The organism is Micromonospora sp. NPDC047521 (assembly GCF_055587305.1).
Genome location: NZ_JBVJGN010000008.1, coordinates 1 through 115,343, shown reverse-complemented (window position 1 = coordinate 115,343; position 115,343 = coordinate 1). Strand labels below are relative to the sequence as shown.

Here is a 115,343-nt window from a genome sequence, read left to right as displayed (position 1 = left end):
CCGCGACAACCTGGCGTTCCCCCTGCGGGCCGAAGGGCTGCCCAAGCAGGAGGTGCACGCGCGGGTCGCCGAAGCCGCCCGGCTGATGCGGCTCGGTCCGCTCCTGGACCGGCGACCACGCCAGCTGTCCGGCGGGGAGCAGCAGCGTGTCGCGCTCGCTCGCGCCCTGGTGCGACGGCCGCGCGCATTCCTCATGGACGAACCCCTCACCAATCTGGACGCGGAGCTGAGGGCGGACATGCGCACGGAGATCAAGCACCTCCAGGGAGAGCTGGGGGCGACGATGGTCTACGTCACCCACGACCAGGTCGAGGCGATGTCGCTCGGTCACCGCATCGCCATCCTCAACAAGGGCCGCGTCGAGCAGATCGGCACGCCGCTAGAGGTCTACGAGCGTCCGGCGAGCCTCTTCTGCGCCGCGTTCATCGGCTCCCCGCCGATGAACCTCATCGAGGTGGAGGTGGCCGACGGGAAGCTGCGCAGTCAGGGCGGACTGGTCCTCACGCCACCGCCGGGCCTGCCGCGCGACAGACGCCTGGTCGCGGGTGTCCGGCCGGAGGCGCTGGAAGTCACCGCACCGGGGGCCGAACTGTCGGTCCCGGCCCGCGTGGTCTCGGCGGAGTGGCTGGGCGACGAAATCATCTACGTGGTCGACCACAGCGGCCAGCGCGACGTACGGGTCCGGATGCCACCGACCGTCCGTTTCGCCGCTGACGCGAAGGTCGGGCTGCGGCACACCGGCGGAACCCCGGCGGTCTACGACGTGCGCACGGAAGAGCTGGTGGCCTGATGGGAACCGTGACGGCACACGGGCTGCGAAAGTCCTTTGGCAAGGTCCAGGCCCTGGACGGGGTGACGCTCGACGTGCCGGACGGCTCGTTCTTCGTCGTGCTCGGGCCCTCCGGGGCAGGCAAGACGACGACCCTGCGGGCGATCGCCGGCCTGGAGAAACTCGACGCCGGGTCGGTGCAGCTGGACGGGAGGGACGCGACAGGTGACACCCCGGCCGCACGCGACCTGGCCATGGTCTTCCAGAGCTACGCCCTCTACCCGCGACACACGGTGTACGAGAACATCGCCTCGCCGCTGCGGGCCCGCCGCCGTTCGTCGAGCGAGATCGCCGCCGCCGTCGAGCAGATGTCGAGCCTGCTGCACATCGAACGGCTGCTGCAACGTCGCCCCGCGCAGTTGTCCGGCGGTGAGATGCAGCGTGTCGCCCTGGCCCGGGCGCTGGTCCGTCGTCCGCGCGCGTTCCTCATGGACGAGCCGCTGACGAACCTCGACCTCAAGCTCCGCGTCGAGATGCGCACCGAGCTCACCCGCATCCACCGGAGCCTCGGAGCGACATTCGTCTACGTGACGAACGACCAGGTCGAGGCCCTGTCCATGGCCGACCAGGTAGCGGTCCTCAAGGAGGGCAGGGTGCAACAGGTCGGAACGCCTACCGAGGTGTACGAACGTCCCGCCAACAGGTGGGTCGCCGGATTCGTCGGGAGCCCACCGATCAGCCTGCTCGCCTGCCGCGCCGAGGGAGATCGTCTGGTCGGCGCGGACGGCTGGACGCTGCCGCGACCCCGCTGGACCACGGCTGAGGACGGTCGTGCGCTGCTGCTGGGCCTACGCGCGGAGGACCTGTCCGTCGAGCAGCGCGGGCACGCGTCGTTGTCCGGGGAGCTCTACGGGCTCGAGCCGCTCGGTGACCGGACGGTGGTCGACGTCCGGGTGGGGACGGAGATCCTCAAGGTCAAGGCACGACCCACGGTCACCGGTACGCCCGGCGAGCGGCTGCATGTCGCGGTCGACCTGGACCGCGCGCACCTGTTCGACGCGGCGACCGGGCTGTCGCTGTCCGAGGCCGGGCGGTAACCGCGCCGGGAGAACCACCCTCGACCCACTCGGCAACCCTGCCCCACAAGGACGGGTGGCCCGTCCGGCCACGAGCACGCGCGGTCGCTGGGGCTCGCCGGACATCACCAGGAAGAGCACCAGGAGGCGACGTAGTGACTGACCCGACGAACGTCCTGGCCCCCGAGCAACGCCGGCTGCGCATCGGCGACGTCTGGCGCGACGCGGCGAGCGGAGCCACCTTTGCCGTCGAGGACCCGGCCACCGGAAAGACCATCGCCGAGGTGGCGGACGCCGACGTCGTCGACGGGCTCGCCGCTCTGGACGCGGCGAGTACGGCGATGGCGCAGTGGGCGGCGACCCCGCCGCGGAAACGGTCGGAGTTGTTGACCGCGACGTACCGGGCACTGACCGAACGATCCGAGGAGGTCGCCCGGCTGATCACGCTCGAGATGGGCAAGCCGCTCGTCGAGGCTCGGGCGGAGGTGGCGTACGGCGCCGAGTTCTTCAGGTGGTTCGCCGAGGAGGCGGTACGCGTCGAGGGGCGCTACAGCACCGCTCCCGCGGGCGGATATCGCATCCTCACCGTGCCGAAGCCGGTCGGACCGTGCGTCTTCGTGACGCCGTGGAACTTCCCGTTGGCCATGGGCGCCCGCAAGATCGCCCCCGCGCTGGCCGCGGGCTGTACGACGATCACCAAGCCGGCAGCCCAGACGCCACTGACCATGCTGTTCCTGGCCCGCATCATGCAGGAGGTGGGCGTACCTCCGGGGGTCGTCAACGTGGTGACCACCAAGCGTTCCCGCGCTGTGGTCTCCGCGCTGCTGGCCGACGGTCGGACCCGCAAGCTCTCGTTCACCGGGTCGACCGAGGTCGGGCGTGTGCTGCTCCGACAGGCCGCTGACAACGTGCTGCGTACCTCGATGGAACTGGGCGGCAACGCGGCCCTGATCGTGTGTGCGGACGCCGACCTGGACGTCGCTCTCGACGGCGCCATGGTGGCCAAGATGCGCAACATCGGGGAGTCCTGCGTCGCGGCCAACCGGATCTACGTCGAGGAGCCGGTGCGCGAGGAGTTCACGGCGCGCTTCGCCGAGCGGATGGGCGCGCTGACGGTGGGCCATGGTCTCGACGACGGCGTGGACGTCGGGGCGCTGATCGACGAGGCCTCGGTCGCCACGATCGACGAGCTCGTCGCCGACGCTGTCGATCGCGGCGCACGGGTCCTGGTGGGTGGCGAGCGTCCGGACGGGCCGGGCCACTTCTACCCGCCCACGGTCCTCGTCGACGTGCCCGACGACGCGCGGATGCTGAAGGCGGAGATCTTCGGCCCGGTGGCGCCGATCATCTCGTTCACGTCCGACGACGAGGTGCTGGCGAAGGCCAACGACACCGAGCACGGCCTGGTCGGGTACGTCTTCACCCGTGACCTGCACCGGGCGCTCCGGTTCGTCGAGGGTCTGGAGACGGGGATGGTCGGCGTCAACCGTGGACTGATATCGGACCCGTCCGCTCCGTTCGGAGGGGTGAAGCAGTCAGGGATCGGCAAGGAGGGGTCGCACGAGGGAATCCTCGAGTACCTCGACCTCACCTACGCGGCGGTCGACCTCCCGTGACCGGCCCGCTGCTCCGGCCACCCGGCGCGCACGCCCGCGCCGACGCCGTTCCGGTCCCGCCGGCGACCTGGACGTCCGCCCCGCACATCGCCGCCGACGTTCCGGAGAGGCAGACACATGCTTGAGACCGTCCGCGGACCACGCCAGCTGATAGTGGGCGAAGGGGTCGCGCAGAACATCCCACGGGTGGTGGCCGAGAGCGGCTCCCGGGTCCTCATCGTGACCGACCAGGTTCTCCTGGGGCAGCCGGGTGTGGCCGAGATCGTGGCCGCCGTACGGGAGAAGGTCCAGGCCGTCGAGGTGTTCTCCGACGCGAACCCGGACGTGCCACTCGCCGATGTCGCGGTGGCCGTCTCGGTCGCCGCCGAGGTGGACGCCGACGTCATCCTCGCCATCGGGGGCGGCACGGTGATCGACCTCGCCAAAATCGTCGGCGTCATCAGGCGCCACGGCGGGACGCCACGCGACTTCTACGGCGAGTCGAAGGTGCCGGGTCCGACGTTTCCTCTGGTCGCGGTCCCGACGACGTCAGGCACCGGCTCCGAACTCACACCCGTCTCGGTGTTGACCGACCCGGACCGCGAGCTGAAGGTGGGGGTTTCCAGCGTCCACATCGTGCCCGACTTCGCCATCGTCGACCCCGAACTCACCTACACCTGCCCGGCGAGCGTCACCGCGCACTCCGGCATCGACGCGTTCTGTCACGCGGTGGAGAGCTACACCGCGCGACCCCGGGCCCACGGGCCACGCGACCCCGTGGAGCAGGTCTTCCTCGGCCGCAACCCGATCACCGACCACTACGCGCTCCTGGCCGCGGAGCGGATCGCCCGTAGCCTGCGTCGGGCGGTCGGGGACGGAGGCGACACGGACGCGCGCGCGGACATGTCCTACGGGTCCATGCTGGCCGGGCTCGCGTTCTCCCACGCGGGAAACGCGGCCCCACACGCTCTCCAGTACCCCATCGGCGCCGCCACGCACACGCCGCACGGCCTGGGCGTCGGGCTGCTCCTGCCGTACGCGCTTGACGCGGCCAGGGATGCCGTCAGCGACCGGTTGGCGATCCTCGCCCGGGTGTGCGGGCTCGACGTGACGGGCGCGTCCGATGCCGAGGCCGCGGACGCGTTCCTCACCTGGCTCGACGGGCTCCTCGCCGACATCGGCATCCCGTGCACCCTCGCGGACATCGGCGTGGCGCACGCTGACCTCCCGCGCTTCGCCGAGATGGCCGGTGGCGTCACCCGCCTGATCCAGAACCATCCAGGCCCGACGGACACCGCCAGCCTGACCGCGATCCTCGAAGCGGCCTGGACCGGAGACCGGTCCCGGAGGTCCTGACTCCGAGCAGGGACGGTGACCGGCCTTCCACCTTGACGACGCAGTCATGCCGCCGCCCCCGGACGATCGTCCGTCGGATCTGCCGTGCCCTGTCGGCCGGGCGGCCGGCCGTGGCCGGAGCGCCTATCGGTCGGTCACGCGCGGGTGCGCTGCCGCAGCCGGGTCGAGACGACCGCGACGACGACCATGAAAACCGCGACGACCAGGGACGGCAGGGCGTCGGGCCGGCGCAGCAACTCCCCCGTCGACACGTCGTTGCCCAGTTGGTGAAGCGTGCCCAGCAGGAGGGTGGGGGCGACAGCGATCAGCAGCCGTTGGTCAGCCGTCGCCACCCACAGGAAGGCGGCTGCCCCGCCGACCACAATGGTGGCGGCAACGACCCGTGAGCTCATGTCGACCATGCGGAAGCCGTCGGCGGAGATCAGATGCAAGGCGAGTATTCCGGCCGTGACCAGAACGGCGTTGGCCCGAGGCGCCGCCGGCACGTCCGCCGGTCGCCGCAGGCCCACCAGGACCAGGGGCGTGGCGACGACAGGCGCCCACCACTGCGGCAACCCGTTGAGGAACAGGTACGGGGAGACGACCGTCGGCACCACCGCCGCAGCCACCACCAGGACGGCGGCGGCGCGGGTACGGCCCGCGACGAGCGCCACGAGTGCCGCGCTCACCATGACCACGCCGAGGCCCTCGTTGCGCAGGACAGTGACGGGGTCCGACAATCCGCCGAACTGGAACGCCTCGACGAGATCGTCCATGCCGATGAGCACACCGAGCGCGAGTACCGCCATGGCACCCAGGTGGATGCCCTGCCAGAGCAGCACGGCGGTCGGCCGAGCAGCGGTGCTGCCGCCGTGCACCCGTAGGCCGCCGCGGATCAGCGAGGTCGCCTGTCGGATGCTGGGCCAGCGGCGGGTTGTCGGCTCGTCACCGATCAACGTGTCGATCAGTTCGTCGGAACGTTCGCGACGGTAACCGGCCGGATAGGCCCGCAGCAGCATCCGGTAGCGCTTTTCCAGAACATCGGCACTCATGCTGGTCTGATCCTCGCGGTAGAAGGTTGACGGGCGCTTCCCTGCGGTGGGCCCCGGTGCGGCAGGCGGTCCATGACCACCCGGGCGGCCCGGGCGAGCCGGTCGGCCTCCTCGGCGAGTACGCGGTGGCCCTCGTCGGTGAGCCGGTAGTAGCGGCGGGCACGCCCGTTGACGATCTCCTCACCATCGGCGGTGATGAGTCCCTCGCCGAGCAGCCTGTCGATAACCGAGTACAGCGAGCCAGCCGCGAGCGTCACCCGCCCGTCGGACAGCTCGGTCACCCGCTTGATGACTGCGTAACCGTGCAGCGGACCACCGAGCAGGGCGGCGAGGACGAAGTACGACGGTTCCCGCAGCGCGGGACGCGAAGTCGATCGCATGACGGTGAATATACAAGTGACATGAGTATCTGGCCAGGGTGACTGTCGCCGAGGGTTCCAGCCCTCGGCGACTCCACTCCGTCGCGTCAGTCCGACCTGGACTTTCCTGTCCGGAGCCGGCAGGTGTCCGTGCTGGACTGCCACACGTTGTCAGGGCAGAACGCGAAGAAAGGCGCCGTCCGAGTCGTATCGGAGATGTTGTCATCGAATTGTCGGTGGGCGTGACCGGCTCACCGTACGGACGCGCCCTCGCTGTTGCGGAGTCGGCGGGACTCGTCGGCCGCCGCCGCCCGGGCTTCCTGCGGGCTGTCGGCGGCCAGGGCCGCCTCGGCGATCTGCCGGCACTCGTCGAGGGTGTGCGCGGCCAGGGCCTCGCGCACCTCCGGGATGCTGCGGGGCGCCATGGACAGGCTGGTGATGCCCAGGCCCGCCAGCACCAGCGCGAAAGCGGGATCCGCTGCGGACTCTCCACACACACCTACCGGCTTGCCGGCCTCGACGCCGGCTGCCGCGCAGGAGGCGAGGAGCGCGATCAGCGCGGGCTGCCACGGGTCGAGCAGGTCAGCGAGGTCGCCGCACATGCGGTCAGCGGCGAACGTGTACTGGCTGAGGTCGTTGGTGCCGACGCTGAGGAAGTCCACGTGGCGCAGCACCTGCCCGGCACGCAGGGCCGCCGCCGGCACCTCGATCATCACGCCGGCGGTCGACAGACCGTGCTCCCGGCAGGACCCGGCGAACGCGGCCGCTTCCGCCGCCGTGGCGACCATCGGTGCCATCACCCAGACGTCGGCGTCCGTCGACGCGGCAGCCGCCGCGATCGCGGCCAACTGGGCGGTGAGCACGGACGGCGTCCGCCGGGCGACCCGCAGGCCGCGTACGCCCAGCGCGGGGTTGGGTTCGTCGGCCAGACGCAGGAACGGCAGCGGCTTGTCGGCGCCGGCGTCCAGGGTGCGAACGACGACCTTGCGGCCGGGCAGCGCGGCGAACACGTCGCGGTACGCGGCGACCTGCTCGTCGTGCGATGGGGGGTCGCCGCGGTCGAGGTAGAGCAGCTCGGTGCGGAACAGACCGACCCCCTCCACCTCGCCGGTGAGGTCGCGGACCGAGCCGATGTTGGCCAGGAGCGCGACGCGATGGCCGTCCGCGGTCAGCCCGGGACCGTGGGAGCGGGCGCGGCGTTCGATAGCCGCGAGCCGGTCGGCGTTGACGGTGCTCACCGTCTCGGCGGAGACGCCGGCCACCACGAGGCCACTCGCTCCGTCCAGGCTGACCAGCGCGCCGTCGGTCACGTCCAGGATGCCCGCGCAGCGGACCACTGCCGGGATACCGAGGGTCCGGGCCAGGATCGCGGTGTGGCTGGTCGGCCCGCCCTCGGCCGTGATCAGGCCCAGCACCAGGCCCGGTTCGAGGCCTGCGGTGTCGGCGGGCGCCAGGTCGCGGGCGATGAGCAGGTACGGATGGCCCGGGTCCGGCACGCCCGGCATCGGTAGCCCCAGGCACGCCGCGACCAGGCGGTCCCGCAGGTCGTCGAGGTCGCTGACCCGCTCGGCGAGGTACCCGCCCGCGGCTTCGAACGCGGCCCGGTGCCCGGCGAGCACGTCCGCTATCGCGTGCGGCGCGTCCGCACCGCCGTCGATGGCGACGTCGGCCGCGTCGACGAGCGTCTCGTCCTGCGCCATCATCACCTGGGCACGCAGGACCTCGGCGGCGGTGGCGTCCAGGGCGGTATCGGCCCGACGGGTCAGGTCGGCGGCGACGGCGAGGACCGCGGCCCGAACCGCCGCCTTCTCCGCCCCGGAATCGACGGTCTCCGCCAGCGGCGGCAGGGCCGGCGGCGGGGCCAGCCGGTAGACCGGTCCCGCCGCACCACCGGGGCTGGCTCCGATTCCGCGCAGTTCACGCATCGACGGCGTCCAGATCACGTTCCAGAAGGTCGGCGAGGATGTCGACGGCGGCCTGCGCGCCGTCGCCCTCGGCCTCGAGGGTGACCTCGGTGCCCTTCCTGGCGCCGAGCGACAGCACGGCGAGCATGCTGCGGGCCGGCACGGGTTTCTTGTCGCCGGTGCGGATGGTGACGGGCACCGACTGCTTCGCCGCCTCGGCGACGAACAGCGCCGCCGGGCGGGCGTGCAGCCCGCTGGCGGAGCCGACGAGGACTGTTCTGCTGGGCAACGGATCCTCCTACGGTTCGATCGTCACCTTGATCGCTTCGCCGCGCGCCACGATGCCGAAGGCGTCGAGGGCACGGTCGAGCGGCAGGCGGTGGGTGATGAGATCGGCGACAGGCACAGAGCCGTTGGCGATGAGTCGCAGCGCTTCCTTGTTGTGCTCCGGGCTGGAGCCGTTGGCACCGACGATCGTCAGTTCGCGGTAGTGCACGAGGTTGGAGTCCAGGGAGATGATCGGCTTGTCCTTCGGCAGGCCGCCGAAGAAGCTGATCCGGCCCTGCCGCGCGGTCATCTGCACCGCCTGCTCCTGGGCCACGCCAGCGGCCGTCGCGGTGATGACGACGTCCGCGCCCCGGCCCTCGGTGAGCTTGAGCACCGCGTCGACGACGTCGGTCTCGGCGCCACAGATCGCCGCGTCCGGTCGCACCAGGTTGGCGGCCAGGTCGAGGCGTTCGCGGTTGAGGTCGACGAGGAAGACACGGGCCGCGCCGCGCGCCCGCGCCAGACGGACGTGCAGGCAGCCGATCGGCCCGGAACCCACGACGACCACGTCGTCGCCCTCCCCCACACCGGCGAGGTTCTGGCCGTTGAGGACGCAGGCGAGCGGCTCGGCGACGGACGCCTCGGCGAAGCTGAGTTCCTCGGGGATCCGGTTCAGCCCGTCGACGGCGAGGACGTTGTGCGGCACGACCGCGTACTCGGCGAACCCGCCGTCGAAGTGGTATCCCATCGACACCTGGTTGGGGCACACGGTCATCCGGCCGCGCCGGCACTCGGCGCACGTACCGCACGGGATGGCGGCGATGACCTGGACCCGGTCCCCCGGCCGCCAGCCCGTGACGTCGCCGCCGACTTCGGTGATCTCGCCGGCGATCTCGTGGCCCATGACCCGAGGCGGCGCGATGTGGTGGTGACCGAAGCGGGAGATCTTCACGTCGGTGCCGCAGGTGGAGCAGGCCCGGACGCGGATCTTCACGTCGGTGGGGCCGGGCGTGGGCTCGGGCGCGTCCTCGATGCGGACGTCACCTGGCGCGTGGAATCGGACGACCTTCACAGTGGCTTCCCTTCGAGGATGGTGATCACGTCATCGGCGCTCGTCGACTCTCGTAGCCGCTGCGCCTGGTCCGGGTCCATCAGCACCGAGGCGAGCTGGGCCAGGATGTCCACGTGCCCGTCGCCGGCTGCGGCGATGGCGACGCAGACCCGCACGTCGAAGCCGTCCCAGTCGACGCCGTCCGGGAAGCGCAGCACCGCCAGGGCGTCGCGCTGGACCGACTCCTTGCTGTTGAGCGTGCCGTGCGGGATGGCGACGCCCTCCCCGATGTAGGTGGAGACGCTCTGCTCGCGGGCGAGCATCGCGTCCACGTACGCCGGGGCGACCGCGCCGATCTCGACGAGCACGGCGCCGCAGCGGCGGATCGCCTCGTCCCGCGATCCGGCCCGCTCGTCGAGCCGGATCGCGTCTCGGGCCAGCAGATCAGCCACTCAGCTCACCACCGCGCTGCACCGCGTTCACCACCCGGGTGACGGCCGGATCGCCGATGAACACCTGGATCGGCACGATCACCGTGTCGGGCGCGCTGACCCGGGCCCGCGCGGCGAGCCCCTGGTGGCAGATGACCACGTCCGCGTCCGCCGGGATCGAGTTGACAGGCGTGTGCTCGACTGTCACCGCGCTCTTCGCCAGTTGCCGCCGTAGCTGGCTGGCCAGCATCACACTGCTGCCCATGCCGGCGTCGCAGGCGACGATCACCTTCTTGATCTGAGTGCCGTTGATGATGGGCATGGTGGTCAGACCTCCTGCTTCGCCGGCTTGTTTGGGGCGTTGTCCGGGTCGACGACGGGCTGCCCGTCCGGGCGGACGACCCGCTCCTCGTCCGGGCGGACAACCGTCTCCTCGTCCGGGCCGACCGCGTCCGCGGGGGGCTCGCCGCGACCGAAGCCGAGCAGGGCCGAGGCGACCGCGAAGCTGACGGCGGCGGCGATCACGATGCCGAGGATGACCCCGAAGTAGTCGCCCTTGGGGGTGACCGCCAGGTAGGCGAAGATGCTGCCCGGCGAGGGGGTGGCGACCAGGCCGGCACCGGTGATCATGAAGGTGCCGACGCCGGCCGCGCCGCCGGCGATCACGGCGAGGATCAGCTTCGGCTTCATCAGCACGTACGGGAAGTAGATCTCGTGGATGCCGCCGAGGAACTGCACGATGATCGCGGCCGGGGTGCTGGGGCGCAGCGCGCGGGGGCCGAAGACCATGAAGGCGAGCAGCAGGCCGAGGCCGGGACCGGGGTTCGATTCGATCATGAACAGGATCGACTTGCCCTTGTCGGCCGCCTCGGCGATGCCCAGCGGGCCGAACACGCCGTGGTTGATGGCGTTGTTGAGGAAGAGCACCTTGGCGGGTTCGACGAGCACCGAGGTCAGCGGCAGCAGATCCTTGTCGACGAGCCAGTCGACACCCGAGCCGGCCTGCTTGGTGAGCCACTCGACCACCGGGCCGATGCCGTAGACACCGCCGATGGCCATCGCGGCGCCGATGATGCCCGCGCTGAAGTTGTCGACGAGCATCTCGAAGCCGGGCCGGATCTTGTCCTCGACCAGGCCGTCGAAGAGCTTGAGGAGGTAGGCGGTGAGCGGGCCGATGATCATCGCGCCGAGGATCATCGGCACGTCCGCGCCGACGACGAGGCCCATGGTCGCCACCGCGCCCACGACGGCACCGCGCTGGCCGTGGACCAGCCGGCCGCCGGTGTAGCCGATGAGCACCGGCAGCAGGATGCTGATCATCGGGCCGACCAGTTCGGCCAGGGTCTTGTTGGGGATCCAGCCGGTCGGGATGAACAATGCGGTGATCAGGCCCCAGGCGATGAACGCGCCGATGTTGGGCATGACCATCGCGGCCAGGTAACCGCCGAGGCGTTGCACGGTGGCTTTGAAGCCCTGGCCCTGCACCGCTGGTGTGTAGGAGGAGGAGGTCACGGGGGTATCTCCTTCTGAAAGGGGTGGTCCAGACGGCCGCGGGGGAAGGCTCGTCCGGCTAGGTGTGGATGGTGACGTCGTGGCGGGACAGGTCCGCGGGGCCGGGCATCCGGCTGCCGGGCAGGCGCACCGCGGCGGCACCCCACGCCAGGCCCTCGGTGAGGGCTGCGGCACCCTGCGCGCCCGCGGCGAGGAACCCGGCGAGCAGGGCATCGCCGGCACCGACGGTGCTGCGGGGCCGGGCCACCGGACAGGAGCCGGTGCGGACCCCTTCGGCGTCGACAAGGACAGCGCCGTCGGCGCCGAGGCTGGCCACGACGGTGCCGGCGCCCCAGGCCCGCAGGCACTGGGCGGCCTCGACCACATCGTCGAGGCCCGCCAGCGGGGCACCGACCACGTCGGCCAGCTCCTCGCGGTTGGGCTTGAGCAGGGTCGCCCCGGCCAGGGCGGCCTCACGCAGGGCGGGACCGCTGGTGTCGACGGCGACCCTGCTGCCGGCGGCGCGCAGCGTGCGGCACAGCTCGGCGTACGCGTCGGCGGGCAGGCCGGGCGGAACGCTGCCGCACAGCACGACCCAGTCGGCACCGCCGGCCCGGTCGAGCACCCGGTCGATCACCTCGTCGAACTCGGCACGGCACATCGCCGGACCCGGCTCGTTGATCTTGGTGACCGTGCCGTCGGGCTCGGCCAGGGTGATGTTGGAACGGGTCCGTCCGGAGATCGGCACGGCGAGGACCTCCACGCCCTCCGCCTTGAGGAGGCGGATGAGCTGGTCGCCCTCGTCGCCGCCGGACGGCAGCACCGCGACCGACGGGACCCCGTTGGCCAGCAGGGCGCGGGACACGTTGACGCCCTTGCCGCCGGGGTCGAGGTGGGCCGCGGCAGCGCGGATGACCTCGCCCCGCCTGAGCGAGTCGACCTCCACGGCCCGGTCGAGGCTGGGGTTGAGGGTGACGGTGACGATCATGCGCGGACCACCCGAACACCCGCGGACTCCAGGTCGCCGACCAGGTCGGGGTCGGCCTGGCTGTCGGTGACGAGCAGGTCGACGTCGGCCAGATCAGCGAACCGGGCCAGATAGTCGTTGCCGAGCTTGGTGTGATCGGCGAGCAGCACCGTACGACGGGCGGCACGGACCATCGCCCGCTTCACCGCCGCCTCGGCCGGGTCGGGGGTGGTCAGCCCACGCTCGACCGAGATCCCGTTGGTCCCGACGAACGCGACGTCGACGTAGAGGTCCGCCAACGGATACAGCGCCCAGTCGTCGACCGTGGCGAGCGTCTTGCCCCGGACGCGTCCGCCCAGCAGCAGGACGTTGAGGTTGGCATGGGTGCCGAGGGTCGTCGCGATGACCGGCGAGTTGACCACGACTGTCAACTCCCTGTCGACAGGCAGCAACTGGGCCAGCCGGGCGGTGGTGGTGCCGGCGTCGAGAATGATCGCGCCCTCTTCCGGGACCTCCCTGAGGGCGAGCTTGGCGATGCGCTCCTTCTCCTCGATGAGCACTGCGTCGCGCGCCGCCAGTGCCGGCTCGAACCCGAGCCGCTCGACCGGGATCGCTCCACCGTGGACCCGGCGCAACACCCCGGCACGCTCCAGGATGGTGAGGTCGCGGCGGATCGTCTCCGACGTCACGTTGAGCCCGTCGGCCAGACCGGCCACCTCGACCCGGCCCACCTCCCGGGCGATGCGAAGGATCTCCTGCTGTCGTTCTTCGGCGTACATGATGTTGTTTTACCGCCGTTTCGTTTTGCTTGCGTTTTGTTTACGACCGGTTGTGGGGGAAGTCAAGAGACGGCCACAGAAAACCACACAACCGTTGGGGGCCCGGCCGACCGCGCGACCCTCGGCCGGCGTCAGTGACGCCGGCGCCACCAGGGGGACGTCCACCAGCCGAGACATCGCGCGGGAGATGGCGCCACGGGCGTGGTGGAATCCGCAGTCGCCCGCCGCCGGGGCACTGGGCCCCGGCCCGGCTGTTCACCGCGGCCAATCGTGACCTGATCGACCAGACACGCTCCGCCGACGTCCGGTCGGCCGCGCTACGTGTCGACTACCTCGATGACCACGCGCAGCCGGACGACGCAATCGAGCGCCTCCTCGACGCGCGTGAGGTCGGGGCCGCGCTCGACTCCCGGCCCGAGCGGCCGCGCATGACGCTTGTCGGGATCTCCCTGCGGAACGGTCGGCCACCGACGGGGCCGACACACGTGGCGGTGCCGGCCCGGCACCGCCACGTCACGCACCTCCCACGCGCAGCCTGCCGGTGGAGGAACCGGTCAGACCGGCTGCGGTCCCGCCTGGGCGGGCACGTCGGCGGCGACGAGATCGGTGAGCCCACGAACGGTCGGATCGAGGAAGAAGTCGCTGAGCGTCACGCGGACGTTGAGTTCGCGCTGGATCCGGACGGTGAGCCGGCCGGCGAGCAGCGAGTGGCCGCCCAGTGCGAAGAAGTCATCGTCGGGGCCCACCTCGGCGACATCGAGGACGGCGGCGAAGATCTCACTCACCCGCGCCTGCACGCGGCTTCGATCCGTTTCACTCACTGGTCTCTCCCCGGTCTGGAGTGGTGGCGTCCACAGCGGAAGGCCCATCGGCGGCACGGACGAGCTGACCGCCCCGGCCGGTCAGGAGTGCATCCCTCACGGCTGCCCGCCGGCCCAGGTGACGCGGTCGCGAAAAGGGGTAACGACATCCCGCCGTCATGCCGTACCCCCCGCGACGCCCGAGGGCAGCGGGTCGTCCTCGGCCGGCTCCGTCGGCGCGTTCGGCGCGGGCGGCGAATCCTGGCCGCGAGTGGCACGGAGCATCGGGACGACGAAGATGAGGACCACGACCACGAGGCCACCGCCCGCGATGAACAGCACCCAGCGCGGCGACACGGCGGTGGCGAGCGGGGCCCCGATCGCGTACGCCAGGGAACTGCCACTGACCGAGGCCAGCGAGAGCAGGCCGCCCACCCGGCCGAGGAGTTCGGTGGGTACCGCCCGTTGCAGGACTGTGTACTCGCTTGTGTTCGCGACGGCGTTGCCCACACCAGCGACGGCCTGGGCGAGCGCCGCGGCGGCCAGCCACGGCGCGAAGCCGGTGAGGACCAGACCGACGCCTGTGGACAGCCAGCCGCCGAGCAGCAGCACCACCGGGGAGAAACGGGAGGTGGGCCGGGTGAGCCACAGGGAGCCCGCGACCATCGCCATGCCGAAGGCGCCGGAGAGGATGCCGAAGCCAACCGCTCCCCCGTCCAGGACATCGGTGGCGAGCAGCACCAGAGCGACGTTGTCCAGGGAGCCGAACAGGATGCCGAAGAACACCAGCAGACAGATCAGTCGGGCCGTGGGATTGGTCGCCACGTAGCGGAAGCCGCCCCGCAGGTCCGCCAGGTAGCCGGTCGCCGCCGCGCCGTCGGCCGCCGCGCGCTGGACGGGCAGCCGCGGAGTGCGGAGCAGCAGCAGCACCGCGACGAACGCACTTGCCGCGTTGACGCCGAGCGCACCGTACGGACTGACGGCAGCGGCGAGCAGGCCACCGATCAGTGCCCCCAGCGCGCCCTGGAGATTGAACGCCGTCCCGATCCAGGCGTTCGCGACAGGCAGGTCCGCCTCATCGACGAGGCGGGGCACGGCCGGCCGTCCGGCCGCATAGATCACGGTGGACGCGGCGGCTGAGGCAGCCACGAGCGCAACGATCACCGGCAATCCCGGTCGGAGCAGAACGATGGCCAGGAACGCGACACCCTGGACGAGCTCACACACGAGCATCAACCGGCGCAGCTCGAGCCGATCGGCGAGCGCCCCGGCCAACGGACTGAAGAATCGCGGCACGGTTTCGGCGAGCAGGACCAGCGCAACGGCCCCCGGTCCACCCACGTCGGTGGCCAGCAGCAACAACGCCACCATGGCCGCTCCGTCGCCCAGCAGCGACACCGCCCGCGCTGACCAGAACCACCGGAATGCGGCGTTGCGTCGTAGCAGGTCAAATGTCACCCGGCACCCCTTCGTTAACAGCAATGGCATTCTCCCCGCACGAGGATGCCTCAGGTCGGTCCCTGAAAAAAGGGTGCGAGATATGCGGATCGCACGAGAGGGCGGCACGGAACTGCGGCCCGCTTATCGCGAGTGACAGGGCCCAGACACGGGACAAGTTACCAGAACTGACCATGCGACGGGGGGGCGCGCGGCCGCGGCCGGATCACCCCGTGCGGCCGGTGCTCGGAGCCGCCGACCCGACCGGTGACGACACCTTGACCGGTCGGGCGCAGCGCTTACCAGAGGCCGGTTCGCTCGACACACCATGTGGACGACGCGCCGATGACCGTTCGTCCCGTGGCGACGGAGCAGGCGCCGGGAGCACCGAGCGACGTCAATAGCGGAAGTCTTGACAGGCCTCCCAGCCATCTGCTTAGATCGATTTTCACCCAATGCTTTAAATTGTGCGGGAAGGGTGCTGGACCAGCATTACCGCAGCCCACGGCCACGATTTTCGGCCTGGCGCGCCGAATGGGCTGAAATCGCAGGACGCCATTACACCGGTATAGCTTGGCGCAACGGAGCACAGCGACACCGTTTCACCACGAGGTCGGCCAGGCCCGCACCTCGGCGGCACCCGGGGGAGACCACAGTTGCGCAGCGGGCTTTACGAACGGTTTCTCAGGCTTGCCGGCCCGGAGCGCAAGGCCTTTCTCGAAGAAGCCCTCAGTGATCCCGTCATGCGGCGCCACGTCACCCTGTCCTCCGCGCAGCGCCGCATGTGGTTCTTCGAACAGCTCGAGCCGGGCGGTACCGTCCACAACGCGCCCGCCGCTTTCCGCTTCCACGGTGAGCTCGACGTCGAGGCGCTGACCGAGGCGCTCAGGAGAGTCTGGGAGCGGCACGAGGTGCTCCGCTCGCGGGTGGTCGACGCACAGGGCGAGCCCGTGGTCCTCGTCTCCGATTCGCTTCCCGGCCTGCGGGTGAGCGATCTGCGCAACCTGCCGGCGCCCGGCCGCGATGCCGCCTGTCGCGCGCTGCTCGCCGACGAGGCGGAGCGGCCGTTCGACCTGTCCGCCGGACCACTGGTGCGCTGCCTGCTGGTCCAACTCGCCGACGACCACCACGTTCTCGTGGTGAACATCCACCACATCGTGACCGACGGCTGGACCTGGGGGATCATCCAGCGCGAGACAGCCGCGTTCTACCGGCAACTGCGCCACGGTGATCCGATCGGTCTGCCGTCACCTCCACTGCAGTACGTCGACTACGCCGCCTGGCAGCAGGAGGCACTCCACGGTGGCGCGTTCGAACGGGACGTCGTCTACTGGCGCGAGGCCCTCAGCGGCTCCCCGGTCGCGCTGGACCTGCCACTGGACCGGCCCCGGCCCGCGCGGCCCAGCTTCCACTGCGACGTCGTCACCGCCGTGGTCCCGCCGGACCGGACTCGGCGCCTGGTCGACGTGGGCCGGCGCTGCGGCGCCACCCCGTTCATGATCTTCCTCGCCGCCTGGACGGCGACTCTCGCCCACTACTCCGGCCAGGACGACATCCTGGTCGGGGTTCCCTACGCGGGCCGCAGCGGACCGGAGTTCGAGCACGTCGTCGGCGTGTTCGTGAACACGATGGTGATCCGCTCCCAGCTGATCGGCGATCCCTCCTTCGCCGAACTGCTCACGCGGGTGCGGGCGGCGGCGCTCGACGCCTATTCCCACGCCGACCTGCCGTTCGACGTCCTGGTCGACGAGCTGTCCACCGCCCGCAGCCAGAACCGCAATCCGGTGTTCCAGGCGTTCTTCGCCTACCACCTGGCCGACGAGGACGTCCTGGACCTCGATGGTGTGCGGGGAGAAGCAGTGACGGTGAGGGCCGCCACGACGGTGTTCGACGTCGACCTGGGGGTGCAGGCACGGCCGGACGGCGGGGTCGACGTGACACTGGCCTACGCGACCGACCTGTTCGATCCGGCCACCGCGCGACGCATGATCGCCCACCTGCTGCGGATCCTGGAGGGCGCCGCGGCCGAACCGGACAGGCCACTGAACGACCTGCCGTGGCCGGACCGGGCCGCCCTGCTGCGGGCGCGGCACCCGATGCCCGCGCCAAGCGTGGACTGCCTGCACGACTTCGTGGCCCAGGGAGTGGCGCAGCACCCCGACCGCATCGCGGTGGTGCACGCCGGGACGCGCCTGACGTACCGCGAACTCGACGACTCGATCAACAGGTTGGCCTGGCACCTGCGCGAGCGCGGGGTGAAACCCGAGACACCGGTCGGCGTGTGCGTGGGTCGGGAGCCGCGGCTCCTGGTGGCAATCTACGCGACCCTCCGGGCGGGCGGGGCGTACGTGCCTCTGGATCCCGGGCTGCCGGACGAGCGACTGCGCTTCATGCTCGCCGACTCCGCAGTCCCGATTGCCGTCACCGACGCCCGGCACGGGGAGCGGCTGGTCGGCCACGCCGCGACCGTGGTCTCACTCGACGCGGAGGCGGCGGAGATAGCCAGGCGGCCCACCACCGCCCCGCCCCGCGCCGCAGGCCCGGACAACATGGCCTACGTCATGTACACGTCCGGGTCCACCGGACGCCCCAAGGGCGTGGTGGTGGAGCACCGAAGCGCGGTCGGCCTGGTCGACTACTACCGCACCCGGTTGCTCGCCGAGGAACTCGACGGCGTCCTCGCATCCACCCCGGCGGGCTTCGACGCGTCCATCCTCGAATACTTCGCCACCCCCAGCTTCGGTGGGACGATCATCCTGGTCGACTCGCTGTTCGATCTGCATCTGCTGCACGACGCCGAGTCGGTGACCCTGATCCAGGGCGTACCGAGCGTGATCGACGAGCTGCTGCGCACCGCGCCGTTGCCCGCCGGCCTGACCACCGTCATGCTCAGCGGGGAGCCGCTGAGCGGCGCGCTTGTCGACCGTCTCTTCTCCACCGGGACCGTGCGGCGCATCTACAACATCTACGGGGTCACGGAGTACACAGCCGACGCCACCTGGAACCTGCTGGAGCCCGGGAATGTCTCGCTCGGGCTGGGTGAGCCTCTGCCCGGCGTGAGGTGCTACGTGCTCGACCAGCGGCAGCGGCCGGTGCCGGAGGGCGCCCGGGGAGAGTTGTACCTGGCGGGTCCGGGCCTGTCGCGCGGTTACCTGAACCGACCCGAGCTGACCCGGGAACGCTTCCTGCCCGATCCGTTCCATCCGGATCCCGGGCAGCGGATGTACCGCACGGGTGATCTCGTCCGTCATCGGCCCGAGGGCGACCTCGAATACCTCGGTCGGCTCGACAGCCAGGTGAAGGTCCACGGCTGTCGGGTGGAGCTCACCGAGGTCGAAGCGGTGCTGCGAAATCACCCCAGCGTCGGCCAGGCGGCCGTCGTGGCCCACCGGACGCCGCGGGGCGACAACCAGCTCGCTGGTTACGTGGTTCCGGAGCCCGGCAAGACGATGCCCGAGGATCTGCGACGGTATCTGGCCCGGCGGCTACCGGCATACATGCTGCCGGCCACGTTCACCCCGCTCCCGGCGCTGCCGCTGAACCCCAACGGCAAGCTCGACCTCGGCGCGCTGCCCGACCCGGAGCCCGGGAGCGGGGACAGGGCCGCTCCGGTTCCGCCACGGACGTCGGCGGAGGAGCGTCTGGCGGCGATCTGGCGAAGAGTACTGGAACGGTCGTACATCGGCGTGCACGACGACTTCTTCGCACTCGGTGGCCAGTCGTTGCTGGCGCTCCGCCTGCTCGCCATGATCAGGCAGGAGTACGGCGTAGACCTACCGGCGTCGACCCTGTTCCTGACACCCACCATCGCGGAGATCGCCGACGTCCTCGCCACCGGCTCCGGCACACCTGCCCCGTGGGTGCAGCTGCGTCCGGGCGGCAACCGTACGCCTCTCGTGCTGCTCCCCGCCGTCGGCGGTAGCGCATTGTCCTACGTCGACCTGGCCCGCGCCCTGCCGGGGGACCGTCCGGTGCTCGGCTTCGAGTCTCCCGGGCTGGACGGCCGCAGCGCGCCGCTGCTCACCGTTCCGGATCTGGCCGCACACTTTCTCGACCAGCTGGACGCCGGCGGCCTCGACGGTCCGGTCATCCTGGGTGGTTGGTCGATGGGTGGGGCGGTCGCCTACGAGATGGCGCGTCAGGCCCCGACCCGCGCTCGCGCCGTGCGCGCCCTGCTGCTGGTCGACACGTCGGTGACGCCGGTCGGCTCTCCCGACGACGGGCCCGAACTCGTGGCCCTCTACAGCGAGTATCTCCTCGCCGCGGTGCCCGCCGATCCGGCGGCGCGGGAAGGGGCGCGCGGCCCGCTGCCCCCCTCGGTCGCGGCAGCCCCGGCCGCACGGGGACCGGTGCCGGCGCTGCTGGACTGGGCGCGGGGGCACCGCGTCGTCGGTGCCGAGATGACGGCGGAGCAACTCGGCCGGATGGTTCAGGTTTTCGGCGCCAACATGCGGGCGCTCGACAGGTACGTCCCGGCCCCGCTGGACGTCCCGGCCCTCTACCTGGCGGCGTCCGCGACCCGCGAGGAGGACCGCAGCGCGCCCTTGCGCACGGCCATGGGAGCTCACCTCCAGGTCGAGGTCGCTCCCGGCGACCACTACACCATGCTGCGCCCGCCGCAGGTCGGCACTGTCGCCGGCCGGATCGCCACCTGGCTGGACGGCATGGACTGATCACATTGACGGCCCCGGTGGGGCCGGCCGGACGCCGTCCGGTACGAACACGTCACAACGGGGGAGAATCATGTCGTCCAGGTCACTGGTGGAGGTCCACAACGAGTGGGATCCGCTTGAGGAAATGATCGTCGGCCATGCCGTGAACGCTCGCGTTCCCTCACCGGACCGAGGGCTCTTCGCGGTGGACTACGCCGATCTGTACGAGAAGGCCTCGGACATCCCGAGCGGGCCGTACGACCAGCAGGTGATCGAGGAGACCACGGAGGACCTGGACGCGTTCGTCAAGGTCCTCGAGTCGCAGGGTGTCGTGGTGCGCCGTCCGGACGTCTCGGATCACGCGGCACGTTATGGGACACCGGACTGGAGCGCCGACGGTGAGTACAACTACTGTCCCCGCGACGTGCTGCTGCCGATCGGCAACACCATCATCGAGACGCCGATGACGCTGCGGACGCGCTACTTCGAGCCGTTCGCCTACCGCAGCATCCTGCTGGACTACTTCGACAGCGGCGCGAACTGGATCTCGGCTCCGAAGCCGCGCCTGCTCGACGAGACCTACAACCTGCGTCCGTCCGACGGACAGATCCTCAACAACCACGAGCCGATCTTCGACGCCGCAAACGTGCTCCGGGTCGGACGACACGTCCTGTACCTGGTCTCGAGCAGCGGGAACATGCTCGGCCTCCGGTGGTTGCAACGGGTCCTCGGCGACAGGTACGAGGTCCAGCCACTGATCGGCCTGTACGACGGCACGCACGTCGACACCACGATCGCACTGATCCGACCGGGGCTGGTCGTGCTCAATTCGGATCGCGTCCGGCCGGATCAGGTGCCGGACATCTTCAAGAGCTGGGACGTCATCTGGTGTCCCTCGGTGCCCGACCCCGAGCCCGCGAGCCGCAAGTTGCGGGCGTCGACCTGGATCGGCATGAACCTGATCATGATCAATCCCGGTCTGGCCGTCGTCGAGGCGACCTACCGCCCGCTGATCACCGCACTGGAGAGGCACGGGGTGCAGGTCATCCCGCTGCCGCTTCGCCACGCCCGGGTGCTCAGCGGCGGGCTCCACTGTGTCTCCCTCGACGTCAGGCGTCGCGGGTCGTTGGAGGACCACTCCTGATCCATCGTCCCGCCGACAGCAGGCCAGTTTCAGGACGGAGAAACATGTCGGACACCACCAGATTTCAAGCGCGCGACATCCGGCAGGAGCTGGAGAACTGGATCGTCAGCGAGGACTTCTCCTGCCTCGGCGCCCGGGCCTCGGTACGCCGCAGGTCGCTGTTCCACGCCGAGCTGCCACCACTCGGCGCACCGGACACGGCCGCCCCACTGCACGCCGCCATCGAGTGCTTCGTTCAGGACCAACTCCGCGACACCGAGGACTTCGCCACCCTGGTCGCCGTCTTCGCCGGCCCGGATGACCTTTCGGAGCAGAGCTTCGAGACACTGCTGTGGCGACAACTGTCGGATCTGCACACGGTCGACTCCACCCGGTTCGACTGGACCCCCGAGGTGGAGCGCGATCCGGCTTCCCCGTACTTCGGCTTCAGCGTGGCCGGGCACCCGTTCTTCCTGGTCGGCATGCACTCCAACGCCTCCCGCGCGTCCCGCAGGTTCCCGCTGCCCGCGATCGCCTTCAACTCCCACCGCCAGTTCCGACGGCTACGGAGCACCGGCACGTACGGACGGCTGCAGGCGCGCATCCGCGATCGGGAACAGCGGCTTCAGGGATCCATCAATCCCAACCTCGCCGACCCCGGGGAGGACTCGGAGGCGAAGCAGTATTCGGGACGGGCCACCAGCCCGGACTGGCAGTGCCCGTTCCGGCCCGTCCAGTGATCATTCGACAGGTGGGCGGTGGATGCCGGAACGGGCCGCGACGGAGGTGACGTCAGGAGCCGGAGCCCCGCTCGAGCAGGCGCAGCAGGGCGTCGGAGTTCCCGACCGGCCGGACCGGCGCGGGTGGCGCCGGTCGGGCTCCTCGGCCCGCCTGTTCGGCGCGCACCAGGCCGCTGACCGCCCGGATCGTCGGGTGGTCGAAGAAGGCGCCGAGGTCGACTGTCACCAGTAGCCGCTGTTCCAGCTTGGCGATCGCCGACATCGCGGCCAGGCTGTGGCCGCCGAGGACGAAGAAGTCGTCCTCGGGACCGGTCGGCTGCCGGCCCAGCACGCTGCCGAAGACATCGGCGACCGCCTCCTCGACCTCGTCGGCCCAGCGATCCGCCGTAGCCTCCGGTACGGTCGGCGTTTCCGCCGGGTCCTCAGGCAGCCCGACAAGCGCCTGGCGGTCCAGTTTGCCGCTGACCAGTCGAGGCAGTCGAGGCCGCAGCTCGAAGCGGGACGGCACCATGGCCGGGGGCAGCAGGTCGGCGACCGCGGCGTGGATGTCGTCGACGCTGAGCACGGCACTCTCGACGTACGCCACGATGGCCGGAGCACCGTCCTGCCCCGGCGCGGCAACGACTGCGGCGGCGCGGACGCCCGCCATGCCGGTGAGCGCGCTCTCGATCTCGCCCAGCTCCACCCGGTGCCCACGGATCTTGACCTGGTCGTCGGCGCGGCCGGCGAACTCCACCGCCCCGTCCGGTCGCCACCAGCCCAGATCGCCGGTGCGGTACCACCGTCCGCCGGGAGCCGCCGAGTCCGGGACGAACGCCTGCCGGGTGAGTTCCAGCCTGTTGTGGTAACCGTCGGCCAAGCCGTGACCGGCCAGCCGCAGCTCGCCCACGAAGCCCGGCGGCCGCGCCCGGCCGTCCCAGCCGACCATGGTGACCACCGTGTTGGGCAGGGGCCGACCGATCGGGCATCCCGGGCCGGAGTCGACCCCTTGGTCGAAGGCGGTCGCGCACACCGAGTTCTCGGTCGGGCCGTACTCGTTGACCAGTCTGACCCCGGGCAGCGCCTGGTGGTGCCGACGGACCAGGGAGTCGTCAGTGGCCTCACCGGCGACGGTCACCACCCGCAACGACGAGGCGACGGGCGCCAGTTCGTCCAGCCAGAGCCGGTAGAGGCTCGGCACCACAGTCATGTGGGTGATCTGCTCCTCGCTCACCACCTCGGCAAGTCGCCGCAGCGACAGGTGCTGCGCGTCCACCAGGACGATCCGGCCGCCGGCGGCAAGGGCGGGAAAGATGTCCGAGACGGAACTGTCGAAGGCCAGCGACGGCACCTGGAGCACTCGCGCTTCCCCGTCGAGCCGGTCGTAGTCCACCTTCCACCTGACGTAGCCGGCGATCGCCCCGTGCCGTACCTGCACGCCCTTCGGCACGCCGCTCGACCCCGAGGTGTAGATGACGTAGGCGGGGTCGTCCGCCACCGGTCCCGGTGCCGTCACCGTCGACAACGGCGCCTCCGACTCGTCGACGATCCGTCGGACGTCCAGCACCTCGACCCCGAGGGCCGGCCCGATCAGGCCCTCGGCTAGTCCGTCGGCGCTCAACACGGCCCGGCAGGACGCGTCCGCCAGGATGGCCTTCAGCCGGGACGCAGGCGACTGAGGATCCAACGGCACGTAGGCGGCCCGTACGAGCAGGACGCCCAGGATGGCCGGTAGCGCCGGAAGCGTCTTGCCGGTCAACACCGCCACCCGGTCACCCGCGCCGACGCCCAGCCCGACGAGGCGCTCCGCCACCCGCTGGGCGGCCCCCCACATCGCCGCATACGTCAGCGTCTCCGTCCCGACGACGACGGCGACGCGCTCCGGCGACTCCTGAACCCGCGCTGCGATCGCCGCCGTCAGGGTCGTCCGCGTCGGGTGCGGGACGAACCGGTCCCATCCGTACTCCCGGCACCGCTCCAGGTCCTCCTCCGCGGACACCGGTACGGCGTCGAGCCGGCGCGACCGCTCGACGAACGCGGCAAGGGTGGCGCTTACCGCCCGCAGCAGCACCGCCAGGAACCATTCCTCCACCCACGTCGCGTCGGCCTCAGCCACCAACCTGTCGGGGGTGAGGACGACCTCGATCGCCGCAGACCCGGCGGCTGTGCTCGCCGCGTCGGTGGGGCCGGAACGGACGAGCACGTGACCGCCGCCGGCCGAGCGCTCGACGGCGCCTGTCGCCACGGCGTGCAGGGTGGCGGCGGCCGTGTCGACCAGCGCCTCGACCGTCATCGGTGACGCGCCGAGATCCACCTGGAGCGGGACCAGCCCGGCCGCCGTGGCGACCACGACCGTGGGCGTCGCCGTGTTCTCCGCCGCAGCCACCACCAGGGCGGTAGCCGCCGCCAGCACCGTCGTCTCCCTCCCCGGACGTCCGCTCGACATCCGGGCCAGGCCCTCAGCCGCGGGGGCGGACAGCGAGAGGGAGCTGCGGACCCGCCCCGGCACGGGCGGGGCGGTGAGCCGAGGACGGATACGGGTCGGTGACGGGGAAAGTGGGGTGGTCATGGTTGTCCGCTCCGCTTGCGATAGAGATCCGATGATGCGTCCTCCACACCGGGACCCGCGGCCGCAGGGCTGGGTCAGCGGACATGGGCAGACAGGTCCTGCACCAGGTCGGCGAGCATGTGCGGCGCCTGTTCGGTCAGGTAGAAGTGACCGCCCGGGTACCGTCGTAGCGTCCATCCGGCGCCGGTTTCCTCCCGCCACCCGAGCAGGGCCTCGGTGCCCGTACGCGGGTCGCCCTCTCCGGCGAAGACCGAGATGGGGCACGAGAGGGTCGGCCTCGGCCGGTAGACGTACGTCTCCATCCAGGCACAGTCCGTCCGCAGGGGTGGGATCAGCAGCTCCACCAGCTGAGGGTCGGCCAACAGCCAGTCCGGGGCGCCGCCCACCTCACGGACCCAGGTGAGCAGGTCCGCCGTCGGCAGGTGGGAGATGGCCGACGTCAACGGCGCGACAACCGGGTGACCGGTCGCGGAGATGGCGAGGTGCACCGGCCCCCCGCCGCTCCTCAGCCAGTGCGCGAGCTCGAACGCGAGCAGGCCACCCATGCTGTGACCGAACAGCGCGTACGGCCGGTCCACGGCGTCCGCGTCCGCCCGGACCGCCGCGGCGATGGCGGCCACGTCCACGGCCGGGGCCTCCCCGATCCTGCGTTCCCGGCCGGGCAGTTGCACAGCCGCGACGTCGATCCAGGATGGCAGGCGGGCCGACCAGTCACGATAGGCAGATGCCGCCCCGCCTGCGTGCGACAGGCAGTACAGCGTCAGGCGGGCGGCGGGGCGGTCGGCGGTACGGAGGAACCACCGTGCCCGGTTCTGCTCGGGCATCGTGTCGAGCGGAGCCATCGTTATCGACGACCTCCCCTGCCGTACCGAGTCGACATCGTCAGGCCTTCGCCGACCAGACCCGCTCGCCCCCGAGGTAGAGCAGTTCGGCGCCAACCCCACGGCGCCCGCACAGGTCGCCGAGCAGCGCGCTCTGGCGCACCGGTTCCGACTCCGGGTCGAAGTCCGAGCCGGTCAGGTGCTTCAGCCAGGGCTCCAGACCCATCGCGTACGCGTACACGTGCCCGGCGCCGACCTGCTGTGCCAGCCGATCGGCCATTGCCGCGTCCGAGCCCTTGAGCCGCCGGGTCTGGTCCTGCTCGCGGGGCAGCCTGCTCTCCATGAGAGGGCCGTAGAGCCAGCTCAGCGGAGCACCGACGCACTCGAGTCCGACGAAGAGCGCGTCCACGGTGCCGACGACGTCCCGCACCAGCTCGTAGAGCGCGGGTTCGATCGGGGTGATGTCCGTGGCGAACATGAACGACCGGCCCAGGGCACGGACCAGCGGGACCATCTTGGTGCGGATGTCGAGATCGGCGTGCTCTCCGATGAACGGCAGCGCGACGACGTCGACTCCCTCCCCCACCGCGAAGGTCTCCAACTCGCCGAGCTCCCGGACCCGGTCGAAGCCCAACGCCTGCAGCATGGTCTTCAGACTCGGATCCTGCAGCGAGCCCCCGGAGCTGCGGGGCACCACTATCGTGCCCACCCGCCTGCGGAGCTGGAGCAGCGTCTCCAGTGAGAAGTGGTCGGAGTGGAAGTGGCTGATCACCACGGTGTCGATGTACGCGGGCAGGTCGGCGAGCGTGAGGTGTTCGAAGCCGTCGTCCGGGTAGCCGAGCAGCGGATCGAGGAGCACCGCGCTGCTCTCGGTCTCCAGCAGCACTGTGGCGTGGTTGAAGTACCGCATCCGGACGGTGCCCGGGTCGGGCCGGGCAGGGGGCGCAGGCGGCTCCTCGTCCTGGAAGAGTGCGGCGAACTGCTGCCGCGCCCGCGTATCGAGTTCGAATCGTTCCGCCAGCTCCTGGACGTCGATCGCGGTCAGCCGAGCGGCGAAGAGGTCGTCCCAGACCGCCGAGGCGAAGGGTTCGGCGATGTCGAGCCGGTCCGGACCCGCCAGGACCGGACTGCCGTAGACGAACGGCTGGTGCCGGCGGCTACGCGGGCTCAACGAGACAGTCTGGCTGTGTGGCTCGAAGGCCGCCGTCCGGTAGAGGAGAGGCTCGAAGAACCGCACGGAGGGCCGATGCGCCGTGTCGTAGACGAGTTCCACCGTCCCCTTCAGACTGGCCGGGACCTCAGGGTAGAGCCCCTCCATCGAGCCACCCCGCGCCCGCTCGTGCAACATCTGCCGGAGCGCGTTGAGATCGTCGGCAAAGGTGAGCTTCGCCCGTCCCGCACGCAGGGTCTGCTCCAGCAACCGCTCGACGTCGGCAACGCCGGCGTCACCGGGGTTGATGAAGGGACCACCGTAGCGGGCCGGATTTGCCAGCGCGGAGGCATGCAGCTGCGGACCATCAAGATAGCTGCGCATTGTCGGGATGAGGCGGTCACGGAGATTGAGCGCGCCCGTGTGCGGCGCGATCAGATAGGGCCACGCGTACCACCGGTGAATAAGCGGCTGCGGGACGACGCCGGGCCGTAGGGTCAATTTCCGATTCACCGTCATGGCGCTCCTTTTCTTCCCTGAGAACGCCCGGCCTTTAACCTGTCAACAACAGCCGCGACGGCAGGGCGAAAAACAACGGGAGTGCATCAGCGAATCGCTGGAGAAATCGATATCCACCGCGCGAGCAAGCCCCTTCACACTTCGAGTGAAGGCACCTCTCGGCCATCGAGGCGTGGGCTCAACTTTGGCTCTACTGCACAATTGGAAGACCCGCAGCGCGACATGAACATCTTTGTAGCCCCCGTTTATCGATCATCCGACTGATGCGGATACGATGGCGCCACCGTAACAAGTCATAGTGATCAACCTCAACGTGATGCAGATCACACTCGGCTTGCCGAAGCCCTCCAGCAGGAGCATTTCCGGCGCCTACCTGCGCGGGAGCATCCGCCAACCGCCTCGACGGTCTTCGTCGGCGATATTGTGGGACGGCGGCGAGGCGGCGCAGCTGGATAATCTGCAGGTTCTTTTGTCGGCGCCGCCACGATTAACTCGTCAATTGCCTCTAGACATGCAATCGGCGCCTATGCATACTGGCGGAGCCAATATTGGCTGGCATTCTCTGCCCGCACCTAACGAAGGAGCATCCTCATGGCTGAAAAGGCTGCCAAGGCTACCCAGGAGCAGACCAAGAAGGCTCCGATCAGCAGCAAGCTCTCCCGCTACGGGGCGTACGACAAGCTTCAGGGCTGACGGACACCGGCAAGGGCCGGGCGGGAATCCCCGTCCGGCCCTTGCCGGGCAAATGCTGTGCGACGGATGCCTCGGGGGCTGAGTCGGCTACGTCAAGGAGTTCCGTTTGTCAGATCACAACCTGGGTCGTGTCCACTCGCCCGGGACAGCGGTCGCGGCCTCCGCGGCGCAGGCCGCGGTCATCAGGGACCACTGGTTGGGTCGTCTGCGAGGGCTCCAACGCGACCCACTGCTCCAGGCCGGCGGCGCGTCGGTGCCCGACCCCGCCGCGGAGCACGTGCCACCTGCCGTCGTCGAGGCGCTCACGACCGTCACGGGCGATGATCCCACCGGTCTCAACCTTCTGCTGGTGGCGGCCACCCGGCTGACACTGGCCACCTTCGGCGCCGGAGACCGCCTGGCACTCGTCATGCCGGCGGCCGACGTCACCGGTCCACGGGGCGAGATCCTCCTTTGCACCTGGTTGGCTCCGCGCACCCCGGTCGCCGACTTCCTCGAGGACCTGTACGCCGATCTCGTCGCGTCCAGTCCGTACGCCTGGCAGGACCGGGCCGCGCTGGCGTCCAGCCTGGACGCCACCGGCTCGATCGACGGCGACGCCCTGTCCCAGCTCGCCGTGCTGTGGGGCGACGGTCAGGACGGCCGCGCGCTCACGGGTCAGGTGCAGGTGCTCGTGCACGGGCTGCCACAGGCCGACGGGAGCCTCTCGATCGAGGTCAGTGGCGCGCACGGACGGGTGCCCGCCGCGATGGCCGCACTCCCCCGGTGCCTGGCGACGGTGCTGGCCTCCATGGTGGACAACTGGCAGGCAACGGCCGGGCACCTCGACGTCCTCGGCCCGGCGATGCGTGCCGACATCGAGCGATGGAGTGGTTTGCCCGCCTGGGAGTCGTTCCCGCCGCGGACGCTTGTCGAACTGGTGGAGGCAAGCGCGGCCAGGCACCCCGACCGGCCGGCCGTCGTCGACGCGGACCACGAGTGGAGCTACGCACAGCTGTACGGCCGGGCCCGGCGCGCCGCGGCCCTCCTCGCCGACCGACACGGCGTCGGGCATGGCCAGCGCGTCGCGGTGCTCCTGCCGCGCGGCGCCCACCTGGTGCTGTCGATCCTCGCCGTGCTTCGGGCCGGCGCGGCCTACGTGCCGATCGATCCTGGCCATCCACCGGAGCGGGTCAGCCGACTCCTGACCGGCTGCGGCGCCACGGTGGTCATCGGCCACGACCGGACCGGGTCCGCGCACGCTCTCCGGTCGGTGTCCATCGACGAACTCCTCGCCGCCTCGGACGACTGGTCGACCGCCGACGAGGTGGAACTACCGGAACCGCCCCGGCCCGGGGACGAGGCCGTCGTCTTCTTCACCTCCGGCTCCACCGGGTTACCGCGCCCCCTCGCCCTGCGGCACGACCAGATCAGCCACAAGGCGGTCAGCTCGGTCGACCATGTCGGGTTCGACGAGGAGGTACGGTGCGCACTCGTCTTCGCCATCTCCTCCGACGGCACCAGCTACCACATCTTCGTCACCCTCGCCGCCGGCGGCGCGGTGGTGTCCATCGGCGCTCCGGACGAGCTCGATCCGCACACCTTCTGGGAGCGCGTCCGTCGTTACCGCGTCACCACGATCAACTGCTCCCCCGGGCTGCTCGCTGCGATGCTGGAGGTGCTGCCCCGCGACGCCGGCGTACCCCTGCGGCATCTCTTCCTCGGCGGCGACGCGATTCCCCGTGGCCTGATGCAGCGCATCCAGGGTCGACTGCGGGTGCACACCTTCGCCAACCTGTACGGACCCAGCGAGACCACCATCGAGGCGATCTCCTTCATCTGTGCCGGGGACCGAGCGGTCGAACTCACCTCCGTGCCGATCGGACGACCGTCCCCGGGATACACCGCCGTGGTCGTCGGCCCCCGCGACACGCTCGCGCCGGTCGGCGTGACGGGCGAGATCTACCTCGCGGGTCCGGCGGTCGCCGACGGCTACCTCGACGCGCCGGAGGCCACAGCAGAGCGGTTCGTCGACTGTCCCGTGCCGGGCGTGGGACGCTCGTTCCGCACGGGCGACCTGGCCCGTTGGACCGGTACGGGCGAGCTGGAGTTCCTCGGCCGGGCGGACAACCAGGTGCAACTGCGCGGCCACCGGGTCGAGCCCGGCGAGGTCGAGCAGGTCATGGTCAGCCTCCCGGAGATCCGACAGGCGGTCGTGTCGCCACGGACGGACGCGCACGGCAACGTGACCTTGTCAGCCTGGTACACGTCCGAAGTCACGCTCGCACCGGCAACCGTGCGGGGTGCCATCGCCGCGCTGCTGCCGCCGCACATGGTCCCCGCCATCTGCCGGCAGGTGGCCGCCCTGCCCCTGACACCGATGGGCAAGATCGACCGTGCCGCGTTGGCCGCGCTTCCGCTCGAGGCGGCGGACGGGCCGTGGACCCCGGTGGACGAGGCCGACCACCGGGTGGCGCAGGCGTGGAAGGACGTTCTGGGTGTCCCTCCACGGCAGGCCGACGAGGACTTCTTCGAGGCCGGCGGGCACAGCCTGACCGCGACGCAGTTGGTCGCCCGCCTGTGCTCGGACGCCTCGTCCGAGCAGCTGACCGTCCGACAGGTGTTCTCTGCCCGTACGCCTGCGGCGCTTGCCGCCGCGCTGCGCCGCGGGTTGGCCGAGAACCGGAAACCGGACGTCGCCGTCCCGACTCCGCCGCCGAGCGCGGCCGACAGCGGCCCGCGCCGCGCCCCGGCCTCCAACGCCCAGCGCCGGATGTGGCTGCTCGAACACCTCGACGACGGTGAGATCCGCACGTACAACGTCGTGGAGGCGTACCGGCTCGAGCAAGCGATCGCCCCGGCCGCGCTGCGGGCCGCGCTGGCCTTCCTGGTCGAACGGCACGAGGCACTGCGGACCGGCTTCGCCACCGTACCGGCCGCCGACGGCACCGGCCTGGAGCAGGTGGTGCTGCCCGCGGCAGAGGCAGCGGTCCACCTGTCGATCGAACGCCTGGAGAGTTCGCCGGATTCAGCATTGCGGCGGGCGTACCAGGAGGAGCTTCGCTTCACATTCGACCTCGCGACCGGTCCGCTGATCCGGCTCCGCCACCTCGTTCCCGACGGTGAGCCGGGCGTGCTGTTGTTCACCATCCACCATGCCGTCACGGACGGATGGTCCCTGGCCGTCATCGTGCGCGACCTGCTGGCCGCCGCCCGGGCTGCCGAGCGGAACGCCGTCCCGACGCTCCCGGCGGTGCTCGGCTACACCAGACAGTCGGACCTGCTGACGCAGCGGCTCTCCGACCAGCAGAGGTCACACGCCGCCTTCTGGCAGGAATTTCTCGCTGATCTGCCCGACCCCGCCCAGGTGCCCGCCGACCGGCTGCCGCCGGCGAAGCGGAGCAACGAGGGCGGCCTCGTACGCGTCCCGATCGAACCCCCCGTGTTGGTAGACGTGCAGGCGTTGTGTCGCGAGACCGGCGCGACGGCCTTTCACGTCGGGGTCGCCGCCCTGCGGGTTCTGCTCTACCGGATCACCGGCGCCGTGGACGTGCCGCTGGGCACCGTCGTCGCCGCACGCAACGCTCCCGGCCTGGCGGACGAGGTGGGACTCTTCGTCAACACGGTGGTGCTGCGGACCGTGCTGGCACCAGGCGACTCGTTCCGGACGTTGCTCGACGAGACGCGCCGGACCGCGCTGGCCGTTCACGATCACGAGGAGTACCCGTTCGACCGGGTGGTCGACGAGCTGGGCCGAGAGCGCGCAGCAGGTCGCAACCCGCTCTTCGACGTCCTGGTCTCGATGGAACTGACCGAGGCGGACACGCCGGACACCACGGGCGCTCAGCGACTGCCGCTACAGCCCCCGGTGTCCGACTTTGACCTCTCCGTCAGCTACCTGCTGCCGGACGGGGCCCTGCACGGCACCGGCGAGGTCCTGCTCCATTACCGCACGGACCAGTTCGACCAGCCGACGGTCAGCCGGCTGGCGGCGCAACTCGCCCACCTGATCGCCGGCCTGGTAGAGGCCCCGGACGTGCCGGTGCAGCACCCTGCGATGCTGCCGCCGGACCAGGTCTCCGCCCTGTTGCACGGCATGAACGCCACGGCGGTGCCGGAGAAGCGGACGCTGCTCGACCTCGTGGCGCACCGGGCCGCCACCGATCCCGGCCGCCCGGCGGTGCGGCACGGCGACGTCACACTCACCTACGCCGAGCTGGAGAGCCGATCGGACGCTCTGGCGCAGCGGTTGCGGGAGCTCACGCTGGCACGGCCGGAGCACCTCGTCGCGGTGGTGGCCGCGCCCACCGTCCACCTGCCGGTGGCGATGCTCGCGGTCCTCAAGACGGGCGCCGCGATCCTGCCGCTCGACCCCGACCAGCCGGCGGACCGGTTGGCCACGCTGCTCACCCAGGCCGCCGCGGTTGGGGTCCTGGCGGGTGCGGAACACGCGGCACGACTCGGCGGGCTGACCGCCGTGCCGGTGCTGGACCCGGCGGAGGCGCCGCCGTCCCCGGCGGGCCCCGCCGGTCGATGCGCGGTACGGCCGGACAACCTGGCCTGGGCCGTCGTCGTCCCCGACGCCCCGGCCTTCCGGGCCGTGGCTGTCGAACACCGCCAGGTCGTCGACGGCGCGCTCCAGCAGATCCGGCACCGCGGTCCCGAGGCCGGCGCGGTCACCCTCCTGGGCCGTCCCGCTCACGACGGCATCGGCCTGGCCGAACTGTTCACCTCGCTGGCCGCGGGTGCGACGGTCGTGATGGTGGCGTCCGCGCACCTTTCCGAGCCCGGGGCGCTGTGCCGGGAGATCCGGCAGCAGGGCGTCACGCACCTGTCCACCTCACCGGAGCAGTTCCGCCGCCTGCAGCACCACGATGGGCACGCCCTACGCGGGCTGGAGCGGGTCGTGCTGGGCGAGGTGCCCACCGAAGCGCCGCTTCCCGTCGGCGCACCGGAGATCGAACTGTTCCGGGAGTACGTGACGGTCGAGTACGGCCTCCTGCTCACTCCGGCGCGGGTCGAGGACGAGGCCGGCGCACCGGGCCTGCCCCTCACCAACCGGCTCGTCGACCTGCTCGACGCGCACGGCGACCTGGTGGCGCCCGGTCTACCGGGGGAGATCTGCGTCAGCGGCGCCGGCCTGGCGAGGGGCTACGTCAGCGCCGGTGGGCTCCAAACCGAGCGGTTCCCACGCCACCCACTGCGCCCCGGTCGACGGATGTACCGCACCGGCACGTTCGGCAGGTGGCTGCCGGACGGCCGGTTGCTGATCGGCCCTTCCACCTCGTCCGTTCCGGATTCGACCGCGATCCTGGAGCCCCCGCCGACGCTTCCGGTACCGGATGATCTCCTGGCCGTTCTCCGTGACATCTGGACGCGGGCGCTCCAGCGCGAGGTGCGTTCCGTCGACGCGGACCTGTTCGAACTCGGCGGACACAGCCTGACCGCGATCGAGATCGTGGGGGGCATCCGCACCACCCTCGGCGTCGAGGTCCCGCTGCGCGTGGTGTTCGAGCACCAGACCATCGCCCGGATGGCCGCGCACCTCGCCACCGTGCCAGGACTCCGGCAGATTCCGTCGCCACCGGCTCCGGCGGAGCACGAGACTGTGGTCGAGCCGTCCGTACCGCTGGTCTCCGGCCCGGCCACAGCGGCCCAACGCCGCATCTGGCTGGCTTCCCGTGCCGGCACGGCGACCGCGTTCAACGTCACAAGCGTCGTCTTCCTGGACCGGGAGCTGCACCCCGATCTTCTGCGCGAGGCGCTGGACGCGGTGGTCCGCCGGCAGCAGAGCCTGCGGATCCGGTTCCGGTTCACCGGTGCCGAACTCGTCCAGGAGGACCCCGGGCCCGCGGCCGAGTCACCGCTGGTGCGCGTCGAACTGCCCACCGGGACCGATCCGGATGACCCGATCGTGGCCACCGTCGCCCAACAGGCACGACAGGTGGTGTTCGACCCGGCCCGCCCCCCGCTGTTCCAGGTGCGGCACCTGCGTGGCGTGCGCGGCGGGGACGCGCTCGTCGTCACAGCTCATCATCTGGTGTGGGACCGGGACAGCCTGGGTGTCCTGGTGGACGACCTGATCGAGGCGTACGACCAACTGCTGTCCGGCGGGCCACCTCTGCCGACGCCGGCACCCGGCTTCCTCGACTGGGCCGAACAGCGCAGCACCTGGTTGGCCTCCCCCGCGGCGGACGCCGCCCTCGCCTACTGGCTCGACCTGCTGGCGGGTCCGCTGCCGGTGCTGGAGATCGCCGGGACGGCATCCCGTCCGACTCGGCGGCCACCGGCCGCCGGCCTGGTGCAGGGCCGCCTCGATCCCGCCGAGACGGACGCGCTGCGCTCCTACGCCGCCGAGCACCGGGCCACCATGTTCATGGCTGTGGTCACCGCCCTGACGGCGGTGCTGCACCGGCGCTCCGGCGCCGTCGATCTGCTCGTCGGCTTTCCGATAAGCGTGCCGGAGCGCCCACGGGCCGTGGGCTGTTTCGTCGACGAGTCGCTGCTGCGCCTGGCGCCCGAGCCGAGGTTCACGCGTCGAGATCTGCTCGTCCAGGTGCGTGACCGCGCCCTCGCCGCCTATCAGCACGGTCAACTCCCGCTGGATCACCTGGTGACGGAGATACGACCGCCCCGCCGGCCGGGACGGAACGTCTTCTTCGACGTCGGGGTGAGCTGGGAGGGCACGTACCTGGACGGGGGCGACCGGCCGGGTGCCGGCTACCGGGTCCGCCAGTACCCGCCGGCCGACCCGCCGGTCACCGCGGACCTGCGCCTGTACGCGCGGGAGGAGAACCGTGCCCTGGTCCTGGAACTGGCGTACCAGCCTGGGTTGTTCGACAAGGCACTGGCGGCGGAGATCTTCGCTGACCTGACCGCCGAGTTGTCCGCGCTGCACATGCGGCCGGAAGGTCCTCTCGCCGAGGCGGCGGACGCGAGGGAGCCGGCCGGGATCGTGGCCGGGGACCAGTGGGGAGCGACGAGTTTTGACTTCTGAGTCTCCCACCTCCCCGACCGACGGGCCGGCGCCACGCCTGCGCTCCAGATGCACCGTGCCGCCTGCGCCAGGAAGGGTCCGGGCCGAGGTCCCGCTCAGCGCGCCGGCGCGGGCCACCCTCGCCCGGGTCGCCGGCGGCCGCCCCGCCGAGGAACTCGTCCTGCTGGCCGGCGCCGTGGCCTTCGTGGTGGCCACCGCCGAGGCGGTCGAGCAGACCGTCGTCCAGGTCCAGCGTCCGGACGGCCAGGTGGTGTGCGACCTGGACCTCTCCGCGGTGGCCACCGCCGCCGATCTCATCATGGCCACCGACGCCGCGGTGGCGGCCGGGAAACCGGTTTCGAGCCCGAGTGAGGTGCTGGTCGCCTCGGCCGCCGTCGCCACGCCGCCGCTGCTCGCGCCGGTGACGGTCACGCTCGGCCCGGTTGGCGAGGATCCCCGCCGCCTCCGCATCGACCTCGATCGCAGCCGGTTCGAGCAGTGGTTCGCGGACGTGCTGTCGGAGGTCGTCGACCACACTCTCGGACTGTTCGGCCGGCCACGGGAAGCGCTCACCGGTCTGGATCCGCTGCCCGCCGCCGCGGCCGACACGCTTGCGGGATGGGAGAGGGGGTGCGACACCGCCGCGCGGGACCGCACCCTGTTGTCCGACGCCCTCCGGCACGCCGCCCTCCAGCCGCTGGATCCGGCCGTCACCGACCGGGACGGGCACCGGTTGACCTACGGCGAGTTGTTCGCCGCCGCGGAACGGGTGGCGGGACGGTTGCCCGGCTACGGTGTCCGTCAGGGTGACGCCGTCGTGGTTACGGTTCGCAAGACCTGGCAGACGTTGGCGGTCATCCTCGGAGTGCTACGGGCGGGCGCCGCGTACGTTCCACTCGACCCGAAGCTTCCCCCGGCCCGTGCCCGGGCCGTCCTGACCGACGTGTCGCCACGCCTCGTGATCGAGGACGGGCCGTCCGCGAACGCCGGCCTGCCCGAGCATCAGCACCCGACGGTGACCGCGGCCGACCTGGTACGACAGGCGGACCCCGGGATCGAGCCGGACCTGCCTGAGCTGCCTCGGCCGGACGACCTGGCGTACGTCATCTACACCTCCGGCAGCTCCGGCGTCCCGAAGGGGGTGCAGGTGCGGCACCGGGCCGTGCAGGGCTTCGTCGAATGGCGGCGCCGGCACCACGGCATGGACCGTGCCACCCGGCTGCTGCTCGTCCCGTCCCTGTTCTTCGACAGCTCCGTGGCCGACGTGTTCTCCGTGCTGGCCGCCGGTGGGGAGCTGATCCTCCTCGACGAGGACCACCGACTGGACGCGGGTGTCGTCTGCGATGTCGTTCGTCGGTACGGCGTCACCCATGCCACATTCGTGCCCAGCCTCTACCAGATGCTCCTGGACGACCTGGCCCGCGGGGCGGACAGCCTGCTGGTGGTGACCGTCGCCGGTGAGGCGGTACCGGCGCACCTCGTCCGGCGGCACCGGCGACTGCTGCCCGACGTGCGGCTGGTCAACGAATACGGTCCGACCGAGAACTCGGTCGGTTCCACAGCCCTGGAATACGGTCGCGGCCCATGGCACGGGCACCCGATCGGGCGACCGGTGGCCGGGACGGTGGTGAAGGTCCTGGATCCTCATGGGCGCCGGTTGCCGCCCGGATTCGCCGGCGAGATCTGCCTGTCCGGGCCTGGCCTGGCCGACGGCTACCGAGGGCAGCCCGAGTCGACGGCCAGGGTCTTCCGGGAGGCGCCCGACGAGCCGGGCGGCCGCCGCTACCACACCGGCGACCGCGGCTGGTGGCGACCGGACGGCGTGCTGGAGTTTCTCGGCCGCGTGGACCGTCAGGTCAAGATTCGCGGCAACCGGGTGGAGCTGGGTGACGTGGAGGCAGGCCTGGCCGCGGTTCCCGGAGTCGAAACTGTCGCCGTGGTGCCGGTCGGTGACGGGGTCAGCACCACGGCGCTCGTGGCGTACGTCAGCGGCCCCGCTTCCGCCGACCCGCCAGCGATCCGCACCCACGCCCGTCGATCGATGCCGGTGGTGATGGTGCCGGAGGTGGTGGTCGGTCTCGCTGTCGTGCCGGTGACGCCGAACGGGAAGGTCGACCGGGCTGCGCTGGCGCGACGGGCCGCAGCGGACCTGGCCGCCCAACCCGCCTCCGAGCCCACCCTGCTCGGCGCGGTTTCCGCTGGTCACGAGTCGAGGATGACGCACTGATGGACAGACGTGCCGACCCTGCCGTGGTGCTCGCCGCCGCCGCGGCCGTACTGGGCCACCTGGAAGGCGAGACCGAGATCGCGCTCACGGTCCGGGATTCCGGGAACACCCGTACCGTGCGGGTACCGGCGGCGACCGTCCACACGTCGGGGGCGCTGGTGGCGGCGGCGCGCCTCGCACTGGCCGTCGATACACCGCAGCCGGCGCACGATGGCTGGCTGCTCGATCCTGAAGCGCAGTCCCCGCACGGGGTGCTGAGTTGCGGGGCCCGTCCGGCACCGGTACCGCCCGATCGGCTGGCCTCGATGGTCGAGGCGGCAGTCGGCTTCCTGGCTGATCCGGGCAATCTTGACGTCCCGCTGTCCCGACTGCCACTCATGACGGCTGACGAACGACGCCGCCTGGTGACGGAGCTGAACGACACAGCCGTGGACCTGCCCGCGCTGTCGGTGTCGCAGCACCTGGCAGAGCTGGCGCGCCGTGATCCGGACCTGCCGGCGGTCATCACCGCCGACGGCTGCCTGGATCACCGCACGGTGCAGCGGTTGGCTGCTGCGCTCGCAGCGGACCTGCGCCGGGCCGGCGTACGACCGGGCTCGTACGTCCATGTCTGCCTGCCCCGGTCCGCGGAGCTGGTGGTGGCCTGGGTGGCGGTCCTGGGGATCGGCGCGGTCTGCGTACCGATCGATCCGGGCTATCCGCCCGAGCGGATCCGGCAGATGACCGCCGAGCCACCGGTCGAGCACCTGGTGTCCACACCGGCCACGGCCACCGTGGTGCCGCACCGCACCCTCGTCCCGATCGACCTGGACCGGTTGGCCGGGCGACCCCCACAGGATGCTTCCTGGACCGTCCCGCAGCAGAAGGACGCGCTGTCGTACGTCATGCACACCTCCGGGTCGAGCGGCCGACCGAAGGGAGTGGCGATCGGTGAGCGCGGCCTGCACAACCTGTTGCAGGCCACCGCGCGGCAGTTCGGGCTGGCGCCTGGCGGGCGCTGCCTGCAACTGGCCAGTCCGGGATTCGACGTCGCCGTGTGGGAGATCCTGGCGCCGCTGTACGCCGGTGCTGCGGTCGTCCCGTTCGACGAGCCCGGGGTCTCCGCCCGTGCCCTCGCCGCCTTCGTCGACGAACACCGCGTCGACACCGTCTTCCTGCTGGCGTCGCTGCTGACCCACCTGGATCCGGAGGACTTCCCGACGGTACGCACCGTGGTCACCGGCGGTGAGTTGTTCGGTCCGGACCTGGTGCGCCGTTGGCAGCCCGGACGGGATCTCATCTACGTCTACGGGCCGACCGAAGCCACCGTCTTCCAGTCCTGGCACCGCTGCTTGGCAGACGCCACCGACGCCCCACCGACCATCGGTCGCCCCATGGACAACCTCCGCTACCACCTTCTCGATCCGTGGGGCGGTCGCTCGGTGCCCGGTGCGATAGGTGAGCTGTACATCGGCGGGGTGGGCCCCGGTGCGGGGTACCTGGGACTGTCCTCGGCGACCGCGGAGAAGTTCGTCGACCTGCCGGACGTCGACCGGGAAGGCCGGCTGTACCGCACAGGTGATCTGGCCAGCTTCCGGCCCGACGGCATGCTGGACTTTCGCGGCCGCGCCGACAACCAGGTCAAGCTCCGCGGTTTCCGCATCGAGCTCGGCGAGATCGAGACGGCGCTGACGGCGTCGGCCGGTATCACGTCGGCCGTGGCGGTGGTGCACGAGACGGCGACCGAGCGGCTTCTGGTCGCGTACGTGGTGGCGCGACCCGGCAGCGATGCGCCCGACGGCGATCTGCTCCGTGAGCAGCTGGCCTCGGTACTGCCCTACTACATGGTGCCCGCAGCGGTCGTGCCGCTGGACGAGGTTCCCTACACGCCGAACGGCAAGGTGGACCGGCGGTCACTGGCGAGCCGGCCGTTGCCGAGGACGCCGCAGGCGGCACCGGTGGCCGCCGCGGCCGCGCCTTTCCTCGACCGTACGCTTGCCGCGTTCCGCGACGTTCTCGGCACTCCCGACGCCGGCCCCAACGACGACTTCTTCGTCCTGGGTGGCTACAGCCTGGGAGCGGCAGAGCTGGCAGCACGGCTCAGCGCGGACTGCGAGGTGCCGCTGCGCGCCCGCGATGTCTTCGAATGTCCGCAACCGGTGGCGCTCGCGGCCCGCATCGCCGACGCCGCCTCGGGGGTGCGGGCGCCCTCGGCCGGGCCAGTGCCGACGCCGATCGTCGACACGGCCGGCCTGCTGCCCGTGCAACAGTGGCATTGGCTGCTGCACCAGTCGGGATCGGACGATGACGCCACCTACCACGTGCCCGCCCTGTTCGTGTGCACCGGAGCCCCGGCGCCGGACGTCCTGCGCGAGGCGCTGACCGCGCTGCGCCGTCGCCATCCGCTGCTGCAGGTCACCATCGGCAGCAGCGCCGGAGAGCCGTCCGTCCGGTACGACGCTCCCCCGGTACCGCTGGATGTCGTGGATCTCCGCGACTCGCCCGAGCCGACTGAGGCACTGCGAGAGGCCGTCCACGACCGCGCGCACCACGCGTTCGACCTTGCGAAGGGCCCTCTCCTGCGGGTCACGTTCTTCCGCCTGCCGGACGGGCGAGACCGGCTGTTGCTGGTCGCGCACCACATCATCTGTGACGGCCCGGCGCTCGAGGTGCTGGCCCGGGATCTCACCGCGCTGTGCGACGAGGCGGCGGGGCTCCGGCCAGCCGGCCTGCCCGAGCTCGACCGTGATCCGACGCGGGTGGCGGCAGCCGAGTCGGCGCTGCTGGACTCCGGTGCACTCGACGCCTCACTGGAGCACTGGCGGTCCCGCCTGGTTCCCGCCCCGCCCGCGCTGGAGCTGCCGATCGACAGGCCACGTACCGGCGCGGCGGGGCGGCACGCGGATGTGGTCCGCGCACACGTGGACGCGCCGGTCACCGCAGCGCTGCGCCGGCTCTCCCGATCGGCCCGCACCGACCTGGTCGCGCCCCTGGCCGTCGCGGTGTCGGTGGCGCTGCACCGCAGCACCGCGGCCACCGACATCTGCCTCGGCACCGCAGTCAACCTGCGGGGCGAACTCGGGCTCACCGAACACGTCATCTGCGGAGCGAACTCGGCGGCGCTTCGGGTACCGCTGCTTCCGGGGCCGGTCGCCGACCTGCTCGACACGGTCGGCGGGCGGATGCACGAGCTTGTCGACCACGCCCGCTACCCGTTCCACCGACTGGTGCACCGACTCGGCGCGCCGAAGCCGATGTACCGCAACCCGTACTTCGACGTGTGGGTGACCTGCTATCCACGCATCGACGCGGGCAAACCGCCAGGCATGACCCTCTCCGGTGCACCGGTACCGCTGGACAGCAGCCCGTTCGACCTGTCTTTCCAGGGCTGCGAGAGTCCGGACGGGATGCAGTTGCTGCTCCAGTACGACAGTGACCTGTACCTGCCCGGCACCGCTCAACTGCTGCTGGACCGGGTCGTCCGCGCACTGGTCGCGATGGTCGACTCACCCGGGCGATGCTGGACGGACCTCGACCTGCGGACCGACGCGGAACTCGCGCCGGCCGCCCCTACGACCTTCGGCGGGTTTCGGTTCGCACAGTCATGACCCGTCCCGCCCCCGTCCGACGCCCCCGACCCGCCGACCCGCCGACCCTATCGCCGCTGACCGAGGAGAAGTCATGAGCAAGATCCAGGTTTCCCGAGGCAACTGTCCGTGCTTGCGGGTGGACCCCCGCGAGCTCGCTGTCGGCCCGGACGGCCCGATGTGTACGACAGACGAGTCGAGCTGTTCGCCCGCCGAACTGCTCGACGCCCTGCCGACGCTGGCAGCCGAGCAGTACGTCGACAACGCGGTGAACGCCGACGGGAAGGTCAATCTGCGGCTGTCCCGTCTGCTCCCCCTGTACGACGGGGATTTCGGCGACGCCTTCCTGCTGATCACGTCCGCGTCGGTACGCAGCAGCATCCGGCTGGTCGCGGACATCCCGCAGCCACTGCACGAACTGACGTGGCACGGACCGGACACCCGGGCCGAGCTTCTGGAACAGCTTCGTGACTGGCGCGCGCAGGGCCGCACCGCCTCCCTGCTGTGGATCGCCGAGGACGAGTTCGAGCACCTGATGGACGAGGACGCGGAGACCTTCAAGCTGGGAGCGATCTCGTACTTCTCCTCCGGGTTCACGCCTGAGTCCCTGAGCCGGTACCTCCAGATCATCACCGCCACCGATTACGAGTCGGAGCTGGCGGTCGAGAGCAGGTTCCTCTCGATGGTGGAGGATGCCGAAGCGCTGGTGCTCACCACGCCGTCCCTTGAGGCCCGGTGCGTGTTCCGGCACCAGGAGACGGAACACTGGTTCTCACTGCACGGTCCCCTGCGTTTCGGCGACCAGACGGTGCTCCCGACCGGGGAGCTGTCGACGCTCGCGGACGGCTCGGGCGCGTACGACCCCGCCAGCCGCCTGCCGATCGACGGCGAGATCGTCTTCAAGGGATCGCCCATCATCCACCGCGGCGACCGCAGCGTGAGCGCCGAGCACACCGCCGACACCTATCGGCGGCTCGCGCCGATGGAGGACCTGCCGGTGGTGGCGCACGTACGCAACGGGTACATCCACGACTTCACCAGCCCGGTGCCCGAGGCGCGGAGGCTGCGCGACACGTTCGAGGCCCTGGTCACCGCAGAGCCCCTGTACCGCAAGATCCACGAGTTCGGGTTCGGTACCCATCCCGGCTGCGCGAACCGGCTGCGGTCCAACTTCCACCCGAACGAGCGGTGGCCCGGCATCCACATCGGTCTGGGTCTCGGCGGCTTCACGCCGTTCCACATCGACCTGGCCCTCACCGAGGTCCACGTCCTCCTGGACTCACCCACGGCCGGGATGGTGCCGCTGTACCAGCAGCTCGGGCTGCGCGACTGACCTGCTTCCACCCGTCGCCCGCCCGGTAGCGCCTCCCCTCACGGAGGTGGCCCGGGCGGGCCGATCCCCTCGGACGAAAGGCGTGACCCATGCTGGTTTGCGGGATCAAGGCTTCGCATGATGGCGGCGTGGCGGTCATCGACGGCAACCGGTTGCTGTTCAGCATCGAGATGGAGAAGCTCGACAACGGGCTGCGGTACAGCACGCTGGGTGATCTTCAACGGGTCGGCGAGCTGCTCGCCGCCGAAGGCCTCGACCTCACCGACATCGACCAGTTCGTCGTCGACGGGTGGTGGACGGGCGGCACCGAGAACGAGTCGAGTGTGCTGACCAGCGACGGCGGGGTGCCTTTCACCCTCCCGGTCGCGCCGTACCTGGACGGCCCGACGGTCCGGGACCCGCTGCACCGCCACAGCTTCTCGGCGTACGACTTCGGCGCGCCCGGGACCGGTTACGCGAGCTACCACCACGCCAGCAACCACCTCATCGGGGCGTACTGTTCCAGCCCGTTCGCCGCGCGTGGTGAGGACGCGCTCGTCCTGGTCTGGGACGGGGGAATGACGCCTCGGCTGTACCACGTCGACGCGGGGGCGCGGTCGGTGCGCCCGGTGTCCGCGCTGCTACCGCTCTCCGGCAACGCCTTCGCCGACTTCTGTTCCCACCTCGAACCCTTCCAGGTCGACACCGGCGACGTCGGTCGCGAGGAGCGGATCCGCAGGCACCTGTCGATCGCCGGCAAGGCGATGGCGTACGCCGCCCTCGGCACCGTGCACGAGGCGGCATTCGACGTCTTCGACTCCGTCCTCGCCGACTTCCCCGCGGTCTCGATCGACAACGCCCACGGCCTGGGGGAGAAAGTGGTGGCGAACCGCGAGGAGGTCCTGCCCGGCCTGTCCAACGCTGATCTGATCGCCTCGTTCCAGGACTATCTCGGGCGCAGGTTGCTGCACGCCCTCACCACAGTGGTACGCCGCCGATTCCCCGGCTCCCGTCTCAACCTGGCCCTCGGCGGCGGCTGCGCCCTGAACATCAAGTGGAACAGCGCGCTGCGGAGCACGAACCTCTTCCGGGACGTCTGGATCCCCCCGTTCCCCAACGACGCCGGTGCCGCCATCGGCACCGCGGCCTGCGAGATGTTCGCTCGCGGCGGTGACCTCGCGCTCGACTGGGATGTCTACAGCGGGCCACGCCTGGGCTCCGCCGTGCCGGCTGGCTGGGCGGTCGAGCGCTGCGACGAACGCCGGGTGGCGGAGATCCTGCACACCGAGGGCGAACCGATCGTCGTGCTCTCCGGCCGGGCCGAGTTGGGGCCGAGGGCGCTCGGCAACCGGAGCATCCTCGCGCCCGCGGCGGACCCTGCCATGAAGGCGCGCCTCAACCTCGTCAAGGATCGCGCCGAGTACCGTCCGGTCGCGCCGATCTGCCTGACCTCCCGGGCAGCCGAGGTCTTCGACCCCGGGACCCCGGACCGCTTCATGCTCTTCGAGCACACGTTGCGCCCCGGGTGGGCGGAGCGGATTCCTGCCATCGTGCACCTGGACGGCACGGCCCGGCTGCAGACCATCGATCCCGGCATGAAGAGCCCGACCGGCGCGGTCCTCGCCGAGTACGAGCGGCTGAGCGGGATACCGGTGCTCTGCAACACCAGCGCCAACCTCAACGGACACGGCTTCTTCCCCGACGTGGCCAGCGCCGCGAGCTGGGGTCTGACCCGCTACGTCTGGGCGGACGGGCTGCTCTACACCAACCCGGACCCGACCCTGAACGGCACAGTCGAGGCGGGGCGGTAGGCGGACGGGTGGGACCCGATCCGGCGGAAGCGACAACTGGAGGTGCACCGTGAATCCGCCCCCGTCAGCAGGTGACCGCGACACCGGCCGGCACGACGGACCCGGTGGCCGGTCCGCTGGGCCCCGCGAGCCCGAGCTGGCCGTCGCCTCGGCGACGGACGGCCCGACAGTAGGGCGCGACGACGGTCGCCTCGTCGTCGTCCTGGACTTCCCGGGTCGACGCGAGGAGGCCAAACTCTCCGATCTGCGGCTGGAGGAGGCCGGCTTCACGGTCCGTTACCTTCTCGCCGAGTCCCTTCCGACAGCGCCCGAGGGACGCGCGCACGTAGACGAGCTGGTCGGACGCCTCCAGGGTGAGGGGCGGGTGTCCGCGGTGCTGGCGTACTGCCTCGCCGCCCCCATCGGGCTGACGCTGGCGAGCCGGATCGAGCAGGATCCCGCTCCCCTGGTCATGGTCTTCGACGGCGCACCGGGATCGGCCGAGGCGGTGCGCACCGCCTACGGCAACGCGGTCCGGCAGCTCGGCGGTCGCGCCGTGGACGCCCGTCGTCCCGTTGTGACGGAGGACGGCCTGGCCGAGAACCCGAGCGGGCTGATGAAGGAGATGGAGGCCACCCTGCGCAGGCTCGCCGTCGAGGTGCTGGAACTCGACGGCGAACCGGAGGAGGTGCTGACGGTGGCCGACCAGGTGGTCGGTCGGCACACCTGCTGGTTGACCCACCTGACGGCGGCGGCGACCCTGCCCGGGGCGCCCCGTGCGGACGACGTACACGTCGTCTCCCGTGACCACCCACGCGGGGGCGCCTGGTTCCAGGTCGATCTCGTGCCGATCGACGTTCCGCGTCCTGAGCTGGCCACCTGTCCGGCGACCCGCCGGGCCGTCATCGATCGGCTACGACAGGCCGCTTGACATCGGTCGGGCCGACCCGGGAGTGGCGGCCGACAGCTCACCGGAGCCGACGGGACCGTTCCGGATGATGTCTACCAGGGCCCGCATGACGTCCGCGGCGACGTGGTCCGCGACGAGATCGCGCTGGTAGGTCATGTCGACGGTCATGGCACCGTCGGGTTGCGGCCACAGCTCGGTGACCAGCTCCGATGTGGCGTGTGCCGGGGTCAGTCCGAACCGTCCCGTGTCGCACCCGGACAGCTGCAGGGGCAGGCGCGGGCTGTCCTGGTACGCCAGCATGACCTGGTAGAGCGGATCGCGCAGCGTCCGGCGGGGGTTCACGAGCCGCACCACCTCGGGGAACGAGACCCCCTGCATCGCGAGAGCATCCCGGAGGCTGTCCCGGGCGTGCTCGATCAGCGTTCGCCATCCTCCACGGACCGGCCGCACCCGCAGGCACACCACGTCGATCAGGCACCCGATCGTATCCGCAAGCACCGTGCCGTCGCGGCGGCTCACCGGCACGCCCAGACCGAAGTCGGCCTGCCCGGTCACGGCCTGCAGGGCGGCGGCGTAGGCAGCGAGCAGGACCGTGAAGCGGGTGACCCGGTGCTCCCGGGCCAACCGGTCGACCACTGCCAGATCGGCGGCGTCGAGCCGGAACCTCCCGCTCCCCGCCCGGATCACCCTTCGTCGGGACGTCGCCGTCGTCGTCGCCGGATCAGGCGCCGGCAGCGGCAGCCGAAGTTCGGGTATGCCGGTCAACAGTTCCCGCCAGTACCGACGTGCGGCGGACAGGTCCCTGCCGCTGTTCGCCTGTCGCAGCAGGCCCGACGTCTCGTCGAGCGTCCGCGGGGTCGAGCCGAAGACCGGAGGCACGCCAGCCAGCCGAGCGGCGTACGCAGACGAGAGATCACCGACGAGTACGTGCTCGGACCAGCCGTCGAACGCGATGTGGTGGACGGCGATGCCCAACAGCGCCCTGCGTTCCCCGTGGATGCGGACCAGCGCGGACCGCCAGACCTCACCGGCCTCGATGTCGAGCGGCCGGATGAGCGCCTCGTGCAGCCGCTCGCTGCCCTCCTGTTCGCTGGCGGCGGTGAGGTGGTGGAACTCCGGGGCGCAGGTCGCAGGCATCGGGACCGCCACCGGCCGGTCGTCGTCGTGCCGGTCGTCGGGCCCGTAGCAGCCACGCAGCGCCTCGTGACGCCTGTGGACGTCGTGCAGCGCCGCGGTCAGTGCCCGCTCGTCGACCGGCCCATCGATCCACCAGGCCAGCGGGCACAGACCCGTGACGTCGTCCGGCGCCGTGGCCTGCCGCAACCAGAACGACTCCTGCATGCTGGTCAGCACCGCGACGCCTGGACGGTCCTCAGCGGCCTGCCGCGGATCCCGCTGCTCGATCGTCCTCGACTCCCCGAGCCAGCCGGCGAGCTGGCGCGCGGTGAGCCGCCGGACGGCCTCGGCGATGGGGACCGGAACGCCGAGCGCGGTCGCCAGCCGGGTGCACACCGCACCCAGCTGCAGCGAGGTTCCGCCCAGCGAGAAGAAGTCGGCGTCGAGCGGCACGCCGGGCACATCGAGGACGGCGGCCATGGTCTCCTGGACCAGGTCGACCAGGTAGCCGTTTCCGCCACCGTCGTGTCCCCCGACGGCGCAGTCGGCCTGCCGGTCGGCGAGGGCCCGCAACACCGCACCGACGTCGAGTTTCCCGTTGCCGGTCAGCGGCCACTGTGGCAGGAACACGGCAGCGTCCGGGACGAGATGTGCCGGTAGGCGGGACCGAAGACGATCGAGGACGTCCACCTCCTGGGCAGGATCCCCGGACCTCGTCGTGTAGGCCAGCACCATTCGGCTGAATCCGCCAGTGCCCCCTGGCACCGGCACCGCCACGCACTCGCTCACTCCGGGAAACATCGCCATGGCCTGCTCGATCTCAGCCGGCTCGATGCGGTGACCCCGGACCTTGACCTGCCGGTCCGCACGACCGTCGAAGTGCAGGGTTCCCTGCGCCGACCAGTGCACCAGGTCACCCGTGCGGTACGCGCGCTGCTCACGGCCGTCGAGCCACAGGGTGGGGAACTGCTTCGCCGTCTGTTCCGCCGCCCCGAGATATCCGCAGGCGAGGCCGTCGCCGGTGATGAGCAGTTCACCCACCTCACCCGGAACGCTGAGACCGGTGCCGTTCCAGACGTACAGGCCGGTGTTCGGGACTGGTGCCCCGAGCGGTATCCCGTCCGGTCGGTCGCAGTCGGCCAGGGTGACCCGGTGAGTCGAGGCGAACACCGTGCTCTCCACAGGGCCGTAGCCGTGTACGACGGCCAACCGGGGGTGACGGCGCAGAGCGCGGGCGATGTGCGCGGCGGAGACCCGCTCCCCGCCGACGAGAACCTCATCGAGGCCGGTGAAGGCGTCGATGTCCTCGTCGACGAACATGTTGAACAACGAGGACGTGAGCCACACCGTGTTCACGCCGTTCCTGCTCACGATCTGGCGCAACGTCGCAGGCAGGAGGAACGGCTCGTCCACCACCACGGAACACCCACCGTTGAGCAGCACGCCCCACAGTTCGAGTGTCAGGGCGTCCCATGGCAGCGCCGCGGCCAGTGGCATGACGGTCTGCTCGGTGAAGGTGGCGAAGGGGCAGTCCTGGAACAACCGGACCGTACCGCGGTGCGGGGACAGTGCCGCCTTCGGGCGGCCGGTGCTGCCGGAGGTGAAGAAGACGGAGGCGGGGCTGTCGCCGGCGACGGCCGGGGCATCCGGCGCGACGGCTCGACGGATGCTGTCCGCCGCCGCACCGCTCACCGCCAGATCCGGCGGTGCCAGGCGCCGTGCGGCAAGGTCGGCGACGACGTCGGTGACGACCGACGGCGCGCCGAGGGCCCGGATCAGCTCGTTCAGCCGCTCGACGGGCCATCTGCCGTCCAGGGCGGCGTAGGCGGCTCCGCGTTTCAGGATCCCGAGGAACGCGACCACCAGGGGGATGGACCGCGGCAGGATCACCGGGACGAGGTGCCCCGGACCAACGCCGGCGTCCGCCAGAAACGCAGAGTACCGCTGGGCCGCGGTCTCCAGCTCACCGTAGGACATCCGCCGGTTGCCGTGGACCACGGCAGTGGAATGCGGCGACCGACTGGCACACTCACTGAACAGATCGTGGATCAGCTCGCCGCGAGCATATGGCTGCGCGCTCGACCCGCCCGCGCCGGCGTCCCCCATGTCCTGGCTCCCCTTCGCCCTCACCTCGGTGAACTAGGAAACGATCTCGACGGGCATGCTGGTGATACCCAGGATGAAGTTCGAGCGCAGCCGCCTGGGCTCGCCGCTGACAGCAAGCCTGATCCTTCCCTGCACGAGTCGACCGAAGACCTCCCCCAGTTCGGCCAGGCCCACCGGGGCGCCGACGCAGCGGTGAATGCCGCCACCGAAGGTGAGGTGTCGGTTCGGCGAGCGCTGGACGTCGAACCTCATCGGGTCCCTGAACTGCTCCTCGTCCCGGTTCGCCGACACGTTCCACAACGTGACGGCGTCTCCAGCCCTGATCCGTACGCCGCGCATGTCGAGATCCCGTGTCGCCACCCGCTGCACGTAACACGCGGTGGAACTCCAGCGCAGGATCTCCTCGACGGCGGAAGGGAGCAGGCCCGGCCTGTCGAGCAGCAGCTCGTACTGGTCGGGATGCTCGATGAGAGCCTCGACCCCGGCGGACGCGCTGTACGAGGAGGTCTCGTTCCCACCGACCGCGAAGTTCATACAGTTGTAGAGGATGTCCTCCTCCGGCATGGGACGTCCGTTCATGTCCGACCGGAGCAGCATGGACACCAGGTCGTCTCCGGGTTGACGCCGGCGTAGGCGGATGAGGTCCTCGAAGTAGTCGAAGATCTCACTCTGGATGCAGGCGAGCAGGGCACGCTCGTCGTCGAACTGCGTTGCCCGCTCGGGGCCGATCAGCGACGGGTCCCGGAAGCCGATCATCATCCGGGTCAGCCGCACCAGTTCGTGTGCCTCCTCCCTACCCACGTTGAGGATCGCCACCACCGCGCCGGCAGGGAGTTCGGTGGCGATGTCGGTGGCGAAGTCGCAACCCCCGTTGGCCCGCATCGTCTCGAAGGCGAGATCAAGGTGGCTGGCGATCTGCCGCCGAGCGCGTCTGACCATCTCCGTGGAGAAGGCGGGAAGCATCTGGTGCTTGATCATGCGGTGCCGGGGAAGGTCGCTGGCCACCAGCATCCGGCCTGAGGAGCTGTCGGCCTCGCTGCGGTAGGAGCCGCCCATGATGGCACCGCGGGCGGAGCTGAAGCTGGCATGGTCGCGGTACGCCTGGACCACATCGTCGTATTTGGTTAGTGCCCAGAAGCCCGAGTCGTCGCCGGTGGGGTTCCAGTGCACCGGATCGTGTGCCCGCAGAGTGGCGAGCAGATCGTGGTGCTCACCCCGCACGAACGTCTCGACATCGGTCAGATCGAGATTCGCGATCGCGGTCATCGCGGCTCCTCACCGTCGGCTCGCAGCAGCGAGAGGGTGGACGCCAGGTCACCCAGGCGGCTCGAGTTCAGAATTGCCGCGAACTCGACCTGTACGCCGAGTTCGCGACGGATCCGCCGTTGCATGCGAAAGGCCAGAAGGGAGTGACCACCCAGGTCGAAGAAGTCGTCGTTGACGCCCACGTACTCCACGGAGAGCATGTCCTCCCACAGCTCAGCGAGGTAGCGCTCCTCGAAGGTCGACACCGGGACGTGCTCCTGCCGCCGCATCCGGTAGCTCTCGGCCAACTCGTTGATGGCAGCCCAGTCACGCTTACCGTGGTCGTTCGCGGGAACCTGCGCGACGACGATGAACAGCGACGGCACCAGATAGTCCGGAATCTCTTCTCCCGCCCACTTGCGCAGGCCGGCGAGATCGAACCGGTCACCGCCCACCACGACCGCCACGAGCTGCCGGTCCTCGCCCTCACCGACCACGGTCACCGCTGCCTCGCGGACCTGAGGTGAACGGGTGAGGCACCGCTCCACCTCTCCGGGCGCGACCCGGTATCCCCGGATCTTCACCTCGTCGTCGGCCCGGCCGAGGAACTCCAGCACGCCGTCGTCACGCTGGCGGACCAGGTCACCCGTGGCGTACATCAGGGTGCCTGGCGCACCGAACGGGTCGGGTCGGAAACGGCTGACAGTCAGCGTGGGCGCGCCCAGGTAGCCTCGCGCGACGCCGGCACCGGCCACGTACAACTCGCCGGTGGCGCCGGGTGGGACCGGGGACAGCGTGTCGTCCAGGACATGGACGTCCACCCCGTCGAGCGGACGACCGATCGGCACGTTCGACGCCCCGGCCGCCTCCCTCGTCACCTCGTGGAAGGTGCACGCGGTGGTGGCCTCGGTGGGCCCGTAGAGGTTGAAGAAGCGACCACTGAACGAACTGCCCAGCAGTTCCGCGCAGGCGGCCGGCAGGATGACGTCGCCGCCCGTGTAGAGGAGGCGAAGCGGCGAGAACGCCTCACGATCCTCGCGCATGATCTGGTTCAGCGCCATGGTGGGCACGAGCATCGCGGTGACCCGCCGACGACGGAGCTCACGCTGGATGTCCATGGCCAGGAGTTCCGGCATTGTGGGCAGGACGGTGACCTCGGCGCGGCTCGCCAGACTGCACCAGGCCTCGAAGTGGAACGCGTCGAACGAGACGCTCGAGACCTGGCCGACCCGGTCCCCCGGCGCCAATGCCGGCAAGGCGCCGTTGCACGCGAACGACGAGATGTTCCGATGGGTCAGGACCACGGCCTTCGGGGTCCCCGACGAGCCGGAGGTGAACAGCACGCAGGCGGGGTTGTCTCCACCTCGGCTCCAGTCGTCGGCGCTTTGGCCCGCGTCGTTCTCGCCCGGCCAGGCCCAGATCTCGGTGCCGCACTCCGCCAGGCTCTCGCGCCAGTCGGGCGGGACCAGCACGCCCCGGGCGGCGCTCACCTTCAACATCAGATCCCGCCGGCCGTCGGGCAGCCGGGGGTCGATCGCGACGTAGGCGGCACCCGCCTTGAGGATGCCGAGCATCGCGACGAACGTGTCGACCCCCCTGGGGAAGTGGAAGGCGACCCGGTCCCCGGACCGTACGCCTCGGCCTCGCAACTCCCGAGCGAGGCTGCTGGAACGGCTGTCCAGTTCACCGTAGGTCAGGCGCTCGTCGCCGGCCGAGACAGCCGGCAGGTGAGGATCCACGGCGATGGCTCGTCGGACAAGGTCGACGAGATTTCCGTCGTCGGCGGCAACTGCCAGCCCGACGGCGGTCGGGTCCGGCCACGATGCGGCGACCGCCTGCGCGCAGGACTCCCATGGCCCCGCCTCGCCGACGCCCGTCCAGCCCGGCGGCAGCGGAGACGCGGCGGGCCACACACCACACTGCTCATGGTCGTTCCGCACCACCATGAAGTCCTCAACCACATTTTCCCCCATGCAGAGCTTCCGTATCGGACAATTCATGCAGCAATTCGGGGCACCATTCCCGCCGGCTGTCGCGCCTGCGGAGTGCCGATGTCGAGATTCGGCGCGACAACAGCATCACCACAACATTCCGGGGTGGGGTCAACAGCACCGAATCCGATCAGGGGATCGGCTGGTCTTCGGCGGAAGCAGAAGTGAGATGGATTTTCAGCGACATCCGGTGCGTCTCGACGTCCGCGCGCCGACCACTCGGCTTTGCCTCGTGCATCAGCGAGAGGACCGGCCGACGACACCACACTCGCACCACGAGCGAGCGTTCTTCACGGTGTGGTGATTCAGCGCTTGGCAATTTTCCGACCAATCACCATGATGATGACCTGCCACAGAAGAACGTCTCGTCAGATCTGGTTCCATGCGTGCGCCAGCAACTGATCCCATCGCCACCCCCGCGCCGAACGCTCAAAAATCGCCGCACATAAGCACACCCGCTTCGGTGATCACGGCCGTACCCACGATATCGAACGCCGCCACTGGCCGCCACCCTCGTCGTGGCCGTTCGATACCAAACCAGTCACCCGCAGAGCCCCGGAACCACCAGGCGCGTTCCCCATTTCTCCCGATATGGTGAGCGGCCGCCGCGCCCCCGATCGTGGGGTGCTGGACGGGCAACCCGTGGTCGGACAGTGTCGGTCGCGGCGGTGCAGCCGGACGACGACGAGGGCGAGGGTGACCTCGCCACCGTCGTCCCGCGGCACCGCCTCGCGTTGGGATCGGTGCACGTCCCGACACGGACCTCAGCGGAGCGCGCTGCCACCGTCCGGCGACGGCAGTTCGCCGACGACAGCGTCCGCGAGCCTCCGCCACTCGCCGTCCGGGAAGGGCCGATCTTGGACCGCGGTCAGGACGGACACCTTGCCCGTCGTCTCCTGCCGCCAAGCCGAGACGGACCGCTCCGGCAGCCGGGCGGAGTCGGCATCGATAAGGGTGATCGGCACTTCCAGCAGTGCCGCCGGCTGATAGACATAGCCCCGCCCGAGCATGAGGTCGGCCTCGATCGCCGGTCGCAGCATGTGGAACACCCTCGGGTTGGTCAGGATCTCCTCCTGCACCCGCAGGTCCTCCGCGATGTCGCTCAACTGTCGATTGGCAACGAACTCTCGGGGAGCGGGGCTGCCGAGGGCGATCAGCCGGGCTGGAGCGGGGAGGCCACGACGGCGCAGTTCCCGGCTCAGTTCAAAGGCCAGCAGGGCACCCAGGCAGTGCCCGAACAGCACATAGGGTCGGTCGGCCGGGACTGTCCATCCCTCGGCCAACTCGGCAACCGCCGTCTCGACCCGATCGACTGGCGTTTGACCCAGTCGCCTTTCGCGGCCAGGCAGCCGGACGGCAATGATACCGACCTCCGCCGGCAGCCATCCCCTCCATGAGTGGAAGGGCGAGGCGCCCGCGCCGATCCAGGGCAGACAGACAAGGTCGATGGCGGCCTCCTCCTCGGTGCCGAAGCGCACGTAGGGCGTGCTGGCGTCCGCAGTCTTCATCGGGCGAATCCTTAGGTGACGGGGGTGGCGGGCGGTAGGCCGTCGTACGGAACGCCTGCATAATCCGTCGCGTCGGCGGCGAAGAGCTGACGGATACCGGCGGCGGTGGCCTCTGCGGCGGCGTCCAACTCACCCGGAGTCGGTGCCCAGAGCGTCACATTGGCCATCCGGTAGCCCGTCTCGCTGCGGGGATGGCCGGCGGAAGCGATCTCGTCCACGCCCACCACTCCCGGCAGGGCCCGCAAATCGGTGGCAGTCACCTGGGAGCGGACGTCGCCGCGACGGTCGGGGAACGGGGGGAACATGCCCATCGCGTAACCCTTCCGCTGCCCGACAGTGGGCTCCGGCTCGCGGCTCATCGCGAGACTGAGCGCCACAGCGACCAGATCCGGGCCGCCGACGAGACGGAGCAGGCGGTTGAGATGTCCGCCGACCCGCCCGTTGATCTCGATGATGTCCGGGCCATCCGAGGTCAGTTTCACCTCGGTGTGGGTGACCCGCCACCGCACGTCCAACGCTGTCAGACAGTCATCGACGTACCGGCACACCTCGTGAAGTATCGGTGCGGGTAGTCGGGACGGGGTGAGATCGCCGGTCACCGCGACCCCGTCAGCGCCGTCCAGGCCAGCCCGTGGTGTGACACTGACCGGCGACTTGTCGAAGACTGCCAGGTGCTGGCGTCCGGAGCCGCCATTGAGGGTCTCCACCGAGACGAAGTCGGCGAGCCCTTCGGCCCGAGCAGGATGCCGGCCGTCGGGCAACCGGGTCTCCAACAGCAGTCCTCGCCACGTTGACCGATTGATTCGCTGGAAGCTCACATCGGCGCCGGTGGTCACGAAGGCGACGCCGCCACCACCGACGCCGCGCCGCGGCTTGAGCACCCACGGACCGGACGAGGCTTGCACCGCAGCGGTGAACGCCGCCTCGCTGTCGACCGGCCACGCCCGGACCCGGGTCAGGCCGGCCTCGGTCAGTACTCGCCGTTGCTCCCATTTATCCCAACGGGAGAAAACCCGGGCCGGACCTGGCAGCCCCGCCCGGGCCACCGTTTCGTCAACGAGGTCGAGACAGGCGTCGTGGAAGGTCGTCAGGCCCTCCAGGTCCAAGCCACGTACGACGTCGACCAACCTGTCGGCGGGGGTCACCACCAGTTCGAAGACGCGTCGGCCGAGTGCCACCAGGTGCGGCTCCCGCTCGGCGACCTGCTCGGTGAGGATAATGACCGGCCGGCAGAGACCGGCGGCCGCGCGCCGGATGTCCATCAGCGACGCCGCACCGAACGGGGCATGCAGAACACCTACACGGGGAAGGTCAGGTTGCCGTACTCCCGCCGCCGGACTGCCTCCTGTCACCGTCACCGCCCGTCCCGCAGCACAGACCGCAGTGCCACGTAATCGACTTTGCCACTGCGATTGAGCGGCAGCTCGGGAAGCCACCGCAGCACCGTCGGCGCCATGTACGTCGGCATTGCCGCACGCAGGAACGCAGGCAGGTCGTCGGCTGCCGCCTCGTCCCCACACGCAGCTGCGCGCAGCTCCAGCGCGCCCAGATCATTCGGTACGGCGAGCACCGCCGCCTCGTCGATCGCCGGGTGTCGGCGCAACACCGCCTCGACATGACCGAGCTCGATCCGGTGCCCACTCACCTTGACCTGCCGGTCGACCCGGCCCAGGTGGATCAGAGCGCCGTCCCGGAGCCGAACCTGGTCACCGGTGCGGTACCAGTCATCGATGTCCGGCGTCCCGTCGGTGACGACGGTGGTCCATTCGCCGGAGCGTCGGACGAACCGGCCGTCGTCGTCAGCCGGGTCGAGGTATCCACCGAAACGCTGCGGGCCGCGTACGCACAACTCCCCCTCGTGCGCGCCCCGGCCCTCCGGATCGCGCAGCAACCAGTCGAGTCCGGGATACATCTGGCCGATTGGGACACTGCCGTTGTGGGTGAGCGGCCAGTCCCGCGGGTCGTCCGGGAGCTGGTACTCCGCACAACTGACGGTGAGTTCGGTAGGCCCGTAAACGTTGACCAGTGCGCTTCCGGGTGCCGCGCGCTTCCACGCCTCGGCCAGCTCGACCGGCAACGGCTCCCCGATGAACATGCTGCGCCGCAGCGTCGGCATCGCCCCCGGGCGCAGGTTGCCGATCCGCCGCGCGTAGGCGATCAAGGACGGGACGGAGTACCAGTGGGTCAACGCCCGCGCGTTGACGTAGCTGGCCGGTGCCAACAGCTCGCGGCCCCGCGGGACCACCAGCGTGGCACCGGTCGACCAGGCGCCGAAGAGGTCGAAGAACGACGGGTCGAAGGTCAGCGCGAAGGTCTGCGACATCCGCGCTCCGGGACCGAGTCCGCTGTGGGGCACGACCCGGTCAAGATAGGCGGCCGCGTTGCCGTTGCTGATCGGCACTCCCTTCGGACGCCCCGTTGACCCCGAAGTGAACAGGATGTAAGCAAGGTCGCTGGGCGCAGCCACGACGGACGGCGGGGTCACGTCGACGGGAATGAGGCACTTCGTCGCGTTCACCACAGGTGTTCGCCGGTCGGTGAGTGCACCACTCAGCGGCAGGTCGACGCTGTCGTCCAGCACCACCGCGCGCACGTCGGCGAGTCGCACCACCGTCTCCTGGAACGCCACGGGGTTGTCCGGCCCGAGGGGTACCACGACGTGCCCGGACCGCATGATCGCGAGGTAGCACACGTATGTGGCGAGGTGCCGGTGCCCCACCAGAGCGATCCGACTACGCGCCGGAAGGCCGAGTGTGGAGAGGTGTCCGGCGGCGACGCGGACCAGCGCCTCGAGGTCCCGGTACGACAGGCACTGCTCGCCGTCGTCGATCGCCGGTTCATCCGGGTGCGCCGACGCGGTCGACGCGAAGCGCTGGTAGGGGGTGGGAGAGTCGGACGGTCGTGGGGCGGACACGTGCCGCCTCCTTTCAGAAACGGTAGGACGATCGGAGCCGCCAGCCGGGCGACCCGCACACGGAGCCCGTGCACCGGGCCGCATGAACGGTGTGGCTCAGAGCCGGGATAGCGCACGCCGGGTCGCGACGACGTCGACCTTGCCGTGGGCGTTGAGCAGGAGTTCCGGCACGACGTGCACCAGGCGAGGAACCGCCGGTGGCGGAAGCGCCGCGGCCAGTTCCCGCCGAACCGCCGCCGCCAGGGCCGCCGGGTCCGCGTTGTCGGTGACCCCCACGACGAATGCCTCCACCGAGTCTCCTGGGGACACCACCTCGAACGCGGCTTCGCTCACCCCGTCGACGGCCAGCGCGTGCCGCCGCAGCTCACCGAGCTCGATCCGGTAGCCGCTGAGCTTCACCTGGTCGTCGCCCCGACCCAGGTACAACAGGTTGCCGTCGGGAAGCAGCTCGACCAGGTCGCCGGTGCGGTACGCCCGACCGGGGGGGCCACCCAACTCCGCCTCATCGATGAACCGTTCCCCCGTGGCGGCCGGTCCGAGGTAGCCGGCCGCCACCCCGTGCCCGGCGACGACCAGCTCGGCCGGCTGCCCGGGCGAAACGGGCCGCAGGTCCGAGTCGACCAGGTAGGCGCGAGTGTTCCAGATCGCCCGCCCGATCGGGACGCTTGGCAGCGCCGGGAGACGACCGGGGTCGAACTCGTGGTAGACGCAGCCGATGGTGGTCTCGGTCGGACCGTAGTGATTGATCATCCGCAGGCCGGTGAGCCGGTCGCCCAGCCCTGCGAGCAGCGCGGTCTCCAGCGCCTCCCCGCCGCTCATCAGCAGGTGCATGCCGTCCCGATAGGAAGGGCTTCCGGTGCGCTCGAAGAAGCGCAGGTGAGAGGGGGTCACCTTGATGAAGGTGTGGCGGCCGGACGGGTTGGCGAACAACGTGTCCTGGTCCCACACGCCGCCGGCCACCACCACGCGGTGACCGCGCGCCAGCGTGGGCCAGAGCGAGGTGAGCGAGTGGTCGAACCCGAGGCTGCCGAAGAGCGGGGTGCCATGACCCGCGTCACCGACGGCTGCGGCGCACCACTGGGCGTAGTTGGCAAGGGAACGATGCTCGATGAGTACGCCCTTGGGCCGGCCGGTGGAGCCGGAGGTGAAGATGACATAGGCGACGTCCTCCCCCCTCGGGCCGATGTCCACCGGCCGACCGGGCGCGGAAACGGGCAGTGACGCCACGTCGAGGTGCGGCGTACCCGGGGGTGGGCCGGGCGTCGATGCCGCCGAGTCGTGGAGCATCACCGCCAGGTCCGCCGCGTCGAGGATGGACCGGACCCGGCCCGCCGGGTACGCCGGGTCGACCGGCACGTAAGCGGCCCGGTGCGCCATGACCCCCAACATCGCGGCGATGCTGCGCGGAGTGCGGTCGGCCCAGATGCCGACCCGGTCGGCCGGTGCCACCCCGCCGTCGTGAAGTGCTGCGGCGACCGCCTCGGCGCGGTCCCAAAGTTCCGCGAAGGTCCACAGCTCCCCGCCCGCCTGCACCGCGACCAGGTCGGGGCGGCGTCGGGCCACCCGGCGGATCAACTCGACCACCGAGTCCGCCGCCAGTGCCCGCATCTCGCCTCGCAGCACGGTGACCCGCGCCGTCCGCGGTCTGCCTGCCGTCATCGTCTCCCCTACCTCCGCTGATGCCGGGCTCAGTCGCGGGTGCCTAGCGACGTGCCGAGGGCTTCTCTACTGGCGCGCTCTTCGCGTCGACCAGTCCCTGATCGCTCTCGATCGGCACGTGCCCCTCCTCGGTGGAATCGGCCGGCACCTGCTTGACCGCGTTGGTCCCGGCCTCCAGGTGGCTCACCGCACCCAACTCGCGTACCTGTCTCGGCAGCATGCAGAGCAGCCGGGTGACGAGCAGAGCGACAGCTCCCCCCACGAGAACCTCCCGCATACCGACCCTCGCCCCGACGGCACCGGCGGCGGCGAAGGCGATCGGGCGCAGCGCCAACGAGCCGAGCCAGTCGTACGACGACACCCGCGAGATCGTCCGCTCTGGCAGGTACCGTTGCAGCGCCGTGTACCAGAGCGCGTCGGGGAAGGTGACGCCGACGCCGCTGATGATCGCGGCGACGACAGTGACCCAGATGGGTGCCCGGGCAGCGATCGCCACGAGCAGGAGGATCTGGGCCAGTTCGGCGACTCGGCCGGCAAGGATAGGCCGCTGAGGCTCGTAGAAGAGGGCCAGCATGTTTCCCAGCACCTGACCGACGTTGAGCACCGCCACAATGATCGCCCACTGGATGGCGCCGCCGTCCTTGAGCGTCAGCGCCGGGCCGAGTACCAACAGCGCGGCCATCACCAGGTTGCCGACCGCGAACGCGGCCACGCTGCTCCAGATCCACGAGCGCTTGACCACGTCCTGGAAGCCTTCGCGCAACTCCTGCAGGAAGGGCTCGGCATCGGCCTGCCGGGCCTTCGGTGGAATCCTGATCTGGAGTAGGAGCAGGGCACTGCCGACAAAGGTGGCACCGTCGACGACGAAGGCCCACCCCGGCCCGGTGGTGACCACCAGCACGCCGGCGATCAGCGGCCCGAGACTGCCGGAGACGCTGCGCGTCATGGACAGCAGCGCGTTGGCCGGCTGCAGTAGGCGCGGCGGCACCGTCACCGCCGTCAGTCCGGTGGACGCCGGATGATAGAACGCGGTCGCGGTACCGGAGATCGCTTGGAGTGCCATCAACTGCCAGACCTGCGGTTCGCCAGCGAAGAACAGGACACCCATGAGCGTCTGCACGACGGCGCGCACCAGGTCGGTGGCGAGCATCACCCGGTGCCGGGGCAGCCGATCGGCCCAGACCCCTCCCACGAGCACGAACAGCACCAGCGGCACCGTGTAGGCGCCGAGTACGAGGCCCAGTGCGGTCACGTCGTCAGTGACGGTGAGCACACCCAGTGCCAGTGCCACCGGGCTCAGCAGGCTGCCGGTGACGGAGGTCGCCTGGGCGGCGAACTGGAAACGAAAGTCGCGCTGCCGCAGCAGCTCACGGTTGAGACGACGGCGTTCCGCCTTGTCAGTCTTCATCGGGCTCCTTCGCCCACACGGAAATCCCGGGGCCAGGTGCGCGAACACACGGCCCCGGACACGACGGGGCTACGTCGGATCGGTGATGAGGTCGCGGGCGCCGTCGGCGCCGACGGGCGTCAGGAGACGGACGGGTGGAGCACTGCTGAGCCGGACGCGTTCACGGCGGCGGCGCAGGCCTCGGTCACCGCGGCGACAGTGCCGTCGACGAAGAGCGCCTCGACCGGAAACTCGATGCCCAGCCGCTGTTCCACGCGTTCGATGAGCGAGACCGCCAGCAGCGAGTTGCCACCGAGCATGAAGAAGTCGTCCTCGGGCTCTGCCCTGTCCATCTTCAGTGCGGCGCACCACTCGTCCGTCACGACCCGCGCGACGTGATCGATATTACTCACTTTCTAGGCCCCCGTTGGCTCGTCCTCGCGGTTGGTCGCCACGCTGTGGCCGGCTGACCGGCCAGTGCATCCACGACCGACCGGATGACCATAGCGGCTAGCCGAAAGGCCGACAACCCATCGATCTTGGTTCCTTCGCCGGCCCCTCCACGAGGGAGAGTTGTGACATCATCAGCCGGTATCGGGCCCCGTGCGGCACGGATCCGACACGCGCCCGGGTGGCGCACCGCACGGCCTGCCGGGCTGGTACTCCGTCTGCCCAAAGGCCTGAGCGAGGAGTTGGTGGATTGACTGTGGACACTTTCCGCACGGCCGCCGTCACGGTGACCATCGATGATCCGTCGGTGTCCGACGCTCACCTGTTCCCCAGTGGCTGGGAGGCCGCCGGCCTCGCGCAGTCCCCGCGTCGGCTGCTGGCGGCCGCTCGTGACCGGCGATGGGAGACACGGTGGGCGGTAGCCCGCCGTGACGGTGCGGTGCTGGGCTTGATGCCGGTGCAGCGCAACCGGTCGACGGTCTCGTCGGCCGCCTTCTACGATCCGGCGGCCATCGCCCCAGAACTGGTCGCCCAGCTGGACGGGTCGTCGGCGCCCTGGTGGTACGTCGGCGGCTTCAAGGACCTCGTCAGCGGCGCGACCCTGAGTGCCGGGATGCCCATTCGAGACCGCGACGAGGTCCGGCGTGCACTGGTCGCCGCAGCCTACGCGGAGGTTCTGCGCGAGGGCGGGCGGCCGATCGCGCTGTATGTACGCGATGCCGAACTGCCCTCCTTCCAGGCCGCTCTGGGTGACCAGGCGCGGACCTCGCGGGTGAGTGACGACGCCGTGGTGGACCTGACCGGCGGCAGTCTGGAGGCCTACCTGTCCGGCCTGTCGAAGAAGACCCGCTACCGGGTCCGCCGAGAGTGGGAGCAGCTCGCCGCCTGCGGCATCCACGCCGAGGAGCGACCCGCGACGGAGATTTGCGCGGAGGCGGCCGCGCTAGTCGCCGCGGTCAAGCAGCGACACGGGACGCTGGACCACCCTCGGATGGCGGCGATCCGTCTGCGCGAGTGGACCGACAGCGACGCCGACGAGACGCTGGCGATGATCCGGCGCGGGCCGGACGGCGCACTCCTGGGCGCCGTCTTCGTGGGCCGTTTCGGGGGCACTGTCGAGGTCAATGAACTCGGCCTGGTCGACGACACTCCCAACCGCCACCTCCTGTACACCGAACTTCTGGTGCATGCCCCGATGCGGTACGCCCTCCGCCACGGCTGTGACCGGCTCGCGTTGGGACTCGACTCGATCCAGCCGAAGGCGCTCCGGGGCGCCCGCATCGAGCCGGTGTGGGCCGTCGGCCTCCGGTCAACGCCGTAACTGGGACGCCCATCCTGACACTAGTCATTCGATCATGACATAAATTGATCAACTTCCAAGGGCGCAATGCTCGACACGCGGCCCGTGGCGGCAAGCCACATCGACGACACCATCTCGGCACGGGGGATCGACACGACATGAGCGACGCGCAGGCACGTGAGCAGACCGTCCGCGCCATCCTGGCCGACGTGCTCCGGCTCGACGACGTACCGCCGGATCTCGGTTTCTTCGACGTCGGGGGTTCGTCGCTGCAGGCCATGGAGGTGCTCGGCCGGATCGGTGACGCCTTTGGCTGGGAACCCTCGCTCGCGCTGATGTACCAGGCGGCCACCTTCGACGAATTCGTCACCGCTGTGGCAGCCGCCCCGACACGCGCCCGCCCCGCGGATGGCGAGCAAGTTCCTCCCGCTCCGACGACGACTGACGGCCGTGCCTCGTTCAACCAGGAGTCCTGGTATCTGGCGGCGATTCGGACCGGCGGCGACCTGCCGATGACCTCGTCGGCCTTCCGGGTCCGCGGCCCGCTGGAGGTGGACCGCCTACGGACCGCCGTGGACGCGGTGGTCGCCGCGCACGACGGCCTACGCACCGCGTTCGTTCTCGACGAGGAGGCCGGGATCCTGCGCCGGGTGGTGTCACAGCGGGCGCGGGTACCGATCGAGGTGCACGAGGCCTCTGACGAGCCGGGTGATGACGTCGAGTGGATCCGCGGCCGGCTCGGCCAGTTGGACCATGCGATGGCGCCGCTGCTGCGGGTCTTCGTCCGCCGCCACACCGATACCGAACACGTGGTGCTGCTCGAACTCAGCCACCTGGTCACCGACGGGTGGTCGATGCAAGTGATCTTCGAGCAGCTCGGCGAGGCCTACGCCAAAGCGGAGGATCCCGACTGGCGGCTGCCACAGCCGGCCATGTCATTCGGCGAATGGTCCGATCGTCAGCGCCAGCACCTCGTCCCCGAGACGTTGGACGCGCTGGTGGCCAGATGGCGCAACCTCCTCGGCACCGACCCTGCCGTGCTGGAGACCCCGCTGCCCGGCTACCGGGCCGATGTTCCGACCTCGGCCGCGGGTCACCTCGAATTCCGAATCTCAGCGGAGCGGACCGCGGCGCTGCGCGCGGCCAGCAGAGCCGCCGGAGTGACCCTCTACGCCACCACTCTCGCGGCGTTCGCCCGGGTTGCCTGTGCGGAAGCAGGCCGGTCCTGGTTGGTGTGCCAGACCTCCATCGCCAACCGGCGGCGTGACGAGAGCAAGGTGGTGGGTCCGGTCTCGCACCGGTTGCTCCTGCGAATCGACCTGACCGGCGCCGACCACATCGAGTCGGCGCGGCGGGTTCATACGGCGGTCGCCGACACCGCCGAGCTGAGCGTGGTACCGCACAACATCCTGCAGGACAAGCTCTGGCCTGGGCACAGCCAGCATCGGCGGGCGAGTCCGATGCTCTACTTCGCGCTCAACTCCGCCGACGACGAGGCGCTGCCGATCCCCGGCGCGGTGGTTACCCCGATCACCTACGACTGGTTGCAGCCGCCGACCTGTACCCAGATGTGGTTGACCGAAGAGCGGGACACCCTCGCTGGCATGTTCCGGTGGGAGCAGGACCGGTTCAGTGACGACGTCGCCGAACGGATGCTGCGCCGATTCGGCGAGGAACTGGACGCGTTGGCACTGGCCTCCGCCGAGGGCTGAGCCGCCTCCCCGCTGCCGGTACGGCCGCCGGCAGCGGGGAGATCACGCCCTGGTGCGGCAGCCCTGGCGCACGACGGCCGCCATCGCGCCAAGGGACGACCAGAGGTAGAAGTGGCCACCGGGGAGCAGGACGCAGTGGCCGGGGCGGGTGCCGAGCGCCGTCCAGGGCTCGATCGTCTCCTGCGGCACGAACGGGTCGTCGGCTCCGCCGAACGCGACGACCGTAAGGTCGAGGGCCGGTTCCGGGGAGTACGAGTAGTCGGCGGCCAGCCGCAGATCCGCGCGCAGCGCTGGCAGGATCAGGGCCAGTATTGCGGGCTTGGCGCGCAGGGGCTCCGGAATGCCGCCCAGTTCTGCCAGATCACGGGAGTCCTCCGGGTCGATGGGACGCGACGAGGGGTGTTGGCGCAGGTGCGGAGCGGACGCCCCGGAGACCGCCAGCACCTCGGGGCCTCTTGCATCACGTCGCCGAAGCTCCCGGGCCACCTCGAGAGCCATGACGGCGCCGAGGCTGTGCCCAAAGAGGACGAACCGCCGCGCGCCCACTCGCTGTACCTCGTCCGTCAGGATGCCGACGGTCTGGCGGAAACTGGTCAGCACCGGTTCTTCCAGCCGATCCTGCCTCCCCGGCAGTTGGGCTGACCAGAGTTGGGCACCCGCAGGCAAGTGCGCAGCCATCGGACGGTATGCGGAGGCAGGCCCGCCCGCGAACGGAAGACAGAAGACCGCCCGGTCCACCCGCTCCGCGCCGGTGGGCCCAGCGAGCTGCCGCAGTAGCCCGCTCAACTGTCGGCCACCCGAAGGTCCACAAAGGCGCTTCCGGTGATCCGTCCGGCCGCGTCGCGACCGGCGTCCTTGCCGGCTACCTTCCAGTAAGGACTGATGTTGCCGACCATCCCTAGTACGCCGGGTCCCTCATTGTCCGCACCGCAGAACACCACGAACCTGGTGTGGACATCAATCCGGTGCACCTCGGCCGGGTCGTCCGGATGAGCGAGAGGGGCCACGTGCTTCTGCGAGACGTAGGGCTGCACGATCCACGGCTCACCGTCACGGGATACCCGCTGCCAAACTGTCGCCCAGGTGCGGGCGGCCGCGCTACGCGACCCGCCCAACTGGAGCACGCCTCGGCCGCGGCTGCCCATTGCCGGCGAGTGCGAGGCACACTTGAGCACCAACCGCTCACGCACCGAACGGGGCAGGTCCACCAGGTTTGGCCAGTCGCGCAGCTCTCGCAAGGGAGCTCCGGACGGGCCGAGGGCCTCCGCGACGGCGTCCAGGTCCGGTGGCCCGGCGCTGATGAGTGCGCTCGGAATCAGCACGTTCCGCACCTGATCGGTGAACAACCCCTGGAACTCTCGGCTGAAGGGCAACGCCATGGTGCTCTTCTGCTCGTAAATGAAGCTGGGCGGCGGATCCACCTGCACTCCGCCGTCCGCCCACGATCGGAAGACCGCCTCGGCGGTTTCCTCGTCGAGGCTGTCCGTGAGCCGGTCGCCCCAGATGAGGTCGACCCTGCGCCACGTGCCCTGGTAGTCGGCCTCGACCCGGCCATCCCGTACCCGCAAGCCGGAGGCCAGGTCGGCGGGCGGGATCAGCCACAGGTCGATCCCGGCCGCAGCGAGCGCCCGCTCGAGCACCATGTTGCTGCTCCGCCAGGCCGCCCGGCCGATATTGACCACGAACGAGACATCGTGGGACCGAAAGTGCCGGACCCACCCGTCGAGCATCGAGGCGGTCGGGGTGCAGCCCGGCAGCTCGGGCCCGACCACTCGCTGCACCCGCTCCGTGCCCGCCAGGAAGCCCTCGCCACCGCCCTTCCACTGCATCTCGGCGGCCTGTACCCGCGGGTCCAGGGTCACCGCGTCGATACGGCCGCTCAGCGGGAGTTGAGCAAGCACCGCTGGATGGCGCTGCCACCGGCGTACCTGGTCTGGCAGGCGCCACTCCAGGGCCGCAAGCAGTGGGTCGTCGGCGTTCCCGGTGAGCAGTTGCTGGTAGAGCTTCTGGCACGTCTCCATCCACGACCAGAGTGCCCGGGCGGCGTCTTGCGCACGGGCGACGGTAGCGCGGTCAACCACAAGGGAGGAAGGGGAGACCAGTCCGCTGAACGAGCCCTCCCGATAGGTCACGCCCTGTGCACTATGTGTGGCGACGAGTTCACTGGTCGGGAGCGTCGGCCATTCGATGATGCGCATGTCTCAGCGACCGACGCCGGTGACCGGGGCGGTCGCCGCTTCCCGATCGGAAAATGCGCTGACCGGCTGCCCGTCGGCGGCCAATCTCTCCAACAGCCCCGCGGCGGTCTCGAAAGCGGGCAGGCGGTGGATCTCAGCCGCGGTACGACGGGCGGCGGTGGCGTAGGCGGGGTCGACGAGCACCGCCCGGATTGCTTCCGCGATGTCTTGGACGGAACGGTGCGACTCGTCGAGCGCGACACCCGCGCCGAGGGCTTCCAGCCGGGCGGCGTTCGGGCTGTCGTCGGATGCCCCCAGCGGCAGGCACACCACCGGTACGCCGTGACGCAGTGCGCCCATCAACGTCCCGTAACCGCCGTGGGCGACCATGGCGTCCACGTGGGGCAGGACATCGGCCTGGGGAACGAAGCGTTCCAGTCGAACGGTGGCCGGTACCGGTCCAAGCGACGCGGGGTCGACATGCGCTCCGACAGTGGCCAGTACGTGCATGGGCTCGGACTCCAGCGCTTCGAAGATGGTCCGGAACAGGCCCGGAGTGGTATTGAACAGGGTTCCCAGGGTGACGTACACGAACGGCCGGTCAGGTCGTCGGTGGGCCAACCAGTCCGGCGCCCGCGTGGCGCGCACCGCGTCCGCCGGGGGCCGGAAGAGATGGGTCGTCGGGCCGAATACCGAGACCGGATACCAGCCGGGGGGGCCGGCCACCAGGTGCAGCCCGCCGTGCAGTGTCCGCAGCATCGGATCCGGCGTGAGCCCGACCGCCGACCGGGAACGCGCGTAGAGGTCTCCCGCGGTTGCGGCGAGGAGCTTCGGCGGGGTCGGCGCGAAGTCGAAGACCGCAACCGGGAGGCCAGTCAGCCCACCGACCAGCCAACCGGCCAACGCGGTCGTCTCGCGGACGAGGAGGTCTGGTCGGAACTCGTCGACCGCACCCCGCAGTGCCGGCACCTGCGCGACGGCGTTGTCCAGGTAGCGCTCCAGCGCGGCACGCCCACGCTCGATCGGAAGTCGACGGCTCTGCGCGGCCTTGTACGCCTCAGTCGGACCGGCTAGTCCTGGCGCATCCAGCGGAACAGGCGTCAGCCCCACGGAGCGGACCTCGGCGGCGAAGTGCGTCGGGACCGCGGCGGCTACAGCGTGGCCGGCGCGTTCGAGCGCCCGAGCCAGCGGCACGATCGGATAGAGGTGGCCAAAACCGCTCTCGAGCACGAACATTACGCGCATGGCTTCTCCTGATGGTGTGGGTGCCCCGCCCACCCTGCCGGCACGGAGTGCCGGGAGGGTGGGCGGACCGCCCGGATCGGGGTCAGTCGGCGGCGGGGATCCGGCCGGCGCCGGTCAGCGCCGGCATCAGGTCCGGGTGCTCGCCTCTGGGCCGACGACGATTGGGCCACCAGGACGGAATGCTGCCTCGGCAGTGCACGGCGCCCCCGTACCACCACTCCCAGCCGGGCAACGTCTGCACCTCGGCCGCGGCGTAACGCAGGGTCAGGCCGGTGCGGCGGCGGTTGGACCGGTTCGGCGGGGAACCATGCAGCAGGAGGTCGGAGTGGAGCGAGGCCTCACCGGCGGCAAGCCTGTTCACGTACCGCTCCGCGTAGCCAGTGGCACCAAGGACCTGCCGCTTGGCCACACGGGTGCCGTCCAGCGGCAGGTCCTCGTGGTCCAACGCGCCCTGTAGGTGGCTGCCCTTGACCACCTGCATCGCACTGTTCTCCTCATCGACGTCGTCGATCGCCAGCCAAGCCGTCACCGTCCGGGTCGGGGTGAACGGCCAGTAGGCGGCGTCCTGGTGCAGGACGACCTCCTTAGGGTCACCAGGCAGCTTGCAGAAGACGGTGGTGCCCCAGCACACGAAGTCCGGGCCGATGATGTCCTGGACATAATCCAGAAGAGTGGGGGTCAGGATCAGGTCGTACAGCCCGCGGCAGGCCAGGTGGTACGCGTTGATCGAGTACGAGTCGCGGGAGTCCTTGGCGCTGACCACACCGTCCACCATGTCGGTGATGTAGCGCGACACCTCCCTGGTCCGCTCCGCGTCCAGGACCGGTAACGGACCTACGATGCCGTCCTCGTTGTACCTGCGTATCTGCCCGGGAGTGAGGGTCTGGGTCGCCTCCTCGGATGCGGGCACGAACTGCAGCTTGCGCTCGTCGGGGTCGGGTCGGACGAAGTCCGACTGCATGGACATGGTCATCTGCACCTCCTCGTAGCTGTGCCCCCGGGCCGGCGTCCAACGTCGCCGGACCGTCCGCCGGTCATGCTCGGGCGCGGTCCTGGGCAAGGTGGTTCTGGTAGATGCTGCGCATCGTGAAGAACGTGGGCAGGAAGTTGCCGCTGAGTTCCAGCTCTTGACCCGCCAACTCCTCAAGGAGGGAGATCACCTCGAGCAGGGACAGCGAGTCGAGATACCCGGCGGCCCACAGGTGGGTATCCGGTTGCAGATCATTCAGACCCGGCATCGGTCGGATCTCCTCCAGCAGCGCGATGAACCTGCGGTAAAACTCTTCCTCGGACATTGCGTACCTCCCGGTTGGAGCGTGTGTGGTGGTTGGGTGCCGGCTAGGCGGGGTCGAGCAGGGGCCTGTAGAGCCTGCGGAACCAGGGCGCCGTGTCGACCGTGTCGCCCGCTCCCGAGCGCGCCGACGGTCGGCTCTGCACCGACTCCATCAAGGCGGCGTGCAGCCTGGCGTGCTTCACGAACGCCTTCAGGCGGGGCAGGCGGCGCTCCTGGTACGCCGTCAACGCCTCCGGACCCGAACCGTGCCGTGCGATCTCGTCTGCCAGCACCGCACCGTCCTCGATGGCCAACCCGCCTCCCTGCGTGGTCGACGGCGGCACGGCATGCGCCGCGTCGCCGAGTATGGCCACCCGACCGAGGGCCAGCCGGTGTGACGTGAGCCCGAATGCTGGCCGAACGGTCACCTCGCCCAGGTTGACCTCTTTCAGCAGCCTCCTGACCTCGGGACTGATCGCCCCGGCCCGAGCGCGCATCTCCGGCTCGGCATGGGCGGGGTCGACTGTGTGCGGCTCACGCAGTGCGGCCTGCAGGAAGACGTGGTAGCGCGCCTCACCGACAGGCATCGCCCCGAAGAAGTGGCCCCCGCCGCGCCACACGCGCCACTCCGGGAAGTCAAGCGGCGCCGCGCAGGGCACTGTGGTGCGCCAGTAGGTCTGGCCCAGATAGTGGGGCCACACATCGGGGGCGACGAAGCGGCGCACCCAGGAGTTGACCCCGTCGGCGCCGATCACGAGCCGGTAGCGCCGGGGGCCGCTCGGGAAATCCACCCGGACACCGTCCCCCTCGTCCACCAGGTGTAACGGCACGGTCGACCAACGCACCGTCTCCGGAGGCACCCGTGTCAACAGCAGGTCGGTCAACCGACGGCGCTGGATCGCCACCGGCAGGCGGCCGGGCCCCCATACCGATGCCCAGTCGATGCGGCTCGTCCGCCCCTCGACGTCGAAGGTCAACTGCGCGGCGACGTGCGCGCCGACTGTCGTCAGCGCGAGGCTCACCTGGGTCAGGTACCGCAGCGCGTTCGGATGAAGCATGATCCCCGCACCCGCCGGTCGCGGCCCGGCGCTGCGCTCGACGACGTCGACCCGCAGACCCAGGCCGCGCAGCCGGTCGGCGACCGTGAGGCCGGAGATGCCCGCGCCGACGACAAGAACGTCATGGTTCACTGTGTGCTGTCCCTTCCCGGGGCGGGCCGTCACCGGTGCGCCGCCGCATCGCCGGCCGCACCGGCCGGCGCGGCACAATGCCTCGCCAGGTGGTGGACCGGGCGGCCGGTTAGCTGCTGAGGAAGGCCTGTCACCAACCGGCGCGGACGACCGTGACGATCCGGTCGCGGTCGGCCTCGGAGAGCCACCAGCCGACCGGGATCGAGACCATCCGGTCGGCCACCGAGTCCAGGCCGGGCAGGAGCGCGCGGTATTCGGCCACGGCACTGTGCACGTCGTTGCGCTGGTGCACCATGCTCGCCGCGATGCCCGCGTCGGCAAGGTGACGGATGAAGTCATCGCGCCGCTCGACCAGCAGCGTGTAGATCCAGCACGCCGAGTCGTGGCCCTCGGCCCGCTCCAGCAGGCGCAGGCCGGGCACGTCAGCCAGTGCCGTGTCGTAGTGGGCCGCGTTCGCCTTGTGCCGCTGGACCAGCGCGTCGACCTCGGGAAGATTGGCAAGGCCGATCGCGGCGTTGATGTCGTTCATGTGGAACTTGTATCCGTACTCAGGGATGTCGAGCGCGCAACGGAAGCTCTCACCCTTGGTCCGGTCGATGCCGAACCAACGCAACAGTCGGGCCCGCTCCGTCATCTCCGCGTCCGGGAAGGTCATCAACCCGCCGTCACCGCTGGTCAGATGCTTGATGGCTTGGAAGCTGTAGACGCCGATGTTTCCGTGGGTGCCCAGGGCGGCGCCTCGGTACGTCGATCCCCAGCCGTGGGCACAGTCCTCGATCACCACGGGCCGGAACCCGAACGTCGCCTCGGCCTCGTCAAGGATGCGGGCCAGGCGGTCGAGGTCAACCGGGTAACCGGCCCAGTGCACCACCACGATCGCCCGGGTGGCCGGAGAGATCTTGCGGGCAAGGTCGTCCAGGTCGATGTTGAGGTTCGCCGGATCGACATCCACCCAACGCAGGCGCAGACCATTCGCCAAGATCGGCCAGTTGGTGGCCGTACAGGTCATCGGTGTGGTCAAGACCTCGCCAGGCGTGTCGTCACCGAGGCGACCCGGCCGCGACCCGGCCACCATGTGCAGGGCCAGGTGCAGGCCCGAGGTCGCGCTGTTGACGGTGGCCAGGTGAGTGTGCCGCAGCCGGGAACGCAGCGCCTCCTCGAACTCCTCGACGCGAGGTCCCTGCCCGATGAACCCGCTGGAGAGTACGTCGTTGACGAGCTTTCCAGCCTCGTCGGACATGGCGACCTTGAACAGTGGAATCACGCTTTCCCCCATGTTTACTGAGCCGTGCGGCCATCTCGCGCGCCGATCCACAGTGGACTCGGACACGGCGCTGCCATCGATCTGCGCAAGATCGGCTTCTATGCCAGTGTATCGATCTTCATCTGAAAGGGCAGTCCCGTGTCACCCGGTCGGCGGCTCCCCCCGGGCCGTCCGACGACGCGGCGGTGGCTCCGGCAGCCCGTGTCGGTCCACCTTTCCGCTGGCCGTGAACGGCAGCGCGGCAATCGGCACGATCCTCGCGGGGACCATGTAGTCGGGCAGCCGGGCTGCGAGGAATGCACGGAGCTCCCGCTCGTCGGCCTCCTCCGGCCTGCGGTCACCCACCGGCACGACGTAACCGAGCAGCATCTCAGCGCCCGGGCCGCGCCGCCGCACGGCGACCACCGCGGCGGACACCGACGGATGCTCGCGCAGCGTCGCCTCGATCTCCCCCGGTTCGATCCGCTGGCCCCGAATCTTGATTTGGTCGTCGATCCGCCCCACGAAGCGAAGCTGACCCCCCGGATCCCACCACGCCAGGTCACCGGTGCGGTAGAGACGCTCGGTCCGGCCGTCGATCGACCGCACGTCGAACCGATCGGTCGTCAGCGTCGGACTCCCGGCATAGCCACGGGCCAGGCAGCGCCCACCCAGGTACATCTCCCCCGGCACCCCGATCGGCACCAGGCTGCCCCGCTCGTCCAGGACGTGCACCACCACATTGGCGATGGGTGCGCCGATCGGCACGACGGCCTCCGGTTCTGGACGCCGGCACCGCCAGGCGGTGACGTCGATGGCCGCCTCCGTCGGGCCGTAGAGGTTGTGCACCTCGACCGGGAGTACGTCGCTCAGCCGATTGACCGCCGTTGGTGGCAGAGGCTCACCGCTGCATATGACGCGGCGCAGGGAGACGCACTCACCGACGTCGGGCTCGGCGAGGAAGAGCGTCAGCATGGTTGGGACGAAGTGGATGGTGGTCACCCGTTCGCGCCGGATGAGCTCGACCATGGCTGCGGCGTCCCGGTGCACATCCGGGGATGCCACCACCTGGCGCGCCCCGTACATGAACGGCCAGAGCAACTCCCAGACCGACACATCGAACGTGGCCGGGGTCTTGTGCAGTACGACGTCGTCGGCGGCCAGCCGGTAGGCGTCCTGCATCCACGCCAGCCGGTTGGTCAGCGCGGCGTGCTCCATCTCCACGCCCTTTGGCTGGCCGGTCGACCCGGACGTGAAGATGACGTACGCCAGGTCGCCGCCCTCGACCGGCGCGATGTCGGTACGCCAGTCCCATGCCGGAGCGCCCGGTTCACCGTCGCCCCGCAGAGTCAGCAACGGCGGGACGTCCTCCCCGGCCAGGGTCGCCGTCCCGGCCCGGCTGGCCAGCACGGCCTTCACGCCTGCCGTGCGGGTCATCCCCGCCAGCCGACGACCCGGGTGGGCCGGGTCCAACGGTAGGTACGCGGCACCGGAGAGCATGATGCCGAGGACGGTGACGACGAAGTCCAGTCCCCGCTCGGCACAGAGCCCGACCACGTCCCCCCGGCCGACACCGACCGCGGCCAGCCGAGCCGCCGTGGCCGCGGCGCGGTCCAGGAACTCGCCGTAGGTCAGCTGGTCGGATCCGCTCGACAGCGCGACCCGTTCGGGGTGGGCCAGCGCCCGGCGACGGATCAACTCGGGGACCGGGACGTCGGGAACCTCACTCTCAGCGCCCCGGAAGGACGCCAGCAACCGCCGCTCGCCCGGGCCGGTCACCTCCGCCGCCGCGATCTTCGCCTGCGGGGCCGAGAGCAGCGCCGCGAGCAGCACCGAAAGGCGTTCGGCGAGCAGATGGGGGACCAGGGCCGGGTGCTGCGTCGGGTCCGCGGAAATCCGGGCCACGAGTGTGCGGCCCCCATCAGCCGGAGCCTGCCCCAGCCCCAGTAGCCGATGTGCTGTAGGGGCCTGCGTGCCGGATACCGCTACCGCCACGTCCGGAACGGGCGACCCGCCGCCAACCAGCGCCGAGGGCGCCGCAGCGAGCGCGACCAGCACCTCGGTGAAGGTCGTCCCGGATGTCAGCGGAACGGACCGGGGGGCCGCCGCGCCCACCGCCACCGTGACCCGGGACAGGCCGATCAACCGGTGAATCAGCACGGCGCCGACCGCGCCGAGCGCGTCCGCGAGGGTGAGCCCGTACCGGTGAGCCAGTCCACCCAGCATGGTGAGCTGGTGTTCTTCGAGATCCACCTTCGGTGACGTCTTCACGACGCCTCCGTAAGGCAGTCAGCCAACAACGCCTCGCGGAGCGCGGGCAAGTTCTCGTGCAGGAAGAAGTGCCCCCCGTCAAAGAGCCGGACGCGGGCCTCGGCGGCGACGTCCCGCCATCCGATCAGCTCCCGCACCGGCACCGCGGGATCGGCACGACCGCCGTAGATCGACACCTGGCAGGGCAGCGGCCCGGCTTGGGTCGGCTGGTACGCCTCGAGCAGGGCGAGGTCCCGGCGCACCAGCGCCAGCAGGATCGGCCGCACCTCCGGATCGCGCAATGTCTCCTCAGGCGTCCCGTTGAGCAGCCGCAGGAAGGCGATCACATCCTCGTCCGGCGCACCTGCCAGCCCCCGCCGCCGCCACCCGCCCTGCCCGGGCGGCGCCGCGCCGCAGAGCACCAGCCGGCGCGGAAGCGGACCGCCGTCGTCCGCCAGCAGCCGGACCACCTCGGTCGCCACCGCCGCGCCGAAACTGTGTCCCAGCAGCACGTACGGACCGGTCATCCGGCGCAGCTCGGCGCCGAGCGCCGCCGCCCGAACCAGCAGGGTGCGGGAGCCGACGAGATCCTGCCCCGGATGCAGGCCCGGGTAGGGCGCCCATTGCACGGGGCGTACGGCCACCCCGGTGCCGACGAAGGCCCTCACCCAGGGGCGGAAGGCCACCGCGCTGGCCCCCGCGTGCGGAACGCAGACCAGGGTCAACTCCGTCGCCGTCGGCTCCGTCCCGTGCTCCCGATCGGCGACCAGCACAGCACGTTCGGTGCTCATCGGCCGCCCTCCTTCACCTGGGCGTCTCGTACGGCCTGTACGACGTCGCCAAGGGTCGCGGTGCCCGCGAGGCGGGCCAGGTCGACCCGTACGCCGAAGCGTCGCTGCACTCGGTTGATCATCCTGATGAAGAGCAAGGACTCGCCACCCAGGACGAAGAAGTCGGCGTCTCCGATGAGCCCGGCCTGACCGAGCAGGTCCTGCCACACGGCGGCGACCTCGTCGAACACCTCGTCCGGCGGCATCGGATCGGCCGGATCACGGGTGGTGTCCGAGCCGTTCGTCGTGGAACCGTTCCGCGCCGGCTCCGGATGCACCGGCGACCGGCCCTCGGACGCAGGAGCCTCCACTGTGTCGCGGGTCTGCGGATCGATCCAGTGCCGCTCTCGGGCGAATCGGTAGCCGGGCAGGCGAACGGGTCGGTGCGGCCGCGGCGACCGCATGGCCGCCCAATCCACGGGCGCGCCTGCCGCCCACAGCTGCCCCACGCCAGCCAGCAAAAGCTCCGCCCCGCTTCCCGGCTCGCGCTCCGGCTGCAGTGCCACGGTGAGGGTGTTGGCAGCCTCCGGCACCCGACGCGAGGCCGAGCGGAGCGCCCGGCCTGGACCGACCTCCACCAGCACCGTGCCGGGTTCAGCGACCGCGCGCCGCACGGCGGCGCCGAAGCGCACCGGTCGCCGCGCCTGCCGCGCCCAGTGCTCCGGATCCCGGACGGACCCCACCGGCAGCAGAGTCGCGTCCACCGCGTCGATGACTTCAAGGCGCCGCGGCCGGTGCGGAGTGGCGGTCGCGGCACGCCGCAGTGTGTCAGCGGCGCTCTCGACCAGTCGGGAGTGGAAGGCCCGCTGCGCGGGTAGGCGTCGCACCGGCACGTCGGTGCCGGCCAACCGCTGCTCGAACCGGTCCACGTGGGCGGATTCGCCGGAGACGACGACCACATCGGGCGCATTCACCGCGGCAATGTCCAGGTCCAGATCTGCGAGATACCCGCGAACGGTTTCCTCGTCGGCCTGCACGATCGTCATCGCGCCGGGCGCACTCTGCTGCATCAACCGGCCGCGCTCGGCCACCAGACGCAGCGCGTCGACGAAGCCGATCTCCCGAGCCAGTGCCGCGGCGGCGAACTCGCCCACCGAGTGCCCCAGAACGGCGGCGGGCCGCAGACCCCAGGACACCAGCAACCGGCCGAGCGCATACTCGTAAAGCAGCAGCGCGGGTTGGGTGAGGTCGGTACGTTGCAGGCTCCCGTCAGCGGAGTCGACCAGCAGCAGATCGCGCAGGTCCATCCCGAGCACCGGCCTCAGCGCCTCGGCTCCCCGATCCACGTCGACCCTGAACGTGGCAGACAGCTCGTACGCCCCAGCGGCCATGCCGGCGAACTCGGAGCCCTGCCCTGGGAAGAGAAAGACCAGCCGAGGGCGGCCGGCGGGTGTGCCTTCAGCCGGTGCGACGAGCAGATCGGCCGCCTCGGACAGGGTGTGGGCGACGACGGCCCGCCGGTGCCGGAACGGCCGTCGTCGACTCTGCAACGTGTACGCCACGTCGCTCATCAGGACGTCCGGCTGCGCGCGCAGGTGGTCGGCCAGTCGCTCGCTCGCGGCGGCCACCGCGGCCGGGGTACGTCCGGACACCGGCAGAACGACAGGCGTGGGTCGGGTCGCCGGCAGACAGTTCTCCTCGTCGCGAGCTGCGGCCGGGGCCTCCTCCAGCACCACGTGCACGTTCGTGCCGCCGAGACCGAACGAACTCACCGCGGCCCGCCGCGGTCGTCCGTCGACTGCCGGCCAGGCCCGACCGGCCTCGTCAACGACGAACGGGCTGGTTCCCTCGCCGATGCCGTGCCCGACCTTGCGGAGGCCGGGCAGCGGGGGCATCCATCGGTGACGCAGCGCGAGGGCCGCCTTGACCAGGCCGGTCACGCCGGCGGCGGCGTCCAGGTGACCGATGTTCGCCTTCACCGAGCCGATCGAGACCGTTCCCGCCGCAGCGCCCTGCGCACGGAAGATCTCGGTCAACGCGGCGACCTCGATGGCGTCGCCGACCTCGGTCGCCGTACCGTGCGCCTCCAGGTAGTTCACCTCGGCAGCGCTGATCCCCGCGTCGGCGTAGGCGCGGCGCAGCACGTCGAGCTGCCCGTGAACGCCGGGAGCGGTATACCCGACCTTGTTGCCGCCGTCATTGTTCACCGCCGATCCCTTGATCACCGCGTACACGTCGTCGCCGTCGCGCACCGCGTCGGCGAGCCGCTTCAGCGCGACCAGAGCGACGCCGTTGCCGGGCACGGTGCCCGCGGCGTCGGCGTCGAAGGGGCGGCACACCCCGTCCGGCGACATGATGCCGTTGGTCTCGTACAGGTACCCGGAATGTTGAGGCTGTGCGACGCAGGCGCCTCCGGCGAGGGCCACGTCGCTGTCCCCGGCTCGCAGGCTCTGACAGGCAAGGTGGACCGCGAGCAGCGAGGTGGAGCAGGCGCTCTGCACGGTGACTGCCGGACCCGTCAGATCCAGCCGGTACGCCACCTTCGCGGCCAGGTGGTCCTTCTCGTTGCCGAGCACCACCGCCAACAGGCCCTGCGAGCGCACCACCTCCGACGCCGGAAGCACATTGTGGAGCAGGTAGTAATTGAGTCCGGCGCCGGCGAAGACCCCGACCCGCCCGAACGACCGTTCCCCGGCCAGGCCGGCGTCCTCCAGCGCTTCCCAGGCGGTCTGAAGCAAGAGCCGGTGCTGCGGGTCGGTCAGCGCCGCCTCCCGGGCTGTCATACCAAAGAAGTCTGCGTCGAAGAGCTCGGCGTCCGTGACGACGCCGCGCGCCGGGACGTAGGCCGGATCGCTGCTCTCCGCCGTCGGCACCCCGGCCGCGGCGAGCTGCTCCGCGCTGAGGGTGGTGATCGTGACCCGACCGGAGGCGAGGTTGTCCCAGAGCTGCCATACGTCGTTGGCCCCGGGGAACCGGCCAGCCAGGCCGACGATGGCGATGTCGTGGTCGCGGACGGTCATGCCGTGCTCCGGAAGGTGGTCGCGGCCAGGTACCCGGCGAGCGCCCGGACCGTCGGGAAGCGGTACAGGTCGGTCAGCGGCAACGCCAGCCCGCCCAGCTTGTCGCGGAGTTCGTTGCGGACGAGCGCGAGTTGGAGGGAGTCGCCGCCGACGTCGAAGAATGCCTCGTCCGGGTCGAAGTCGTCGGTGCCGAGCACCGCCGTCCACACCTCGGTCACCAGCTCTTCCAGCCGGGCCGTGGCGTCCGGGTCACCATCTGTCGACGGCGCAGACCGGGGGACCTCAGCTGAGGTCGTGTCGGGCTCCGGCACCGCGGCGAGCGCGGCCAGGTCGACCTTGCCGTTGCGGGTCAGCGGAAATTCCGGGACAGCGAGCCACCGTTGTGGCCGGGCCGGCGGGGCGAGTCCCACAGTCACCCGCTCGCGTAGCGCCGCCAGATCCGGGGCGGGGACAATCGTCTTCACCGCCGCGGTCAGTCGCTGCCGGCCGACGGTCTCGTCGAGGAAGACCACCGCGTCGAGGACATCGCCGAACGCGCGGATCGACTCCTCGATCTCCGCCAGGGACACCCGATGCCCGGCAATCTTGACCTGCCGGTCGGTCCGGCCGAGGAACCGCAGCCGCTTGTCCCCGTCCCACCGCACCAGGTCCCCGGTCCGATAGGTGCGCTCGCCGACTGCCGCCCGCTCACCGAACGCGCGGGCGGTGCCGTCCGGGTCGGCCAGGTACCCCTCGGCGAGACCGACGCCAGCCACGTGCAGCTCACCCATCGCGCCGGGCGGCAGCGGGGCGCCCCGGTCGTCCATGACCCACAGCCGGGTGCCGGCGACCGGCCGGCCGATGGGCACGTCCCGCTGGACCTGGTCCAGCCCGTCGATGTGGTGCACGGTGGTGAAGGTGGTGTTTTCCGTCGGCCCGTACCCATTGGTGACCCGCAGGTCGGGGCAGGCGCGCAGCACCCGGCGCACATGCGAGGCGGAAACCACGCCGCCGCCGGTGAAGATCTGGCGCAGCGGACGGAAGCCATCGGGGCGATGGTCGGCGACCAGGTGGAACAGCCCGGAGGTGAGCCACGCGTGCGTCACGACGGCCTCGGCCAGGAAGGCGGCCAGTTCGTTCGGCGATGGGTCGTGCGGGGGGAACACCTCGACCGCAGCGCCCGTGGTCAGGGGTACCAACAGCTCCAGGGTCGACGCGTCGAAGGCCAGCGGCGCCATCCGCAGCATCCGTACCCGCTCGGCGGGGGCGAAGAGATCGCTGTCCCGGGCCAGCCGCAGCACCGCCCGGTGCGGCACGACGACCCCCTTGGGAAAGCCGGTCGACCCGGAGGTGAAGGAGACGTACGCCGCCCGTCCGGGATCGACCGGACCGGCCGGCAGTGCGGACGGCGCCGCGGACGGTGGCGCGTGGAGGTCCACCAGCGGACACATCTGGGTACCCGGCCAACCGGCGCCGTCACCGTCGGCGATCCGCACCCGAGCCTGCACTGCCGCCAGCACCCGGTCCCGACCCTGCGGCCCGGCCGCTGCCTCAACGGCCACGTACGCGGCGCCAGCGCGCAGCACCGCCAGCACGGCGACCGCCTCGCCGCTGGAACGGGGCAGGTCGACGACCACCCGGTCGCCGGGTCGCACGCCCAACTCGACCAGGCGCCGGGACTGCTCCTGCGCGAGATCGTGGAGCTGCCGGTAGGTCAGCTGGATCCCGGCGGCACGATCGGTCACCGCCGGCCGGTCGGGAGTGTCCAGAGCGTGCCGCTCGAATGCCCGCCACAGGTCGTCGTCCGTTGCCTTCGCCGCTCCGCCGCCCAGGGCGTGAGCGAGTTCGGCCTGACGCGGGGAGACGGTCCGCACCGCCGACAGGGGTTGCTCCCCCGGCCCGGCCAGCTCGGTGAGGGCGGTCTGGAACGAGTCGGCCAGGTCAGCGGCCTCGGCGGGCGTCAGCACTCCGGTCCGGTACTCCAGGGCGAACAGGGCCTGCGGCTGCCACTGTTGCAGATAGAGCAACGCGTCGAAGGCCGACCCGCGGCCGTGGCCCTCGTCGATCCGCGCCGACACGCCCCCGATCGTCACGTCTGCCGGCACCAGCTCGTGGTGCGCGGCGAAGCCGACCTGCACGAGCGGATTGCGAGTTGGGTCGATCGGGACGCCGGTCGCCTCGACGAGCTGGTCGAACGGGATCTCCGCATCGTCACCCGCCGCCCGCAGGGCCGCACCCACCGTACGGATCCAGCCGTCGGTAGTGGCGTCGTCGTCGATGTAGGACCGCACCGGCACGACCCGGGTGCACAGCCCCACGACCGCGGCCAGCTCGGCGGTGGAGCGCCCGGCGAAGGGCATGGCGAGCAGCAGGTCCTTTACGCCGGCACGACGGGCCACAACCAGTGACCACGCGGCGGCGAGCACCGTGGGCAGGGTGACGGCGCATCGGCGGGCAACGGTCGTCGCCGCCTCGGCTGCCGGGGCGGCCAGCGTGAACACCAGCCGCGCGCCCGCGTCGTCGGGGTCAGCCGGTCGTGGCAGGTCGGTGGGGAGGACGAGGACGTCGGCAGCATTCCCGAGGCGTCGCCTCGCTCGCTCCAGCGCGTCGCCCAGCTCGCCCGACGCGGCCACCTCGGCCAGCCGGTCGGCGATCCGATCGGCCGGCGGGGCGCTGCCACCAAGAGCGCCGGGGCCCTCGTCGTAGAGCCGAGCGAACTCGCGCCAGAGCAGACCCACGCTCCAGCCGTCCAGCAGGACGTGGTGCGCAAGCATGGTCAGCAGGCTGCCGGTGGCGGTAGCTGTCAACACGAACAGTACTGGGGGCCGTTCGAAGGGGCGTAGCAGCGCCGCACTGCTCGCCGCGTACCGGTGGTGCACCACAGTGACAGGGTCGCCCCCCTCGTACTCGGCGAAGACCAGCCGGGGCTGGTGAGTCGGGGCGAGCACGAGCCGTTCGGGACCGCGCTCGTCGGAGACGAACATCGTCCGCAGTGACTCGTGCCGACGCACCAGAGCGTCGAGCGCTGCGCGCACCCGGTCCGCGTCGAGGGGGATCGGTACGTCCAGGGTGAAGAGCAGGTGGTAGGGCCGGTCCCGGCCGGCGAGGTGAGCCGCCAGCATCGGGCGCTGGGCGGGCAGCAGGGGACGCACCCCCGGATCGGCGGGTGCCGTCGCATCGCCACAAGGGACGCAGGCCCGGGCGGCGGTTAGTACATTGCCGACCGGTTCATCGCCCAGCAGTCGGGGGACGTCCGGACGCCGGGCCAGGTGACGCTCGCCGAGTGCGGAGAGTGCGATCGCCTGCAGCGAGGTGCCGCCGAGCGCGACGAAGGAACGTTCGGTCACCTGGGTCGCCAGCGGTGACGCGGCAACGCCCAGCACGTCGGCGATGTGGGGCAGCCAGTCGTCGAGCCGGGGCGGCGTCCCGCCGTGCCCGCCGGCCGTACCGGTGACCGGTGACATGATGCCGCTCACGCCGCCACCACCTGCTGTTCGGCCCGGGCCATCGCCGGCGCCGACAGCCAGCGCCGGATGGGCAGGATGGTGACCAGCGAGGTCGCGGCGCAGAGGGCGAAGATGACACGGGTGTCCAGCAGGCCACCCGCGACGCCACCGAGCGCGGCGCCGATCGGTGTGGCACCGTACGACATCATCCGGGATGCCCCGCCCACCTGACCGAGTTCGTGCCGAGAGACGGTGCGCTGCCGCACCGACATCGCCTGTACCGACCACATGCCACCGAAGGCGCTGCCCACCGCCATGGCCAGGCCGAGCCAGATGCCGGTCAAGAGCAGCGGCGCGGCGAAGACGGTGGCCCAGCCGACCCGGGTGAGCCAGAGCAGATGTTCCTGCGTGACCAGCCGCTCGAAGCGGGCGGTGAGCAGGGAGCCCAGCGCCGCGCCGACGCCGATCATGCCGATCAGCAGGCCATAGGCGGCCGGACTGAGGCCGAGCGGGCCAGGGTCGATGGCGTAGAGAACGAAGACCGTGTGAAAGGCTGCGTTGCCGAGGGTGGTGATCATCCCGACGCCGACCACCGTCGCCAGGATGGGGTGGTGGGCGATGGTACGCAGGCCGGTGAGGAAGTGCACCCGCTGCGGCTCGGCGCTGGTGGGAACGACCCGCTGCGGGGCGGCAGCCCGGCCCAACAGGAGGGCTGCGGCGAGACAGGCGACGCCGGCCACCAGTGCCGGCAACTCCAACGCGAAGCCGATCAGCGCACCGGCGAAGAGCGGCCCGGCGAACTGGTAGGAGATTCGGGTGGAGACGGAGATGGCCCCGTTGGCGCGGGTCAGCTCGGCGCTCGGCACCAGGTCCGGAATGAGTGCCTCGGCGGCGGTGTCGACCACCGTCTGCACTGCGGCCACCACGAACACCACCACCATCAGCAGCACGGTCACCGGCAGGTCGAGCGTCAGCGCGGCGGCCAGGGCGAGCATCAGCAGACCACGGACGACGTTGGCGACGGTGATCGCACGACGGCGGTCGACGGAGTCCGCCAGCATGCCGGCAGGGATCGCCAGCACGAGCCAGGGCAGGGTCGACGCGACGGTCACCGCGCCGACGACCAGCGGAGAGCGGGACACCTGGCTGGCGATGATGGTCGCCGCGACGGTGAAGACACCGTTGGCCGCATCAGACAGTCCCGTGGCAGCCAGCAGACGGCGGAAGGACCCATTGATCACCGAGTCGCCTCCTTGGCGGCGAGTTGTTCCCGGACCGTGGCCAGCCGCTCCACGCCCTCGAGCACCCGGTGGTACGGCAGGCCGAAGTCGATCAGCGCGGCCACCTCGTTCACTCCCATCCGGCCGAATTCGAGCAGGCGCCGCCCGACCACCTCGGGTGTGCCGAGCAGGGAGCGGTTGGCGTAGAAGCTGTGGTAGGAGCGACGGATGATCGCTTCGCGGTCGCGCTCGGAGGCTCCGTGCAGATCGGGCTCCTCGTCCGGCATCGCCTTGGTGAGGCTGGCCAGCAACTCGGTGTGACTGCGCAGGTAGGCCAGGAAGGGCGCCTCACAGACGGACTTGACGTCCTCATGCGGCTCACCGACGTACGAGTGGATCATGAGGGTCACCCTGCCGGCCATCGGATCGTGCCCGTAGTCGGCCCGCGCCCGCCGGTAGATATCGATCTTGGCAGCGAGCTGCACCGGGGTCAGCGCCAGCAACGCGGTCAACAGGTTCGCGCCCACCTCGCCGGCGAGCCGGAAGGATTCGTCGCTGGCCGAGGCGGTCAACCACACCGGCAGCTCGGCCTGGGAACGGGCGGGATACGGCTGCACCGACACCCTCGGGCCCGCGCCGGCCTCCGCGTTCTCCAGTGCCCCTCCGCGCCACAGGTGCCGGATCAGCTCGACGTCCTGCTTGAACGTCTCCCGCCTGGTGGGGAACCGCTTCGGCGCCAGCACGAAGTCCAGGGGATGGAACCCGGCCGCGAAGGAGATGCCCACCCGGCCGTGGGAGATGCGGTCCACGACGCTCCAGTCCTCGACCAGGCGGAGGGGATGATGCAGCGGAAGCACGACGCTGCCCGCCCGCAGTCCGATCCGCTCGGTGGCCGCGGCGAGTGCGGCGTTGAGCACTGCCGGGTTGGGGTAGAGAGCGCCGAACGGGTGGAAGTGCCGTTCAGGGCTCCACACCGCCTCGAAGCCGAGACGGTCCGCCAGCCGGACGGCGTCGAAAACCAGGTCGTACCCCTTCTCGGCGTCGTCGTTCTGTGAGGAGAAGAAGTAGATGCTGGTGCTCGGCACCGCGGAGGGCTCGGGTCGGTCGGCCGCGACCGGGGCCGGGCGTTGAACGACTTGCACCGGCTTGCGGTCGACCTCGGCGGCCAGCGCCGCCGCCGCGCCGGCCCAGGGCAGCACCGTGGCGGTGGAGCCGCAGGGCGCCGTGGCGACGAACCCGGCCAGGCCGGAGAAGGTCGGCGCGTCGAAGAAGTGGTCGAGCTCCACCTCGACCCCGAACGCGTCCCGGATCCGGCCGCTGAGCCGCAGGGCTGCAAGCGAGTGGCCGCCCAGCTCGAAGAAGTCATCGTCCGGCCCGACCTGGTCGACTCCGAGCACCTCTCGCCAGAGCTGTTCGAGCGTGATCGCCGGATCGGCGGCGGTCGGAGCCGGGCTCTTCTCGACGGCCAGCGTCGGCTCTTCGGTAGTCGGCGGCACGGGTTCTCCTATCGCTTGCGCCGGAGCGTCACCCGTCGGTACGGCTGCCGGTCGCGGGGCCTCGATCCAGTGCCGGGTACGGGCGAAGGGGTATGTCGGCAGTGGGACGCGTCGTCGTCCGTGGTCGTGCTGGACGCTCCACGAACCGGCGAGGCCGCCCGACCACAGTTCACCGACCACGCCCAGCAACAGAGCGTGGTCGTCGGCCGAGGCGGTGCCCGGCCGACCCACGGACAGGACGCGGGCCTGCTCCTCGGGGGCAACGTGCTCGCGGATGAACTCTCGCAAGGCTGCGCCCGGTCCCACCTCGACCCAGGCCGCGGGCGTGAGATCGTCACGCAGTCGGGTGACGGCGTCGGTGAAGTTGACCGGCTCGCGCAGCTGACGCCCCCAGTACGCGGCGCTGGTGGCCTCGTCGTCGGTAAGCGGCGCGCCGGTGAGCGTCGAGTAGATGGGCAGTCGCGGCGCGGCGAGCCGATAGCCGCTCAGGAAGGTGGCGAACTGCTCGGCGGCGTCCGCCATGCCGGCCGAATGGAAGCCGTGCGAGGTACGCAGCCGGCGGCACGGCAGCCCCGCGGCGCGGAGCGATCGCTCCACCCGCTGCATTGCCGCCGTGTCACCGGAGAGCACCGACGAGTTCGGGGAGTTGCGGGCCGCGAACTCCACACCGTCTGTGAGGGAGCGGGCCACCACCACCGGATCGCCGAGCACCGCCAGCATCACGCCCGGCCGGGCCTGCTGCATGAGCCGGCCGCGTTCGATCACCACCGCCAGCGCGTCCGCCGGGGAGAGGACCTCCGCGAGGCAGGCGGCGACGATCTCGCCGACGCTGTGGCCGACCATCGCCGCCGGCGTGACGCCCCGACTGATGAGGCTTCGGGCCGCCGCGAGTTCGGTGAGGAAGATCGCCGGCTGCGCGAGCTCGGTGCGGCGCAGCGTCTCCTCGTGGGCGGCGGCGTCCGGGCTGTACAACACGTCGCGCAGGTCGACCCCGCAGGCATCGGCGAACTGTTGCGCGCCCTCGTCGATCACGGCCCGGAAGACCGCATCGGCGTGGTAGTTGGCTCGGTACATGCCGGGCCGCTGCGACCCCTGGCCCGGAAAGGCGAACACCACCGGGCCGGTCGGTACCACCGCGTGGGGCGTCGCCCGGCGTAGCCGGTCTGCCGCATCCGCCGCGTCGTCCGCCACGACTGCGGCCCGCCACGGCAGCCAGGTGCGGCCGACCCGCAGGGTGTGCGCCACGTCAGCCAGGGACACGGACGGCTGGGCGGACAGCGCGCCGGCGATGCGGCGCAGGCTTTCGTCGGCCGCCTCCCGAGTACGGGCGGAGACCAGGAGCAGTTGGCTCCCGCTTACCGCCTCCCCCAGCGGCTCCGGATCGGCCTCCTCCAGCACCACGTGCGCGTTCGTGCCACCGATACCGAACGAGCTGACTCCAGCGCGGCGACGGCCGGCAATCGGCTGCCACGGGACCGCGGTGACCGGCACAAAGAACGGCGAGCCCTCGAGCTCGAGCAGCTCATTCGCGCCCTTGAAATGGGCCACCGGCGGAATCACCCGGTGGCGCAACGCCAACACGACCTTGATCAGGCTGAGGACGCCAGCGGCGACGTCGAGATGGCCCACCACGGACTTCAGCGCAGTCAGCGCACAGGAGGCCTCTGCGACGCCGCCGAAGACCTGACGCAGCGCAGCCACCTCGATGGGATCACCCAGCTTGGTGCCGGTGCCGTGCGCCTCGATGAGTCCCACCTCGCCCGGGGCAACCTCGGCCACGTCCAGTGCGTCCGCCACCGCGGTGGCCTGGCCACCAACGCCGGGGGCGGTGAAGCCGGCCTTGCGCGACCCGTCGTTGTTCACCGCCGAGCCGAGAATGACGGCGTGCACGGTGTCGCCGTCTCGATGGGCGTCCTCCAGCCGCTTGAGCACCACGACCCCAGCGCCGTCCCCAGGAACCGTGCCCTCGGCGGACGCGTCGAAGGTCCGGCAGTGCCCGTCCGGGGAGAGGATGCCGCCGGGCTCGTGGACGTAGCCGCGGCGGGTCGGCGGGGCCACCGACGCGCCGCCCGCCAACGCCAGGTCCGTCTCGTGAGCCAGCAGGCTCTGCACAGCCATATGGACCGCCACCAGCGAGGTGGAGCAGGCAGTCTGCACGGTGACACCCGGCCCCTGGAGGTTGAGCTTGTAGGCGATCCGGGTCGCGGCGTAGTCCTTGTCGGAGCCGATGACCAGTTGCAGGCCGCCGGCCGCGTCGACGGCCCGCTGGTTCGGCAGCACGTTGTCAAGCAGGTACACGTTCATGCCGGTGCCGACATAGACGCCCGTGCGCCCGCCGTCGGCCGCGACCGGAGCATTCCCGGAGTTCTCCAGCGCCTCCCAGGCACACTCCAGCAACAACCGCTGCTGCGGATCCATCAGGGCACTCTCATTGGGCGAGTAGCCGAACAGCTCACCGTCGAACTGGTCGATGCCGTCGAGGGCCGCGCGGGCGGGCACGAACCGGGAATCGGCGACCAGGTGCGCCGGTACGCCTTGGGCCACCAGTTCCTGCGGTTCGAAGAAGGTCACCGACTCGGTTCCGGCCTCCAGGTTCGCCCAGAACCGCTCGAGATCCCCGCCGGCGCCGGGAACCCGGGCGGCGAGCCCGACGATCGCGATCTTGCTGCTGTCCGTCATGTCTTCTCCTTGCCGGTGGCCGGTGGGCGGGCCGCCGTTCACCTCATGCACGCTGGTCGAGCTCCTCGACCGGGTCGGTCTCCGGCATCAGCGCCAGCGTTCCGTTCGCCAGCCGGATCCGGTCACTGCTGATCATCACGCGGGCCGATGTGACGTCCCGTAGGTGCCGACTCAGGCTGAACGGGCTGGCCTGCGCCTCGCGGTATGCGTCGACGCCGATCAGCTCGATCGCGTCGACCACCGCGCTGAAGGCCGTCTCAGCGACCGACAAGCGAACGTTGTTGGCACGCCTGGGCATGCCGCTGTCGTACCGGCCGGTGGCGGTGGCCAGGTCGTACTCATCGGCGAAGGCCCTGATCTGCGCCCGCACCTGGTCCAGCGACTGGGCGATGTGGCCGAGCCGCAGCGTCTTGGCGGCGGCCAGGTCTCCCGTACCGGCCCGGCGACGCAACCACTGCCGGCCGCGATCCGCCGCCGCGGCGGCGATGCCCCACCAGCAGCCGGCCCAGCCGAGATGGGTCAGCGGCGTCATCGTGCGACCGCCCGTGAGGCTGAACGAGTCGGCCAGGACGTATCGGTCCGAGGTCGAGACGACGGCCCGGCAGCCTCCGCTCGCGGTGCCACGCATACCCATCGCCAGCCACGGGGTGGGGCGTTCGATGTCGATGTCGGCCGTCTTGGCCAGCACCAGTGCCTGGTCCGTCCGAGGGGCGTTCTGGTCGGGCCGGGCCACGACCAGCGCGGCGTCGGCGATGCTCAGGTACGAGGAGACCGACACCTCCTTGGTGATCGTGATCGTTCCGTCCGGCGCCCGATCGCAGTAGGCATTGCCTTGACGTGGGTCGGCGGCTCCCCGCTCCGACATCAGACTGGCTATCAGGGGCTGCGCCGACCAGGCCTGGTCGAGGAAGGCGCGCAGCTCATCGGTGAGGGTGGGCTGGCTGACGACGCTCTGCATCTGCCCCTGGTGCATCGCCCAGACCATCGCAGTCGAGGCGCAGGCGCCACCGAGTGCGGAGGCGACAGCTGCCACCTGCCTCCCCGTCCAGACCGACTCGCCCGGGGTGGGCGCCGGGCCGAGCAGTCCCTGCTCGCGCAGGGCTGCGACGGCGGCGAGCGGCGGCTCGGCGTCGGCGTCGACCTGGTCCGCCGCCGCCGCCGCCACCTTGGTCACCCTGCGGACCCGGGCCGTCAGGGGCTGCTGCACGCTCGCCGGATAGCTGGTCATTTGGGTAACTCCGCGCTCTGCTCGACGTGGTTCACGCAATCCGTCCGAGGCGCGGGGCCAAACGTCTCCGTCCAGCCGGGCGGCTGCGGCAGCAGAGCCGGCCAGAGCGAGAGCTGACCACGCCCGTTGGCCAGGACGAGGAACGTCCCTTCCTCGTCGAAGGGGTCTGCCATCGCCGTCACCTGCCTGTTCCGTCGAGGATGGCGCGCAGACGAGCGGTGAGGGCCGCTCCGGTCTCCGCCAGCGGCTCCGGGTCGAACATCCGCAGGTGGGCCGCACCCGTCGGCACGACGGAGACGTGGCCCTCGTAACGGCCCGCCCAGTCCGTCGCGCGCTCGCCTGCGTCGTGCCCATGGGCTGCGAAGAAGAGCAGGTCGGCTGGCTGGTCAGGGCTCTCGGGGCGCAGCGGCGCCACCGCGTCGTACATGACCACCAGCGGAACGTCCCCGCCGCGGTCGCGCAGCCCGCTGGCGAGCTCATGGGCGAGCGCGCCGCCGAAGGACCATCCGAGCAGGACGCACGGGCCGTACGAAGTCAATCCCTCGATCTCGTCGAGGAACTCCGCCACCACGTCGCCGAGAGAGGAGATCGCCTCACCCCTGGCGAGTTCCGCTGATTGCAGGCCCCAGACCGGGAACTCCTGCGGAATGTGGGGCAGCAGGCCCGCGTAGCACCAGCCCCTGCCGGTACGCGGCGGCAGGCAGATCACCGGCGGTGCGGAGCCGGCCGTGCGCAGCGGAAGGAGCAGCTCGACCTCGTCGTCGTCACCGGCGGCGGTGATCCTGGCGCCGAGCGCGGCCGCGGTCGGCGCGGCGAAGACGTCCGCCACCTCGAAGTTGCGACGGAAGATGTCCTGCAGGCGCAGCAGCACCTGGACGGCAAGCAGGGAGTTGCCGCCGAGTTCGAAGAAGTTCGATCCCGTGCCGACCGGCCGGCCGAGCACGTCCGCGAACAGATGACGGATCAGGTCGGTGACCGGCTCTGCGTCGAGCTGTTCCCCATCCTCGACCGGCGTGCTGCCCTGATCCGGCAGGGCCAAAGCGGCCCTGCGGTCCACCTTGCCGTTGTCGGACACCGGCAGCGCGTCGGTGTAGCTGAGCACGGCCGGCACCATGTACTCCGGTAGCACCCCAGCCAGGTGCGCGCGCAGTCGTGCCTCGTCCGGAGGACTGGCGCCGCCGGCGACGAGCCGTGCCACCAACTGTGGTACGCCCGACTGCTCCCGCACACCCACCACCGCATCGGCCACCCCGGGATGGGCGCGCAGGTGGAACTCGATCTCCGTCAGCTCGACCCGGAATCCTCGGATCTTGACCTGCGAGTCCACCCGCCCCCGGAACAGCAGCCGCCCCTCGGCCGACCACCGCGCCACGTCGCCCGTGCGGTACATCCGGTCGCCGGGCAACCCGTGCGGGTCGGCGACGAACCGTTCGGCGCTATGCCCGGGCCGGTTCTGATAACCGAGGGCCAATTGCGGCCCAGCCAGGTAGACGTCCCCCGGCACACCGATCGGGCACAGTTGCATTCCGTCATCGAGCACGTACACGGTGTTGTCGCCGAACGGCCGCCCGATGTCGGCCGACGCGAAGCATGGCTGCTCGGTGCCCTTGCCGGTGATGCTCGGTCGGTACCGCGCCGCGGTGACGTAGACAGTGGCTTCGGTGGGGCCGTAGAAGTTCCAGAACTCGACACCCTGGTTGAGCAGGAGCGGTCCGAGTTCGGCGGGCATCGGTTCGCCCCCGAGCATCAGTCGGATCCCGTCGGGCAACCGCAGACCGGCGCCGAGCAGCGACCTCCAGATCGTTGGGGTTCCACCGGAGAGGGAGACAGCGGGCGCCGCGTCCAGCGCCCGCTGCACGGCGGAGACGTCGGCCGCGCTGCCGGCGAGCGGGCGTACGGACCCGCCGACCATCAGCGGGACGAGATACTCCAGCAACGAGATGTCGAAGGCAAAGGTGGTGACGGCCAACGTGACGTCCCGGTCGGTCGGCTGCACCACCTCCAGGGCCGCGGCGCAGAGACTGGCCAGCGCGCCACGGGAGACCCGCACGCCCTTGGGCATGCCAGTGGAGCCCGAGGTGTACATCACGTAGGCCAGTTGGTCAGGGCGGGGGGCGTCGCGCCGGGCCGGGATCGGCTGCGAGGGCAGCGACTCGTAGGCCAGCCGCGGTAGGCCGGCGGCGATCGCCTCGCCCTGCGGATCGCGGTTGCGCTCGTCGATGACCAGCAGCGCCGCGCGTGTCTCCCGAAGCATGTGGTGGAGCCGGTCGGTCGGCTGCCGACGATCCACCGGGAGGAACGCGGCGTCGGCCTTCCAGATGCCGAGGACGGTTGCGACACACTCCGGAGTCCGGTCCATCATCACCGCTACTACGTCATCGGTGCGCACGCCGTGCGCGGCCAGGGCGGCGGCGACCCGGTCGGAGGCCTCGTCGAGTTGCCGGTAGCTCAGCGTTGCGTGCTCGCCGTGCAGGGCGGGGGCGTCGGGTGCCTTCTCCACCTGGCTGGCCAGGCGGGTCAGCACATCCTCGGCCGGCGCGACCGGGCCGCGGGTGGCGCTGCCGGCCGAGAGGCGCAGCATCGTGTCCCGCTCGACGTCGTCGAGCAGGGGCAGCAGCCGCACCGGGGTACGCGGGTCACGTGCCGCCGAGGTCAAGACGGTGGTGAGGTGGCCGGCCAGCCGTCGCACCGTGTCGGACTCGAATAGGTCAGAGTTGTACTGAAGACGTAGCCGCAGGCCGTCCGGGAGCGGCGCGAAGTCCGTCGTCAGGTCGTACCGGGCGCCCTGCAGCTCTATGTTGATCTTCTCGACGTGGATGCCGGTCAGCTCCATCGGATGATCCGGCAGGTTGTTGACGCTCAACGACACCTGGAACACGGGAGAGAAGTCGGGCCGCCGCTCGACGGCGAGCCCCTGTACGACCTGCTCGAAGGGCAGCTGTTGGTGACTCAGCGCACGCAGCACCGCCGTCCGCGTACGCCTGAGCAGTTCCTCGAACGACTCGTCCGGACGGACAGTGGCACGCACGGAGATCATGTTCAGGAAGAGACCGATCATGGGTTCGAACTCCGACCGGGTCCGACCCGCGACCGGTGTGCCGAAGACGATCTCTGATTGGCCGGAGTACCGACTGAGCACCACCGACATCGCCGAGGTGAGGACCATGTAGAGCGTCGTCCGAGTGGCAGTGGCCAACTGCTGGGCAGCATCCAGGACGGCTCGCGGCAGATTGAGATGCAGCAGGTCGCCGGCCATCGTCTGGCGGTCCGGCCGGGGCTTGTCGGTCGGCAGTTCCAAGACGCTCGGCGCGCCGTCCAGGTAACCCCGCCAGAAGGCGAGTTCCTCCCCCGCCTGCGCGTCGCCGAGCTGGTCGCGCTGCCACAGGGCGAAGTCCGCGTACTGGATGGTCAGTTCGGGCAGATCGGGCTCCGCACCGGCCACCTCGGCGTTGTAGGCGATCGCCAGTTCCCGGCGCAGGTTCGTCAGCGACCACCCGTCGACAACGATGTGGTGGGCCAGGATCAGCAACGCGTGCGCGCTCGGCGCCCAGCGCACGAGGTAGCAGCGCACCAGGTCGTCGGACTCAAGGTCGAAGCCACGCGCGGCCTCGGCCCGGGCGAAGTCCTGTACGAACGAGACCCGGTCCGCCGGGAGCACATCCATGGCCTCGGTCATGGTCAGCGGGATCTGTCCGGTGGGCCGCACCCACTGGACCGGAGCGGCGTCGCGGTCCGACCAGCGGAATCGGGTCCGCAGCGGTTCGTGCCGCGCCACGATGGTCCGCAGCGCCGCTGTCAGCGCGGCCTCGTCCAGATCCCCCACCAGCATGCTGGCGTCCTGGTTGACGTACCCCGTGTTGCGGGGCGCGAGCTGCTCGAGGAACCAGAGGCGCTGCTGCCCGAATGACAGTGGGGCTTCGTAACCTGTCATCAGTTCTCCCTGGTCGACTGAGCATCGGAGGCCGTCGGCTCGGTGTGCGACCGGCGCGCGTCCGCCGGCCGGGCGGATCGATCGGCCAGTCGTCGCATACCTGCCCGCCGGCGGTGCCCACGGTCGGCCCTGTCCGACGGCGACACCGGGCCGGTACGCAGGTGGGCCGCGCAGGCCGCGATTGTGCCGAGCCGGAGCAGGTCGGTGACGCTGATCGACAGACCCCGTTCGGCCATCAGGCTCTGCAGGGTCATGAGCGCGAAGCTGTGCCCGCCCACGTCGAAGAAGTTGTCCTGTGGGCCGACGTCGGAATGGCCGAGCACGGTGGCCCAGAGTTCCAGCAGCTGCCGCTCGAGCGGGGAGTCGGGAGGTGGCGCGCCGGCCGGGGGCGCCGGCGGGTCGACCGTGCCCGCCCGGGCGAGCAGGGCCTCAGTGTCCACCTTGCCGTGCGTGGTCAGCGGGATGTCGGCGACCACGACCGTCCGGGACGGCACCATGTAGGCCGGTAGGGCCTCGCGCACCTGCCGGATCAGCGCCGGCAGGTCGGGTCCACGATCGACGGGTACGACGAAGGCAACCAACTGGTCGTCGGTGGCCAGGACGACGGCGGCGCGAACCGAGGCGTCCCGCAGGAGCACCCGTTCGACCTCGGCGACCTCGACCCGGTGACCACGCAGCTGCACCTGACCGTCCTCCCGGCCCAGGTAGAGCAGCTCCCCGCGGGAACTCCACCGGCAGATGTCACCGGTGCGGTAGATCGTGCCGCCCGGTCGGTACGGGTCGGGCCGGAATCGTTCGGCGGTCGACTCCCGGTTGCCCAGGTAGCCCAGGGCCACCAGCGGGCCGCCGATGTACAGCTCCCCCGGCACGTTCGTCCCGGCGGGACGCCCCTGGGGGTCCAAGACATAGCAGCGCCCGGACGGCAGGGGACGGCCGATGTCGCCCTCCCGCACCCCCGGCAGCTCAGCAACCGTCGCCTCTCGCGCGCTCACGTGGACGGTCCCCTCGGTGATGCCGTACATGTTCACGAAGCGGGTGTCGGCCTCGACGCCGGCCAGCAGGTCGGCTAGGCGCGACCAGCTGAGTGCCTCGCCGCCGCAGACGACGTACCGCAGCATGCCGAGGGCCGGCGTACGGCGGACCAGCTCAGGCAGCAGGCGGTAGAGCGAGCCGGGAGTCTGGCTGAGCACGGTCACACGCTCGGTGTGGACGAGCGCGGCCAGGCGCGCCGGGTCGACCACGTCGGCGTTTTCGGCGAGCACCACGGTGCCGCCGTACGCCAGGGCCCCCCAGATCTCCCAGACGGAGAAGTCGAACGCGAAGGAGTGCGCGCACAGCCACACGTCTTCGGGGCCGACCCGCAGACCGCCGGGGCACGCGGCGAAGAGCAGGTCCACGCCGGTGCGGCCGACCATCACGCCCTTGGGAACTCCGGTTGATCCAGAGGTGTAGATGACGTACGCAAGGTCGGCATCCCCGGCCGCCGAGGGGACGGCCGGGCCGGCTGGTGAGTCCGATGGCTGCGGCGTGGTCACGTCGACGAGCCGGATCCCCCGCTGCGCCGCGACGGACTCCACCGCCGCAGCAGTGTGAGGTTGGACCAGTACGACAGAAGCGGCAGAGCTGTCCAGGATGAGCCGCAGCCGCTGGGGCGGATAGCCGGGATCCAACGGCAGGTACGCCGCGCCCACCTTCCAGATCGCCAGGATCGCTGCCACCGTGTCCGGTGACCGGTCGAGACAGAGGCCGACCAGCTCCCCGGTCCGCACTCCCAGTCGTCGCAGACGGGCCGCGAGCAGTGCGGCCCGCCGGTCCAGTTCGCCGTAGCCGAGGCTGGCGCCCCCGTAACGCAACGCCACTGCCGTCGGTGTGGTGCGGGCATGTTCTTCGAACCGTGCGAGCACTGACTCCGCGTGGCTGTCGGGGGCGTTGTCCGGCGACCCCAACGCGACCAGCTGATCAGCCTCGGCCTTGGAGACCATCGTCGGCGCCTGCGGCTCGCCGGTGAGGGCAGGTGCGATTGTCGCCAGCAGATGCTGGAAGTGCCCTAGCAGGGCCTCGGCGGTCTCCACGGTGAACAGGTCCGCCTGATACTCCAACCGGCTGAAGGGCCGGGCACCGGAGATGTCGACGGTCAACGCCAGCTCGAACTTGGCGGCCTCGACCTCCACGTCGATCTCGGCCACCTCCAAGCCGACCAGGTCGGGTACTTCCACTGTGAAGTTCTGCAGGGTGAAGGAGACCTGGAACAGCGGGTTGCGGCTGCGCTCGCGCTCCGGCGCCAGCGCGCGCACGATCCGTTCGAACGGCACGTCCTGGTAGCCGAAGCCGGAGAGCGCCACCTCCCGTACGTGTTGCAGAAGCTGGGCGAAGTCCGGCTGGTCCCCCACCCGGATCCGCATCGGCAGCGTGTTGACGAAGCAGCCGACCATGTCGTCCTCGTCCTCGTCGAGTCTGTTCGCCACCGGTACGCCGATCACCACCTCGGGCTGGCGTACATACGTCGTCAGCAGTCGGGCGTAGGCCGCCAGCAACACCATGAACAAGCTGACGCCCTGAACCTGGGCCTGCTGACGCAGCAGGCGAAGCAGCTCGGGGTCGAGATCTGCCCGGACGACCCCGCCCGCGGAGCCGAGAATCGCCGGTCGGGAGTGGTCGGTGGGAAGGTCGAGGTTGGGGGCACCGGTGAGCGCCTCGGTCCAGTAGCCGAGCCCGTCGGAGTCACCGTTTTTCCACCTGTCGCGCTGTTCCCGGGCGTACGTCAGATAGGACGCGGCTACGTCAAGCCCGCCTCGACCGGCGGCCCGGTTCCGGTAGGCCGTGGCGAGATCCCGCAGCAGGACTCCGAGGGCCCAGCCGTCACAGGCGATGTGGTGGGCCAGCACGACCAGCGCGTGCTCTCGATCCGACCAGGAGAGCAGGGCGTACCGGACAACCGGCCCGGCGGTGAGGTCGAAGGGCCGGCCGACCTCCCGCGCGACGTACGCCCGGACCTGGTCGTCCTGCGCGCGCCGGTCCGCCCAGGGCCTCGGCGTGACCCGCAACTCGACCGGCAGGTCCTCCCACACGGTCTGGGTCAGGGCACCGTCGCGCACCGCGAAGGTGGTCCGCAGCGGCTCGTGTCGAGCGGCGAGATCGGACAGCGCGCCGCGCAGGGCGTCGCCGTCGACGACGCCGGTCATGTGCAGCGCGCAGGCCACCACGTAACCCGGCGAGCCGGGCTCGATCTGGTCGATGAAGAAGAGTCTTTCCTGGGCGAAGGATGCCGGGCCGGTCGAAGGCATGCGGGTACTCCAGCAGTCGTCGATGGACACGAGGGGTCAGTGCAGCGACCGGTCGTGTCCGGCGGAGCGGGAATGACGAAGTGGAGGTCTCGTCAGCGGGCGCGGGCGCGCGTCAGCGCGCCGCAGGGCAGGTGCGGCGCCGCAGGCCACGGATGACCTGGTGCGGCATCGGGTATGCCGGGTCCGGACGGAATCGACCTGAAGCCTTGATGTCGAGCAGCACTCACTAGCGTTCCCCCGCTTCTCAATCCACTGTCTGCCGCCACTCCACGTGGTGCGCGGCGTCACCCGCGTCGCCACCGGTCCGATCCTGGATCGGGATGGTGGCCGGTCTCAGGGCGGCACAGCCTCGGCAATCCTGATCCTTCGATCAGTCGCTCGAGAGGTCCCATCCTGCCCAGTGGTCGCGAAGAGTGTCAACAGCGACCGATAGATGCCGTGGTTGACGCACCTTCGTCGTCCACTGTCGACAATTCACGGCTGATCGGCACGGCCCGCGAGTGGACCGGACATCCCCGGGCTGCCGACCCAGTCGGCGGGTCTCCGGTCAGCCGGGGGCGTTGACCTCACCGAATACATCCAGACCGGTCATCCGCCACGCCCCCCCCCGGGTAGCACCAGAGCACGCGGCCCACCGGCAAGCCGACGGTCGCGAGTCGGCTCGTGAGGCGCAGGTCACCTCATTCACGGTAGTGATCCGCAGGTAGGCTGCGACTACCTTACGGATGCGATGTGGCACGATGAGGAGAGCCGAATGACGGGGTTCAAACCGGGACTCGAAGGCGTGGTCGCATTCGAGACAATGATCGCCGAGCCCGACCGTGACGGCGGTTCGCTGCGCTACCGCGGTGTCGACATCGAGGACCTGATCGGCAAGATCTCCTTTGGCAACGTCTGGGGTCTACTGGTCGACGGCGAGTTCGGCCCCGGGCTGCCGCCCGCGGAGCCCTTTCCGGTGCCCGTGCACTCGGGTGACATCCGGGTCGACGTACAGTCGGCGGTCGCCATGCTGGCGCCCTACTGGGGGTTGGGGCAGTTACTCGACATCTCCGACGCGCAAGCCCGTGAGGATCTGGCCCGCGTCTCGGTGACCGCCATGTCATTCGTCGCGCAGTCGGCCCGCGGCCTGGGCCTGCCGGCGGTCCCACAGCGGGAAATCGACAAGGCGACGACCGTGGTAGAGCGGTTCATGAAGCGCTGGCGCGGCGAGCCAGACCCCCGCCACGTGATGGCGGTCGATGCCTACTTCATCTCGGCGGCCGAACACGGCATGAACGCCTCCACTTTCGCAGCCCGCGTGGTCGCCTCTACCGGGGCCGATGTGGCGGCCTGCATCTCGGCCGGGATCGGCGCGCTTTCCGGTCCGCTGCACGGTTCAGCACCTACCCGGGTGCTCCAGATGATCGAGACGGTGGAGCGCTCTGGCGACCCGGTGGGCTATGTGCAGGGCGTCCTGGATCGCGGCGAGCGGCTGATGGGCTTCGGCCACCGGGTCTACCGCGCTGAGGATCCGCGTGCGCGTGTGCTGCGCCGTACCGCCAAAGAGCTCGCCGCCCCTCGTTACGAGGTTGCCGAGGCACTGGAAAAGGCAGCCCTCGAAGAGTTGCGCAACCGCTACCCCGACCGAGTGCTGCCCACCAACGTCGAGTTCTGGGCGGCGGTCGTGCTCGACTTCGCCCAGGTGCCGGCCCACATGTTCACTTCCGTCTTCACCTGCGCGCGCGTTGCCGGCTGGAGCGCACACATCTTGGAGCAGAAGAAGCTGGGCCGCCTGGTACGCCCGTCCGCGCACTACGTCGGCCCTGACCCGCGCTCCCCGCAGGACGTCCGAGGGTGGGACCTCAGCTGCCGGACGTGCTGAGACCGCGCGCACTGGGCCGCGGATCCCGCCGACCCCCGGCAGGAAGGAAATCCTGATGGATCACGGGACGATGCCAGCCGCTCTCCGGACGTTGTTCCGGCATCACGCGGCGACCGTAGCTGTAGTGACGATCGCAGGACGCCCACCGGCCGGATTCACCGCCACGTCGCTGACGTCTGTCTCTCTCGATCCTCCGGTCGTCTCCTTCTGCGCGGCTCTAGCCAGTTCCTGCTGGCCAGCCTTGCGGACGGCCACCCACGTGGCGGTCAACCTGCTCCGGGACGACCAAACTGAGGTGGCGCGCAACTTCGCCGCCAGCGGCATCGACCGGTTCGCCCTCCCCGGCTGGCAGCCGGGAGCTTTCGGGACCCCCTTGCTCAAGGGAGTGCTGGGCTGGCTGGAGTGCCAGGTGTACGAGCATGTCGTGGCCGGCAGCCAGGCGATCGTGCTCGCTCGACCGTTACGGGCGGGCATCGACGAGGGCATGCCCCTCCTCTACCACCAGGGCAGCTACACGGCCCTCGAACGGCGCTCGGAGCACGCTGGGGCGTGAGCCCACCGTGGTGGTCGGTACAACCCCATCCTGGTAAGCGCAACATCTCGGCACCGAGTCGCTTCCTCTTCTGCCGGTGCCCTGTCGACACAGTCCGGGAACGGGCACCGGCAGAAGAGTGAGTTGGGTCAGCGCGACCTGTCGGCGAGCGCGGACACCGGCTCCGGACGCCGCGCCAACTGCTCGGCAGCGGAGATGCAGGCCATTGCTTGATCCAGGTCCTCCGCCTCGGCCGGCACGTCAAGGATGAGTGCGGTAACCCCGAGCGCCAGGTAGCGCGCCAGGAATTCGGACACCTCCGCGTAGCTTCCTACCAGATAGGGACAGAAGGTTTTGTACGTACGAAACGGGTAGAGCCAGTAAGCGCCCTGCGGCCCACTGGAGACTGACGCCTCGGCCGAAAGGTCCCGGTGCCAGTGCGATTCGACGAAGCGGTTCGCCAGGTCGTGCAGGCGCTCCCCACTGCGGTCCGGCGGGAACCGCTGGTGGGCCACCTGCCAGGCGGCAGCGCTGGTGTCCCGAGCGATGATCCCGATGCGGATGCCGTCACCGATCACGGATCGGCCCTCGACGTACTCGTCGATAGGCTGCGGGTATGACAGCCGGGCGACGTCCAACTCCTTGCTCGCTCGTCGGCAGGCCTCCGACGAACCGGACACGAAGATGGTCGGCAGCATCGCCGGGTTCAGTGGGGGCTGTACGCTCGCGCCACGCAACGAGTAGTGCGCGCCCGCATCGCTGACCGGCAGACTTTCGGTGAGCAACCGTCGGATGACGGTTCCGTACCGCACCAACCGCAGGTAGCGTTCGTCATGATCGAGGTCGTCGCCGAGTGCCCTCAGGTGTCCGGCGAAGCCCCCTGTGACGAGGTTCAGGTCGACCTGCCGACCACTCAGAAAGCCAATAGAGCTGACCATCCGCACCACGCTGTAAGGGTGCATGTAGACCGGTTGGACCGCGACGAGCGGCACCAGCCGTTCGGTATGCGTGACGATGGCCTGGGCGGCTAGCCAGGGGTCGACAAGTGTGTTGTCGGTGTAGACGAGCAACCCCCGGCATCCGGCCGACTCAGTCCAGGCGGCCACATCGAGCATCTGGCGGCGAAACTCCTCGGCCGGTCGGTCGGTGGAGGAGGGGCACGTCGTGTAGACAGTCACCATCCTCGACGAGGCCTCGCCATCATCACGGTGACCAGTCGAAGCCAACGGCTTCCACTACGGTTGGTCGATATTCTTGCGGGCAGTGTCACGTGTCCCCCGTTCACATCAGGTGCCGCGCCGCCGGCGAATCCCTGACACGGCTGGACACATCTGATGACCGACGCCATGGCCGGCGGAACCTGACCACTCCGACCGGTCGCCGTCGGAACTCCTCGGCGAGCGTGGCGTACCATCCCGTCGGCTGCCGCTCGTCAGGCGGCGTCGCCTCGACCCGACACTACCGGAGATCAATATCTAGGTCCACCGCCTGCGGCGGTCCAGGCTCGAGCGCCCGGGCCACCCTCGGTGTTTCGCGATCGTGCGCGCCGCTGAACAATTGCGCACCGGTCGGCGAGGGCGCACGGACGGAATCAGGCCGTCACGCACATGAGGTAGGCGGGATGTCCACGGAGACCTGCGGCATCATCTGGGTCAGGATTCGACGGTGCTGTCGACCTCGTAGCAGCGCGACCAATCAGCACCCTCGGGAGGCGGTGACAGTCTCCGACACCCGACGAACAAGGCCGAGCGGATCCTCGGTCCAGTGGGAGGCGATGACCAGTTCCCGCGCCGGATCCACCCAGAGCAGGTGTCGTCCGCCGTTGCCCCGGGCGCTACGGCCGGTGCTCGGGGCTCCTGGCCACGGGATCCGCTCGTCGTTGAGCCACCAGAGGTAGCCGTACTCGTGTTTGACCGGGCCAGGGGCCCACGACCTGTGGATCCACTCTGAGCTCAGCACTCGCGTCGCCGCCCAGGTTCCTCCATTGAGGAAGAGCTGCCCGATCAGGGCCAGGTCTCTCGCCGCGATGAAGAGTCCCCCGCCCCAGTGCGCGCCGCCGGAGACCACCTCGGTCGGGCGGCCATCGATCTCCACGACGCTGGTCCGGTAGCCGTGCCAGGACCACCTGTCCGAGGTGCCGATCGGGATCATGACTCGCTCGCGCAGCACCTCGGGCAGCGACCTGCGCATCAGCAGCGTGAGGGCGTAGGTGAGCAGGTTCATTCGCACGTCGTTGTAGGCCCAGCCCGCGCCCGGCGGTGTGCCGTGCACCTCGGTCCCCTCGCGGAAGCTCTGCGCATCGACACTGCTGGGCTTTCCCCAGAGCGCTCCCTCCCACTGGCTGGACTGCTGGAGCAGGTGCCGCCAGGTGATGAGTTCGTTGCGCGGACCGCGGAACTCCGGAACATCGACAACTTGATGGACGGGCTGGTCGGGCACCAGCAGGCCGTCGTCGAACGCCACTCCGGCCACGACGGAAACGACCGACTTGGTGACGCTGAACGCCATCTCGGGGACCGTCGGGTCACCCCATACGGCGGCCTCCTGACCCCCGACCCGGACGACTCCACTGGCCCCGCTCGCCGCAAGCAGAGGGCCGACCACCTCACGGTGAGTTTCGTCGTCGACCTGCGCGGCGAGGTAGCTCTCGATGTCCACGGCCTCACTCGTCCAGTGGGCAGCGAACTCCCGAACGACCCGTCGCAGTTCCTGCTTGTTCACGGACACAAAAGACATGCCAAGGAGTGTCACAGCACGGGCTGCCGATCGCCACGATGCGACTCAGTCCAGGATCAGGGAGGTCTGTGAGGCGTTGACCGGCCGGTTCGACAACCCCAGTTCCGCGCAGATGGACACGAACCCGTGGTCTGCGGCGTGCGGCGGAACGGCGCGTCGTGTCGGGGCGCGCGCTGGTGGGGCGGCCATGTCCCGTAGGAGTTTGCCGACGGTGTGTCCGGCGGCGAGACCACCGGGTCGGGTCCGCAGGTGAACGGGCGCATTCCCGCCCCCGGGCAGGCGCCTCGCCGGCCGAACCCTGGATGGTCGGGTTCGAGCGGGTGCGCCGCGCGCTACCAGCGCTTCGGCACCACTCTTCAACTCGGACCACCCCTGCGGCCCGATGGCCTGGCCCGTCAGTCGTGGGCGTGGACCGGCCTCGATCACTACCACTCCCGGCGATCGATACGACGGGCGACGGGCGACGGGCGACGGGCGACGGGACAACCCTCCACCCAGCGGTAAGCCATCACATGCCGGACAGCCATCGCTGATGGACATCCCGGACGGCGGACCAGAGCATGCCGATATCGTCGTAGCTGTACCAGTCGGACTTAAAATCGATTGAGACGTCCACCCCGTCGGAGATGACCCAGTCCGCCTTGATTGAGTCGTCACGCCCCCCGAGGCGGATCGGCAACTCCTTGGCGGTGAGCCCCGAGAAGGTCCAGTCTCGTCCGCTGGACGATCGGTCGATCGCGTTGAAGGTCACGTACGGGGTGTTGCTGAAGCTGCCGAACGACCCAGGATGCTGTTCGAAGAGAAGCCGCTGCCACGACACGGCCGGTGCCCGCAGTGCCCGGTAGAACTGCTCGCGAAAGTGGCGCAGGTAGTCACCGCAGGCGTACGAGAGCGGCTGCGAGGTCAGCACGAACTTGGTTGCCACCCAACCGACGACGCCGAAGTCCTCCGTACAGCGTCGGTTGCTGGTGATGACCGGTGTGCCGACGTGGGTGGCCCCCGACAATGTCGCAAGCGCCATATGCATGGCGGCTCCCAGCAACGCGGCCATGGTCAGTCCCGACGTGCGGGCCAAGAGCGTCAATCGTGTCGCTTCTTCCGCCTCGATGCGGCCGACGAATTGCCCCTGACGGGTGTAGTCGATCTCTCGCCGGCCCGTGAAACCCGGGATGGCGATGTCCGGCACCACGCCCAGAGGCTCGACGGCGGCTAGGGCAGCGGCGATGTCGCGCTGCCCCTGCGGCGAGTCCAGGTACACGTTCTCCCGCTGGGCGTACGCGGCGTACGACGGACCAGGTGGCGGCAGCTCATGTCGGTCAAGGGGCGACAGGTAGGCGGCGTAGAGCTGGCCCAGCTCGGCGGTGAGCCGATCCATGGACCACGCATCGCAGGCAAGATGATCCACCACCATGGCAGCAAGATGAACCTCGGGTCGCACCTGCGCGAGGACGAAGCGGCAGAGCGGCCCGGAGGTGACGTCGAAGGGAGCCCGCACCGCAGTTTCGACGATCGCCCGCCCGCCCTCAGCGCCGCACATGTGCAACGGAGTCGGCTCGGCCGGCTCGCCGACGTTCCAGAGTCCGCGATCGGCGTCGAAGCCGCACAACAACGTGGGGTAGCGACGCTGGAGCTCAAGCCACGCGTCGTTGAGCGCCGGCACGACCAGGTGCCCTTCGAGCTCGACGAACCAGACCGCGTAGTGCGGGTTGTGGTCACCCGAGCGATTCTCCCGGACGATCTGCCCGAGCCTGTGCCGCTGGATCCAGGACGCCGTCACTGGGGTCGTCTGCGCTGGCCGTTCGACGTGGACCAACTCGATGCCCTTCCGCATGAGAATGTTCTGTGAGTGGACCCGCCACCGGACCGTAGGCGTACTGCGCTGGGCACCCGATGCCGGACAAAAGTGAGACGAGGCGTCGCCCAGCCTTCCGGTCACTAACGAGAAATGCGCAGGTGGGGCCGGTGCCAGCCACCACCGCACCGAGCACTCCAGCGGAGCGACCCGCGTCGATCGTCCTTCGCAGCTCCGGCCGCAAGCTGTACACAGTCTCCTCGGCGTCGTTGCGCAACGCCCGTCCTACTCGGCGCGCGTCCCCCTCCGCTAGCGCATCCAGCAAGTCTGAGGAAACACACAGATCAGATGGTGGGCACCTGGATCGGAGACGGTCGTGCTCCTCGTAAACCCTCGGGGTGGCCAGACCCTGCCGGTCGAAAGCGAAAACCCAGTGGTACGTTCCGCTGGTCGTCACCGGCTGCAGCCGCTCTCCCCGACCGGCGCCGACCGCGGTCCCCCCGACCAAGGTGAACGGTACGTCGCTGCCCAGCTCCACGGCGAGCTCCAGCATGTCCTCCGCCGACAGTCTGATCCCCCACAACCTGTCGCAGGCCAGCAGCGCGGCCGCCGCATCCGCGCTGCCTCCCGCCATCCCGCCCGCGATTGGCACACGCTTGCGGATGTGCAGGTGAACGTTCGGGGCGATCCCCGCTTTGAACGCGAGCAGCTCGGCGGCTCTCGCCGCGAGGTTACTGCTGTCGAGCGGCATGTTCGGACGGGTGACCCCCTCGGAGGTCACCCGCAGCCCGTCCGCAGGACGGACGACGATGTCGTCATGCAGCGACACGGCCTGGAAAATGGTGAGGATCTGATGGTAACCATCCGGCCGGACCCCCCTATCGACAGCTGCAGGTTCACCTTGCCAGGGGCGGCGACTGTCACCGACCGGTGTGAACCGCAAAGAGCGTCGATGACCACCGGAGGGGACTGTGAAGCGGCAGTCACGTTCACTCCGTGGGCCCTGGACTACAGGACGGCGCTCCCGTCAGGCTCAGTGGATGCTGACGGTGCGGTGTCCCGAACCGCAGTGGATGCCACTGCCCGGACGGGGTGCGGCGCGAATGAGGAATCAGCTGGGACTTGCCACCGTGCCGACTCATGCGTAGGCGTCCGGCCGGAGCGAAAAGGAAGTGGACGGAGGGTAGGTCCGGTTGCCTGAGCAATCTCGATTGCCGGGGCCGCGACTCGCTGGGCGAATGACCTCCATTGGGCACGCATGCTCCTACCTCGACGAGCCCACAGCACGAACGTGATGTGGGTTGGATCGAGGGGCACACGCGATCCCACTGGAATTCCGTCGTGGCCCCCGTAGCTCCGACGTTGAGTTCAGGACCTTAGTCAGGGAAGTGCCCCACAAGACCGCGTCCACTTCCCGGCCCACGGTAGAACGCATAGGCCGCGGTCTTGTGCAGAACCCCTCGGCTGGCTAGTGTACTGATCTCTACGTCGGAGCTACGGGGGCCACGACGCAGCGCATACAATGTCACGCAGGCCCTCCGTTTCACCATGGCCGAGGTAGCTGTCCCGAATGCCGGCCAGGTAGGAGCACACGTGCTAAACGGGGGAGTCCGAATTGATTCGGCTTCCATTTTCTATCCAAGAGGCGGGTCAGCTCAGGTCCTCCGATATCTGCTTCCAGCTCTTGAGCGCCACCGCGATACGGAGAACCATCTCTACGTGGGCTCACTCGGCAGTGCCGAACACCCGTCGTTCGCCGTTCGCTTTTTCCGAGACATCCGGTGCCATCCAGCCGACTACTCGCAGGCCGTAGAAGATGCCACAGCGGGTCAGGACCCTCTGTTGTCGTCGGTCCCGCTGTCTCCCGCGTTCCAGGATCGGCCGGGGTCGCCCGAACGTCTGTTCTGCGCGGTGTCGCCGCCGATGGCGGACCGGCTGACGCACTTCTGGGCCAGCCACTTCCACAGACACGATCTACCGGCCGCTGACGTCGTTCACCTCCATCACCTCACGCCGCTGCATGCCGCGGCAGCGCAGGTACGGCCCAGTGGCGCAACGGTCACGACGCTGCACGGTCCTGAACTCATGATGTTTCGGGGTGCTCTCGAACGGGCCCGATTGGCAAGCCGGCTCGGTCGTTCCGTGGCGAGGCTGGCCGCGCAACTTGAGCAGGCCGGACCGAACCGCGCTCAGCTCGTTGGCACACTCGCAGTCGAGCACGGTCTGTCGGAGTCGGAGGAAGAACTGCTCTCCACGGGACAATGGGACAGTTGGAGGTACGCAGAGCACTGGGTTCGAGCCATGCGCTCCTATGCGAGATCCTCATCGAGCATCGTGACGACCTCTCGACACGACGAGGCGCAGGTGCGCGAACTCCTGGGGACGACGGGTCCGTCCCTGGTGTACATCGCCAACGGCGTGGACACCGGGACCTTCACTCCACTCGCGAGGAGCCCGAATGAGTTCCTCACACACCTCAACCGTTGGCTCGTGGAGCAACCACGGGGCTGGAAACCCGGCGGGCAGGAGGGAAGCGTCCGCTACCGTCCAGAAGACATCGCTCGGCTGCGTTTGTCGGATGGAAGCCTGCGGCCGATCTTGATGTTCGTGGGTCGATTCCTCGCTTTCAAAAGACTGCCGTTGCTGATCCGCGCCTTCGCTGAACTGCGCCGCTCGACCGACGTCGATCCGGCTTTGATCGTCTGGGGCGGCTACCCCGGGGAGTGGCAGGGTGAGCACCCGTACGAGACGGCGTCGCGGTTGAACCTTCTCGACGACGTGTACTTCACCGGCTGGCGTGGTCATGACGACCTGCGCACCGGGCTCGCCGGCGCCGATGTGATGGTTGCACCGGCCGTGAACGAGCCGTTCGGTTTGGTCTACCTGGAAGCGATGGCCACCGGCGTACCGGTGATCGCCTCGTCCTCCGGCGGGCCGCTCGACATCGTGCAGCCGGAGGGAAGGGCGGCGACGGGCTGGCTGGTCCGCCCGGACGATGAGCAGGATTTGACCCGGACGATGCGCGATGCCCTGTCGGTCCCTGCCGAGATACGTCGCCGAGGAGCGAACGCGGTTCGGTATGTCCGTCAGACGCACAGCTGGTCGAGCGTCGCGTCTCAGTACTGGGACGTCTATCAGGAGGCACGGGTCGCGTCGGGCGCAGGACTGACGCGCGTAACCCCATGACCCCACTCCCCCGCCCAGGAATGTGGAGCGTTTGACATGGAACCAATACCTTCAGGGCCGAGATCCCACCACGACATGTCAGATCTGATACTCGGTGTGTTCCGGCAGATGAGCGGCAATGACGCCATGACGGAAGACACCGATTTGTTCGAGGCCGGAGCCGACTCGTTGCAGGCGGCCCGCTCTGTGCGGTGCTTGAAGCGCGACGCCGGTCTGCCCGTGTCGCTTGCGGACCTCTACACATGGGGCACTGCCCGCGCACTCGCCGAACAACTTGCGCAGCGGTCGACCCTTCAGCCGAGCGACGGTGCCGCTAACCAACTAGGTCACCAGCCGAGGACCGTTTCACTCCTACAGGAGAAAAGACTGGCGCAGTGGCAGCGCCTACCTGCGGCGAAGGTGCTCTGCCACGTGCTGCGCCTCACCGGCCCGTTCGACGGACATAGGGTTGAGGTCGCCTACCAACGCCTGATCGACCGTCATGCCGCCCTTCGAATGGAAGTCGACTTCGGATACGAGTCACCAAAGATTTTTGTCGTTCCGCGAGTGGCAGCGCCCGTGATCTATCACGATCTCCGGGCGCACGGTACGGCGGTGCTCAGGATTGCCGAGGATCTGATTGATCGGATACTCGAAGAAGGCTTCGACTTCACCGATTCCCCGCTCATGCGCGTCATGGTCATGCGCACCGCCGAGGATGTCCATCTGGTAGCGGTGCTCGTCGAGCATCTCGTGTGCGACGCCGAATCCCTCAACATCCTCACCGCCGAACTCGGCTCGCTTTACTCGGCTGGAGCTGCGGCGGCACAGTTGGAGGACATGTCCTTCCTACGATTCATGGACGAACAGCGACAGTACCTCAGGCAGCATTCCGAGCTGGACGTCAGCTACTGGAGACGTCAGCAGCCGGACGGCCGCGACTTTGGTGCCATCCATGTTCCGGGCTGGAGGGACGTGGGCCGCCCTAGCCCCGCGGCCACCCAGACGTTCGTGATCCCGCCGGACGTGCTGCATGCAACCCTGGCCGCGGCTCGATCACTGGGTCTGACGCCTCACATGACCGTCATGTCGATCCTGGCCTTGGCCATCGATGCATCGACAAGGTCCGGATCGGTCCCGATCGTCACGCCGATCGCCAACCGCGCCCCCGGGTACGAGGATTCGGTGGGATGGTTCGCCCACGGGTTGCAGGTCACGTTGAACATCGACGCGGCCGTACCGCTGAGACACTATTGGCAGGCCGTCCTTCACCAGTTCGTGAGCGATCTGCGGCACAGCACACTTCCGCACACGCAGATCGCCGAGCTACTACGCGGCGAGGCGATCCGCCCAGAGGACTTGCGTACCGCCGCCGCATCTCCCGCCTTCTACCTCATGTCCAATGCCGCGCCCCGAACCAGCCGGTGGCAGGACCTGCTTGTCGAGGAACTCCCCGACAAGGCGTACCCGCTCACCGGGGGAAACGCCATCTTCGACGTGGTCGCCACCGGCGAAAACCCCCGCGTCACCGGCTACTACGGCTGCGATTACTGGCCCTCGCAGTTGATCTCGGCCATCTGTGCGGACTTCCTATCCCTGGTGAACATCGCTCCCACCGCACTCGACACACCGATCGGCGAACTCGTCGCCGCCCTTCCGCGCCGCAGTAAGCGATCGGTACATAACGCAGAACGAGCACGCCCTTGACCAACTCGTACCGGCAACCAGCGCGGGCCACACGGGTTCTCTGTTGCTTCCCCTGGACCGGCGCTGGCTCTCTCCCGTCCCGCTCCCAACGCCCCGCGCCGCGCGGAACTTACCTCTGAATCATGCGTACGGCGGGAAAGGAGGACCGCCCCTGGGAGCCAGCCCTCCGTCGCACTGGCTCGAACTCGTCGAAGAACTTAACGACCACCTACCGACCGACCGAGACGCCTTGGTGTTCTTCGGACCGTCTGACTGTCCGCGGCGCGCCAGCACGCCGACTGCCCGGCCCGGCCATCAGGCAAGCCGCAGGACGGGCGACCGTCGACGCGGGATCGTATCGTCGCGGCGACTGCGCCAAGAGGGCGGTTAGGCTTACGCGGTGCTGCAGAGTGGACCCGCACCCGAGCGGTTGACCAAGGCCAACCTCGTCGCTGTCTCGCACGCGATCGAGCGGGCGGCCTTGGCGCCCGCCGAGGACGGCCCCACCGTAGTCGCAGCGCTCTTTCAGCGGATGCCGTACTTCGAACGGGAGAGCGCGCTCTACCAACGCATCGCGGCGACCGCGGCGGTCACCGTGATCGGGATGGTTGGCCCCACTCCGCCCGCGCTGCCGCAGGGCGCGTACGGCGTGCTTTTGGACGAGGCGGAGCCGCTGGCTCGGGAGTGGTCGGTGCTGGTACTCACGCCGCGGTTCGGCGCGGTGCTGGTGGCGCACGACCGCATGGAGGTGGAGCCCAGGGCAGCGACGCTCGAGGCCGGGCGGCTCTTCGACGGCGGGTGGAGCTTCCGCCGGGACGACGCGCTGCACGAGATGGTCCGGTTGCGCGGGCAACTCGGCGACCGGCTGCCCCGGGCCGCGCTGCTGGTGCTCGACGACGTGCTGGGTCGGTGCCGTGAGCTGCCGGCGACGCCCGGCGAGGCGCGAGGCGAGGCGGCGGTCCGCCTGTTGGTACGGCGTGCGGAGCGGTCCCGAATTGCGCTCGACTCCACCCGACGGCCCGATGAGGTGTCCGCGCAGCCGGCCGCGCTGCTTGACGACGCAGCGATGCGGCGATGGACCGGCCTGGACGGGACCACCGCGTCCGGCATCCTGCCGGTGGCGCTGGTCGCGGTCCGGGTGGCCGAGCCGGCCGGGGCGCCGGAGCGGTTCGGCCGGCGCAGCGCCGCTCGGGAGGCGCAGGCCGTGCTCGGCGTGCTCACCGCGGCGTTGCGCCCCAGCGACCGGGCCGTCCGGCTGGCCGAGCACGAGTACCTCTTGGTGCTGCCCTCGCTCAGCGAGGATCAGGCGATCGGGGTGGCCGACCGGGTCCGGGAGGGCGTCGCCGGGTTGGCCCGCTCGTACCCGTTCGTCGCGTTCGACGTGCACGCCGCCGTCTCGGTGACCGCCCGCCGACCGCTGCCGGTGGCCGACGTCAGGCACGCCCTGTCGTGGGCGGTGGAGCAGGGGGTGCCGCTGGCCACAGTGGCGTCGGAGCCCGCCCTGGTGCCAGCCGGTGTCGGCCGAGCCGGGGTCTCCACCCCGGCACCCGAACCAGCCCAAACGCCATGATCAGCCCGCCGTGGTCGTACGCCTCGCAAGCGGCCCGACTCGCTCACCGGTGACAACCTGAACGCCTTCGAGATGGCCTTCGAAGGCCGGCTGAACGGGCCGATGGCTACCGTGCCTGAGCCCTGGGCCTGCCCCTCGAACCCGACACCACCTGACCAGGCAAGGCCTGTAGCGCCGGGCTCAGCTCGGAGTGCAGCGCCGTGAGGCGGCCGGCCATGAACTCGCTGCGGATCCACCGTCGGCGGATCTTGCCGCTGGTGGTGACGGGCACTCCGCCGGGCCGCACGTAGACAACGCTGAGTTCCGTGATGCCGAAGGTGGTGCGTGCCATTCGCCGGATCCGGGCGGCGTGCTCCGGCAGGTCGGCCGCGTCGACCATGCTGGGTTTGATCTCCTGTACGAGCACGACCTGGTCGTCGTGGAGGTCGAGGGTGAAGGCCGCGCTGCGGGCACCCAGCTGTTCGACCTCCCGGGCCGCATGCTCGATGTCCTGCGGGTAGATGTTACGGCCGCGCACGATCAGCATCTCCTTCAGCCGGCCGGTGACGTACAGCTGACCGTCGGCGATCGCCCCCAGGTCGCCGGTGCGGCAGAAGCCCTGTTCACCGTCGTGGGTCGACACGTCGAACGTCTCGGCGTTGAGGTCGGCGCGGTTCCAGTAGCCGCTGGCGACGGTGGCGCCGCGGATCCACAACTCGCCGACGTGCCCGTCCGGTAGCGACTCGAGTGTGATGGGGTCGACTACCCGGAGGTCGATATCGGGGTTGCTGCGGGGGGCGTCGCCGCTGCTGACGAGCGTCCACCCGGTTCCGGCCGCGGGCACCAGCCGGTCGTGAGCCAGCTGGTCCGCGTCAACGTTCCACATCCGTGGTGCCTGGCCGTTGGGTACGCCGGTGATGAAGAGGGTCGCCTCCGCCATCCCGTAGCACGCGCCGAACTGTTCCATCCGGAAGCCGGTTGGAGCAAAGCGCTTGGCGAAGCGGTTGAGTGTCATCGCGGAGATCGGTTCGGCGCCGTTCGCGGCGACGGTCCACCGTGAGAGGTCCAGCCCAGCGATCTCCTCGTCGGTGACTCGTCGGGTGCAGTAGTCGTAGGCGAAGTTGGGGGCGGGCGAGAGCGTCATCGCATGTCGGTCCACCATCTCCAACCATCGAATCGGCCGGCGCAGGAAGGTGGCCGCCGTCATCTGGACCGATCGCCCGCCGATGAACATGGGCAGCAGAAGAATGCCGATCAGGCCCATGTCGTGGTACATCGGCAGCCACCCGCCGATCACACTTCGGTCGGCCAGGGCCCAGTGTCGGCTCAGACTACGGAGATTGGCCGCGAGATTCCCGTGCGTGACCACGACTCCCTTGGGATCGCTCACGGAACCGGATGTGTACTGCAGGAACGCGACGGTTTCGAGATCCCCCTCAGGAAATGACCAGTCAGCCGGATCGGGAAATTCAGTCGTGTCGGTGGCGTCGCGGGCGACAGCGCCCAACCCGTCACTCTCGAGCCATTCATCGACGATTGCGATGTGCGATTCGTCGGTCAGAACCTGCACCGCCCCACAGTCGCGGACGATGGATCCGGTCCGGTTGAGGTGATGGGCGCGACCCTCGGGGGCCGGCGCCGGCACCGCGATCAGGCCAGCGTAGAGGCAGCCGAGGAAGCTGCAGGCGAATTCCTTGTTTGATGAGTGCAGCAGCATGACGCGATCGCCTGGGCGGTGCCGGCGGGCCAACCAGGCGGCCCGGGAGCGCGCGGCCCGGTCCAGTTCCGCGTAGTCCATCGTCATTTCGTTGCCGGCGTCGTCGACGACAGTCAGGGCGGGAGAATGCGGATCATTCCCGGCCTGATTTCTGATGCGGCTGACGATCTCCATCGATTCACCGTTCCCTTGTCTCGGGTTTTCGTAAACGTCGCTGGGCCTGCGAGTCATGAAGCTAGCCGCGCTCGCGGCCGCCGGTCAACGCGCCAATCGCCACCATGTGCGTTCCATGTGCACTGGGTCGGAAGAGTGGACAGCGGACCGCACCGACGAAAGGAGTCCGTCATGGGAAATCCCTTTGATGACGACGAGATCGAGCACCTGGTGCTGGTGAACGCCGAGGGTCAGCACAGCCTGTGGCCGTCGACGATCGACGTACCCGCCGGATGGGACCGGGTCCACGGCCCGGACGCGCGGCAGGCATGCCTCGACTACGTCGAGCGACACTGGACGGACATCCGGCCACGCAGTCTCGTCAAGGCTGTCGGCCGATGACCGTCATCGACGTCTGGACCGGGCTTGCCGCCGAGCTGCGTGACCGGGTGGCGCCGGCCGATCCGGGTGTCGGCCCGGTGGTGCTGGGCGAGTTGCGCAGCCAGGGCCTCTTCGGGGTCTCCGGCTGGGTCACCGGGGAGTCCTCGACCGTGACGGGGCAGGTGCGCGAGGTCCCGCTGACCGCTGACGCGCGCACGCTCCTGGTCGAGACCAGCGCGCCGGCTGCCGACCAGATCTGTTTCGCGCAGGTGCCGCTGGACGCGCCTGGTGTCCTGATCGAACGGCGCCGGTATGTCGGACTGGACGACCTCACGGTCGCCAACATCGACCTCGCCGGCGTCACGATTCGCGAGGCCGGGACGGTGCCGGCCGATGCCGTCATCATTGCCGGCCTATTGGCCGACGCTCGGCTCCGCCTCGCCGAGGAGGCACTGGACCTGTCCGATCGGGCAGTCGGTGAGGCCTTCAGTTATGTGATCAACCGGCCGTTCGCCGGCGGCCGGCTGATCAACCAGCAGGTGGTCCGGCACCAACTCGCCGACGTGGCGGCACGCGTCGAGATCAGCCGCGCGCACCTGGCCGCCGCCCGGGTGGAGCCCGACGAACGCCGGGCGTCGGCGTCCGCGTCGGTAGCCGTGCTCGTGGCGCGGTTGGTCGCCGACGCCGTGCAGACCTGCGCCCAGTTCTGCGGGGGCCGCGGCTTCCTCGACACATATCCGGTCTCGACGGCCTTCCGCGACGGTGCGGTGCTGAGCCTCCTGCTCGGCCGGACGGACCTGCTGTACGCCGCGGTGGGGCGCCGCATGACCAGCGAAGGAGCGTCGTCGTGACGACCGTGCACCTTGCCGGACCGACGGTGAAGGCTTTCCGGACGAGCGCGGACGCGTTCATTCAGGATCAGGTGCTGCCCTACATCGACGACTGGGAGCGCACCGAGACGATGCCCCGGTCCGCGTTCACGGCCATGGCGACGGCTGGGCTCACTGGTCATCGCGTCCCGCGGGACCTCGGCGGCCAAGGGCTGCCGATGCGTCACTCGGCCGCACTGGTCACGGCGCTCGCCGAGCACGGTCTGCTGGCGCAGATGACGAGCCTGCTCGCCCAGTCGCACACCGTACTGCCCCTGATCGCAGAGTTCGGCACCCCCGAACAGAGGGAGCGGTACCTGCGCCCGGCCGTGCGCGGTGACCTGATCTGCGGCATAGCGATCACCGAACCGTCCGGGGGCTCCGACCTCATGGGATCGATTCACACCACGGCGACCCGTACCAGCGGCGGATGGGTGCTGCGGGGACGGAAGATGTTCATCACCAACGCGCCGGTCGCCGACTTCCTGGTGGTCCTCGCGCGTACCGAGCCGGAGCGTGGCGCGCTGGGCATGTCGATGTTCCTACTCGACACCGCTCATCCGGGTTTCCGGCTGGTGGAAAGCCTGGACAAGATGGGTATGCGCAGCTCGCCCACCGGCCTGTTCGAGCTCGACTCCTGTCTGGTGTCCGAGGATGCCCTGCTCGGAAAGCCCAACCGCGGCTTCCCGGACGTCAGCGCCAAGCTCGTCAACGAACGTCTCCTGACGGCGATCGGCTCCCTGGCCGGGGCGCGGGCCTGCCTGCGCCACACGGCCGGCGCCGACCGCGACCTGTGCGCGCTGTTCACCGAGGTCGAGGCGGGGCTGGCCTACACCGATGGCCTCGTCAACGCCGTCGACGCGGGCGATCAGGTGCGGCAATCCGCAGCCGTGGCCAAGTTCATGATGCCCAACCTCTATCAGCGGGTCATCCGCCGCTGCATGGAGGTGGCCGGGCCGGCTGCCTACCACGACCACGCCCTCCTGGCCCGGCTGTACCGAGACGCTCGCGTGCTCAGTGTCTTCGCCGGCAGCTCGGAGACGATGCGCGAAATGTACGCAGCGGGCCTCGTGCCCCGCTATGCCCGAACCTCTCGACTAGGAGTGACAGATGACCACTGAGGACTTACTGACCGCGCTCCGTACCGCCCTTCGCGATTCGCTGTCGCCCTCTGAACTGGCCGACATCGATGTCGACGGCATCCGGTTGGACACCCCCATGCTGGCGCTGGCCCTCGACTCGCTGGCGCTGATGGTCGTCGTCGACCGACTGGAGCAGATCGTCGGCACCCGGATCCCCGCCGAGGACGTGTACAGGTGCAACTCCGTCGGTGACCTCGTGGCCGACGTCCTGGGGCGTGTCCAGTCGGCGCACGCCTGATACCGGGCCTCGGCAAGCAGGGGTGACAGATGATCTACCACCAGGCATACGACATCGTGCCCGACGACGTGTTCCTCGCGGTCGGCGGCGTCATGGACGACTGCGATCTGTATCTGAAGATCGAAGGGCTGAACCCTGCGGGATCCATCAAGATGAAGACCGCCCGAGGGCTGGTCGAGAACCTGGAGCGCGAGGGCAGGCTGAAGCCCGGCGGCCGGATCATCGAATCGTCCTCGGGAAATCTCGGCGTTGCCGTCGGCCTGATCAGTACCGCCAAGGGTTACCGATTCACCTGTGTCTGCGACCCCAACACCTCTGCCGACAGCATCCGCCTGATGCGGTCGATCGGGACCGAGGTGATCGTCGTCGGTCGGCGGGACGCCAACGGCGGATACCTCGGCAGCCGGATCGAGTACATCAAGCGGCGGCTCGTCGACGACCCGGGGCTGGTCTGGCTCAACCAGTACGCCAACCCGTCCGGCGCGGCTGTTCACACGCGTACCACTGCCGCGGCCATCCTGCGCGAGCTGGAATCGGTCGACTACCTGTTCATCGGGGCCGGCACCACAGGAACGCTCGTGGGCTGCTCGTCGTACTTCCGCCGGTACTCGCCGGCCACCCGGCTGATCGCCGTGGACGCCAAGGGATCGGTCACGTTCGGCGGCGCTCCCGGCCGTCGCCACATCCCCGGTATCGGCACGAGCCGGCGGCCCGAACTCTGCCGCCCGGGCCTGGTGGACGACGTGGTGCTGGTCGACGAGGTGGACGCCGTTCGCGGCTGCCGCTGGCTGGCTCGTGCCACCGGGCTGGTCGCCGGCGGCTCCACGGGTTCGGTGTTGGCCGCCGTGCGCAGCTACCCCGGGGTCGACGCCGGGTCGACGGTGGTCGCCATCGCGCCGGACCTGGGCCAGCGCTACCTACGCACGGTCTATGACGACGACTGGGTCCGCAGGACCTTCGGTGCGGCAAGCGAGGCGCTTGCCGATCCGAGCCTGCCGATGCCGCGGCGCAAGGAGGAGTTCGTATGAGGCCCGGCTTCGATGTGATCGACGGGGCGACCATCAAGGAGATCCTCGACGGTGCCCATCGACCGGTCCTGGACCTGGTCCGCGAGACCTACCTGCGCCACCACGACGGCGAGACGGTGAACCCGGACAGCTACTTCTTGCGGTTCCCGGACCGTCCGGAGGCCCGGATCATCGCGCTGCCCGCCGCGATCCGCGGACGTCGAGGTGTCGCCGGGCTGAAGTGGATCTCGAGTTTTCCGGGCAACATCGAGGAGAACCTGCAGCGGGCCTCGGCGGTGTTGCTGCTCAACGACGCCCGCACCGGTTACCCGTACGCGTGCCTCGAGGCGGCCCGGATCAGTGCCGCGCGCACTGCCGCGTCCGCAGTACTCGCCGCGCAGACCCTCACCGGTGGGCAGCAGGCCCGGACGGTCACGGTCGTCGGTGCCGGCGTCATCGCCCGGACGATCGTCGACTTCCTGCAGCGCTTGGACTGGCGGGTCGGCGAATACGTCGTGCACGACCTCGCGGACGACTACGCGGACCGCTTGGTCGCTCACATCGACGCGAACGGCGACCGGTCCCGCCGGGTGAGTGACCTCGACGAGGCGATCGCCGCCGGTGACATAGTCGTCTTCGCCACCACGGCGGCCGTGCCGTACGTGAGCCGAGCGGGAATCTTCCGTTCGGAGCAGACAGTGCTCAACGTGTCTCTGCGCGACCTCGGTCCCGGCCTCATCGCAGCCGCTCACAACGTGCTGGATGACGTCGACCACTGCCTGAAGGCCAACACTTCGCCGCACCTGGCGGAGCAGGAACTCGGCCACCGCGACTTCGTCGACGGCACCCTCGCCCAGCTCCTGCGCGGCGAGATCGCCCTGACCGACCGTAAGCCCAAGATCTTCTCCCCGTTCGGGCTCGGGGTCCTCGACCTCGCCGTCGGGCAGTACGTCTACGACACCGCGCTGAGCCGCGGGACGACTCACCCGGTACCCGGCTTCTTCGACAGCGTCGAACGCTGGACCGACCCTGCCACCGCCCGGTAGATCACCCCTCAGGAGCACGATGATGCGCGACACGGTCCACACTCCGGTTCCGCGAACCGTGGCCACGGCCAGGCCTCTGTCCCTGGCGCAGTTCGGCGTCTGGCTGGCCGAGCACCTCGACGCCCCCAGCCCGCTGCTCTCCATCGCCCAGTACGCCGACATCACCGGGCCGCTCGACCCCGCCCTCCTGGCGCGAGCCGCCGAGCAGGTGCTCGCCGGGTGCGAGGCGCTCAACGTGAGCATCAGCCACGACGCGGACGGACCTGTGCAGGAACCGGCACAGCCGTCGTATGCCCTGCGGTACGTCGACCTGCGGGGCGAACGCGACCCGGCCGGCTCCGCCAGGCGCTGGATGCGTGCGGACCTGGACGAACCGATCGGGGCCGAGCAGGGGCCGCTGTTCGGGCACGCGCTGTTGCGCCTTGCCGGTGACCGCTACTTCTGGTACGTCCGAGTCCACCACGTGGTCCTGGACGCCTTCGGCGGAAGCCTGGTCATGCGCCGGGTGGCCGAGGCCTACGGAGAGCTCGCCAGCGGCCGGGACGAGGTCGATGCCCAGTTCGGATCGCTTGATGCCCTGCTCGACGAGGACCAGCGGTACCGGTCGTCATCTGCCCACGCCGACGACCGTCGGTACTGGCACCAGGTCCTCGCCGACCCGCCCCAGCCGCTGACCCTCAGCACCGGGCCGACACGCGACGGCGACTCCCTGCACCAGGCACGTGCACGGCTCCCGGAGGCGGGATGGGACAACCTACGCGGTGCGGCACGGCGGCTGCGCGTGGCGTGGCCCGTGCTGGTGACCGCCCTGATCGGGGCGTACGTGCAGCGCCGCACAGGTTCCGCCGAGGTGGTGCTCGGGATGGAGACCACCGGTCGGACCACGGCGCACAGCCGGACGGTCCCGGCCATGACGTCCAACGTCGTACCCCTGCGCCTGGCTGCGGGTGCCCGGCGGACGATGGCCGAACTGGTCACCGATACGTCCCACGCGATGCGCGCCGCCCTGCGGCACCAGCGCTACCGGACGGAGGAGATCACCCGCGACCACGGCGGCGACTCGCCCACGTACGGCCCGATCGTCAACGTGCTCGCCTTCGACCTCGACCTGGACTTCGCCGGAAGCCCTGCGGTCATCCATCGGCTCAGCAGCGGACCGGTCGACGACCTGGCCTTCGTGGTCTACCCGTCCGGCGGCGGCCTGCAGGTGGAGGTCGACGCGAACCCGGGGCGGTACTCCGCGCAGCAGTCACGGCGCCTCGCCGACGGCCTGACCGCAGCCCTGACCTGCGCAGCGTCGCTGGAGGGCGACGATCGGATCTCGGCCCTCACCCTGCTTGACGACGATGATCGCAGCCTGCTGGCGGACGCGGGACGCGGCACCGTGAAGGATCTTGGACCCGCCCGCCTCCTGCACGAACTCTTCGAGGACCAGGTGGACCGCACTCCGGACGCCACGGCCCTGATCGACGGTGACGAGCGGATGACCTATCTCGAGGTGGACCGGGCCGCGAACCGGGTGGCCCATCAGCTGATCCGCGACGGGATCACCGCCGACACCCGGGTCGGTGTGTGGATCGACCGCTCCGCCGCTCTGGTCGTGGGGCTGCTCGGCGTGCTCAAGGCCGGCGGGTGCTTCGTGCCGATCGACCCGGACGTGCCCTGGCGCCGTGCCGAACAGTTGCTCATGGATGCCACTGCGGCGACCTGCGTGACCGAGGTTGAGGTGGCACAGAACGTCGCGGCGGATCTGCCCGACACCCGGCCCGCCGTCCGTGTGGAGCCGGACCATCTGGTCTCCGTCTACTACACCTCCGGCTCCACTGGTCGACCGAAGGGAGTCGCCAGCACCCACGCCGGGTGGGTTAACCGAATGCGGTGGATGCAGGACGCGCACCGGCTGCGTCCCGGCGAGGTGGTCCTGCACAAGACCGTTCTCAGCTTCGACGATTCCGCGGTCGAGCTGTTCTGGCCGCTGATGGTCGGCGGCGTGGTGACCATGCTCGCCCCGGCGATGCACCGGGATCCTCGCGCGATCCTGCAGACCGCGGTCCGTGACCGGGTGGCGGTTATCCAGTTCGTGCCCGGGGTGCTGGAGTTGTTTCTGCACGAGGTGGCCGGTGCCGACCGAGACGGGCTGACGGCGCTGCGGCACGTGGTCTCCAGCGGTGACGCCCTGCGGCCCGACCTGGTCCGGCTCTTCGACCAACAGCTCGGCTCCCGCGGCACCCTTCTGCACAACCAGTGGGGTCCCACCGAGGCATCGATCGACGCCACCTGCCACACGTGCACGAGCGAGGACGCCGACGGCGAGACCGTGCCCATCGGCGTGCCGATCGCCAACTACCGGGTGTATCTGCTCGATGACGATCTTCGGCCCGTCCTGCCCGGCGTGCCCGGCCAGTTGTACATCGCCGGCCCCGGCCTCGCACGTGGCTACCTCGGCGACCCGGTCAAGACCGCCGGAGCCTTCGTCGCCGACCCGCACGGCACACCGGGATCACGCATGTACCGGACGGGGGACGTCGGGGTCCGCCGGCCGGACGGGAAGTTGGCGTTCCTCGGCCGGTCCGACCATCAGATGAAGATAAGGGGCATTCGGGTCGAACCCGCCGAGGTCGAGGAGGTCCTTCGTGGCCACGAGGCGGTGCAGGACGCCCTGGTGGTCAAGTGGGAGCCAACGCCGGGCGACACCCGGATGGCCGCCTACGTGGTGGCCGACGCCGCCCGTGCCAGCGCGGCTGAACTGCGCCAACACGCCGTCGAGCGCCTGCCCCGCTATCTCGTACCGTCGGCGATCACCGTGCTCGGCGCGCTGCCCCTGCTGCCGAGCGGCAAGGTCGACCGTCGCGCGTTACCCGCACCCGTCGTCACCGTCCAGGAGTCCGGCCGGCATGCCACCTCGGTGGCCGAAGAGATCGTCTGCGGCGTGTTCGCCGACGTTCTGGGTGTGCCCCGGGTCGGCGTCGACGACGGGTTCTTCGAACTGGGCGGGCATTCGCTGCTCGCCACCCGGCTGGTCAGCCGCCTGCGCGTCGTCTTCGGTGTCGACCTTCACCTGCGCGCCGTGTTCGAGGGTGGCACGCCCGCCACCGTCACTCGCGCGCTGGAGAGCGCCACAGGTGGGCAGCCGGCACTCGTGGCGCGCCGGCGGCCCGACGACCTGCCGGCGTCGTTCGCCCAGCAACGGCTGTGGATCACCAACCGACTCGGCGGAGAACCCGCCGGCTACCACCTTCCCGGCCAGATCCGGCTGCGTGGGGCGTTGGATGTGGTGGCGTTGCGGGCGGCGTTGGGTGATGTGGTGGCGCGGCACGAGAGTTTGCGGACG

72 protein-coding genes and 1 pseudogene (1 of these 73 running past the window's edge) are annotated in these 115,343 nt (G+C 70.1%); 27 read left to right on the top strand and 46 right to left on the bottom strand.

The annotated features are described in order from the left end of the window. The 4 genes from ACZ6N8_RS19030 to ACZ6N8_RS19015 all read left to right on the top strand — a co-directional run. Window positions 1–790, top strand: partial view of an ABC transporter ATP-binding protein gene (locus ACZ6N8_RS19030; RefSeq protein ID WP_466011528.1) — the 3' portion only. 278 nt of this gene lie to the left of the window's left edge; only the last 790 of its 1,068 coding nucleotides appear in the window; its start codon lies beyond the left edge, outside the window; the stop codon is at window positions 788–790. Continuing rightward, a complete protein-coding gene (locus tag ACZ6N8_RS19025; protein WP_466011526.1) occupies window positions 790–1,866 on the top strand; it encodes an ABC transporter ATP-binding protein in 1,077 nt (358 codons plus the stop codon). Before ACZ6N8_RS19030 ends, ACZ6N8_RS19025 begins: the two co-directional genes overlap by 1 nt. A 134-nt stretch (window positions 1,867–2,000) precedes the next feature. Next, complete coding sequence (locus tag ACZ6N8_RS19020; protein WP_466011524.1) at window positions 2,001–3,461, top strand: NAD-dependent succinate-semialdehyde dehydrogenase; 1,461 nt, start codon at window positions 2,001–2,003, stop codon at window positions 3,459–3,461. 117 nt (window positions 3,462–3,578) lie between these two features. Next, window positions 3,579–4,796, top strand: a complete 1,218-nt coding sequence (locus ACZ6N8_RS19015; protein ID WP_466011523.1) for an iron-containing alcohol dehydrogenase — start codon at window positions 3,579–3,581, stop codon at window positions 4,794–4,796. 134 nt (window positions 4,797–4,930) lie between these two features. Here the strand turns inward: ACZ6N8_RS19015 and ACZ6N8_RS19010 are convergent, their stop codons facing one another. The 12 genes and pseudogenes from ACZ6N8_RS19010 to ACZ6N8_RS18955 form a co-directional block, all read right to left on the bottom strand. Next, window positions 4,931–5,827, bottom strand: coding sequence for a hypothetical protein (locus tag ACZ6N8_RS19010; protein WP_466011521.1), 897 nt, complete (start codon window positions 5,825–5,827; stop codon window positions 4,931–4,933). Then, window positions 5,824–6,207, bottom strand: a complete 384-nt coding sequence (locus ACZ6N8_RS19005; protein WP_466011519.1) for a PadR family transcriptional regulator — start codon at window positions 6,205–6,207, stop codon at window positions 5,824–5,826. The genes ACZ6N8_RS19010 and ACZ6N8_RS19005 overlap by 4 nt, the downstream gene beginning before the upstream one ends. A gap of 230 nt (window positions 6,208–6,437) precedes the next feature. Next, window positions 6,438–8,111 carry a phosphoenolpyruvate--protein phosphotransferase gene (gene ptsP, locus ACZ6N8_RS19000; RefSeq protein WP_466011776.1) on the bottom strand — a complete coding sequence of 558 codons (1,674 nt, stop codon included), beginning with the start codon at window positions 8,109–8,111 and terminating at the stop codon, window positions 6,438–6,440. Beyond that, window positions 8,104–8,379 (bottom strand): HPr family phosphocarrier protein, encoded by a 276-nt coding sequence (locus tag ACZ6N8_RS18995; RefSeq protein WP_466011517.1) that lies wholly within the window; start codon window positions 8,377–8,379, stop codon window positions 8,104–8,106. The genes ptsP and ACZ6N8_RS18995 overlap by 8 nt, the downstream gene beginning before the upstream one ends. A 9-nt stretch (window positions 8,380–8,388) precedes the next feature. Further along, window positions 8,389–9,429 carry a zinc-dependent dehydrogenase gene (locus ACZ6N8_RS18990; RefSeq protein WP_466011515.1) on the bottom strand — a complete coding sequence of 347 codons (1,041 nt, stop codon included), beginning with the start codon at window positions 9,427–9,429 and terminating at the stop codon, window positions 8,389–8,391. Then, on the bottom strand, window positions 9,426–9,860 hold the full coding sequence (locus ACZ6N8_RS18985) for a PTS mannitol transporter subunit IIA (protein ID WP_357983593.1): 435 nt from the start codon (window positions 9,858–9,860) through the stop codon (window positions 9,426–9,428). The genes ACZ6N8_RS18990 and ACZ6N8_RS18985 overlap by 4 nt, the downstream gene beginning before the upstream one ends. Further along, complete coding sequence (locus tag ACZ6N8_RS18980) at window positions 9,853–10,161, bottom strand: PTS lactose transporter subunit IIB (protein ID WP_466011514.1); 309 nt, start codon at window positions 10,159–10,161, stop codon at window positions 9,853–9,855. The genes ACZ6N8_RS18985 and ACZ6N8_RS18980 overlap by 8 nt, the downstream gene beginning before the upstream one ends. A gap of 5 nt (window positions 10,162–10,166) precedes the next feature. Further along, the gene (locus ACZ6N8_RS18975) at window positions 10,167–11,351 is read right to left on the bottom strand and encodes a PTS mannitol transporter subunit IICB (protein ID WP_364362932.1); all 1,185 of its coding nucleotides are present in this window, start codon (window positions 11,349–11,351) and stop codon (window positions 10,167–10,169) included. Between the two features lie 58 nt (window positions 11,352–11,409). Continuing rightward, window positions 11,410–12,318 (bottom strand): 1-phosphofructokinase, encoded by a 909-nt coding sequence (pfkB, locus tag ACZ6N8_RS18970; protein WP_466011512.1) that lies wholly within the window; start codon window positions 12,316–12,318, stop codon window positions 11,410–11,412. Next, window positions 12,315–13,076: a DeoR/GlpR family DNA-binding transcription regulator gene (locus tag ACZ6N8_RS18965; protein WP_364362928.1), complete on the bottom strand. Its 762-nt coding sequence runs from the start codon at window positions 13,074–13,076 to the stop codon at window positions 12,315–12,317. The genes pfkB and ACZ6N8_RS18965 overlap by 4 nt, the downstream gene beginning before the upstream one ends. Before the next feature lie 590 nt (window positions 13,077–13,666). Then, a pseudogene (locus ACZ6N8_RS18960) lies at window positions 13,667–13,831 on the bottom strand (phosphopantetheine-binding protein); the annotation flags it as partial. A gap of 222 nt (window positions 13,832–14,053) precedes the next feature. Then, on the bottom strand, window positions 14,054–15,334 hold the full coding sequence (locus ACZ6N8_RS18955; protein WP_466011510.1) for an MFS transporter: 1,281 nt from the start codon (window positions 15,332–15,334) through the stop codon (window positions 14,054–14,056). A gap of 722 nt (window positions 15,335–16,056) precedes the next feature. On the opposite strand from ACZ6N8_RS18955, the gene ACZ6N8_RS18950 reads away from it, so the two are divergent. The 3 genes from ACZ6N8_RS18950 to gntA all read left to right on the top strand — a co-directional run bounded on the left by ACZ6N8_RS18950 (window position 16,057) and on the right by gntA (window position 21,828). Further along, entirely contained in the window at window positions 16,057–19,986 is a 3,930-nt protein-coding gene (locus ACZ6N8_RS18950) for a non-ribosomal peptide synthetase (RefSeq protein ID WP_466011508.1), read from the top strand. Window positions 19,987–20,056: 70 nt separating this feature from the next. Next, entirely contained in the window at window positions 20,057–21,109 is a 1,053-nt protein-coding gene (locus ACZ6N8_RS18945) for a scyllo-inosamine-4-phosphate amidinotransferase (protein WP_466011506.1), read from the top strand. A 44-nt stretch (window positions 21,110–21,153) separates the two neighbouring features. Continuing rightward, on the top strand, window positions 21,154–21,828 hold the full coding sequence (gene gntA, locus ACZ6N8_RS18940) for a guanitoxin biosynthesis heme-dependent pre-guanitoxin N-hydroxylase GntA (protein WP_466011504.1): 675 nt from the start codon (window positions 21,154–21,156) through the stop codon (window positions 21,826–21,828). Window positions 21,829–21,880: 52 nt separating this feature from the next. Here gntA and ACZ6N8_RS18935 read toward each other — a convergent pair whose 3' ends face one another. The 3 genes from ACZ6N8_RS18935 to ACZ6N8_RS18925 form a co-directional block, all read right to left on the bottom strand. Continuing rightward, a complete protein-coding gene (locus ACZ6N8_RS18935; RefSeq protein WP_466011503.1) occupies window positions 21,881–24,376 on the bottom strand; it encodes a non-ribosomal peptide synthetase in 2,496 nt (831 codons plus the stop codon). 74 nt (window positions 24,377–24,450) lie between these two features. Next, window positions 24,451–25,218 (bottom strand): thioesterase II family protein, encoded by a 768-nt coding sequence (locus ACZ6N8_RS18930; protein ID WP_466011501.1) that lies wholly within the window; start codon window positions 25,216–25,218, stop codon window positions 24,451–24,453. A 40-nt stretch (window positions 25,219–25,258) separates the two neighbouring features. After that, entirely contained in the window at window positions 25,259–26,866 is a 1,608-nt protein-coding gene (locus ACZ6N8_RS18925; RefSeq protein ID WP_466011499.1) for an MBL fold metallo-hydrolase, read from the bottom strand. Window positions 26,867–27,755: 889 nt separating this feature from the next. On the opposite strand from ACZ6N8_RS18925, the gene ACZ6N8_RS18920 reads away from it, so the two are divergent. From ACZ6N8_RS18920 to ACZ6N8_RS18895, 6 genes are all read left to right on the top strand, one after another. Continuing rightward, window positions 27,756–34,535, top strand: coding sequence for an amino acid adenylation domain-containing protein (locus tag ACZ6N8_RS18920; protein ID WP_466011497.1), 6,780 nt, complete (start codon window positions 27,756–27,758; stop codon window positions 34,533–34,535). A gap of 55 nt (window positions 34,536–34,590) precedes the next feature. Then, the gene (locus ACZ6N8_RS18915) at window positions 34,591–36,741 is read left to right on the top strand and encodes an amino acid adenylation domain-containing protein (RefSeq protein WP_466011495.1); all 2,151 of its coding nucleotides are present in this window, start codon (window positions 34,591–34,593) and stop codon (window positions 36,739–36,741) included. Continuing rightward, the gene (locus ACZ6N8_RS18910) at window positions 36,741–40,328 is read left to right on the top strand and encodes an amino acid adenylation domain-containing protein (RefSeq protein WP_466011493.1); all 3,588 of its coding nucleotides are present in this window, start codon (window positions 36,741–36,743) and stop codon (window positions 40,326–40,328) included. The genes ACZ6N8_RS18915 and ACZ6N8_RS18910 overlap by 1 nt, the downstream gene beginning before the upstream one ends. Window positions 40,329–40,401: 73 nt before the next feature. After that, window positions 40,402–41,640, top strand: a complete 1,239-nt coding sequence (locus ACZ6N8_RS18905) for a hypothetical protein (RefSeq protein ID WP_466011491.1) — start codon at window positions 40,402–40,404, stop codon at window positions 41,638–41,640. A gap of 89 nt (window positions 41,641–41,729) precedes the next feature. After that, window positions 41,730–43,430: a carbamoyltransferase N-terminal domain-containing protein gene (locus ACZ6N8_RS18900; RefSeq protein WP_466011490.1), complete on the top strand. Its 1,701-nt coding sequence runs from the start codon at window positions 41,730–41,732 to the stop codon at window positions 43,428–43,430. 49 nt (window positions 43,431–43,479) lie between these two features. Continuing rightward, window positions 43,480–44,340, top strand: coding sequence for a hypothetical protein (locus tag ACZ6N8_RS18895; RefSeq protein WP_466011488.1), 861 nt, complete (start codon window positions 43,480–43,482; stop codon window positions 44,338–44,340). Here the strand turns inward: ACZ6N8_RS18895 and ACZ6N8_RS18890 are convergent. From ACZ6N8_RS18890 to ACZ6N8_RS18850, 9 genes are all read right to left on the bottom strand, one after another. After that, the gene (locus ACZ6N8_RS18890) at window positions 44,323–47,541 is read right to left on the bottom strand and encodes an amino acid adenylation domain-containing protein (protein WP_466011486.1); all 3,219 of its coding nucleotides are present in this window, start codon (window positions 47,539–47,541) and stop codon (window positions 44,323–44,325) included. The genes ACZ6N8_RS18895 and ACZ6N8_RS18890 overlap by 18 nt on opposite strands. A gap of 33 nt (window positions 47,542–47,574) precedes the next feature. Next, window positions 47,575–48,807: a cytochrome P450 gene (locus ACZ6N8_RS18885; protein WP_466011485.1), complete on the bottom strand. Its 1,233-nt coding sequence runs from the start codon at window positions 48,805–48,807 to the stop codon at window positions 47,575–47,577. Further along, entirely contained in the window at window positions 48,804–50,759 is a 1,956-nt protein-coding gene (locus tag ACZ6N8_RS18880) for an amino acid adenylation domain-containing protein (protein ID WP_466011483.1), read from the bottom strand. Before ACZ6N8_RS18880 ends, ACZ6N8_RS18885 begins: the two co-directional genes overlap by 4 nt. 782 nt (window positions 50,760–51,541) lie before the next feature. After that, entirely contained in the window at window positions 51,542–52,285 is a 744-nt protein-coding gene (locus ACZ6N8_RS18875) for a thioesterase II family protein (RefSeq protein ID WP_466011481.1), read from the bottom strand. Between the two features lie 11 nt (window positions 52,286–52,296). After that, on the bottom strand, window positions 52,297–53,547 hold the full coding sequence (locus ACZ6N8_RS18870; protein WP_466011479.1) for an ATP-grasp domain-containing protein: 1,251 nt from the start codon (window positions 53,545–53,547) through the stop codon (window positions 52,297–52,299). A 92-nt stretch (window positions 53,548–53,639) separates the two neighbouring features. Continuing rightward, window positions 53,640–55,199, bottom strand: a complete 1,560-nt coding sequence (locus ACZ6N8_RS18865) for an AMP-binding protein (RefSeq protein ID WP_466011478.1) — start codon at window positions 55,197–55,199, stop codon at window positions 53,640–53,642. 96 nt (window positions 55,200–55,295) lie between these two features. Then, entirely contained in the window at window positions 55,296–56,858 is a 1,563-nt protein-coding gene (locus ACZ6N8_RS18860) for an amino acid adenylation domain-containing protein (protein WP_466011476.1), read from the bottom strand. A 43-nt stretch (window positions 56,859–56,901) separates the two neighbouring features. After that, window positions 56,902–58,266: an MFS transporter gene (locus ACZ6N8_RS18855; protein WP_466011475.1), complete on the bottom strand. Its 1,365-nt coding sequence runs from the start codon at window positions 58,264–58,266 to the stop codon at window positions 56,902–56,904. Window positions 58,267–58,385: 119 nt separating this feature from the next. Next, a complete protein-coding gene (locus tag ACZ6N8_RS18850; RefSeq protein WP_466011774.1) occupies window positions 58,386–58,628 on the bottom strand; it encodes a phosphopantetheine-binding protein in 243 nt (80 codons plus the stop codon). Between the two features lie 323 nt (window positions 58,629–58,951). On the opposite strand from ACZ6N8_RS18850, the gene ACZ6N8_RS18845 reads away from it, so the two are divergent. Together ACZ6N8_RS18845 and ACZ6N8_RS18840 are read left to right on the top strand one after the other, a co-directional pair. Next, the gene (locus ACZ6N8_RS18845) at window positions 58,952–60,016 is read left to right on the top strand and encodes a hypothetical protein (protein ID WP_466011473.1); all 1,065 of its coding nucleotides are present in this window, start codon (window positions 58,952–58,954) and stop codon (window positions 60,014–60,016) included. A gap of 137 nt (window positions 60,017–60,153) precedes the next feature. Further along, entirely contained in the window at window positions 60,154–61,707 is a 1,554-nt protein-coding gene (locus tag ACZ6N8_RS18840; protein ID WP_466011471.1) for a condensation domain-containing protein, read from the top strand. Between the two features lie 42 nt (window positions 61,708–61,749). Here the strand turns inward: ACZ6N8_RS18840 and ACZ6N8_RS18835 are convergent, their stop codons facing one another. From ACZ6N8_RS18835 to ACZ6N8_RS18755, 17 genes are all read right to left on the bottom strand, one after another. Continuing rightward, on the bottom strand, window positions 61,750–62,445 hold the full coding sequence (locus ACZ6N8_RS18835; protein ID WP_466011772.1) for a thioesterase II family protein: 696 nt from the start codon (window positions 62,443–62,445) through the stop codon (window positions 61,750–61,752). A 44-nt stretch (window positions 62,446–62,489) separates the two neighbouring features. Next, complete coding sequence (locus ACZ6N8_RS18830; RefSeq protein WP_466011469.1) at window positions 62,490–63,905, bottom strand: hypothetical protein; 1,416 nt, start codon at window positions 63,903–63,905, stop codon at window positions 62,490–62,492. 3 nt (window positions 63,906–63,908) lie between these two features. After that, window positions 63,909–65,129 (bottom strand): nucleotide disphospho-sugar-binding domain-containing protein, encoded by a 1,221-nt coding sequence (locus ACZ6N8_RS18825; RefSeq protein ID WP_466011467.1) that lies wholly within the window; start codon window positions 65,127–65,129, stop codon window positions 63,909–63,911. A gap of 82 nt (window positions 65,130–65,211) precedes the next feature. Next, entirely contained in the window at window positions 65,212–66,102 is an 891-nt protein-coding gene (locus tag ACZ6N8_RS18820; protein WP_466011465.1) for a phytanoyl-CoA dioxygenase family protein, read from the bottom strand. A gap of 61 nt (window positions 66,103–66,163) precedes the next feature. After that, entirely contained in the window at window positions 66,164–66,424 is a 261-nt protein-coding gene (locus tag ACZ6N8_RS18815; RefSeq protein ID WP_466011463.1) for a hypothetical protein, read from the bottom strand. Between the two features lie 43 nt (window positions 66,425–66,467). Continuing rightward, complete coding sequence (locus ACZ6N8_RS18810; RefSeq protein WP_466011461.1) at window positions 66,468–67,592, bottom strand: FAD-dependent monooxygenase; 1,125 nt, start codon at window positions 67,590–67,592, stop codon at window positions 66,468–66,470. A 130-nt stretch (window positions 67,593–67,722) separates the two neighbouring features. Beyond that, on the bottom strand, window positions 67,723–68,856 hold the full coding sequence (locus ACZ6N8_RS18805; protein ID WP_466011459.1) for a DegT/DnrJ/EryC1/StrS family aminotransferase: 1,134 nt from the start codon (window positions 68,854–68,856) through the stop codon (window positions 67,723–67,725). A gap of 141 nt (window positions 68,857–68,997) precedes the next feature. Beyond that, window positions 68,998–71,106, bottom strand: a complete 2,109-nt coding sequence (locus ACZ6N8_RS18800; RefSeq protein WP_466011458.1) for an amino acid adenylation domain-containing protein — start codon at window positions 71,104–71,106, stop codon at window positions 68,998–69,000. Next, on the bottom strand, window positions 71,103–71,876 hold the full coding sequence (locus tag ACZ6N8_RS18795; RefSeq protein WP_466011456.1) for a thioesterase II family protein: 774 nt from the start codon (window positions 71,874–71,876) through the stop codon (window positions 71,103–71,105). Before ACZ6N8_RS18795 ends, ACZ6N8_RS18800 begins: the two co-directional genes overlap by 4 nt. After that, on the bottom strand, window positions 71,873–74,875 hold the full coding sequence (locus ACZ6N8_RS18790) for a type I polyketide synthase (protein WP_466011454.1): 3,003 nt from the start codon (window positions 74,873–74,875) through the stop codon (window positions 71,873–71,875). The genes ACZ6N8_RS18795 and ACZ6N8_RS18790 overlap by 4 nt, the downstream gene beginning before the upstream one ends. Then, window positions 74,872–78,330, bottom strand: coding sequence for a non-ribosomal peptide synthetase (locus ACZ6N8_RS18785; protein WP_466011452.1), 3,459 nt, complete (start codon window positions 78,328–78,330; stop codon window positions 74,872–74,874). Before ACZ6N8_RS18785 ends, ACZ6N8_RS18790 begins: the two co-directional genes overlap by 4 nt. Then, window positions 78,327–79,541, bottom strand: a complete 1,215-nt coding sequence (locus ACZ6N8_RS18780; protein WP_466011451.1) for an MFS transporter — start codon at window positions 79,539–79,541, stop codon at window positions 78,327–78,329. The genes ACZ6N8_RS18785 and ACZ6N8_RS18780 overlap by 4 nt, the downstream gene beginning before the upstream one ends. Further along, window positions 79,538–83,695, bottom strand: coding sequence for a type I polyketide synthase (locus ACZ6N8_RS18775; RefSeq protein WP_466011449.1), 4,158 nt, complete (start codon window positions 83,693–83,695; stop codon window positions 79,538–79,540). The genes ACZ6N8_RS18780 and ACZ6N8_RS18775 overlap by 4 nt, the downstream gene beginning before the upstream one ends. A 43-nt stretch (window positions 83,696–83,738) precedes the next feature. After that, a complete protein-coding gene (locus ACZ6N8_RS18770; protein WP_466011448.1) occupies window positions 83,739–84,923 on the bottom strand; it encodes an acyl-CoA dehydrogenase family protein in 1,185 nt (394 codons plus the stop codon). Then, window positions 84,920–85,096: an MbtH family protein gene (locus ACZ6N8_RS18765; RefSeq protein ID WP_466011447.1), complete on the bottom strand. Its 177-nt coding sequence runs from the start codon at window positions 85,094–85,096 to the stop codon at window positions 84,920–84,922. The genes ACZ6N8_RS18770 and ACZ6N8_RS18765 overlap by 4 nt, the downstream gene beginning before the upstream one ends. 5 nt (window positions 85,097–85,101) lie before the next feature. Next, window positions 85,102–88,854 carry a non-ribosomal peptide synthetase gene (locus ACZ6N8_RS18760; RefSeq protein ID WP_466011445.1) on the bottom strand — a complete coding sequence of 1,251 codons (3,753 nt, stop codon included), beginning with the start codon at window positions 88,852–88,854 and terminating at the stop codon, window positions 85,102–85,104. After that, window positions 88,854–92,138 (bottom strand): non-ribosomal peptide synthetase, encoded by a 3,285-nt coding sequence (locus tag ACZ6N8_RS18755; RefSeq protein ID WP_466011444.1) that lies wholly within the window; start codon window positions 92,136–92,138, stop codon window positions 88,854–88,856. Before ACZ6N8_RS18755 ends, ACZ6N8_RS18760 begins: the two co-directional genes overlap by 1 nt. Window positions 92,139–92,892: 754 nt before the next feature. On the opposite strand from ACZ6N8_RS18755, the gene ACZ6N8_RS18750 reads away from it, so the two are divergent. Both ACZ6N8_RS18750 and ACZ6N8_RS18745 read left to right on the top strand, forming a co-directional pair. Next, the gene (locus tag ACZ6N8_RS18750; RefSeq protein WP_466011442.1) at window positions 92,893–93,999 is read left to right on the top strand and encodes a citrate synthase 2; all 1,107 of its coding nucleotides are present in this window, start codon (window positions 92,893–92,895) and stop codon (window positions 93,997–93,999) included. Window positions 94,000–94,054: 55 nt separating this feature from the next. Further along, a complete protein-coding gene (locus ACZ6N8_RS18745) occupies window positions 94,055–94,552 on the top strand; it encodes a flavin reductase family protein (RefSeq protein ID WP_466011440.1) in 498 nt (165 codons plus the stop codon). Between the two features lie 128 nt (window positions 94,553–94,680). Here the strand turns inward: ACZ6N8_RS18745 and ACZ6N8_RS18740 are convergent, their stop codons facing one another. The 4 genes from ACZ6N8_RS18740 to ACZ6N8_RS18725 form a co-directional block, all read right to left on the bottom strand. After that, complete coding sequence (locus ACZ6N8_RS18740; protein ID WP_466011438.1) at window positions 94,681–95,712, bottom strand: LLM class flavin-dependent oxidoreductase; 1,032 nt, start codon at window positions 95,710–95,712, stop codon at window positions 94,681–94,683. A 514-nt stretch (window positions 95,713–96,226) separates the two neighbouring features. After that, complete coding sequence (locus ACZ6N8_RS18735; protein ID WP_466011437.1) at window positions 96,227–97,267, bottom strand: serine hydrolase domain-containing protein; 1,041 nt, start codon at window positions 97,265–97,267, stop codon at window positions 96,227–96,229. Between the two features lie 508 nt (window positions 97,268–97,775). Next, entirely contained in the window at window positions 97,776–99,098 is a 1,323-nt protein-coding gene (locus tag ACZ6N8_RS18730; RefSeq protein WP_466011435.1) for a condensation domain-containing protein, read from the bottom strand. Then, window positions 98,980–99,888, bottom strand: coding sequence for a 4-(cytidine 5'-diphospho)-2-C-methyl-D-erythritol kinase (locus ACZ6N8_RS18725; protein WP_466011434.1), 909 nt, complete (start codon window positions 99,886–99,888; stop codon window positions 98,980–98,982). The genes ACZ6N8_RS18730 and ACZ6N8_RS18725 overlap by 119 nt, the downstream gene beginning before the upstream one ends. Before the next feature lie 1,094 nt (window positions 99,889–100,982). Between ACZ6N8_RS18725 and ACZ6N8_RS18720 the strand changes: the two genes are divergently transcribed. The 3 genes from ACZ6N8_RS18720 to ACZ6N8_RS18710 all read left to right on the top strand — a co-directional run bounded on the left by ACZ6N8_RS18720 (window position 100,983) and on the right by ACZ6N8_RS18710 (window position 105,480). Next, a complete protein-coding gene (locus ACZ6N8_RS18720) occupies window positions 100,983–102,245 on the top strand; it encodes a glycosyltransferase family 4 protein (protein ID WP_466011432.1) in 1,263 nt (420 codons plus the stop codon). 108 nt (window positions 102,246–102,353) lie between these two features. Further along, window positions 102,354–103,931, top strand: coding sequence for a condensation domain-containing protein (locus ACZ6N8_RS18715; protein ID WP_466011430.1), 1,578 nt, complete (start codon window positions 102,354–102,356; stop codon window positions 103,929–103,931). Window positions 103,932–104,310: 379 nt separating this feature from the next. Beyond that, the gene (locus ACZ6N8_RS18710) at window positions 104,311–105,480 is read left to right on the top strand and encodes a DICT sensory domain-containing protein (protein WP_466011429.1); all 1,170 of its coding nucleotides are present in this window, start codon (window positions 104,311–104,313) and stop codon (window positions 105,478–105,480) included. A 106-nt stretch (window positions 105,481–105,586) separates the two neighbouring features. Here the strand turns inward: ACZ6N8_RS18710 and ACZ6N8_RS18705 are convergent, their stop codons facing one another. After that, window positions 105,587–107,350 (bottom strand): fatty acyl-AMP ligase, encoded by a 1,764-nt coding sequence (locus ACZ6N8_RS18705; RefSeq protein WP_466011428.1) that lies wholly within the window; start codon window positions 107,348–107,350, stop codon window positions 105,587–105,589. A 171-nt stretch (window positions 107,351–107,521) separates the two neighbouring features. On the opposite strand from ACZ6N8_RS18705, the gene ACZ6N8_RS18700 reads away from it, so the two are divergent. The 7 genes from ACZ6N8_RS18700 to ACZ6N8_RS18670 all read left to right on the top strand — a co-directional run. After that, window positions 107,522–107,731, top strand: coding sequence for an MbtH family protein (locus ACZ6N8_RS18700; RefSeq protein ID WP_466011427.1), 210 nt, complete (start codon window positions 107,522–107,524; stop codon window positions 107,729–107,731). After that, a complete protein-coding gene (locus ACZ6N8_RS18695) occupies window positions 107,728–108,561 on the top strand; it encodes an acyl-CoA dehydrogenase family protein (protein WP_466011425.1) in 834 nt (277 codons plus the stop codon). The genes ACZ6N8_RS18700 and ACZ6N8_RS18695 overlap by 4 nt, the downstream gene beginning before the upstream one ends. Further along, on the top strand, window positions 108,558–109,700 hold the full coding sequence (locus ACZ6N8_RS18690) for an acyl-CoA dehydrogenase family protein (RefSeq protein ID WP_466011424.1): 1,143 nt from the start codon (window positions 108,558–108,560) through the stop codon (window positions 109,698–109,700). Before ACZ6N8_RS18695 ends, ACZ6N8_RS18690 begins: the two co-directional genes overlap by 4 nt. Next, window positions 109,690–109,959: a phosphopantetheine-binding protein gene (locus ACZ6N8_RS18685; RefSeq protein ID WP_466011422.1), complete on the top strand. Its 270-nt coding sequence runs from the start codon at window positions 109,690–109,692 to the stop codon at window positions 109,957–109,959. The genes ACZ6N8_RS18690 and ACZ6N8_RS18685 overlap by 11 nt, the downstream gene beginning before the upstream one ends. 29 nt (window positions 109,960–109,988) lie before the next feature. Then, window positions 109,989–110,987, top strand: coding sequence for a 2,3-diaminopropionate biosynthesis protein SbnA (gene sbnA / locus ACZ6N8_RS18680; protein WP_466011421.1), 999 nt, complete (start codon window positions 109,989–109,991; stop codon window positions 110,985–110,987). Then, window positions 110,984–112,012 (top strand): 2,3-diaminopropionate biosynthesis protein SbnB, encoded by a 1,029-nt coding sequence (gene sbnB / locus ACZ6N8_RS18675; RefSeq protein ID WP_466011419.1) that lies wholly within the window; start codon window positions 110,984–110,986, stop codon window positions 112,010–112,012. The genes sbnA and sbnB overlap by 4 nt, the downstream gene beginning before the upstream one ends. 22 nt (window positions 112,013–112,034) lie before the next feature. Beyond that, on the top strand, window positions 112,035–115,343 hold a 3,309-nt coding region (locus ACZ6N8_RS18670), incomplete at its 3' end, for an amino acid adenylation domain-containing protein (RefSeq protein WP_466011417.1).

What these genes read in the sequence shown, in the direction of transcription:
- ACZ6N8_RS18695 (WP_466011425.1), top strand. Translation starts at nt 107,728, where the DNA reads ATGACCGTCATCGACGTCTGGACCGGGCTTGCCGCCGAGCTGCGTGAC.
- gntA (WP_466011504.1), top strand. Translation starts at nt 21,154, where the DNA reads ATGTCGGACACCACCAGATTTCAAGCGCGCGACATCCGGCAGGAGCTG.
- ACZ6N8_RS18930 (WP_466011501.1), bottom strand. Translation starts at nt 25,218, where the DNA reads ATGGCTCCGCTCGACACGATGCCCGAGCAGAACCGGGCACGGTGGTTC.
- ACZ6N8_RS18750 (WP_466011442.1), top strand. Translation starts at nt 92,893, where the DNA reads ATGACGGGGTTCAAACCGGGACTCGAAGGCGTGGTCGCATTCGAGACA.
- ACZ6N8_RS18905 (WP_466011491.1), top strand. Translation starts at nt 40,402, where the DNA reads ATGAGCAAGATCCAGGTTTCCCGAGGCAACTGTCCGTGCTTGCGGGTG.
- ACZ6N8_RS19005 (WP_466011519.1), bottom strand. Translation starts at nt 6,207, where the DNA reads ATGCGATCGACTTCGCGTCCCGCGCTGCGGGAACCGTCGTACTTCGTC.
- ACZ6N8_RS18980 (WP_466011514.1), bottom strand. Translation starts at nt 10,161, where the DNA reads ATGCCCATCATCAACGGCACTCAGATCAAGAAGGTGATCGTCGCCTGC.
- ACZ6N8_RS18840 (WP_466011471.1), top strand. Translation starts at nt 60,154, where the DNA reads ATGAGCGACGCGCAGGCACGTGAGCAGACCGTCCGCGCCATCCTGGCC.
- ACZ6N8_RS18945 (WP_466011506.1), top strand. Translation starts at nt 20,057, where the DNA reads ATGTCGTCCAGGTCACTGGTGGAGGTCCACAACGAGTGGGATCCGCTT.
- ACZ6N8_RS18685 (WP_466011422.1), top strand. Translation starts at nt 109,690, where the DNA reads ATGACCACTGAGGACTTACTGACCGCGCTCCGTACCGCCCTTCGCGAT.
- ACZ6N8_RS18760 (WP_466011445.1), bottom strand. Translation starts at nt 88,854, where the DNA reads ATGACAGGTTACGAAGCCCCACTGTCATTCGGGCAGCAGCGCCTCTGG.
- ACZ6N8_RS18830 (WP_466011469.1), bottom strand. Translation starts at nt 63,905, where the DNA reads ATGCGCATCATCGAATGGCCGACGCTCCCGACCAGTGAACTCGTCGCC.
- ACZ6N8_RS18875 (WP_466011481.1), bottom strand. Translation starts at nt 52,285, where the DNA reads ATGAAGACTGCGGACGCCAGCACGCCCTACGTGCGCTTCGGCACCGAG.
- ACZ6N8_RS18855 (WP_466011475.1), bottom strand. Translation starts at nt 58,266, where the DNA reads ATGAAGACTGACAAGGCGGAACGCCGTCGTCTCAACCGTGAGCTGCTG.
- sbnB (WP_466011419.1), top strand. Translation starts at nt 110,984, where the DNA reads ATGAGGCCCGGCTTCGATGTGATCGACGGGGCGACCATCAAGGAGATC.
- ACZ6N8_RS18700 (WP_466011427.1), top strand. Translation starts at nt 107,522, where the DNA reads ATGGGAAATCCCTTTGATGACGACGAGATCGAGCACCTGGTGCTGGTG.
- ACZ6N8_RS19015 (WP_466011523.1), top strand. Translation starts at nt 3,579, where the DNA reads ATGCTTGAGACCGTCCGCGGACCACGCCAGCTGATAGTGGGCGAAGGG.
- ACZ6N8_RS18720 (WP_466011432.1), top strand. Translation starts at nt 100,983, where the DNA reads ATGGCGGACCGGCTGACGCACTTCTGGGCCAGCCACTTCCACAGACAC.
- ACZ6N8_RS18715 (WP_466011430.1), top strand. Translation starts at nt 102,354, where the DNA reads ATGAGCGGCAATGACGCCATGACGGAAGACACCGATTTGTTCGAGGCC.
- pfkB (WP_466011512.1), bottom strand. Translation starts at nt 12,318, where the DNA reads ATGATCGTCACCGTCACCCTCAACCCCAGCCTCGACCGGGCCGTGGAG.
- ACZ6N8_RS18965 (WP_364362928.1), bottom strand. Translation starts at nt 13,076, where the DNA reads ATGTACGCCGAAGAACGACAGCAGGAGATCCTTCGCATCGCCCGGGAG.
- ACZ6N8_RS18910 (WP_466011493.1), top strand. Translation starts at nt 36,741, where the DNA reads ATGGACAGACGTGCCGACCCTGCCGTGGTGCTCGCCGCCGCCGCGGCC.
- ACZ6N8_RS18890 (WP_466011486.1), bottom strand. Translation starts at nt 47,541, where the DNA reads ATGGGGGACGCCGGCGCGGGCGGGTCGAGCGCGCAGCCATATGCTCGC.
- ACZ6N8_RS18925 (WP_466011499.1), bottom strand. Translation starts at nt 26,866, where the DNA reads ATGACGGTGAATCGGAAATTGACCCTACGGCCCGGCGTCGTCCCGCAG.
- ACZ6N8_RS18900 (WP_466011490.1), top strand. Translation starts at nt 41,730, where the DNA reads ATGCTGGTTTGCGGGATCAAGGCTTCGCATGATGGCGGCGTGGCGGTC.
- sbnA (WP_466011421.1), top strand. Translation starts at nt 109,989, where the DNA reads ATGATCTACCACCAGGCATACGACATCGTGCCCGACGACGTGTTCCTC.
- ACZ6N8_RS18775 (WP_466011449.1), bottom strand. Translation starts at nt 83,695, where the DNA reads ATGACGGACAGCAGCAAGATCGCGATCGTCGGGCTCGCCGCCCGGGTT.
- ACZ6N8_RS19010 (WP_466011521.1), bottom strand. Translation starts at nt 5,827, where the DNA reads ATGAGTGCCGATGTTCTGGAAAAGCGCTACCGGATGCTGCTGCGGGCC.
- ACZ6N8_RS18950 (WP_466011508.1), top strand. Translation starts at nt 16,057, where the DNA reads ATGCGGCGCCACGTCACCCTGTCCTCCGCGCAGCGCCGCATGTGGTTC.
- ACZ6N8_RS18795 (WP_466011456.1), bottom strand. Translation starts at nt 71,876, where the DNA reads ATGAGCACCGAACGTGCTGTGCTGGTCGCCGATCGGGAGCACGGGACG.
- ACZ6N8_RS18815 (WP_466011463.1), bottom strand. Translation starts at nt 66,424, where the DNA reads ATGTCCGAGGAAGAGTTTTACCGCAGGTTCATCGCGCTGCTGGAGGAG.
- ACZ6N8_RS18755 (WP_466011444.1), bottom strand. Translation starts at nt 92,138, where the DNA reads ATGCCTTCGACCGGCCCGGCATCCTTCGCCCAGGAAAGACTCTTCTTC.
- ACZ6N8_RS18730 (WP_466011435.1), bottom strand. Translation starts at nt 99,098, where the DNA reads ATGCGGAAGGGCATCGAGTTGGTCCACGTCGAACGGCCAGCGCAGACG.
- ACZ6N8_RS18745 (WP_466011440.1), top strand. Translation starts at nt 94,055, where the DNA reads ATGGATCACGGGACGATGCCAGCCGCTCTCCGGACGTTGTTCCGGCAT.
- ACZ6N8_RS18770 (WP_466011448.1), bottom strand. Translation starts at nt 84,923, where the DNA reads ATGACCAGCTATCCGGCGAGCGTGCAGCAGCCCCTGACGGCCCGGGTC.
- ACZ6N8_RS18740 (WP_466011438.1), bottom strand. Translation starts at nt 95,712, where the DNA reads ATGGTGACTGTCTACACGACGTGCCCCTCCTCCACCGACCGACCGGCC.
- ACZ6N8_RS18765 (WP_466011447.1), bottom strand. Translation starts at nt 85,096, where the DNA reads ATGGCAGACCCCTTCGACGAGGAAGGGACGTTCCTCGTCCTGGCCAAC.
- ACZ6N8_RS18790 (WP_466011454.1), bottom strand. Translation starts at nt 74,875, where the DNA reads ATGACCGTCCGCGACCACGACATCGCCATCGTCGGCCTGGCTGGCCGG.
- ACZ6N8_RS18820 (WP_466011465.1), bottom strand. Translation starts at nt 66,102, where the DNA reads ATGACCATGTCCATGCAGTCGGACTTCGTCCGACCCGACCCCGACGAG.
- ACZ6N8_RS18825 (WP_466011467.1), bottom strand. Translation starts at nt 65,129, where the DNA reads ATGCGCGTAATGTTCGTGCTCGAGAGCGGTTTTGGCCACCTCTATCCG.
- ACZ6N8_RS18705 (WP_466011428.1), bottom strand. Translation starts at nt 107,350, where the DNA reads ATGGAGATCGTCAGCCGCATCAGAAATCAGGCCGGGAATGATCCGCAT.
- ACZ6N8_RS18885 (WP_466011485.1), bottom strand. Translation starts at nt 48,807, where the DNA reads ATGACCGCGATCGCGAATCTCGATCTGACCGATGTCGAGACGTTCGTG.
- ACZ6N8_RS18870 (WP_466011479.1), bottom strand. Translation starts at nt 53,547, where the DNA reads ATGGACATCCGGCGCGCGGCCGCCGGTCTCTGCCGGCCGGTCATTATC.
- ACZ6N8_RS18880 (WP_466011483.1), bottom strand. Translation starts at nt 50,759, where the DNA reads ATGGGGGAAAATGTGGTTGAGGACTTCATGGTGGTGCGGAACGACCAT.
- ACZ6N8_RS18735 (WP_466011437.1), bottom strand. Translation starts at nt 97,267, where the DNA reads ATGTCTTTTGTGTCCGTGAACAAGCAGGAACTGCGACGGGTCGTTCGG.
- ACZ6N8_RS19025 (WP_466011526.1), top strand. Translation starts at nt 790, where the DNA reads ATGGGAACCGTGACGGCACACGGGCTGCGAAAGTCCTTTGGCAAGGTC.
- ptsP (WP_466011776.1), bottom strand. Translation starts at nt 8,111, where the DNA reads ATGCGTGAACTGCGCGGAATCGGAGCCAGCCCCGGTGGTGCGGCGGGA.
- ACZ6N8_RS18935 (WP_466011503.1), bottom strand. Translation starts at nt 24,376, where the DNA reads ATGACCACCCCACTTTCCCCGTCACCGACCCGTATCCGTCCTCGGCTC.
- ACZ6N8_RS18860 (WP_466011476.1), bottom strand. Translation starts at nt 56,858, where the DNA reads ATGACGGCAGGCAGACCGCGGACGGCGCGGGTCACCGTGCTGCGAGGC.